The organism is Pseudomonas sp. TTU2014-080ASC, from assembly GCF_001446935.1.
In the GTDB taxonomy this organism is placed as follows: domain Bacteria; phylum Pseudomonadota; class Gammaproteobacteria; order Pseudomonadales; family Pseudomonadaceae; genus Aquipseudomonas.
On sequence record NZ_LKKK01000001.1, the window covers coordinates 519,044 to 631,961 of the forward strand.

The following is a 112,918-nucleotide window of genomic DNA, read 5'->3' on the forward strand; positions in this document are numbered from 1 at the left end:
ATGTGAAACGTCCTTCACATCAATCACTGAGTCTAATTCTTCTGGCGTCTGTACTGAGACACCAAGATTTCTAACATACCCCTCAGCTTTCAATTCTAATACCCGCCGCCATACTGCACCATCCGCCATATTTATATGCGAGGCACGATGTAGTAATAAGGTATCTATCTGGCCCATAGATAGTTTCGTTAAAGATTGAAAAAAACTTGCATCAACAAAGGCTTTAACTACAGAATCATTTGCATCCGAGGGCAAATCAGTTAATGGCGATAGCTTTGTAACAACCCGCACTCTCCCCTGCCAACCTCGGCCTAATGAGTTACCAATAACTTCCTCACTGACTCCATAAGCCCGTGCAGTATCTATAAATTCTATGCCATTCCGTATAGCTTTATGAATTAATGATTCTGCTACTAAATACGACGGCTGGCCTATATTATTAGCAGCACCATAATTCATTCCAAGCTGAGCTGTCCCAAGAACAATTTTGCTTGCTGGTCTTTTAACAATAATCTCTTTATTTATAGCAGCAAGCCTTGACACCAACTCCCGCCAGCTAACTGAAACAGGGTCAAGAACGCCATCAAAAACCTGTAAAACCAATTGATAATCATCCAAATTATCAATTGTGCAACGGAGCCCCCCCCTATCTAAGTCTTTGTATTTCTCAAACCTTGCTCCACCATACACTCTACGTATATAGGGCGTTACATGTTCTCGATCTGAAACAGTGGTACTTTCTCTATCTGCTTCCCGAAGTAATCCTAGGTAAGTTAACTCTGCACTTACTCCATAAGGAAGACCTGAATCTTCACCATTACAAACTAAATACTTGGCGCCAACCTTAACGAACTCATCTTCAAGCTCATCCAGAAGAGTGCCGTCAGGAAATACATTGTCCCCAGTAAGCCGAACCACTACGGTGCTGTCATCATAATGTTCAAGTGCTTTAATAAAACGTTTCAGCGTATCTAGTAACTCACCTCTAAAAACATTGACCCCATTTTCGGCCAACAACCTCGCCAGAGAATCATCACTTGGGCTATTTGAGGTAGCAACAATAACTTCACGACCTGTATTCGCTGCACGCTTCGCCGCTAAAACCGCGATAGGCAAGCCTTTAATAGGCAACATTACCTTTGCAGGTAGCCGAGATGAATTGGTCCGAGCCTGTAAAACTACCACCCCTCTCAAAGCAGTATCCCCTTCAGGCTCGAAATAACTTTGTCTTGCTGGCTCTCGGTAAGGGTTTGAAACATCGGCAGACTGATTGCTTCGCTGTAGTAGCACTCAGCCTCAGGGAAGTCTCCTGCCTTGAAGCCCATTTGCTGGTAATAAGGCTGGGTATGCACCGGAATATAGTGCAGATTGACGCCGATTCCTTGTTCGCGCAGCGATTCAAATACTTCGCGATGACTGCACTTGATCTGATCCAGACGCAAACGAATAACGTACAGGTGCAATCCCGAATATGAGTCTGGATGCTGCCAGGGTATTGTAACTGGCAGGCCTTCGAGAAGCTGGTCATACCGACGTGCCAACTCATGCCGGCGGGCGACAAACTGATCAAGCCTTTCCATCTGAGTTACACCCAGCGCAGCTTGCAGCTCTGTCATACGGTAATTAAAGCCCAGGTCAATCTGCTGGTAATACCAAGGCCCGTCAGCCTCATGTGTCATCAATCTAGGGTCACGGGTAATACCATGACTACGCAGCAAGGCCATACGTGCAGCTAACGCATCATCATTGGTCAGCGCCATACCACCTTCTGCGGTAGTAATGATTTTCACTGGGTGAAAGCTGAATATGGTGATGTCGCTGTAACGACCATTCCCAATAAACTCACTCTGATATTTGCCGCCGATTGCATGGGAGGCGTCTTCAATAACCTTGAAGCCAAAACGCTGTGCCAAAGCTGAGATAGCCTGCATATCGCACGGCTGACCACACAAGTGAACAGCAACAAGCACTTTAGGCAGTCGACCTTGTTGCTCCGCCTGAAGCAACTTGCGCTCCAACGCCTGCGGGCAAAGGTTGTAAGTGCGTGGATCAATATCAACGAAGTCTACTTTGGAGCCGCAATACAACCCGCAGTTGGCCGAGGCTACGAAAGTAACAGGTGTTGTCCACAACCAGTCGCCAGCACCCAAGCCAAGCGCAAGACAGGCAATATGCAATGCTGAAGTAGCGCTATTCACGGCCAGTGCGTGCTTTGCTCCTACATGCTCGGCAACGCGCTGTTCAAAGCGTGGAACCATAGGACCTTGAGTCAGAAAATCTGATTGCAATACATTTACAACTGCATCGATATCAGTCTGTGTAATGTCCTGGCGACCGTATGGAATCATGAATTAGATGCTCCCGATCTTTTCACGGTTAGCATCAATCCACGCTTGTAGATCAGCGTCGCTCATCCACTCAGTGTTGTTATCACTAGCGTATACGAAACCTTCAGGAACTTTTTTACCGTCTTTAATGCGCTCAGGAGAGTTAGCCCAGTCGTTGATCACTGGCAAAATTTTGAAATGCTCAGGGTACTCATAGGTGTAATAGGCATCCTCAGCACTGATCATCTGCTCATGCAATTTCTCACCAGGGCGAATACCAACGATTTCTTGCTTGGCATTTGGGGCAACGACCCTTGCAAGATCCGTAACTTTCATCGAAGGGATCTTTTTCACGTAAATCTCACCTCCCTCCATGTCCTCAAAGGCGTGCCATACCAGTTCAACACCTTCTTCCAGTGAGATCATGAAACGAGTCATGCGCTCATCGGTGATGGGCAATGTGCCTTGATCTTTAATTGACATGAAGAAAGGAATCACTGAGCCACGCGAGCCCATTACGTTGCCATAACGCACAACCGCAAAACGTGTGTCATGGCCACCAGCGTAGGAGTTACCAGCGACAAAGAGCTTGTCTGAAGCCAGTTTGGTTGCACCGTAAAGGTTGATTGGGCTGCTGGCCTTGTCTGTCGACAGAGCCACTACTCGCTTGACTCCCTTGTCGATGCAAGCGTCGATGAGGTTCATCGCACCATTGATGTTGGTCTTGACGCACTCAAACGGGTTGTATTCAGCAGTTGGTACAATTTTTGTTGCAGCCGCATGCACCACGTAATCAACGCCATCCAGTGCGCGATAAAGACGATCTTTATCTCGCACGTCACCGATGAAAAAGCGCACACGGTTGTCGCCCTGGAACTTCTTAGCCATGTCCCACTGCTTCATCTCATCACGGGAATAGATGATTACTTTTTTCGGGTTGTACTTCGCCAACACCATTGGCACAAAGGTGTTACCAAACGATCCTGTGCCACCTGTGATGAGAATTGTCGCGTTGTCAAACATGTGTACTTACCTTGGTTGAATCCTGGATGAGTTAGGGTTTAGTCAAACGAAACGGTTCGGGTGTGAGGATGAAACAAGCCGCGAGCTTCCACACCAGAATAGTAAAGAAAGCGACGCAGAGCCCCATTGGCACCGCTTGGGATGCCCACATCTGCGAGAAAAGCCACGTTGAAAGCGTGAATACTACCAGACTCAGCAGGTGGCTATGGATGATAGGTCTGTCTTGCTGCTGTGCGTAAAGTGCGTAATGGGGGACCATGCCTATCGCGTACAGGAACATGGCTAGCAACCCCCATGAGAACAGTTCTCTATGCTCCATATAAAGCGGCTTATTCAGCCAATCCAACAACGGCTCTAGCAGCGCCAGCGCACCAATCGAGAATCCGATAGAGAGAATAACCGTCTGTAACAAAAGCTTTTTCAAGTTCCGTTTGTAGCCGCAATGATCAGCTTGATTATATGAGGTAATCAATGCCGGGTAGATAAAAGCAAATACCCCCGCATCGAGAAACGCCACCATCGCACTCGCCAACCCCATGTACAGGACGTAAGCCCCTAGCACATCAAGCCCTGCAAGGCTCTCCAGCCAGTAGCGATCCAAAGTGAAGAGGCCTCGAATTGCCAGAGTGGCGACTAGTAGCGGCAGAGCAACACACACGCCCATCTTGATCCAAGACCAGTCTACCTGCCGGCCCCAACTACCAATACGCATGGACGATATTTTTACTGCAGCGTAAATAAAGCCAGCAACACCACCTAACGCCCAAGCTGATAACACCGTTGTTAAATTTCGTTGCACTGGGTCCAAGTACATAACTGCTATGGCGATAATTACCCATGCCCCTGAACGCAGAAAAAGAACAAAACTTGCTGCCAGCTGCTCCGATGCAGCAATAAGCAAACGCATCAGTTCTTGGTTGAGGTGCTCAAGAATAAGTATGAAGAGAAACCAACTCGCCAAGTACCAGGGCAAAAGCCCTAACACGAATAAAAAAAGTAGAGGCGGAAGAAACAGCACGTACAGGATAAGCGTCAGAGCTCCCTGATTTTTCAGCAGCGCGCCCCAATCATTTCTGGAGCGTTTAAGCATCTCTCGTGTTGTATAGGTATAAAAATCCAGTCCAAGGAGATAAAGCGCATACCCAATAGTAGCAGCCAGCAAGCCATATAGACCCAGTTCAGCAGGCGCCAAAAAGCGAGCCAAAAAAAAGATCAGTAAAAACTTGCTGCCCAAGGTCATTGCACGTAAACCAATATTGATCAAACGTGACAAGGAGCTGCTATTCATATAGTTAAAACCTAAAACAAAACCCTACAGGTAAACTACCGCCCGTAGGGTTTTTACAATCAGTGGCCTATAAACGCTATGGTCAGTTTTTCGGACTGTAGCGACGGAACAGAACACGCACCAGAGCGACAAAAACACCTAACATGCCACCAAGTACTATACCTATTGCGAGAGTCAGTAACTTTTTTGGACTCACAGGTTTAAGTGGCTGCTCCGCAGGCTGATCAACGCGAACAAGCACGAGTTTATCTAGATTCAAATTCATTGCCTTAAGGTGTGCTTCTTCCGCCCTCAGCTTTGCCAACTTGCTAAGAAACAGATCATCATCCTTACGATTCTTAAGAATTTCTATCTTTCTATTTTTGTCAAGGAGTTTCATCTCCCGCGCAATTTCTGCAATTCTAGGCTCGCTAAAATCATCAGCTGAACGGCCCTTCAAAGCATCCAGTTCAGCCTGCAAAACACTAGCCCCCATGAAGTAAAGAGGCATACCTCCAGACTTGTTCTCACCAGAACTATCCATCATGGCAACAGGATTAGGCTTCAAAATACCAGCCGACTTAGCGATTCGAACAGATTCCTCCAATTGGAGAATCCGGCTCTCACGCTTAACTTTCAAATTCTCTCGCAGAGAAGTTAATTCATCCTCCAGCTCAGCTCTTTTCAGCTGCTCCTCTTCTTCCAATTCGGCAATCTGAACAGCCTTGTCAGTTTTATAGCTGACACGCGCAGCATCAATCTTGCGCTGAACAGCTTCAAGACGGTTGGCGATAATAGCTTTGACATCTGCTTCTGTTCGCTTTCGCTCAGCCTCAATTGCATACTGAACCAAACCATTAGTGATGGCCACGCCATCTAACCCTTCCGCATACTCTACCTGAATACCGATATAATCAGACAGATGTGTGGGTCTTTTAGGATCTGGTTTGAGTATTTGAATTTGCTCCCGGCTAAAAAGCCGAAACGCCTGTTCTAAAGTACCAGAGCCCAATTCAAGCGATTGAAAAAGCTCATTATTCTGCTTAAAGAACCCCATACGAGTGTCGTATGACTCTAATGAAGCCCCCACTCTTTTAAGTGCATCCTCTGGCGTCAGAGGATAAATTTCGGAGGCATTCAGAGCATCCAGATCCATAGTAGAAGCAGGTCTCAAATAACTCTGAACTTCATAAACTGGCGTCACCAGAACCATATAAGAAATCGCTATCAAGATTACAAGTGACGCAATAGCAGAAATTAAGTATTTTTCACCCCAAAGATTACGAACAAGCTCTACGATGTCTATTTCACTTGGAGCGCTTGCATCTGACTTTTGATCTGCGTTCACGTAACTTCTCACTGTAAACTTTGCCAAACAATTATTTAAACTTAGGACCAGCAGGTATCTGCTATTTATACAAAAACAATCTAAATCCTTGTCCCAAGCAGTCTAATAAAGAGAAACCGTTATTTATCTCAAGGTTAACGCTCAAAAATCCCCCAAGAATCAAGTATTATCTAGAACAGTACAATTGATATCTCAGAGTTAAACCTGTCGAAGCACTCCTCAATCAAAGTCAAAAAGTACAAACACCTAAAGTCGTCGTGAATTCGTTCAAGTCGATTTCACAATGAGAAAAACCTCGCAATCATAGCAAAAAAAATATCAAAGTCTGAAAGCAGTGCATATCAACCGATACTCAATAATGATTTTCATTCATGCAAATCACGTCATCACCTAACAACACACTGCTTCAAACCAACCGAGCTCAACGCAAAGATTGCTATTGCGTCGCTAAACCAGCTCCCACCTTCAAAACCTCACAAGATCCCGGAACATCGTCAACCAGCTCAGCCCAGAAGCGTTAGACGCCGAAATTGGGCGGTACTCCGCTGCCAGCCACCCTTGATAACCCGTGCCAGACAAAACATCGAACACTCCCTTGAAGTCTATTTTCCCAGTTCCGGGCATCCCTCTCCCCGGGCAATCCGCAAACTGCACATGCCCGATCCGACCGGCTAACGCCCGTAATGCGGTGCTCACATCCAGCCCCTGACGGGCCATGTGGTAGATATCGAACTGTGCGGCAAGATTGGGATGATCGACAGCTTGCATTAGTTCACTTAGATGCTCAGGTGTGTTGATCAAAAAACCTGGGACATCCAACGGGTTGATTGCTTCACTCACCACACCTATACCCAACACCGCGAATGCCTCTGCGGTCTTGTGCAAATTATTGACCAGGCATTCCATGGCCTGCTCCCTTGTTACCCCCGGAGCCAGACGCCCAGCCAATACATTGACCCGAGAAGGTCGCACCATAGCCGCGTAAGTCAGAGCCTCTTCCAGTGCAGCATCAAACTCTTTCTGGCGCTCAGGGACAGCTGCCAGCCCCGGTCCGCCCTGCATGAAATCGCCTGCGGGCAGATTAATCAGGCATAACGGCATACCAGCCATGTCGAGTAACTCTTTCAAACGCAGCGCTGGCAGCTCATAAGGAAACTGGATTTCTACGCCATCGAAACCGGCAGCAGCGGCTGCCACGACCCGATCCGTTAGTGGCAACTCGGTAAATAACATTGAAAGGTTTGCAGCAATCTTCATGCCTGTGACGCCCGATAGAGTTGCACCAGAGTAGAGGGATCAGCCTCCAGCTTGCCTTGACTGCCATGTTGCCGCATAAGTTGCGCGGCCAGTCCGGTCAGTGGCGTAGCACTGGCACTGTTTTGGGAGACTTTTACGGCGGTATCCAAATCTTTCAGAAGGGTTCTGACATGCCACTTAACCGGCTCAAATTGGCTCTGTGCCATTTGCGGTGCCAAAATCTGTAGCGGCTTGGAGTCGGCAAAGCCTCCGGCGAGCGCCGGGGCGATCAGACTGGCGTCCACTCCGTTTTTCTCCGCAAGCGCCACCACTTCGGCAATAACCAGCGCGTTACAGGCCACGATCATCTGGTTGCAGACTTTGGTGACTTGCCCTGCTCCAACTTCACCCATCCGAGTCAATCGCTGGCCCAAATGCGCCAGAACAGGGCGGATATAGTCGATATCGGCCTCAAGCCCTCCGGCCATAATCGCCAGAGTGCCCGCCTCCGCACCTTGGGTGCCACCCGAAACTGGGGCATCAACCCAGCGCATACCGGTACGTGCTTCAAGCTCAGCCGCCATTTCCCGCGTTGCAGCCGGCTCAAGGCTGGAGAGATCAACCAGCACTTGCCCTGGCTTGGCCGTTTCTACAATGCCACCAGTACCAAACACCACCTGCCTGACGACCTCAGTATTGGCCAGGCACAGCATGACGATATCTGCTTCCACGCACAGATCGGCCGGTTTGGACACCACTCTGGCCCCTGCCTGCTGGAGGGGTTGGCACTTGTCCGCAGTACGGTTCCACACACTTAGCGGATAGCCTGCAGCGAGTAGCCGACTGCTCATCGGCAACCCCATCAACCCAATACCTGCAAACGCCAGAGCAGGATGTGCTTTATACATCTGGCAACCTCAAATATATCATTTTGCCATCTTACCTTAAGAATTCGCCTAGTTAGCTCAACAGAACAGGGCATAAGTCATTATAATTTCGCGGTTTCGCCGCTATTGAACCGGAGACTCATGATGAAATCTTCCCTGGGCACTGCCATCGCAGGCGTTGCACTGAGCCTGTGCGCCGCGTTTGCGCACGCCACTGAAACCCTTCGCGTATCCGCTATTCCTGATGAAGCCCCAACTGAGCTTTTACGCAAATTTGAACCACTGGGGAGCTATCTTGAGCAGCAGCTGGGCATGAAAGTTCAGTTCGTTCCAGTATCGGATTATGCGGCTGTTGTCGAAGCACTCGCGGCCGATCGCCTGGATATGGCCTGGCTAGGCGGCTTTACCTTCGTGCAGACCCACATAAAAACAGGGACTGCGATTCCTCTGGTTCAGCGTGCTGAAGATGAGCAGTTCACCAGCAAATTCATCACGGCTGATCCCGACGTTAAATCAGTGCAGGACCTAAAAGGCAAAACCTTCGCCTTTGGTTCAATCTCCTCCACCTCCGGCAGCCTGATGCCACGCTATTTCATGCTTAAAGACGGCATTAAACCCGAAGAGTTCTTCAGCCGTATTGCCTATTCAGGAGCCCACGATGCCACCGTTGCCTGGGTCCAAGCAGGTAAAGCAGCGGGTGGGGTGTTAAATGCTTCGGTTTGGGAAAAACTGCTGGCGGCGGGCAAGGTCGACACCAGTAAAGTCAAAGTCATCGCCACCACACCGCCGTACTACGATTATAACTGGACCGTGCGCGGCACCCTCGATGAAGGCCTGCGCGAGAAAATCAAAGCTGCCTTCCTGGCTCTCGACCCGACCAATCCTGAGCACAAAAAGATTCTCGACCTGCAAGCCGCCAGCCGCTTTATCCCGACGCAAGTCGAGAACTATGCAGGCATTGAGGACGCTGCACGCGCTGCTGGCTTATTGCAGTGAGCGCTCAGTTACAGGGCGTGGGTCTCACCCACACCAACGGCCATATCGCCTTACAGACCATAAACCTGCAAGTAGCTCAAGGTGAGCGAGTCGCCATCATTGGGCCTTCCGGTGCTGGCAAAACCACCTTGCTACATGTGCTGGCCAGCAGCCTCCAGCCCAGCCAAGGTCAAGTCAGTGTACTTGGACAGCAGCCCTGGGCAGTTAATGCGCGCAAGCGTCAGGCTCTGCGCGCACGTATTGGCCTTATCCATCAGGCACCGCCCCTGCCTCCACGCCAGCGCGTAGTTACGGCTGTACTGGCGGGCAAGCTAGGGCAATGGCCGCTGCTTAAAAGCCTGATCAACCTGCTCTACCCTGTTGACCTTCATGGTGCACGTGAAGCACTAACGCGCCTCGACTTGGCTGACAAACTGTTTGATCGCTGCGATCAACTTTCAGGAGGCCAGTTGCAGCGCGTCGGGATTGCACGGGTTCTGTACCAACGCCCCGAGCTGATCCTGGCCGACGAACCGGTTTCCGCCATGGACCCCACACTCGCTGCGCACACCCTAAGCGTGCTCAATCAAGAGGCCAGCCGCCATGGCGCGACCTTGTTGGCGAGTCTGCACGCGGTTGATCTGGCCCTTGATCATTTTCCCCGGGTGATTGGAGTGCGTGCAGGCCAGTTACTGTTTGATTTGCCCGCCGAGGCCGTAACCCGCGAGCAACTCCAAGCGCTGTACGCAAATGAGCAGCTTAGCCGGGCCACAGATGAGCCCGCACTGACGGCTCCCGCGCCGCAGATTACCAGATGCTGAAACCTGCCCTGCGCGACCCGGCCGCACTGCCGCGCTTGTTGATTGCGATTGTCGCAATCCTGTTGTTGTGGCCAGGCATCCAACTCAGCGAGCTGAGCTTCAGCGGGTTAGCCAATTCCGAAAACGCAGCCAGTATTAGCAGTTTTCTTGCCGACTTCTGGCCTCCTGCCCACGACGCAGCGTTCTTGCAGCTGCTGTGCAGAGCCACACTTGAAACCCTAGCGATCGCAACGGCCGGCATGACTCTGGCCCTGCTGATCGCGCTGCCTGTTTCCCTGCTGGCTAGCCGGGCGCTGTCCTTATCGGCTGTGCATAGACATGGCCGACCAAGCTGGTTAGGGCAACTGCTGCGCTGGCCCGCGCGCGGCTTGCTGATCGTCCTGCGCAGCATCCCGGAAATTGTCTGGGCCCTGCTATTTGTGCGTGCTGTTGGATTGGGCCCTACGGCGGGCGTGCTGGCAATTGCAATTACCTACAGCGGCATGCTCGGCAAGGTCTATGCCGAAATCTATGAATCAGTTGACCAACGCCCTGCGCATAGCCTCTTAGGCGCTGGCAGCTCGCGCCTGACGGCTTGGCTGTACGGCGTTGTGCCGAATGCGGCTGCGGAAATGCTCTCCTATACGGTGTATCGCTGGGAGTGTGCGATCCGCGCCTCAGTGGTGATGGGGTTTGTCGGTGCAGGTGGCCTGGGCCAGCAGATCGACCTGTCTATGCGAATGTTTGCCGGAGCAGAAGTCTCAAGCATGCTGTTGACCTTTCTGCTTCTGGTGTTGCTGGCTGACCTGCTCAGCCGGGTCTTACGGAGGCGCTTCCTATGACGCGTCGACTGGGCAACTACTGTCTCGTGCTGCTACTGCTGGCCTGCGTTGTTGGCTCATTCGCCTATCTGCAAATCGACCTAGCTGCTCTATTCAGCCACGATAGCCTGAGCCAGATGGGGCGCTACGCCGCCAATTTTCTGCAGCCGGACTTCTCTCAGAGCCATTTAAACTCCATCTTAAAAGGCAGCTTGGAAACCTTGGCCATGTCTGCCATGGGCACTCTGCTCGCTGCCTTGCTGGGCCTGACTCTGGCCTTACCGGCTGCAGGCAATCTGGGCTGGCTGCCCCTGCAAACCGCACGGCTCGTGCTCAACGCACTTCGTGCCATCCCCGAACTGGTATGGGCAGCGCTGGTTGTGCTGGCGGCCGGACTTGGGCCCAATGCAGGCACCCTGGCCTTGGCTCTGCACACCACCGGAGTGTTAGGCAGACTGTTTGCCGAAGCCTTGGAAAACACACCCAAAGCTCCGTCTAATGCCATCCGCCTTAACGGTGGCGGCCATATCTGTGCGTTCTTCTATGGCACGCTGCCTAATCTCTGGCCGCAGTTACTGGCTTACACGCTCTATCGCTGGGAAAACAACATCCGCATGGCCAGCGTACTCGGATTCGTGGGTGCAGGCGGATTGGGTCAGATGCTGTATGTCAGCCTCAGCCTGTTCCAAGAGGCCAAAGCCGCCACCGTTATTCTGGCCATGTTGATTTTGGTGCTTGGAGTGGATGCATTCAGCAACTGGGCACGCCAACGCTGGGTCAGTCGCTAGCTATCAGAAACCGTCCTTACGCAGCGTATCCAGGTTCACCGACTCCCCCGACCTAACCCCAAGCGCACTGCGAATGTCTTCATAGACCAGATCGTACTCATGGTGTCCGTGCTTAATCAGACTGGTGGCAACTGGCAGTCCGTGGCGATGGGCGACACGACTGACAACGCTGGCGAAGTTGAATGCCGAATCCCGGTGCAGCTCGAACGTCTCGCTAAAAACCTGACCTGCAATCTGTCCTTCAAGGCGCATATGCAGCATGGCACCTTCAGCCGGATCCTGACGCACCTCATAAAACAGATCGACGCTATAGGCCGGTACGTCAGCCGTTGTGAATGGATGCGAATGATGCCAATGGCCCGGTTTAAACATCCCTGTATCTCCGCTGAGTCGTGAGTAACTATGTTTAGAGCAGCTTTCCAGTTGCCGGGCTTATCAATGCACAGTGGGGCATTCGGCCCGCTCCTGCACCAGCACCCACGGCGCAACCACTACAGCCCAGAGTTGCGGATCCCGCTCAAGCAAATCCTCAGCCTGCGCGACATCAACCTTGCGCAGCTGCCCGCCATTAAGCCACTCAGCCACTTTAGCCAGATTGTTTTCTGCAACGGCCTGCGCCACCTCAATCAGGTCCTGGGCGCCATCGACTTGCAATAACACACCACGGGCGAAAAACGGCTGCAGCTCCTGCCAAGAGATCGGGGCAGTTTCACCGAGAAGTTTGGCGTAGAGGGTATCGGGCTGATCTGTCATGGCATGCCTTGAATTAATAAGTGACGAAAACAATTTGCCTATGATAACGCCGCTGTAGCACCTAAGAAATTTCCAACCAATTCAATCGGTTCCCCACGCCGTTTATCTGTACGTTTGTTTCGTTAAAGCGACAACACCACATTACGAGACCTTGGTAGCTTTTCAAGCAATGAAACAGCACTCTAAACTGTTCCGGTACAGATGCTTGGAAGGTACCCGGAACATCTGGAGGCCATTACCCGGCCTCAGGTACCACAACAATCAAAACAATTATGGGTGGAGCAATTATGAGCAAGGCTACAAAGCAGATTTCAAAACTGTTCGCCGCAATGGTCATGGCGGGCGTTGCCAGCTACTCAGTAGCAGCAGACAACATCAAAATCGGCCTCGCCGGCCCTGTAACCGGCCCTGTCGCTCAGTACGGTGAGATGCAATTCGTCGGCGCTAAAATGGCCATCGAACAAATCAACAAAGCTGGCGGCGTAAACGGCGCTCAACTGGAAGCCGTTGTCTATGACGATGCCTGCGACCCTAAACAAGCCGTTGCCGTAGCCAACAAAATCGTTAACGACGATGTGAAGTTTGTGGTTGGCCACCTGTGCTCCAGCTCCACCCAACCCGCCTCCGACATTTATGAAGACGAAGGCATTTTGATGATTACCGCGGCCTCGACCAGCCCGGAAATCACCGCTCGCGGCTATGAGCTGATCTTCCGTACCATCGGCCTGGACAGCCTGCAAGGCCCAACCGCAGGTAACTTCATCGCCGACAAGATCAAGCCTCAGGCAGTCGCCGTTCTCCATGACAAACAGCAATACGGTGAAGGCATCGCCACCGCCGTTAAGCAGACTCTGGAAAGCAAAGGCACCAAAGTTGTGCTGTTTGAAGGCATCAACGCCGGCGATAAAGACTTCTCCGCCATGATCGCCAAACTGAAACAAGCCGGTACCGACTTTGTGTACTACGGCGGCTACCACCCGGAACTGGGCCTGCTGCTGCGTCAGGCGTCCGAGAAAGGCCTGAAAGTTAAATTCATGGGCCCGGAAGGTGTGGGTAACAGCGAAATTTCCGCCATTGCAGGCCCTGCTTCCGAAGGCATGCTGGTAACCCTGCCGAAATCGTTCGACCAGGACCCGCGTAACAAAGCCCTGGTTGACGCGTTCAAGGCCAAGAAAGAAGACCCAAGCGGTCCGTTCGTATTCCCAGCCTACTCAGCGGTGCAAGTGATTGCCGAAGGCATTGCCAAAGCCGGTGACACCGACACTGCAAAAGTGGCCGCAGCCCTGCGCGCTAACACCTTCGACACCCCGACAGGCGTTCTGGCCTTTGACGAAAAAGGCGACCTGAAGGACTTCAACTTTGTTGTGTACGAGTGGCACCAAGACGGCACCAAGACCGAAGCCCAGTAACACACCCGCCTGAACCCAAAGCCCACTGCATTCCAGTGGGCTTTGCACATAAAGAGAATTTGGCTGCTCGCTGCGCCATAAGCGCCCGTGCGTGACAGCCATGGAGTTAGGCTATGCCTGATCTGTATCACTACCTGCAGCAGTTGATTAACGGTCTGACTGTTGGCAGCACCTATGCACTGATCGCCATTGGCTACACCATGGTCTACGGCATCATCGGCATGATCAACTTCGCCCACGGCGAGGTTTATATGATTGGTTCATACGTGGCGCTGATCGCCATCGTTGGCCTTACCATGATGGGCTTGGACAGCCTGCCGATCTTGATGGTCGCAGCCTTCGCCGGGAGCATCATCATCTGTAGTGCTTACGGTTACAGCATCGAACGGGTGGCCTACCGGCCCTTACGCGGTGGTAACCGCCTGATCCCGCTGATTTCCGCGATCGGTATGTCGATCTTCCTGCAGAACGAAATCCTGCTTTCCCAAGGCTCCAAAGACAAAGCCATCCCCAACCTGTTGCCTGGCAACTTTGTTTTGGGGGAAAGCACCATGCATGGCGTCACCATCTCTTACATGCAGGTGCTGATCTTTATCGTCACCTTTGCGGTGATGGTTGGCCTGACCCTGTTTATTTCCCGTTCACGCCTCGGCCGCGCCTGTCGCGCCTGCGCCGAAGACCTTAAAATGGCCAACCTCTTGGGCATCAACACCAATAACATCATTGCCCTGACCTTCGTTATCGGCGCTGCGCTGGCAGGTGTGGCTGCGGTGCTGCTGAGCATGCGCTACGGCGTGATTAACCCGCATCTGGGCTTCCTCGCCGGCATCAAAGCTTTTACCGCCGCGGTATTGGGCGGCATCGGCAGCATCCCCGGCGCAGTGCTGGGCGGTTTGCTGCTGGGCCTGGCTGAGGCCTTTGGCGCGGATATCTTTGGTGACCAATACAAGGACGTGGTGGCATTCAGTCTGCTGGTTCTTGTCCTGCTGTTCCGTCCGACAGGCATTCTGGGTCGTCCGGAGGTTGAAAAAGTATGAGCACTGCCATTAGCAAAAACCTCAAGACTGCATTTTTCAGCGCCCTACTGGTACTGGCCGTTGCCTACCCGGTACTGGGCCTGAAGTTGGTAATTGTCGGCATCAAACTGGAAGTTCACGGCGCTGAGCCGATCGTGTTGTGGACCATCGCAGGCTGCGCCATTGCCATGTTCTTCTGGCAACTGCTTCGCGGGCAGATAAACGATGGCAAAAGCCTTCTGCCTAAACTGCCGGGTATTCCTGCCAAGGCCAGCAACTTTCTGACCCTGCCTTCCACCCAACGCTGGGTGATCCTTGGTCTGATCGTGGTGGCGCTGGTTTGGCCGTTCTTCGGCAGCCGTGGTGCGGTGGATATCGCCACGCTGATCCTGATCTACGTGATGCTCGGCCTGGGGCTGAATATCGTGGTAGGCCTAGCCGGCCTGCTGGATCTGGGTTATGTGGGCTTCTATGCCGTAGGTGCCTACACCTACGCCCTGCTGGCGCACTATTACGGTCTGGGTTTCTGGATCTGCTTGCCAATTGCCGGCCTGATGGCCGCCTTCTTCGGCTTTATCCTCGGCTTCCCGGTTCTGCGCCTGCGCGGTGACTATCTGGCCATCGTGACGCTGGGCTTCGGTGAGATCATCCGTATCCTGCTGCGTAACATGACGGAGATTACCGGCGGCCCCAACGGCATCAGCGGCATTGATAAGCCGACGTTCTTTGGCCTGAGCTTCGACCGCCGCGCCGCAGAAGGCATGCAAACCTTCCACGAGTACTTCGGCATCGCCTACAACTCCATCAACAAGGTGATCTTCCTGTACCTGATTGCCCTGCTGTTGGTGCTGCTGACCCTGTTCGTGATCAACCGCCTGCTGCGCATGCCGATTGGCCGCGCCTGGGAAGCCCTGCGTGAGGACGAAATCGCCTGCCGCGCACTGGGCATGAACCCAACCGTGATCAAACTCTCGGCCTTCACCCTCGGTGCCGCATTCGCCGGTTTTGCCGGCAGCTTCTTCGCTGCGCGTCAGGGGCTGGTCTCGCCTGAGTCGTTCACCTTTATTGAGTCGGCGATCATTCTCGCCATTGTTGTGCTCGGTGGCATGGGCTCACAGCTGGGCATCATCCTCGCAGCGATCGTGATGATCCTGCTGCCAGAAATGATGCGCGAGTTCAGTGAGTACCGCATGTTGATGTTCGGTGCCCTGATGGTACTGATGATGATCTGGCGTCCGCAGGGCCTGCTGCCTATGCAACGTCCCCACCTGGAGCTGAAACAATGAGCCGCCCGATTCTTGAAGTAAGCGGCCTGTCCATGCGCTTCGGCGGCCTGCTGGCCGTCAACGGTGTGGAGCTGTCCGTTAAAGAGAAACAAGTCGTGTCGATGATCGGCCCTAACGGTGCCGGTAAGACCACTGTGTTCAACTGCCTGACCGGCTTCTACCAAGCCACTTCCGGCAGTATCAAACTGGACGGTGAACGTGTGGACGGCCTACCCGGCCACAAGATTGCCCGCAAAGGCGTGGTGCGCACTTTCCAGAACGTGCGCCTGTTCAAGGATATGACAGCGGTAGAGAACCTGCTGGTGGCCCAACACCGTCACCTCAACACCAACTTCCTCTCCGGCCTGTTCAAAACCCCGGCATTTCGCAAAAGCGAGCGCGAGGCCATGGAATATGCGGCGTACTGGCTGGAGCAGGTTAACCTGACCGAGTTTGCCAACCGCACCGCTGGAACCCTGGCCTACGGTCAACAGCGCCGCCTGGAAATCGCCCGCTGCATGATGACGCGCCCGCGCATCCTGATGCTGGACGAACCGGCCGCTGGCCTAAACCCACGGGAAACCGATGACCTCAAGGCACTGATCGGCGTGCTGCGTGATCAGCACAACGTCACCGTGCTGCTGATCGAGCACGACATGAAGCTGGTCATGAGCATTTCTGACCACATCTACGTGATCAACCAGGGGACGCCGCTGGCAGACGGCACGCCGCAGCAAATCCGGGAAAACCCCGATGTGATCAAAGCCTACCTGGGGGAAGCCTGATGCTCTATTTCGAGAATGTTTCCACCTTCTACGGCAAGATTCAGGCACTGCATAGCGTCAACGTGGAAGTCCGTCAGGGCGAGATCGTCACCCTGATCGGTGCCAACGGTGCCGGTAAATCCACCCTGCTGATGACTCTATGCGGCAGCCCTCAGGCCAGCAGCGGCAGCATCCGCTATTTAGGCGAAGAGCTGGTGGGCATGGAGACGCCACAGATCATGCGTAAAAGCATCGCAGTCGTGCCGGAAGGTCGCCGCGTGTTTGCCCGCCTGACTGTAGAAGAAAACCTGGCCATGGGTGGCTTCTTCGGCAGCAAAGCCGAGAACGAGGAACAGCTTGACAAAGTCCTGCACTTGTTCCCACGCCTGAAGGAACGCTTCAGCCAGCGTGCTGGCACCATGTCCGGTGGTGAACAGCAGATGCTCGCCATCGGCCGTGCGCTGATGAGCAAGCCAACCCTGCTGCTGTTGGATGAGCCCTCTTTGGGCCTGGCTCCGATCATCATTCAGCAGATTTTCGACATCATCGAACAGCTGCGTAAGGACGGCGTGACGGTGTTCCTAGTCGAGCAGAATGCCAACCAGGCACTCAAGCTGGCCGACCGTGGTTATGTGCTGGAGAACGGTCATATCGTCATGCAGGGCAGCGGGCATGAACTGCTCAATGACCCGCGTGTACGGGACGCCTACTTGGGCGGCTAAGGCCTGACTGAGAGGCTTCACCCCTGAAAACCGCTCCTCGGAGCGGTTTTTCTTTGCCCGCACGGCAACCGGTTCAGACGCAGACCTGATGTACCGGTACAATGCATGCCCGTTACTGTCAGATGATTCCCGCCATGTCCGAACCCGTCCGCCTGTCTAAACGCCTGATCGAGCTGACCGGCTGCTCCCGCCGCGAAGCCGAACTGTATATCGAAGGGGGCTGGGTGACGGTCGATGACGTGGTCGTCGAACAACCGCATTTTAAGGTCACCAACCAGACAGTTCGCCTGCTCGATGGAGCCAGTGCCAGCGAGCCGGACCCCGTCACTCTGCTGTTGAATGTCCCTCGTGGGCACTCGCCGGAGCCGGTCAGCGAACAACTGACACTTGCGGATCAATGGCCGCAAGACAGCTCTGGCGTTCGCCCGCTGTTTGGCCATCTGAAGCGCCTGACCGTCTGCGCGCCGCTGCAAATCGGTGCAGATGGCCTGCACATCCTCACACAAGACTGGCGCACCCGACGCAAACTTCAGGAAGACCTGCACAAGCTGGAGCAGGAATATATCGTCGAAGTGCTCGGCACACTCAGCAACACGCAGCTCAAGCGTCTCAATCACGGGCTGGTTTTCAATGGAACTGCCCTGCCACCATGCAAGGTCAGTTGGCAGAACGAAACCCACTTGCGCTTTGCCCTTAAATCACCGCAACCAGGTCAACTGGTGTTCATGTGCAACAGCGTCGACCTCAAAGTTCTGGGCATGAAGCGAATACGCGTTGGCGGCGTTTCATTAGGCAAGGTACAGCCTGGCCAATGGCGCTACCTGGCAGCCAAAGAACGCTTCTGATCCCTTTAAATTCGCGACAACAGGTTTCCCATGCTCAATAACGATATTCTGCGCAGCCTGCGCTACACCCTCGACCTCAGCGAAGAACAACTGGCTGAAGTCATCGCACTCAGCGGCCGTCAGATTGACGAGCAGACACTGGCTGCCTACCTGAAGAAAGATGACGAAGACGGCTTTCAGCCTTGCGACGATGAACTGTTGGCGCAGTTTCTCGATGGCCTGATTTATTTCAAACGTGGCAAGGACGAGTCCCGCCCGACGCCACCGCTGGAACTTCCACTGACCAACAACATTGTGCTGAAAAAGCTGCGGGTGGCTTTCGAACTGAAAGAAGAAGATCTGCACACACTGATGGACAGCGTCGGCTTTAACGTATCCAAACCCGAGATGAGCGCGCTGTTCCGCAAGGCCGGGCACAGCAATTACCGCCCCTGTGGCGATCAGTTCATGCGCAACTTCCTCAAGGCTCTGACTCAGCGCGAACGCGGCTGATCCATCAAAGCCTGCGACTCAGGTACTATGGCGGCGTTTCACTTTTGATCTGGCCGCCATGTCCTACAGCGTCTCCCCCATCGGTTTTGTCCGTTCCTGCTTCAAGGAAAAATTCGCCATCCCGCGCCAACCGCAACTGGCCCCGGCCGCTCGTGGCGTGTTGGAGCTGATCGCACCGTTCGATAACGGCGATGCCGTGCAGGGACTGGAACAGGTCAGCCACGTCTGGCTGCTGTTTCTTTTTCACCAGACCCTTGAAGACAAACCCCGCCTGAAAGTGCGCCCGCCGCGTCTGGGTGGCAATCAGTCCGTCGGCGTGTTCAGTACCCGCGCCACGCATCGGCCCAATGGCATCGGGCAGTCGGTGGTTAAGCTTGAGAAAGTCGAGGCTGGCAAGCTTTGGCTCTCTGGAATTGACCTGCTCGACGGCACGCCTGTGTTGGACGTCAAACCCTACTTGCCCTATGCCGACATCGTCCCACACGCCAGCAATGCGCTGGCCGACGCAGCCCCTGAGGCCATCCAAGTTGAATGGCAGCCTGCAGCTTTGGAACAGGCCCATCAGCATGCCTTACGTCTACAGGAACCTCTGGTTGAGCTAATTCAACAGTGCTTGGCGCAAGATCCCCGCCCGGCTTATCAGCAGCCAGCCCCCGAGCGCCGTTATGGCGTGCAGTTCTGGGACGTGGACGTGCACTGGCATTACCCACAGCCGGGACTGATCTGTGTACTTGAGGTCGTTACCACTTCGCCCTGATCAGCACGCAGAAAACAAAAAACCGCCTGAAGGCGGTTTTTTTCGGGGTTCGAAAATTACTTCTCGACGAAGGCACGCTCGATCAGATAATCGCCCGGCTCACGCATACGCGGCGAAACCTTCAGACCGAAGCTGTCCAGAACTTCACTGGTTTCATCCAGCATGCTCGGGCTGCCGCAGATCATGGCGCGGTCGTCTTGAGGGTTGATCGGTGGCAGACCGATGTCGGTGAACAGCTTGCCGCTGCGCATCAGGTCAGTCAGACGACCTTGGTTCTCGAACGGCTCGCGAGTCACGGTCGGGTAGTAGATCAACTTCTCTTTCAACGCTTCACCGAAAAACTCGTTCTGCGGCAGTGCCTGGGTGATGAACTCACGGTAGGCCACTTCGTTCACATAACGAACACCGTGAACCAGAATGACCTTTTCGAAACGCTCATAGGTTTCCGGATCTTGGATCACGCTCATAAACGGTGCCAGACCAGTACCGGTGCTGAGCAGGTACAGGTGCTTGCCGGGCTTGAGATCGTCCAGCACCAGCGTGCCGGTAGGCTTTTTGCTGATGATGATCTCGTCACCTTCTTTCAGGTGCTGCAGCTGCGAGGTCAACGGGCCATCAGGCACTTTGATGCTGAAGAACTCCAGATGCTCTTCCCAGTTTGGGCTGGCGATGGAGTAAGCACGCATAAGCGGACGGCCGTTAGGCTGCTGCAGGCCGATCATCACGAACTGGCCATTCTCAAAGCGCAGGCCCGGATCACGAGTGCACTTAAAGCTGAACAGCGTGTCGTTCCAGTGATGAACACTGAGGACACGTTCGTGGTTCATGTTGCTCATGCTGATTCCTCAGAAAACGTGGGGCAATTTTAAGTTGCGGCGGATTTTATGCGAGCGCAACATATCTGTTAAGTGGATTATAAAGATATAGGTTATCGGTTATATCGATATGCGATTTACACTCAGACAGCTTCAAATATTTGTGGCCGTGGCTCAGCACGAGAGCGTCTCTCGTGCAGCCGATGCGCTCTCCCTGTCCCAGTCAGCCACCAGCACCTCACTGAGTGAACTGGAGCGCCAATCCGACTGCCAGCTATTTGACCGCGCCGGTAAGCGTTTAAGTCTCAATGCACTGGGATTGCAGCTCCTGCCTCAAGCGGTGGCGCTACTTGAGCAAGCCAGCGAGATTGAGCGCCTATTGATCGGTCAAAGCGGGTTTGGCTCGCTTAAAGTCGGCGCTACGCTGACCGTCGGCAATTATCTGGCGACCCTGCTGATTGGCAACTTCATGCAACGCCATCCTGAGTGCAAGGTAAAGCTTCAGGTCCACAACACCGCACATGTCGTTCAACAGATCGCCCATTACGATCTGGACCTGGGCATGATTGAAGGTGAATGCCAGCATCCGGATATTGAAGTCACGCCTTGGGTTGAAGATGAACTGGTGGTCTTTTGTGCACCACAGCATCCGCTGGCCGAACGCGGCGTGGCAACGCTTGATGAGCTGAGTCAGGAGGCCTGGATTCTCCGTGAGCAAGGTTCGGGTACGCGCCTGACCTTTGATCAGGCTATGCGACATCACCCCGGCAGCCTGAATATCCGCCTTGAGTTAGAACACACTGAAGCGATTAAACGCGCCGTGGAATCAGGCCTTGGGATTGGTTGCATCTCCCGCTTGGCCCTGCGCGACGCCTTTCGCCGGGGCAGCTTGGTGCCGGTAGAAACACCTGAGCTGGATTTGCGCCGGCAGTTCTACTTCATCTGGCACAAAAGGAAGTACCAGACGGCGGCCATGCGGGAATTTATTGAGATGTGTCGGGCACTGACCGCAAACGTAACCCGTAGCGATCAGATTCAATTACCCGCTATCCGCTGAGCGATAAACCTCAGCCCAGAAGAATCGTGGCCCAGACCAGCGCGATCAGGGACAGGGCTACAAACTGGGCGGCACTGCCCATGTCCTTGGCATTTTTAGACAGTGGATGGCGCTCAAGGGAGATGCGGTCAATGGCCGCCTCAACCGCCGAATTGAGCAGCTCGACAATCAGCCCCAACAGACAGACGGCAACCATAACCGCCCTTTCGCCTCGGCTTACATCCAGAAAAAAGGCCAGAGGCACCAGCACAACATTGAGCAGTACCAGTTGGCGAAAGGCCGCCTCTCCGACAAATGCCGCGCGCAAACCGGCCAGCGAATAGCCGCCCGCGTTGATGATTCGTTTAAATCCTTTCTGACCCTTGAACGGTGACATAAAGCATCCCAGCTGAAAAAGACGGCAGCTTACGGGATGCCCTAAGGAAAATCACTCAGTCCTTCGTAACAGACTCCAACTGTTGGAGCAGAAGTGCAGCCTGGGTCCGGGTTCTGACCCCAAGCTTGCGGAAGATGGCTGTGACGTGGGCTTTTACCGTGGCTTCCGAGACACTTAGCTCATAGGCAATCTGCTTATTCAGCAAGCCATCACAGACCATGGTCAGCACCCGGAACTGCTGCGGTGTCAGGCTGGCCAGACCGGCGCTGGCAGCCTTAGCCTCTGCACTCAGGGCAATTGCTTCCTCACTCTGCGCAGGCCACCAGACATCACCATCAAGAACTTGACGCACAGCCTCCTGGATCACCTCCAGTGAGCTGGATTTAGGAATAAATCCACTGGCACCAAATTCGCGAGCCCGGGCAACCACCGAGGAGTCTTCCTGAGCTGAAATCATCACAACAGGGATATGCGGGTACTGCCCACGCAGCAGCACCAACCCGGAGAAGCCGTACGCGCCCGGCATGTTCAGGTCTAGCAGAACGAGATCCCAATCGGTTCTAGCGGCGAGGCAGGTTTCCAGTTCGGCAATGCTGGCGGCCTCAACCAACCGCACATCGGGTCCCAGCCCCAGCGTCAGGGCTTGTTGGAGGGCACTGCGAAACAGCGGGTGGTCGTCGGCAATAAGTATTTCAAACGCGGCCATGGTTCATCCCGTTCTTGTTATGTAGATACCAGTTCAGCTCGGCAGACAGGCACGTAATTGTGCAGTGTCACCTCCCATATAAACGGCATCACTGCCAGATTTGCGAAAAATCTGTGGTGTGCAGCATGCCGAGCGCTGACGGGGTGGTCAAGCACGATGGTTTACGGCAAAGTTCCCGCTTTTCCGCCGAGAGTCAGAAATGCGAACTCACGCTCTACGCGCCGACCTGTTGATGTTGCTCACCGCAATGATCTGGGGGTCAGCTTTTATTGCTCAACGTCTGGGCATGGATTCAATCGGGCCGTTTCTCTATACCGGCCTGCGCTTCGGCTTGGCCGCAATCGTGCTGGTGCCCGTGCTTCATTTCCTGCAAAAGCGTAGTGCAACGCCTGCCGCCCCACTGAACCGACCACTGCTCACGGGTGGTATTTTGATGGGCCTGGCGCTATCACTGGGGATCAACTTGCAGCAAGTTGGCCTGCTGTTTACCAGCGTGACCAATTCAGGCTTCATCACCGGCCTGTACGTCATCGTAGTGCCGATTCTCGGTCTGTTTATCGGCCACCGGGCCGGGATGGGGATCTGGCTGGGGGCCTCACTTGCGGTAGTCGGCATGTTCCTGCTGAGTGTAGGCGAAGGTTTCCAGGTAGCCTCTGGTGACTGGCTGCAACTGGCCGGAGCCTTTGTTTGGGGTGTTCACGTGCTGCTCGTGGGTGCTTTTGCCAGCCGGCATGACCCGCTGCGCCTGGCACTGATCCAGTTTGTTACTTGTGCGGTGATCAGCCTGATCCTGGCTGTGGCTCTGGAAGAGATCAAACTGGACGCCATCATCGCTGCAGGTCCGGCAATTTTGTATGGCGGCATCTTTGGTGTTGCAGTGGGCTTTACTTTGCAGGTGGTCGCCCAGAAGGATGCGATTGCATCCCACGCGGCGATTATTCTCTCTCTTGAAGCAGTATTTGCGGCCATCGCCGGTGCCATCTTCCTCAGCGAATCGCTGGCACTGCGCGGCTACTTCGGCTGCGCCCTGATGTTTGTCGGCATGCTGCTCGCTCAGCTGTGGCCGAGAAAGACCGCCTAAACCTCAGAGAAACGTCTGCAATCGTTCGTGCAGTGGATCATTCAGATCTACTGCACGGGGCGCTTTCGACGCCAGGTAATGCTGGCTAAACACGTCCAGATAGGCATTCAGAGCCTCAGCTGCACGCCCATCTCCCGCCAGTTCCAGACACATCGCCGCCACCTCTGCAGTGCAGAAGTGATCATCGCGCTTGGAGCGACGCAGGCGATAACGGGATATCTGCTCAGGCTGAAGACTCAGCACCGGGAAGCGGTCTAGGTAGGGACTCTTACGGAACATTTTGCGCGCCTCGCTCCAAGTCGCGTCCAGCAGTACAAATAAAGGGCGCTTCCCTTCCGTTGTACACACCTCGCTGACCACCCTTTCAGGCGCAGCGTACTCGCCGGGAAAAACTAGGTATGGCTGCCACTGCGGATCATCCAGCAGTGCCAGCAAGCGCTGATCCACCTCAACCCGCGACCAGCCGAACGCGCTGGTATCGCGCACCACGTCTGCGATCAACCAGCCGGTATTACTGGGTTTGAGCGCCTCAACATCGTGCATCAATAATGAGACGCCGCTGCACGCCTCCACCTGCGGACGCCACGCACACAGGCAATGACTAACAGCCAGACGACACTCTGGGCAGCGCACGGCCTTACAGCCTCGGGCCAGAAACGGTTTTTCACTACGAGCAATGCGCTCAGCGCGCAAACGGGCAACAGCGTGATGCATTAAGCAGCCACCTGCGTAAGAAGATAAACGGGCATATCAACTCCGGACTTAGCAAGCGCGGCAGTCTAGCAAAGCCGGGCAATGCATATTCAACCGGGTATCATGTGCGGCATCCGCGACTCAGACCCTGCGTGGGACAACCAAGCCTGCTCAGTGGCCTGCTACAAGTAGGCTACTATGCACTGAACCTCTTTCAGTGCCTGCCGGTCCTAAAGAGCGCGACTAGAATCTGGAGACCCCAATGCTGCGTTTATTCTGCCTGACTGTTGCCCTGACCTTGCCGCTGGCTGCCCATGCCGTCTCCCTTAATGACTACGAACTGAGTAAGACCTTGGATAAGGTGGCACGTGAAAGTAGCGTCGGGACGCCCCGGGCCATCAATGAAGACATTCTCGATCAGGGTTACACCGTTGAGGGTAATGAACTGATCAACCACTTGAGCGTGCGCAGCGAGCACGCTGCCAAAATGCGCGGCAACCCGGATACCGTGCGCGCTCAGCTGGCCAACAGCGTTTGCCAGAACCCCGGCTTCCGTAACCTTCTGGGACGTGGTGCAGGATTGCGCTACGAGTTCAGCGAATACCGCACCAATCGCCCTGTCACCACTGAGCGCTTCAGTAAAACCGACTGCGGCCTGTAATTTCAGGCCGCTTCAGCGCCTGCCCAGCCTGCGCTCAGCGCAGGCACCGAGGCTCCCCCCTCCCCTCCACCGCAGCCTGCTCAGCATTGCTGAGGAAGTCTGCCAGTGGCCTACCCAACAGCTCCGCCGCAGCCTGCAGCACATGTGCCCAAGTGGCTTTATTGGCGAACAGCATGCCGGCTTCGTCCAATGTCCCACCGCGGTTCAAATAGCCCATCACCCGGCTCTGCTGCCCCAGCAATGGCCACAGATGCCCCCGCGCCACTTCCGGCCGCATATGGCTCAACAGCACACGCCGTTCGTAGTGTTCAGGGAATAACTGGGCCACCAGTTCAGGGCTGGCCATGGCCTCTTGCTCCCAACTGTCACGTGCACTGCGGAAACGTCCGGGCTCTTGTAGATACACCAAACGCCAAGCGCAACCCGCGGCACTCAGGCGCTCAGCAGCACGCTGCATTTCAGTTAACTGATAGCTGCCGGTCGCGATCAGCAATACGGGCGTATCCCCAGCTTGCTCAGCCATCACCAGAGCGCCCTGCTCCGCCAGTTGCTGCGCCTGCTCGGAAGTGAAGATGCAAGGCCGTTCACGCTTGGCAATCACCATGCAGGCGAGCTGGCCACGGGCTTGATAGATGCCCGGCAGCAATGCCAGCACGGCGTTGTGATCCGCTGGAAAAAGCACCCGAACCATGTCGCTCATCTCACCCAACAGTGCCTCACAAAAGGTGGTGTCTTGATGGGACTGCTGGTTCTTACCGTTCTCCCAGGTATGCGAGGTCGCTACTAGCGGCCACCCCAACCATCCTGCAGGGCGGCCGACCTCCTTCTGCTGGCGGGCAAAAATAATGCGCTGACGGACTGCGCCTAACATCTTCACGCAGAAGGCTTCATAGCTTGCCACGAGATTCAAACCGCCCTGATTGGCCAAGCAGGCCGATACCACGGCTTCTTCATTCAACGCAGTAATCACCGCGCCATGAACGTCTTCCAGCTCACCCTCGGGGAAATTAACCCGGTGTTTAAGTGCCTTGAGAACGCCCCCTAGGCGGTTACTGGCCAACTCGTCCGGGTTACCCACCCGAGGCCGCAAATTGGGGTTCAGCTGAACCAGATCCACAAAGAAACGGTCCAGAGCCGACATCGGTGAGCAAGCTTGAGCCTGATAGTTCAAAGTCGGTAGTTGCAAGCCCTGGGGATGACGATGCGCCAACGGGTTATCGCGCTCCAGCGGCCTGTCACCCCGATTGCTAAAGCGCTCGCACACCTGTTGCAACACCTCAGGATCAACCCAAAGCTGAGCAGCATGTTGATTAAACAGTTCACGCGCGGCCTGATCCACATGCGGATTCCCCGGCAACGGCAGGTTATGCGCTGCATTGCTCCCAGCCCCGTAAAAGCCAAACCCTTTACTGGTTTGTGCTATGCCGTATGGGACTGGAAGTGGGTATCGCAGCAAGCCGTCGTTCAAGTCCCTAACGCGATGTGCCAAGCGTTGCTCCATATCCCATAGGGTGCAAACAAACGCAGCCGGGTCACGACCGTCAAACATCAATGGATCAAATCCACATTGGCGCAGGTGTTCACGGAACCCCTCCAAACCGGCTTCAGTGCCCAATTCGGTACGCTGCTCAATGCGCCGCCCGTTAGCGATCATCACAGGCAACGCAACGCCACAGTCTTCGTTGCGCCACCACCGCGGAATCCAATCACTACCACGCTGTTCCTCCGCCGCGCCGTCTGAAAGGAAAGCCACTAGTTTTTCCCCAGGCAACGGCAAGTGTGCATATTGCAATTCGGCGAAGCCCAGATAGCCGCCTTCTGCGATTCCGCCGGCAGTGTGTGGGTTGACATGACTTCCAAGTGGAACACTGACTTGGCCATCCCCGGCTTGCTGATAACTGTAAAAATCAGCAGCGAGAAGGCTCATTCCCTGTTCGCTGAGCGGGTAACGTTGCGCCTGCTCCGAGTGCTGATTTTGAGTCAGCAGATTGAGCGCCTCAATGGCGGCCACACAGTGCCCCTGACCCATTAGCCAGCCGCGGGTCTCGCCCGTCAGTTGGTTCAGGGCCAAATACCCGGCGTAAGCAGGCACCATATTCAGCGCACCTCCTGTGTGCCCCTCAGGCACTGGTTTGAAATCGCTGGCACGCAACGCTTCACCGTTTAAACGTACGCGCTGAGCGTAAGTCATGTGCACCACGAGCCACATGCCAGCTGCGGCCAGACGGTCTAACGCCACTAAGCACCGATAGACCTCAGCCACACTCGGCTGCAACCCCGCCTGCACCAACTGATGCGCCACACGATACACAGCCGCTGCTGTGTGATCGGTGTGCTGAATGGCACCATAACCGGCGCGCCACTCTGCGAAAGCAGGTTCGTCGACCGCATGTTGTGCCAACTCTTCAGCGCTAGGGAGAAGCTGTGTCATACAATCACTCCACAAAGTTTGTACGTACGTCTAAAGTTCGCACCAGCATACACTTGATGACGTCAATCAAATTGACCTAATCCACCATTCAGTCTCGAAAAAGTGACTATTCAGCAAAGGATGTGTAATGGCTTTACTCAAGTTTCTGGGTGCAATCCAACAAGTTACCGGCTCCTGCTACCTTCTAGAAAGCCATGAAGGAGCCCGGATTCTGTTGGACTGCGGCTTACGGCAGGGGCGCAGAGAGGAACAGGAAGGCAATCGCAGCCCATTCTCGTTCAACCCTCATGAACTTGATGCTGTGGTTATTTCACACGCCCATATCGATCACAGCGGCTTGCTGCCCAAGCTGACAGCTGCCGGTTATCGCGGTCCGATCTATGCCACGCCTGCCAGCTGCGAACTGATGGAGTTGATGTTGCAAGACTCAGCTCACCTACAGGAAAAGGACACCGAGTGGGAGAACAAATGGCGTGCCCGCCGCGCCAGACCCGCGCTCAAACCGCTGTACACGGTGGAAGATGCCGAGAAAACCCTCAAACAATGCCAGGCTCTGCCTTATGGCCAGGCGCTTGAAGTAGCTCGGGGCATCACCGTGACACTGCATGACGCGGGCCACATTCTTGGCTCAGCCATTGTTGAAGTGGTCGTACAGGAAAAGATTCAGAGCCGACGCTTGGTGTTCTCCGGTGATCTGGGCTGCACCACCTCGCCACTGATGAAGCCGCCCAGCACACTGAAACAGGCAGATGTGGTGCTGATGGAGTCCACTTACGGTGACCGTGACCACCGCAATAACGCAGACACCCTCGAAGAGCTCGCCGAGATTCTGCAGCAGGCACACCGCGACGGCGGCAATGTACTGATTCCAGCGTTTGCCGTAGGCCGCACACAAGACCTGATTTACTACCTGGGCCGCTTCTACCGCGAAGGTCGCCTGCCACAGCAGGCGGTCTTCCTCGACAGCCCTATGGCTATACGCGCCAATGCCATCTACTCCCGCCATATCAGTGAGCTGGACACCACCAGCGACCCCGTTTTTGGTGGCTACAAACAGCTTCAGGACTGGCTCCCTATCTTGCGCTGCACCCTGGACACAGACGACTCAATGGCGGTCAACCGTATTAGCAGCGGTGCCATCATCATTGCAGGCAGCGGCATGTGTACTGGAGGTCGTATTCTCCACCACTTCAAACACAACCTGTGGCGCGAAAACACTCACATCATCATCCCCGGTTTCCAGGCCAGCGGCACCTTGGGCCGTGCACTGGTTGAAGGTGCTGAATCGGTCAAACTGTTCCATCAGCGCATTGCGGTAAGAGCCAAGATTCACACCTTGGGCGGATTCTCCGCACACGCTGGACAGTCACAGCTGATCGACTGGGTCAGCCACTTTGAGAACAAACCTGAGCTCTATCTGGTACACGGTGAGTTAGAGAAGAGCCGCGCCCTGCAACTGGCCATACGCGATCAACTGGACTGGGATGCAATCATCCCCGAGCCCGGCGAGCAAATTGCTCTGTAACCCATCAAGCAGTGTGCCCCTGGTCGGCATTACCTGCGCCAGGGCACTTGAGGAGAGCACTTATGCCTTATGAGGCCGACGCCTATTCAGCACAACCCGTGTCGATTGCCAGCACTGAGTTACGCGACTTGATTGATCAGCTGTCCCGCCTGGCCACGCCACACGACAGCGCCAATCTTGAGCTCTATCGGACCATGCTAAGCAGCGTCACGCGCATGGCTCAAGCCGACCGTAATCGCTGGGACGCCAAAATCATGATGCAGACCCTGCATGAGATGGAGCACGCCTTCAGCACGCTTGATCAGTTCAAGGGGCGGCGCAAAGTCACCGTATTCGGCTCAGCCCGCACTCCGGCAGACCACCCTCTCTATGCTCAGGCTCGCGAGTTAGGTGAGGCACTGGCAGCCCTAGACCTGATGGTCATAACCGGAGCCGGCGGCGGCATTATGGCGGCTGCCCACGAAGGCGCAGGACTTGATCACAGTATCGGCCTGAACATTACCCTGCCCTATGAGCAGACCGCCAACGCTACCGTAATTGGCAGCGAGCACTTGCTGTCGTTCCATTTTTTCTTTCTGCGCAAACTGTTCTTCGTCAAAGAGGCCGATGCGCTGGTCCTGCTTCCAGGCGGGTTTGGCACGCTGGATGAGGCGCTGGAAGTCCTGACTCTGATCCAGACCGGCAAAAGCCCAATCGTACCGGTCGTTCTGCTGGACCAACCGGGTGGTCAGTTCTGGCCCGCCACTCTGAGTTACCTTACTGAGCAGCTTCAGGACAACGGCTACATCCTGCCTAGCGATCTAAAGCTGATGCGACTGGCACACAGCGTTGCAGAGGTAGTAGAGGAAATAACCCGGTTCTACAGCAACTACCACTCCAGTCGCTGGCTTGAGGACTTATTTGTCATTCGCATGCATCGCCCGCTCACAGAGCAGTGCCTGCATCAAATCAGCCATGCATTTGCTGATCTCTGCACCGACGGCAGTTTTCAACTGCAGGGCCCCTGTGACTCTGAGCAGGACGAACCCGAATGCATTGAGCTCACCCGACTGGCGTTTAACTTCAACGGCCGCAACTATGGTCGCCTGCGAGAGTTGATTGATGTGATTAACCAGCCCGCTCATTGGCTGAATGACTAACGAAAAACCCCGCAACAGTGGCTGTTGCGGGGTTAACTGATATTCGTACCTGACAGACTTTATGCGCCCTGCCGGTACAACATCGCCTCAGGACGTCAAACTTAGCGGCTATTCATCCAACCGTCCTTGGAGCAAGCGGTTGATCATGTCCATAGGAAACCCCCGATAGACCAAAAAGCGCCCCTGTTTGGCCCGCTCACGGGGATCATTTGGCACTCGGGCAGAGAACTTCCGCCGCCAGACCTCTTCAAGCTGTTGGCGCCAATCGATTCCTGACTCATCCAGCGCCTGCTGGATATCAGCCCGATTTAAACCTCGCTGAGTCAGTTCCTCACGGATTCTCGCTGGCCCGTAGCCGGAGCGCGCTTTCTGAGCGACATAAGCCTCGAGATAGCGCGATTCTGACAGCAGCCCTTCTTCGGCCAAGCGATCAAGGGCTGCTTCGATCAACTCCTCAGGTGCTCCGCGCCCCCGCAGCTTGCGGGTCAGCTCAACACGGCCGTGCTCGCGTCGCGCCAACAAGTCCATTGCAGCCCGCCGTACTGCGACGGGCGTATCCAGAACGACGGAGACCATCTAAATCAGAAGTCGGCGTCAGCCGGTTCATCAGCAGTGGCATCAGCCTTGTTGGAAGCTGGAGTCGACAGCAGCTGCTCACGAATCTTGCCTTCAACCTCAGCAGCGATCTGCGGGTTGTCCTCGAGGTATTTGGCCGCATTCGCCTTACCCTGACCGATCTTGTTGCCTTGGTAGCTGTACCAGGCACCGGACTTTTCCAGCAGACCGAGCTGTACGCCGAGGTCGATAATTTCACCGTTACGGTAGATGCCCTTGCCGTACAGAATTTGGAACTCTGCCTGACGGAAAGGCGGTGCAACCTTGTTCTTAACGATCTTGACGCGGGTTTCGCTGCCGACAACCTCGTCGCCTTCCTTCACCGCGCCGGTACGGCGGATATCCAGACGAACAGAGGAGTAAAACTTCAGTGCGTTGCCGCCAGTGGTGGTTTCCGGACTACCGAACATCACACCGATCTTCATACGGATCTGGTTGATGAAAATCACCAGGCAGTTGGCGTTCTTGATGTTGCCGGTGATCTTACGCAGCGCCTGCGACATCAGACGTGCCTGCAGACCAACGTGCATATCACCCATTTCGCCTTCAATTTCAGCCTTCGGCACCAGTGCAGCAACGGAGTCGACAATGATCACGTCAACCGCGTTGGAGCGCACCAGCATGTCGGTGATTTCCAGCGCCTGCTCACCGGTATCCGGCTGCGAAACCAGCAGATCATCAACGTTCACACCCAGCTTGCCTGCGTAGTCCGGATCAAGAGCGTGCTCAGCATCGACGAAGGCGCAGGTAGCCCCCTGCTTTTGCGCTTCAGCAATTACAGACAGTGTCAGCGTGGTTTTACCGGAAGATTCCGGGCCGTAAATTTCTACGATACGGCCCTTAGGCAGGCCACCAATGCCCAGAGCAATGTCCAAGCCCAGAGAACCGGTGGAGATGGCAGGAATCGCCTGACGCTCATGATCACCCATGCGCATGACCGCGCCTTTACCGAATTGCTTTTCGATCTGGCCCAGGGCAGCCGCCAAGGCGCGCTTCTTATTCTCGTCCATTTAAGTCCTCTCGTATCAAGAAGGGCCTGCTAGCGGCCACCAACAACTGTATAAGTAGACAGTATTATTCCACAGGGCAAGCAACTCGCCTACCCCGCGATCGGATTTTATTCAGCAAGCAAGCTCAGAAGCCCCGCCAGAGCGGCCTTTACCGTCTGTCGCCGTATCTGATAACGGTCTCCATCGAACTGAAAACGCTGACTAATCAAGCGCTCACCATCGCCCCAAGCAATCCATACCGTTCCCACCGGCTTCTCCGCAGAACCTCCGCCAGGCCCAGCCACACCGCTGACTGACACAGCAAAGCGCGCACCACTATTAGCCTGAGCACCACGCACCATCGCTTCGACGACTTCTCGGCTGACCGCGCCTACTTCAGCGAAGTGTCTCTCCGGCACCTGCAACTGCCGGGTCTTCTGCGCATTTGAATACGTCACATAACCGGCCTCAAACCAGGCCGAACTGCCAGCAATGCGGGTAATCGCCTCAGCGATACCGCCCCCCGTACAGGACTCAGCTGTGGCCACCTGCGCACCAGCCGCAGACAATCTGCGGCCCAGTTCAGCCGCCAGTCCAGTCAATTCATCTTCATTGGTTTTCATCTGCACTCCGGGCTTAAGCCTGTGGGGGTGGATACCGTACACTAGGCGCTTTTGCGATACAGCCGGACAGCTAAACGATGAGCCAAAGCGACCTCAGTTCTCACACGCCGATGATGCCGTAATAGTTTCCTGAAATAACGCAAAAGCCCATAGATATTGGGGTTCAAGCTCAAAACCAGGACTCTCCCTTATTGTCTGAGAGGCATAAGGTGGCATGTAATGGCATCACGTTTGCCCCAATTCTGCCCCAGCGTTTGCTCACTTAGCAGCCACAGTCCAGAGCTGATCTAGCCGGGTTGTGTAACACGCACTCAAAAGCTCACGTCGCATAGCCCAATCCGCTGAAACTGGAACACCACCAGGGCGCAGGGTGCCTTTGCCCCAGCGAGCGTTGATGGTATCCATCACCTGCATGACCTTCTCGGCAGCTGCAGGCTGGGTGGTAGCAAACAGATCGTCTGTATATTCACCGCGCTGACACAGGTCGATCAGCAGCACCTCAGTCTTAGCGTAGGCGTGCCCTTCCCTGAAAACCTGTTCAACGCCCTCAACTACCGCCTTGGTGATGACCCGAGTGTCGTCCGTTGGGTAAGGCAGCTCACATATCATGCCCCGCGCATACTTCGCCTCGTCCGGGTTAAACATGCCGGTTCGGATACTGACGCGCACCTTCTTGCACAGTGAGCCCTGCTTGCGCAGTTTCTCGCACGCCCGCGCTGCGTAGCTGGCCACCGCCTCCTTTATAGGAGGCAACTCACGGATCCGTTTGCCGAACATCCTAGAACAGCAAATTTCCTGTTTATTGGGTACAACGTGCTCCAGCTCCAGACACGAAATGCCCCGCAGTTCACGGGCCGTTTTCTCCACCACCACACTGAACTGCTTACGCAGCGTCCATGCATCGGCCTGAGCCAATTCCCATGCAGTTTTGATGTTCATAGCCTCAAGGTGAGCCGTCATCCGCCTGCCGATGCCCCACACCTCGCTGACCTCAACCGCCTTCAGCAGCTTGTCTCGGCGCTCCGGGGCCAGAATTTCCACCACCCCGCCAGTCTGCCGCTGCCAGCGCTTAGCCGCGTGATTAGCCAGCTTGGCTAGGGTTTTCGACGAGCCGATACCCACCCCGGTCGGAATTCCCGTAGAGCGCAGCACCTGGGCGCGGATCTCCCGGCATAGCCGTTCAATAGCCCCGACTGGCAGGCCGGACAGTTCTACAAACGCCTCATCAATCGAATACACCTCAAGCGCCGGAACCATCGACTCAATGACCGTCATAACCCGCTGACTCATATCACCATACAACGCGTAGTTACTGGAGAACGCCATGATCCCGTGCTTACGCAGCTTGTTCTTGATCTGAAAATACGGCTCGCCCATCTTCACGAACGGTTTGGCATCCGCCGAACGGGCAATCACACAGCCGTCATTGTTCGACAGCACCACAATAGGCACCCGAGCCAGATCGGGCCGGAAAACTCGCTCGCAGCTCGCATAAAAAGAATTGCAGTCGATCAGCGCAAAGACTTGGTCAGCCATGGTCGTGGCTTCTCACACTGAAGCGCACCACACCCCAGATCGACAGCTCATCGTTTTCCAGAATGTAGCGTGGCGGGTACTTAGGATTCTCAGAACGCAACACCGTCATCTGCCCTTCAATGCAAAAGCGCTTAACCAGTGGCTCACTGTTCAGCGCTGCAATGACGATATCCCCGCTTCGCGGCTCTTTTGAGCGATCCACCAATAACAGATCACCGTCGAAAATCCCCGCCTGCACCATGCTGTCTCCGGCCACCCGCACTATGTACGTATGCGGAGCCCGCAGGTTGAACAGCTCATCCAGTGAAATATCCCGCTCCAGGTGATCCTGTGCAGGGCTCGGGAAACCAGCAGGCACCCGGAAAGAAAAGAACGGATAACTCCCCCCTCCATGGGAGATTCGTCCAAGGTAGTCGAATGACATAGCTGACACCAATCACTGTATATAAACACAGTATAATAGTGCTAATCCGGGAAATTGAAGTTCACCACGACTATCGGCCTGGCTAGAACGCAAAAAGGCCCGGTGCCGCAGGGAACTCCCACGGCACCGGGCCTTATTTTTTGCGTTATGCGCAGTCGAATAAGCCGCCCAAAGCGGCAGGCTCCCAGTTCATAATGATCAGCTCACCCGTCACACCTGCCTGACCCCCACGCTGATTCGTGCAGCTGTAGCGGATATCGGTTCGCTCGATGTGGTGCCCCTCGAACGCAGCGCGGATCTCGGGATGATCGTTAATGCTGACCATCACCTTGCCCTTGCACCGCCGCATGAAGTCTGCCATGGCCAGGTACTGGTCATAAGGGAAGTCCACGCCATAGCCTGCGGTTTGCCAATACGGCGGATCCATATAGAAGAACGTATGCGGACGGTCGTAGCGCTCAGCACACTTGAGCCAGTCTAGGTTCTCTACATAGACCCCCGCCAGCCGTTGCCACGCAGCTGACAAGTTTTCCTCAATTCGCAGTAGATTCACCGCTGGACCAGTGGTCGCGGTACCGAATGTCTGGCCGCTGACCTTACCGCCGAAGGCATGCTGCTGCAGGTAGAAGAACCGAGCAGCACGCTGGATATCGGTAAGGGTTTCAGGACGAGTGATCTTTTGCCATTCGAAGATTTGACGGCTCGACAGCGCCCACTTGAACTGCCGCACAAACTCCTCAAGGTGGTTCTGAACGACCCGATACAAGCAGACTAGATCACCGTTGAGATCATTGATGACTTCAACAGGAGCGGCCTGAGGGCGCATAAAAAATAACGCGGCCCCTCCTGCAAACACCTCAACATAGCACTCATGCGCAGGGAACAACGGGAGCAGACGATCAGCTAGGCGGCGCTTACCGCCGAGCCATGGAACGATTGGCATAGTCATTTGCAAGACCTTTACTGTATAAATAAACAGGTGTTAGGCTTCCCCGGCTTCGTGCACGAGGTAAGAGCCTTGGCTTGGCTTGCAGGAATGGCTGCAGGTTGAGCGACCGGTTTGCGTGCTGTAACACCCTTACCGGTCGCTCTTTTGATTAGAAAATTGGGCTAGTACCCTTCACCTCTGATTTGCTTCACATAGTCTTGAAGGTAAATCAGCTTTTTCTGATCACTTATCACTCCCCTCCTGATATTCCAAACAGCGCGTCCAGCTCTTTCACTGAGTTCGAATGAGGCTCCATCGCCCACGCTGCAGGTGCTGCCGGAGGCGGACACGATGGCAGCTGATCGGGCAACTTTGACATCGATTCGCAACCTGCGACGTTCATTATCAGCATCAGAATACAGGCGCTGTAACCTGTCGTTTTCTTCAATCGCATTGGTCAATTCCTTGTGGCTGCGTGTATCCAGAAGGGCCAGTTCTTGTTCAAGCTGCAGTCTTTTTTCCTGCTGATAGAGAAGTTGCTTTTCACTGGCGGTCGCCATTTCTTGAAGCTTTTGGCTATAAGCCTGCTCAATACCTGATAGCTCAGCTGACAATCGCCAGCCGTTTGTAACCCAGCCAAGGATCCCCCCTAACAACAGACTGGTAACAACCAATAGCCAGGTAGTTTTCATGCCAGTGCCCTCCGCACTCCTTCCCCGATCACTTCGGCGCTATACGGCTGCTGGCCGTTCTCATGCTTGATGATCGACACAACCAGCGGAGACAGGTGCTTCTTGCTTAGATCGATCGGCGCGTCTGGGTCAATGCCTAGCGCCTTAGCGACCTGAGACACGTAAGCGCCAGTATCGTTCTCTTTCGGTGGAGCCCAGCGGTTTACGATCTGCCGGACCGTCTTGAGCCCATGCTTACGCTGGTAATTAAGCAGCAGCTTGCCCAGAGCCCGGATGCCATTCTGTGGCGAGTCGAAACGGCAAAAACGTGGCTCGATTGTTGGCACATGAGCCAACTGGCCGCGCCAGTCATTAACCGGGTTGTAGTCGATGTTGCCAGGGTTGTTGTTGCGTATTCCGCGTGGAATCTTTGTCGTCATGTTTTCTCCGGGCAATAAAAAACCGCCCATAGGGCGGCCTGGTTGAATTGAGCTGAGAAGCGGGTTTCAATCCCTAGAATTTTTGAGGGAGCTTATGAGCAAGAAACTGATACGACTGGGATTAGCCAGTCGCGTGGCTCGGCAGTTTGCTGTAGCACAAATACTTGACTTTGAAGCGGCTGCCGAAGCATTCAACGAAGAAGCCATGACAGCTGAAGAGCGGCGGGCGGCGTTCTCAGAGCTGCGGCTGATTGCCGAACGCATAGCTGCGGGTGCTGATGATTTTCCAGTTTAAAGCCGCAGCAGGACGGCCAGGCTATCAGGACGGTAGAGCTAGCGGGCCGTCAGGCGGGTCGATGATCGGCACAGGGAACCGCACAGCTTCAGATGCCTCCCCCCAATACGGCAGCAACAGCGTGACGCTGTCATCAGTTGCGGCAACGATGAAGTCCGGCAGCAACAGCTCATTTTCGACAAGCTCAACAAGGCCAAGCAACGAATGTGTGATTCCGTTGACCGTGATTGTGTCGCCAGAAACAGAGGCGTCAAGAGTCGCGAGCATTGAAATCGGGGATAGATAGATTTTCATTAGTACCAGAACCCTTCTGCTCGCCAGGTAAAGTAGAGATTACCTATGCTCGGAGGAACAGTTGGCAGCCCCGGCGTTCTACCGTAAAAAGCAATGTTAAAACCTGTAGCTGACTTTGATGTGTAAATTCCGTAATCAAAAAAATATGCGTTGGGAGAAGTTCCAAAGTAACTATTCTCTACTTGAATTAAGTAGGACTGATTAGCCATTGCAATAGGAAGAGAACAACCAATTGGCCCATAAACTGCTGCTGACACAGTTCGATTAATAATTTCTGAATTACCACACTCACACTTACCGCTGGCATACCTGATATACCAACCACTGGCGTTGCTTACTCGCTCAGTCGCCCGATCAGCAATCCACTTCACACCGTCATACGTCATTTCCGTTTCAACATCTGTGCGGATGTACCCAGGCGGAAAAACAGCACCGGTAATTGTCACGACTGACTTAACACCTAGCCCATCCACATTTACTGTTGTCGCGCCGGTATTAGTGACGGTCGCACGAAAGCGAATACGGTCGCCGGTTCTGTATGCGGCACGTGGTATGTCTGATGCCAGAACTATTGCATTAGCTGCGCCATCATAAGCAGCCCAGTCAGGAATTTTAGGAAGTTTTCTGTATATATCCTCAATACTGTCGTCGACAGCATCTAACTTTATCGTAGTCTCAGAAAAATTAGCGTTGCATTTCTCAAATGCAGTTTTCGCAGGATCACCCCGATAAGTTCCATTATCGGTAGTTGTATCAATAATTTGCATAACCATAAATACACCCGATAGCCATATTAATAGCCACCCCAAATCAACTAGAATCAGTTATGGATATTGAGAAATAGGGAACTTACAAATTGGAAGACAGAAATATGTGCTGCCGACCTCTTGAGGCCCGCCGAGTGCCGATATAGAAATACTGCATTGCGATACAAGCGCCAGAGTTCTCTGACCACCAGAAAGCATCCTCATCGAAGTAAACTGAAGGTCGTCTATTCTCATATGCGCATTACCTCTATTGAATGGTGATGTGTCTATATAATCATCATCTTCAATAGTTATTCCTGATGGATAAAGATTTAGAAACATCCCTCCATTACCATTCCTATACCAAGCTTTTGTGAACTTAGTGTACTTCACAACCCTGTCGCTGCTTTTATATACAGGAACTCCGCTTGCATTGTAGACAGCGATACCGTATCCGGTTGGCGCTGTCGGTGTTGAATACCTGCAAGCCACGTAGTCAAAAACATGCCTTGGCAAAGTATTACCACCGATGGCCCCTGATCTAACTCTGAATCCAGTCCAGTTTCCCGCCGAGCCAATCATGTCCAGGTAAATCACGCAGCTATCATGCCTGCCGGAGTTAAACCTGAGGAAAAGCCTTGGCGGAGCTGTTTGCTGAATCGGGGTTGCAAACATTGCAACCCCGACTGCCTCACGATCTACAACGCTAGTATTTTGGACAACAATTTGCCCGCGCTGTGAATATACAAGTACTGGATACTGATCAGAGATCGTAACTGATGAATTGTCATTTAAAGCTTGAAAGCCAAACATTTAACCTCCAAACACCCTGTACACTTCCATCAATGAGGCATAAGTTTCTGTGTGATAATCAACCCAGCGCTGGTTAGATGCGTCGTAATATCGTGCAAGCGCTCTCCGCACTACACCGACCACTTCGCCTCCCATGCTTTTGTAGACAGGGACATATCCATTATTGTCCCTATATCCCGGCTGACCATTCTGGTCGTAAACCAGCGGCGTAAAGACAACAACGCAATTCGAGTCAGAGAACCCCGGAACCGTTACGTTATAGACAGATGTATTGTTCCCAGGTGCAGGGATAGTAGTTTCAAATATTTTTGTGTAAGTAAAGTCCTGCATACCGAGGGTCTTTACGCCATTTTCATCAAAAACCTCTATACCGAAACTCATGCTAGCAAGTTCCCTACTTTTACTCGTACAGTTCCGGCGTTGTCATACACTTTAAGCCCATTGTTATTAAGCAGTATTCTCCCCTGCCCAGGTACCGAGCCATTAATTTCAAAGTTTCCATTCTTCTGTAGACGCCAACCACTTACGCCAGCAACGTAGTTAGTTGACTGGATGGTGTCAGATATCTTTGCAAAGTTGATTGATGCATCACCGATGACGGCGTTACTGATAATCGTCTGCCCACCCTGAACAACAAACGGAGAGACTAGGCCGCTACCCGTGTCGTTCAGAATCGCAAAACGATTTGCACGAACGAGGAACTGCGATTGCAGGACGCCACCGACGTTCTCAATACCAAGTCCGATACCGGCAAACTCATATTGCCCTCCAGAACCAATCTGGAGCTTGACGGACCACATTGCTGACAGGCCATTCTCAAGGCTTGCCTGCGCCTGCGACACCTGCTGTACGGATGCTGAGGCGCTATCAACGGACGCAGTCAGCGTCTGAACTGATGATGCAAGCGCTGCATCACCTTCAGCTCTCGCAAGATCGACGCGGGCAATCTCTGCAGCGTTGTTTCCCACCTGCGCTTCTAGCAAATCAGAACGCTTTGCTTGAGCAAGATCACTATCAGCCGAGATTGACTGAATAGTGATTGAGCCTGCGTGAACAACGAGATCACCCGCCCCCCAGTCCGTATCGCCCGCACCATCAGGCATAACAGTTGCCGAAAGCTTCTGAGTCGAAGTAACAAGGGCTGAAACCTCGTTTTCTGTCTCAGTAACGCGGGTTGTTAGACTGCTAACAGCGGATGAACTGGCCTTTCCGTCAATCTCGGTTTGCAGCGCCGACAGCTCGTTAGCCTGGGCGACCAGCTCGCCCGTAACGTCATCAAGCATTGTTTCAGCAGACGACATACGCGCAGCAAGTGCGGCAACCGCTTCGCCCAGCGACGCATAGTCACCGATCTTTTCCCAGTAGGTAGTGTTACTGGTAGACGTGTTAGCAGGAACATCCATAACGGCCCGATAAAGCGCCCCGCCATCCTTGACGATTGATCCCTCAAGATAGGTATCAGTTGCGCTCCACTCAACAGCACCGACCACTTCAGCAAGCTGCGCCTCCATAACCTGCACTTGCTCAGACAGATCATCAATCTGCCCAATCTGATCAATAAGATCCTGACCAAGCTGGGATTCCGTGATCTTTCCGACCAGGTAATCAAGAATGACATCAGCGTCATCGCTGGACTGCCCCATGATCCAACCGAACCAGGGCCCGACATTCCCCGTGCGGTCAATGAGACGAGCGCGGAAGAAGAAGCGCACACCCGCGGCAAGGCCGGTCATTGTGTGCGTCGTGGTTGGATAAGCAAACAACCCAAGCGACATAGCAGCTTGCTCATCTTGAGCCGGTCCATATTGGATCTCAGTAAAGGCTGTATCTGCAGCACCCTCAGCAGGAAAGCCCCACTTCAATCCAATGCCGAACACAAGCGGTGAAGCAGCCAGGAATGCAGGCGCTGGCGGCGGAGTTGTCTTACCTTGTAGCTCAGTGAGCAATGATGTTCGCCAACTCGATGTAATCTCAAAAGCACTGATCGAACGAACACGCGCCAGATACTGACCGGCGTAGATTCCTCGCACATCAACACTTGGAGCCCCGGTACGCGGCAAACGTACCCAGTTCCCGTCGTTACGCTTCCACTCGACCTCATAAGCCACCGCTCCCGAAACAGCAGACCAAAAGATCGTCATGGTCGAAACCGCGATACCTTGGTCAACGCTGTTAAACGTCGAAAGCCCAACATGCTCCGGTGGCTCGACGGCCCCCGTTGGGATCACACTGATCGGTCGGGTCTCAAGCTTTGCTCCTGTATCAACTGCGGCAAACTTAGTCGGCTCGTACTGCAAAGCCGTGATCTCGAAAATACCCGGCTCTGGCTGAGTGGTTTTCATCACCCGATAAAGAGGGATGGCCAACTCGTCAGCGTCCAAAGCCCATACCAGCTCCGGGGCTGGCGGCTCACTGTATGACGTGCTCACCACTATGGTCCGGGCATTCACACTGACAACCGTGCGGCCTTCGCACTTGCCACTGGGCAGGTTCAAGATCAAACGATCACCGGCTTTGGCCATGGTGTCCCGGTCAAGTGTGATGGTTCGCCCAGCTACGGCGCTGACACGCCCGCCCACCTCTCGCCCTGCCAGCAGAGAGTCAGCTACCGGCACCACATAGCCCGGTAACGGAATACGTCCGTCAAGCCCAACACGGAAGGTCACAACCCGGTCCTGACTGTTGGTCAAAACAGCCCACTTACCGTGGCGCTGAGCCTGGCTTTCACGGGTACAGCCCACCGGCCCTATCTCTACAGGATTGTCTCCGTAGCGCAGTTGCAGGCGCTTATCCGTGGCGACTGCCACATCTGTCTCATAGTTGTTGAGCGGGTTGTCATAGCTCACCAGAGCGCGGCTGTAACGGTTACGCTCGCTACTGGATGAATAGGTGAACCTTCCATCAATCACGTTTGCGCGGGTGAAGGCAAAGTCGAAGTCTGTGGCTCGCGGAATGTCCGCTTGAACCTTCAGTTGCCCTTGCGCCCAGTAAGTCATCCCCCGGTAAATCGCCGACAGATCGTGTAGCAGCTTCCATGCTTCAGCACGGCTTTGCAGGTTGAGATTGCAGGTAAAACGCGGCTCCTGCCCGCCCTTGCCATCCGGTACCAGTTGGTCGCAATACTGAGCAATCCGGTACATCTCCCAACGATCAACCATCCAGGGTTTGATACGTCGCCCCACACCAAAGCGGTCATTGGTCACCACATCAAACGTGTGCCATACCGGGTTATCCGTCCATGCTGACTTAAATGTTCCATCCCAGATGCCTGAATAAAAGCGACTTGCTGGGTCGTAGTTGCTGGGTACTGATACCCGCCGGGCGCGACATTCAACAGTCACGGCCGGAATATTCGGGAGTTGCTCCGCGCTGAACTCGACGTATAGCAGTGCCGTGTTCGGATATCGCAACTTGGCATCCACCACTTCTGTGAAGCCCGCGATGACCATGTTGTCAGCAATGCGGTTCGTGTTCTGATTTGGCGTGATGCGCACCACCCGCAAAGTCCAGCCGCTTGATGCCTTGGGCAGGTCAATACGACGGGAGCGCTCATAGCGCGTTGTCGTCTTACCATCAACGGCTTCACGCAGAGCCTCGACAAAGGCACCACCGTCGGTAGAGACCTCAACCCGGTACTCAATCCGGTAGCCAACCACATCGCCGCTGCTCTCTTGCTTCTGCAATGCAGGCCAGGCAAAGCGAATGCGCACCGCTGACAGCTGCGTGTTACTCAGTGTGCGCACCCAAGGCACATCATTGCGCAACTCGACGTTGAGCGTGGTTTCGTTCTCAACAGCCGGAATGCCAGGAATGTAATCCTGCTCAACAGAGCCTGGCCGCCACTCCCATGTGACACCGGGGAAGTTGATCCCACCATTGCTATTGGCAATTGGCGTGTTGTCCAGATAGATATCCTGCCCGGTCGGAATCTCATCAAATTCCCCCTCACCCACAGCAATCAGGATCTTGGCGGTTGCGGTACTGCGCAAATTGTCGGGCGTTTCCTTGGGCTGCTTTGGTTTGCTGCTGCCACCTTTCCGCCCCCGTAAGCGGGCTGCAATTGCTGCGCTCATACTTTTCTCCGGACGAAAAAAAACCGCCTCAGGCGGTTTCGGTTTGGCTTGTTGGTTAAGCTCTGTCTTCGGCGTAAATGGATGCACTGATAATGGCCCCACCCCAGCGGCGCTTGCCGTAACAGATCGGCACCGGGTTACCCGCTGCCGTTGTATTCTTGGCACCACCAAAGGCGTAGCTGGGCATATTCTCCGGGGCAGCTGACTGTTTTAGTCCGGCAGGCTGGGGACTGAGCATCTGGATGACACCACCAGCAGCCAACGCCACACCACCCTGCACAAGCCATGGCTGGCTGAAATAAGAGCCAGCCACGATCATCACTACCCCAATAATTGTTTGCAGAATCCCGCCCCGCTTACGGCCACGCATCACTGGGGCGATACGGATATCTTCGGTACCACCAAAGCCAAGCTCATCCTGACCAATGTTCCGCTTGCCACGGAACACAGCGAACTCCATGCCTCGCAAGTGAGCGTTTGCAAGAAAGCGCTCAAAGCCTGGAATCTGCACACAAAGAGCCTTAATCGCTTCAGCAGGCGAGCTAACAGAGAACCTGAACGAGTGGCCAAATTGCCGTAGCTGCCCGTAAAGACGAACCGTTGTCATTGGTTGATATTCGGTCGCAGTCACTGCTTTTCTCCAGGCATAAAAAAACCGCCTCAAAGGCGGTTCTTGGTTACTCGTTTTAGAGGCATCTATTTAAAGAGTTCCTTAGCTCGCCACGCCCCAGCTGCGCCCAGGCGGCGCGCTGATAAAGCATCACCTTGCTGCCGCTGCCGTCACTCTTTATATCCAGCACATCATCTGTTTGGCCGTTCGCCTCGGTTCCAACGACTATTCGATAACCGTCGATGGTTTCGCTCAGATTGGCGCTAGAGCGATAGTCCTGCCATGCAGGGAATACGCACAGTGCATATTCTTTTGGGGATTTCTTGGTGGTGGCCGTGATTTCCGGTGCGCCTCTGAGCAAATCAGATGCAGTAGTACAGCCTGCGATGGCCGCCAAGACCAGCCCCCCCATGAGTAATTTCATGCCGTTCTCCAGTTAAGATATGGGAAGACTTTACCTCAACGAAACGACATAACAATTCTGCGCTGGGGCGGCTTGTTATGCTAGCGCTTCGAAATATCAAGACTGAACTTAGATTCAGCAATGCATTTGACAGGGTAGTCGGCGAACACTCGCATCCAAAAAGCCTCTGCCCCTTCTCTGACCTCTATAATTAATTCTTCCCTACCATTTTCTTTAAGCAACGCAATAAGCTGGTTCATCGCTTCGAAAGCAATACCCTTACGGCGATACCGCGAGAAGACAAAGATCGGAAAAATTTCGCTAGAAGCGGAACGGAATGTTACGAACCCAGCAATTTCACTTCCGAACTGGATAACAAACACTATTGCACCAACAAACTCTGAGCCTGCAGTAATAGAGCCAAAGCTATAGTCTTGTTCATCTAGAACCATTTCTTTGAGGTTAGCTATATCTAGATTCGTAGCTCGACGGATTTCTATGCAGACGCTCATGTTTGGCCCCCCACGCCAAAGGTAAGACATTAGCACGGGCATTTCACATCAATACAATCCTTTCGTAACTTGGCCAAATATCCAGCATGGATGGAATGCCAGTAACTATCAATTAGACTGCGATAGTAGTCTCCGCCATTTACTAAAATGGCCGAACGACCTTTATGTCATCGCTCTTGTTCTACACGAATGAAAACGAAGCGATTGTAGCTACTGACACGCTTTTACATTACCCCGAGGGCGGAGCCCCAGGCTTTACCAGCAAGGCCGTCACTCTCCCGCATCTTCGCATGATCATCGCAGCAACAGGATCGGCGCTCTTGTTTAACCGCTGGATCGGCCTTGTGAATAACGAGGGCACTGCCTTCGATGTAGATACGATCGACGCTCATGCTCCCGAGGCTTTGAAGGCCCTCTGGCGCGAATTGAATAACCATTCCCCCGCCCTCAACAACCAAACAGCAACGATCTATCACTTCGGGTTTTCCAACGATTCTGGAGTAATCCATGGGTACGCTTACCGCTCTGTGTCCAGCTTTAAATCCGAGCAACTCAGTTGTGGCCTTGGTGTAAAACCTGACCTGCAGGATCATTCAGGAATTGACTGGCCATCATTTCCTTCATCAGCTCCAGACATAATGCGGGCTCAAGCTCGCCAGGAAGACGCGAAGAAGTTTGACCGGGTATATATTGGTGGATCGGTTCAGGTCACTCATCTAACTCGCACGGGATTCACTATCTACTCCCTTGGAGAGTTGGATTAAGGTTTTATATACCTGAGAATCAACCGTTTCCGTTCCCCCCATGGCCCGCCGTACACAAGAACCTCTGACGGCCGCCCATAAAGGTGATGCAACAAAAACGGCCCCTGCCCGTACACACCAGACTCTTCACCGGGCAGGGTCGGATCTGATCCAAGATAGATACCCGCATGGTTCGGGTGCGCCGTGCGCCCCACGGCCATCACGATCATGTCCCCCCGTTGCGGCTGGCTCACCGGTACAAACCCAGCATCAGCAAAATGTTGCTCATAAAGGCTTGGCCCTTCTGAGTTCTCCCACCAGCCATCAGCACGCTCGTACTTGGGGAACTCAATGCCCCACTCGCGTCGGTACCAGTCTGCGCACACCTGCCAACAGTCCTGTACGCCGTGTACAAAAGTCCGTCCCAATAGCGGCACCTGCTCAACCGGATCAAGCCTGCGCAGGTCGCCCTCGGGCCAACTGAGGATGTACCAGGGCAATTGCCCGGCGTTGCACATGGCTTCGTCGGCGGCACTGGGACGGCTTGTGGCGTCCGGATGGCTGTGTACCACGGCGATGACTTCTCCCATGTCCTCAGCCGCCGCATAGTCTTCTGGAGAGATCCTGAATTCTTCGCTCGGGTCTACCGCTGTATTGGCACACGGCAGATATCGCTGTGCCCGCCCGACCTTGACGATTAGCCCGCAGCACTCACGCGGGTATTCAGCCGCTGCATGCTCACGCACGGCGGCCAGAATGTGTTTAAGCATGATCAGCTCCTGCTGATAATCGATACGGCAGGAAAGCCGCCAAAGGGCAATTGGTTGCCCTCGCCGAAACGCGGGATGCAGCCGGTACCCAGGCAGCCGTCACACTCGTCTTTGGCCGGGTTATCTGTGGGTTGGCCGTCTATATCGACATATGGCCCGGTATACCCACAGTCAGGACCACGATAGCCACCGGTCATAGCCCAGTGGCACAGCGTCGTCATTTGCCGCCCCACCTTTTGATCCCCTACATCAGCAGGCGAAGCCAAGTCCCACACGACGGTCTCACCGTCCTCATGGGTTTTCTGGTCGACGTACCAGACATCAACTATTTCCTGATTGGGATCAGCTGTAGGGTTGCCGGTTGGGAAGTTGGCTACATCAAGGTACTGAGCCAGCGTGGTACGGATGGTCAGCCGGAACTGCAGCAGATCCTCAAAAGCTAGGCACAGTGCAGTAATTCGGCCATTGACGTTGCCCACCGAGAAGCTCGGGCGAACGGCTTGGCCATCGCTGTTGGCTTCAATACCGGTGACCTGTACCGGCCACGCGGCATACTCCTGCCCCCGCCACCAGATCGGCTTGGCGGGCAACTGGTTCGCATGAGCACCCGCAGCAATGATCTCCTCCGGGGTATGCGGAATCGCATGCCCGTGGAAGCGTAAAACATCTGCACCAAAATCAGAGCCATCCAACTCCAACAGCACGACCTCCGCGCCCGGCTCCAGTGTTTGCAAGTCACGAATCAGAGTCATGGTTTAAACGCCTGCGTGAAATTGAGCGACAGCACCTGTAGCCCGTTGGGCTTAGCCTGAAGCCGATAAGTTGGACACCGATACATGCCCAGCACACCCTCCGGGGTACTCCAGAGAAACGATCGGAAACCTCCATGTCGGCGCACAAACGCCAGAATGGGAGCGATCTCATCCTTACTGCCACCAAACGTTAGCGCCCACGGACGGCTCTCGTTATTGAGGCCATCCCCAACCACCTGCTGATACCCATCCCCAAACTGAGCAGACCGCACTTTGAAAGCGCCGTCTAACTGCGCCTCGTCATCGGCTGCCCAGGTGAATGTTTCGATGGCCATCAACTTCTCCCGTTGGCATGCCGCCAACTGGTGCCACCAGGCCGCCATGAGTCGGCAATAGCCCTTTCAGCCATGCCTTTCATTTGGCCTTGCAGATTGGTTGCCAGCGCCTGCTGATCCAGCTCCATTCCTTCACCGTTACGGTCTTCCGTGAAAATGCTCACAGGTGCCTCGATGTAAATCGCGGTACCCGAACCACCGCCGCCGCCCACAGCACGCACCCCCAACGAACCATCCGCGCCACGCGCAAGCGGCAGGATTGCCTCAGGCCCAGCTTCGCCCATGATTCCCCGCTTACCGCCAGCCATGCCGAAAGCTGTAGGCTGGGAAACAATGGAGTTTGTGAACGCGCCGCCACGGGCAAAGAACTGCACCCCGTTGCTCCAGCCACCACCATTAGCCTGCGCGGCCGACCAATTCGCAAAGGCAGAACCGTTGTAATCAGCAGCACTTGCGCCTGCGCTTGCCCCACCACCAAACCAGCCACCGACCATAGACATACCAGCGCCCATCACACCACTCAGCAATGAGCTGGCGGCCTGTTGGCTGGCGATACGAGCCATGTCTGAAATGATGCTGCTGGCAAAGTCCTTGAATGAGGCCTTGCCGGTTGTAACGAAGTCCACAAGCGCATCACGGGCGGAGTTAAAGCCCCCGGTCAGCACTTCCTCAGTGGCACCGGCTACATCCGCAGCATCAGCTTGAATGTTCTGCCAAGCCCGCCGTGCTCCATTCCGAAAGTCGCCCTGAGCAGCAAGTCGGGCACTGTAACCATCAACCTCCATTTGCAACTCACGCGCTTGGAAGTCCGCCAGATCAGCCAGGCGTTGCTCATAAGCAACAGGGCTGAGCCTGCGTGAAGCATCTTCCTGTTGCTGCTCAAGCTCCCGGCGCAGATCCGCGTACTTCTTGCGAACGGAGTCCATGCGCTGCATTTGCTCGCGCTCATCGTCGCCGAGCCCGATGCCTGCCACATCACTGCTGATAGCGTCCTGCCGGGCCTGCAATACCAGCTCCATAGCTGAGTTATATGCCTCCGCGCTGTTGCGCCGAGCCTCAGCCAGCTTCTGCTCATCCCTGATCTGCTGTTGAAGGCTGCCGTCTGCATAGGCCTCATTCAGGTTTCGGATGCCGAGCTCCATTTGCTCGGCACTGAGCCTACCCAGCTTGTGAGCCTCACGTAGCCCGGCAACGCCCTCAGTCAAATCAGCCAGGCGCTTACGCTCCGGCAGCGCTCGGTCGATGATGGCGTCCAACGCCTTCACCTCATCCTGCAGAGACTTGGTGCGCTCTTTACCAGCTTGGGTTGCTGTCTGATTGGCCTTCTTCTGTGACTCCACAGCACTGGCTGCGGAGAGAATGGCCACCCGATCAGTCTCGGTAAGGTCCGTATGCTCGCTGATATAGCGATTGGCAATCCTGATTGCATTGCCGTTGTCCTGCAGTCCAGCCAGCTGCTTGTGCAGGGTATCCAGATAGCTCTGCCCCGCATTGCTCATGCCCGCCTTGGCGGCATTATTTGCCTGTGTGGAGCTGGTGTTCTCGTCGAGCGCCCCAGTCAGCACACGCAGCGTTTCGGCGATCATCGCCGAGCGCTGGTCGGCATCACTGACCGCCCCCGCCTGTCTGATCCAGCCGTCCACGGTGGCCGCAGGTAGACGCATCTGCTCGCCAACCGCTCGCAGAATAGGCGCCAGATCCTCGCCTGACTCTCGCGCCGCATTTAACTGTGCGACCAGGCTCTGGTAGGCCTGCAGCTGCTGGTTGTACTGACCCGAGCTGTCCCGCACGGGAGCTGTGACAACGCTGCTGCGGATAGCCTGTGCAAGCTGCCCGTAGGCCTCTTTAACAGCGTCAGTGGCGCCTATCTGCTCCTGCTGCCACTTAACCAGCGATGCCTCGCGCTGGTCACGGTTGAGCTTCTGGAACTCCTCCCGCAGCTGCTGCACCGGCTTATGCAGATCATCAAGGCTGATCCCTGCTTCATCTGCGTAGTCCCGCAGCAGCAGAAAGCTGGCAGCAGCGGTACCGGCCAGCATGGCCAACCCCACTGGCCCGCCAAGCACGCTCAGCACCCCGGCAGATGCCGCCCGCAATCCTGACTGTGCGGCTGTAACCGCTGCTGTAGCCACCGCCTCCCGCTGACGCGCCTGCGCCAGTTGGATGGACATTTGCGTCTGAACCGCCGTGCCCCTCGCCGCCGCTGCCTCACGGGTGGCGAGAATGGTGGCCGTCTGGGCTTTACGCTGATCGGCAATTGCCGCCTGTAAGACCGCATCGGCCTGCGCAATACGCGCAGCACGATCAGCCACAGCAACCTTAATGCTACGCAGCGTGGCAACAGTGGCCAGCACAGTCTTGGCCGTATAAAGCGTGATGGCACCGACAGCTACGCCAGCAACCAGACCGGCTACGATATCGACGTTATCCGCCACCACACCCAAGGCATCGGCCAGGCTCGCGAGTACCCCGGTCTGCTCCTCGGTTTTACCGACGAACACACCGATGGCGTTCTGAATGTTGACCAAGGCATCCTGCACGCTGACGGACATATCAGCAGCCGCTTTGCGGTTTGCCTCAACCGTCTGCAGCAGGCCGGTGTTGATGTCATCAATGGATAGTTTGCCCTGCACACCGAGCTTGCGGATTGCCTCAGCACTTTTGCCGGTAGCCGCTGCAATGGCATCCACGATGGTAGGCATTGCCGTTTGGATCGAAACCCAGCTGTCAGCCTCCACCTTGTTGGTATTGAGTGACTTACTGTAGGCATCCAGTGCCGCCGCGCCTTTATCAGCCGTGGCAGCGTTGGTCACCAACAGAAAGCTGAAAGAGTCGGTGATATCCAGGGTTTGCTGAGTCTCAAACCCCAGATCTCGCATCACACTGGCAGTACGGATATAAAGCTCTTGAGCCTCAGCCAGCGGACGATAGGTTTCCTGCGCAGTACGCAGCAGGTGCTGCTGCACATCGCCATACTCAGCGCTGCCGTCCGTAGCCGCCCGCATCCGGTCAGCCATTTGTCCGTACGCGTCAGCCTGACGAATAACCCCACCGATCAGCCCCGCACCGGCGACAGCCGCAAAGGCACCGCGAATCAGCGTGCCAGCCTGCTGCGCCGCACGACCAGTGCGATCAAACGCGGAATCAACCGTCGCAAGGTTACGGTCGATGGAAGCCGTAGTGCGGTTGACCAACTGATCAGCGCTGGCCATCTCACGGCGCAACTGTGCTGTGGTGGCCTCAAGCTGAATCAGCAGCCCCTGCACTTCCTGATCAGCCATGCTTTCCTCCGGGCAAAAAAAACCACCGTTCAGGTGGCTGTATTGGGTTACTTCCCCCGCCCTCTCAAGGCGGCTTTAAGTTTGTCTGCAACGCTTCCGGGCTTATGGGAGCCTTGCGGCTTCTTGGCCTCCCCCGGACTCATCCAATCCAGACGGGCATCAAGCGCCAATAGAATTTGAGGAATAGGCGTGCGCCAGGCTACATCAGGCGGCCAGCCAAGCCAGCCGGTCGCTACGCCGTACAAATAATCGACGTAGCTGCCGTTTTTCACTGCGCTGTGTTGACCGCCTCGGGCTTTCCCCGGTCGGCAACGCTCGGCGGTACCGGATTAAGCAGCGCCACAATAAATGGCGTCAGCTCCGTACTGACCTTGCTGACACCGGTCTTGAAAATCGCGGCAGCAACATCGGTGTGTTCATCCGGTCTCAGCCCGGCACCGGCCACAACAATGTCTGCACACGCACCAATGCTCAGCAGGCGCAGCGACTCAAGCGCCCCACGCAAACCGCCGAAGCGGGTTTCGATTCGCAGAGCAGCCTCAAGTGTTGGTTGCAAGGTGTATACGCGGGCACCGATCACCACGGTGACCGTACCGTGGAGCACATCACTCATTGATCACACCTTTGGCCTCAGGCCCGGCAGCAATTTCAAGAATGTCAGTGTTGATCCCCAGGGTGATATTGCGGCGCACGACGTTATCAGCGCTGCCAGATGCCACCGTGTTGTTCATCACCTTCACCGCAAAGTAGAAGGTAGTCGGCACTACGGGCGGAACGGCGGCTGGATCTCCATCATTGAGCGTAACGCGGATGTTGTAGTTGCCTTTGCTGCGGTCAGCGTGGGCCTGTTTCACCTTCTGCTGCCCGGCATCGCCGTTGTCCAAACCAACAGTCAGCGTCATGTCCCCCGCATCGGCGGTGCCCTTGTACTTACGCACTCGGCCATCTGCCAGTGACGTGAAGTTCACGCTTGAGAACGTGTCGCCAAACTCGCCCAAGTCCTCGATCTCGCCCACATCGGTGTAGTTGTCGGCTTCATACTCGGCCTGAGACACCGCAGGCGTTTTGGTGCCGATTGCCAAACGGCAACCGGCGGCTGTATTGAGGTTGTCTTCTGCCATGGTTTCCTCCACTGGCTTGATGGTTGGTTGGGCTAAGCCGTCGTGATAACGCGCACAGTGGCGGAGCCCATATAGGTACGGCCATCGGGCTCACGGTTAACATCGGATGCAATCACCCGCACCGAAACCGCCCGCCCGTGCTCAAGCGGCAAACGCCGCTCATCAAGAGCGCTCTCAATCTCCCCGAGCAGGCGTTTAACCTCGGCCTGGCCTTGGTAGTCGCTCCACACGCTGAGATAGATCAGTCGCTGCTTACGCCGCCGCCCGGAGATCGGGCTGGTATTGGTATTCACTTCCCGATCAATCGTGACGTAGGGATACGGTGTATCCATCGGCACGGCGTCATAGACCGGGACAGACAGCTCAGCGGACAGCCGCTGATAAAGCGCCTTCTGCAACGCGACGCCTGGATCAGTCATAGCTAGCCCCCTTGGCAGCCCGTGCCAGCGTGCTGCGCACGGCTTCACTGATAATCAGCCGGATATCGTCGCGAGTCAGTTGAATGCTCGGGCGCAGCCATGGGTGTGCAGGCATCGCCGGGATTGTTGGCGAATAACCAAAGAAGGCCTCCCCGTCAGACTTGTTGGTCTTTTCCGACTGGCCTTGCTTTAGCTTTGCCGTGTAGCCCTTGGTCCCGTACTCAACAAACCGCAGATAGAAGAAACGGCGGTTGTCTGCCTTACCGACAATGCCAATCCGGGCATCCAGTCCGTTTTTACTGATACGCACCTGCAAAGCCGCAGCCGCAGCGCCCGTATCCTTGGGGATCAGTTGTTGCTGAGCGGCCAGCACCAAGTCAGCAGCTTTCGCCATCGCTGGTGGCAAATCGCTCTGTTCAATATTCGCCAGACGACGCAATACGCCGCGCAACTTGAAGTCACCGCGGACTCTCGAACGTCTGGCCATATCACTGGCCCTTGGGCTTTGGGGTAACGCTTGAGCACAGCAGCCGAAGCATGCTGTGTGCGTTGTCTGGCAACGCTGCCTCAATCAAATAGGTGGCTGTGACCCCCTTACGGGCATAAACAAGACGCCGCCCGGCCTGCAAATCATTAGCCGGGCGCGCACGGATTTCTGCACTGACAACTGCCTGAATCTGGTAAGCGACCGTCGCCACGCGACCGGTCGGGGTTGTGATCTCTACCCAGACCTTGCGCAGCTCCACCCACTGCTCGCTGTAACCACCTGCGCCGTCAGGCACACGCTGCTGCGCGTGCAAGGCAACACGGTGTCGAAGGGGACCGGCTCTCATCAAAAACGCTTCCTGTACCAGAGCAACCGTTCAACCCCCAGCGGTACAGCCGTAGCGATGGTGCCCAGCGCCACTGCCTCACGGTTTGCGTACCAGTGCCCGACCAGCAGATACACGGCCTGCCAGATGTCAGGCGTTAGCTGCATTTCTGTAGGGCTTGCCGTCTCGCTGTCCACCAGCTTGCAGTCACAGTGCTGCTCAACGTGAAACAGCGCTGCTGCCACGTAATCCTTGATCAGCTCGTCTTCCTCGTCTGTCTCAACCCGCGCCTGCAGCTTTATCTTTTCGAGCAAACCAGGCCGGGCATCCCAGTCGATGACCATTACTTGGTCTCTTTGCCGGAGGCAGGTTTGGTTTCCTTCGGCTTGATCACCTCAGTCACCTCCTCGGCCAAACCCTTGCCGATCAGAATATGGGCATATTCGTCATCGACACCTTCAAACACCTGCCCCGCTTTTACCTTTGCCGACTCGGTACCGAGCTTTGCAGCGTCACCGACAAAACCCCACGTCGCTTTGATATTCATACGTTCTCCAAATGCAAAAAGGCCGGCTCAATGGCCGGCCTTAACAGTTACGGGTGGACTCAAGCAGAGGGGAAATGACCTTTCACCAGCGCCTCACGGCGACGAACACCCAAGCCCAGGCGCTCCTCAACCAGCAAAGCCCGCTCGTTCTTGATGAACTGATCATTGATCAGGCCCATCTTGAACAGGAACGACATACGGTCGAACAGCACCGTAGAACGTGCAAAGTTCGCCACAAGGAACTCACCACCGGTATCGCCCTCGCCTTCATCCATGCTGTCCGAGGTGATCACTGGACGCCCCCACAGAATCGGCGTCACCAGCCCCTGCAGGTTGGCAAACAGATAGCGGTTCTCCCCGTCCTTCTGCAGTTCGATGTTCATCCAGTCCAGCTCAGTCATGGTCACGCCATCGGCCGACAGCTTGGACTGCTTGCGCACCTGATAGATGGCACGACGCACGATATCAATGGCCGTATCACCGGCCTTGTTCAGCTTGGTGTCATAGGTGGTGGCTTGAGTCATCAGACCCGACAGGTTTTCCCCGGTGCCATCGCCTTTCAGGATCTGCGCCTCTTCCTCCAGTTTGAGGTCATAGCGCAGCAGCTCCTGAATGTAGCCCTGCATTTGCGGCACATCGTCCAGAGCCTCATCCGTGACCGGCATCCACACCGCGATCTTTTTGATTCGGTCGGTGACTGTTTCAAACGTCACGTTACTGCTGGGCTTCAGTGCTCCTTCAGCTACCGTGCTCGCGCCTTGGCTGTGCAGCAGCTCGCGGAAGTAGCTGTAGCTCTGCCCACTAACCGGGATAGTGGTGAGCAGGTCACGAATACGCAGCTCCTGACGGATGCCCGGCTGAATCGTCGGATCGTAGTTAGGAACCACAATCCCGGCGCTGTTCACCTTGGTTTCCTTCATGCTCGCAAGATCGGATTTCAGCACCTCGATCTCGGCACGGTTAGCTGCTTTTTGCTGCAGGTTCTTGTAACTGTCATTGGACTTGACCAGGTCAATAAACGACTTGGCCTCACCCGGAGCGCCGCGCAGCTTCACACCCTTCTGCTCCAGATCCTGCACCTGATCAATGACCTTCTGCAGCTCATCCTTCTGAGTCTGGATTTCCTTTTTCAGCTCAGTGGCAACCGTGTTGCCCTTCTCTACCTCAGCAATGGCCGAGTCATACTTGGCCTGTAAGCCCTGGAAGCCTTGCTTCAGTTGCAGCTCCAGAGAATCTTTAAGTTCCTTCACTTCGCTCATAGCGTTGCTCCAAATGTTTGCGCGAATAACGTGGAAATGTGTTTCAGCTCTTCCACGATCTCCGTGGCCTCACTGCCGCCGTCACGGCGCAGCGCGGGATAGCCGAGCGAAGCGACAGCCGCCGCTTCCTTACGCGAAAAGCCCATGCGCTCACGCAGGGCGTTTTCAAAAAGCCGGATGTCCGACTTCACACTGAGCACCTCAGCCTCAGTGTTCATGCCGAAGGGAACGAACGACGCCTCCCAGAGTTCGGCAGACTTGATGACACGCACATTGCGACCAGCTCGTTGCTGATAGTCCGCCTCCAGCGTGTTGAACCCGATGGACATGCTGTCCAGCGCTCCATCCTTCAGCAGTTCGTAGGCGTCACGGGCATAGCTGACAGCGAGATTGACCCGCCCCTTCAAGTACAAACCGTGGTCGTCCTGCCTAAACTCAGATGTACCCACAAGCCGCTCAAGGTCGTGGTACAGGGCAAGCTTCAAGCGCCCGTTGCGAGCTGTTTTAACCTTGGTGAAGGCCCCCTTGAGGATCACGTCATCGCCCAGATCGACGTTATCGAACACAGCGGCATAACCCTCGAAGTTGCCCGCCTCATCTGCGGCTTTCACCTCAAACGGGCAATCAAGTTTGCTGAACATTGGTTTTCATCTCCCAGCGGGTTACTTCGTTGTATTTCTCATCGTCGAGGGGCGGTTCGTTCTCTTTGATCCGAACCTGATTGATCGACAGCCAGCCCGAACCACCAGAGCCACCGAGGGCAGCGGTGTAGTAGGCAGCACGCCCGGCGCTGTCCGCCCGCAGCAAGCCCTCCACCACAAACTCAACAAATCGCGGAGAGTTGCCGAACAGCTTGTCGTTGAGCTCGTCTTCAACCACGTCGATGTAAGGCTTAAGCCCGAAGGTGACGTACCCGGTCAGCTGCTGCTCAAGGTTTGAACCCATGATCGAAGTCTTACCGGCACGGTTTGCCAGCCACAGCGGCACCCCGTAGATGCCCGCCAAGGCCTCCTCCTGAAACTGCTGGGATTCAATAAACTGCGCGTCCCTCTGGCTGATACCAGCCGGGACAATCGTCGGCCCGCCTTGCAGCACAGCCATCTTGCCGATGTCGTCGGTATCGCCCCGGCGTACATCCGGGAAGCGTGACAGCACCTGTGTATGCTGCTTCTCGGTCAGAAAGTCCTTGTAAACGACGTAACCACCAGTGAAGCCGCCCTTGCGCATAAACCGGGCCGACCACTGCTGACCAGCCTTGGCCAGCCCCATGGTTTCCGCTTGGTACTCGATAGGCGACAGCCCGACGATGCCGTCTAGGCTGAACAGCTTGAAATGCAGCATGTTCTCCGGGGAAACCGGAAACGCCTCAGCGCCACTCGGCTGCACCCAGTACAACAGGTCATCGTCGGTATCGATGATGACCGTATCCAACGGCAACGGGACCAGGCCAATAGGCTCGCCGTTGCGGTTGCGCTCAATCAGCGCAAATGCATTGCCCCGCAGCGCCATGTTCACGACCACGAACTTCAGAAAGTTCAGCCGCGTCATAAACGGGTTAGGCTTGCGCAGCAGCTTCTGCGCCCGGTCAGTTCGCGGCACCATCTTGCGAAAAGCCGTACCGTCCGAGTCCTCGTAAAGTTTCAACGGCAAGCCTGCCAGCGACTCAGAAAGGATCTTCACGCACGACCAGACCATGCTGATCGACAGAGCCGTCTTAGTCGTCACCCGCACCCCGGCCTTGGTGCTCTTACCGCCCACCTCCATGTCCATCTCGACATAGTTGCCGGTGTCCGTATCGGTGTATCCGAAGAACCGCCACGTGCGCGGGTTATACCAACGAGATGCCATGCTCAGCCTATGAGTCCAAAGAAACCGTTTTCGAGGTAGCTATCCATACCGCCCCGCGCCTCCGGATTGAGGCACAACAGCGACACAGCGTTAAAGGTGGCCATCAGCGGGTCGATCTTCGCCGTGCCGGATGCTTGCTTCGTGATCAGAAAGGCGTTTGCCGATGGCACGCCCTTGGCGTTGCCGCAGGCCCACGCCATAAGCGGCTGGCCGCAATGCATCAGCACGCCTTCGGCCAGCTTTCGCTCAGTGGTTTTGATTGCCCCGGTCAGCTTCCAGCCTTGGGAGATACCAATGGTCTGTTCTTCGGTAATGCCCGCATCCAGCAGAGCATCCAGCACCGCCCCGATCCCGGCAGGGTCCAGCCCTACCCGGTCAAGCAGCCCAGCCTCATTGACCAGCGCGACATAAGCCGCCAGCTCGGTGACGTCATCACCGATCCTTTCCACCAGCGTAAGGTCACCGCTGGCGGCCAGGTCATGAAGCCTTGGTGCCTCAGACTTGCGCCGCTCCAATACAGACGGGTGCGCCCATGCGTGCGCCCAGTGAAACCAGCGGCGCCCGCCACGCTCCCGCCCGATAATGGCGAGGCCCAGCAGGTCATCCAATCCGCCGCCATCAACACCGGCGACGACTACTTCACTGCGTTCGATCACCTCATCAAGCGACAGCCCTGCCATGGCCTGAGGCTCCCAAAAGGAAGCCCCAACCCAGCTGTCTGACATCAGCGCCAGGCCAATTTCGATATTCAGGAACTTGGCCAGAAAGCCGCGTACCTCAGCCTCACCGTCCAGCTCGGCCTGCATAAACAGGCGCTCAAGCGTTGGCCGGTCCACCGAGTAACCCATGTTCGGGTTAACCAGATGGAAGTTCTCCGGCTTGCGGGCTTCGCCGCTGTCCACCATCTCCCTGGGGAACTCATAAACAACTGGCAGAAACCGGTTGTCCTCAATCCGCCCGTCACGCACACCACGGGCATACGTCAGCTTCGACTTGAACACACCTGCAGGCGGCTCGTTCGACTGCGTTGTCAGCCAGATGATGAAACCTTCAGGACGCGACAGCAGACCACCCGTAGCCTCTCGGATCATGTCCGGCGCTTTGGGGTTCTTACCGAACAGCCAGGCTTCGTCGATCAGCACACCGACAGCCTTCTTACCACCGACCACATCACTGTCAGCGGCCACGACCTTCAGCGTGGCCCCCGTCTCACGGTGCGTAATCAGCCGCAGGTGCGGCTGTACATGCAGCAGGTCTGAGAGCTCTTCGTCATGCTTCACCATCGCTGCCGCAGGTTTGAAGCTGTTGTCTGCAATCTCTTTGGTAGGCGCCAGAATGATGAACTCAGCTTCCAGTCGCCAATTGCGGATCAGCGCCGTCAGCATGATTGCAGCGGCAATCGTCGATTTAGAGTTCTTCTTAGGAATACACAGAAAGTACTCAGTGATCAGCCGCTGGCCCGTCTCACTGTTGTAACTGCCAAAGATCGCCCCGGCGAACGCCAGCACCCAAGGCGCACACGCCGACTCAATGGTCGGGCAGCCCGGCGCATCAACGATCTTTAAAGCCCGGAAGACCTCAAGCCCTTCCTCAGCCTCAGAGGGGAACAACGGCTCAGGAATAATCGACTCCCCGGCAGACAAGCGTTTCCACCAGTCCGGGCACGATGTAGTCCAGAGCATGACTTAACCTTTAACGACACTGAGCGGCGGCTTGCCTGCTGAGAATTTGCCTTTACTCGCTGCCTTCGCAGCCTCGGCCTTGAGTTCCTTCTTACCGACTTCGCCCTTTTTGCCATGCACATACGGCACAACCGTCTGAGCCGCATTCCGGCGATCAAACACCTTGGCCCGTGGCTCATTCATCAGAGCAATCAGCCACTCAAGGGGATCTTCAGTAACCGGCAGGCAATCCAGAAACTCACCGTCACCATCAATGCCGCCATCGTCATCACCAAGCGTTAACTGAGGCGTCTTGGCATTAACATTTCGCCGACTCATTAACATCTCAAGTTCGGCGATAACTTCGGGATTTTTGGCCAATCGCGAACCGGCCACTGCAGCACTTGAAGCCGCGTAACCAGCGGCTTCGGCTGCCTCTCGGTTAGACGCACCCTGAGCCTTAGCGTCAACAAACCGTCGCTGCTTGTCGGTTAACGCCATTAACAAAAAACCTTAAGGGGGGTGAAAAATGTCTACGTGGGATCGGGTGCGGTCTAGCAAAAGGGCCAACTCCATAAATTGATCCCCCCTACCCCTAACGGCCTCGCTGGCCTGCTGCAGCTTCTTCGCGCTGCTTCTCTGAGTCATGGCAGGGCTTACACAGTGCCTGCCAGTTGGCTTGATTCCAGAACAAATCCGGGTTGCCTTGGTGAGCAACAATGTGGTCCACCACACTGGCTGCCGTGGTCATCCCCTTACGGGCACAGTAAACACACAAAGGGTTATCCAGCAGATAGCGCTCCCGCGCCTGCTGCCAACGGTAGCCATAACCACGCTGGGTCGATGTTTTGCCGCTACGCCAAGACGGTTCGGCAGCCACTGTCAGCCGGTTGCTTTGCAACACCAAGCGGGGCCGCAAAGTCTTTAGCCTGGCCACGCCACACTCCATCAAGAGAAATCCAGGCCACCTGATTGCCGATGCATCAAGACACGTCAGCCTTAACGGCGCACGCCTCATGCACCTCAGGAGTGACTAACTGATCTGGAATATCAACCAGCTCCTGCTCTTCACTTAACGTAGTGAGTAAAGCAATCAGCAACTGGTTCGTTCTGCGCTGTTCTTTGAGCAGTAGCTCAAGCACTGGAGGGGCATGCTCATCCATTGTCGTATCCGCATACGTTTGTGATGCAGACAACCTAGTTCAAGCTAAGCCAATAGGCTGTAGGAAACTTCTGGCACGGACTAGTCCGACGTCTACAACTGATAGGCCCTAGCATCGAATACATCATAATTTGGGGCACTTGATTAATGGCCATTTGCCCCAATCTGCAATAGCTCAACTACATAACAGGAGTGTGAATGATGAGTGAAGTGATACAGGCGCTTGCAGGCTTTACAAGCTCAAACTATCCAAACGCAAGCGCAGAACGAAAAAGAAGCATTGCTGTTGCAGCAGCATTGGAACTAATTGCTGCCCGTGTTGCATCATCGCCGGTAAATGGCACACAACTGGACGAAGAACTAAACCGACTCTCCAAGTATGCTGATCAGATCCAAGAAGCATTGGTAGTTAAGTAAGCAAAACGTGCCGCACTAACCTGCGGCACATTCACAACCCACTCTTCTTTCTCGCCTCCAGAACCGCATCAACAATCTCGGTAATGGGCCGGTCTTTCTTTGCCTCACTCCAGGCAAACAATGCCCGAACGATCAGCCATGCGGGCAATCCGCACACAAAGATCACACCGCCGATAGCGATCATCCCAGCATCATCTTGTGCCCAGTGCGATATCTCAAACCAGCGCACCACAAACGCACCGCCACCAAGGCTGCCGACCAGAGTACTGATAAGTGCGACTGTAAACTCACGCGGACTTTTAGGTAGTGTCATAACCATAACAACTACGGCAGCTAGGATCGCCATCACGCCGAATGCGCCAAGCTTGTATAGCGCAATACCGCCAGCGGCTGTAAGCGGGCCTGGCTCTGACATAATTTAAACGCCAAAATATTTCGTGATCACCCCTAGCGTTGCCAGGTGGTGTATTTGAATCCAGCACAATGCACGCACCAACCCGCCCTTAGGCGAGGATGTTGATGCCGTTCTGGATGTTCGGGAGAGAAAAACCGAGCATTAGGTTTACGTCTAAGGCTTTACGCTTTTGATTGTAATGTTGCGGATATCAGCCACGATTTCCTTGCATTGGAGGATATGGACCAAGGCTTCCTTTGGTGTCATTTCTACGTCGAGGTGATAGTCAGCCTTAACTCGTAGCAATTTACAGCGCCTTATGAGCCTAGCGATTACCGCCAAACGCTTGCCTTGTGATTCATATCTGGAGATCAAGGCCTCGTGAGTGCCGCCTCTCACTTTTTGTTCTGGCAGCCCCATTTCCGTCGCAACGCGCAGAGCCTCGTGGTAGAGCGCGTAGTAGCTCCTACCAATAGATGCACGAATAACTGCCTCACTCGCCCCAAGCTCCAGAAGCTGCTCGGACAGTTCCATGATTTCATCGTTACACACTGGCATGGTATGGCCCATATGAAACATCGAACTCACTTGGTTCAAATGGCTTTATACCAATAGAAAGCATCGAGTCGAGTTCTCCGCTATGGTTATCGACGAGAGCTTCTACCACCTTGTGGTCCAAGGCAACTAGCTCCTGGGCACTACCATCTACAATGAACTGGAAAAAAATCCCTTCATCTCCATCCGCAAAAATATCGTATGCCATAAATGGGTGACTGGTGGCCTTCCTAATAATATTGGAGGCTGTCTGCAATCGTGCTGTTACTTCCCAATCATCGACGCCTAAATCTGTAATGATTTTTACAGAGGCTTCAATGAAATGGTCTTCAAGCCTGCCCTTAATTGACGTGCGCTTTAAGCACTCCCCCGCCTGGCTAATCATGCCAACCGAAGTACAGCAGCCAACGAGAGTCCGGAACAGTTGGTCATCACCCTGGCCAAGATCGATTGCTTCCAGTGCCTCCCGACTCCGAAGCAAATCTCCACTCATCCATAACAAATGCCCTTTCGACAGGTGCATTGCATTTTCTGGCAATACTCCTTGAGTCCTGTCGAAGTGACGCATCGCGTCGTCCATCTTTCCCTGATAGGTATATAGATATGAAAGCTCGTGGTTAAACATCGCTCGAGTAATGCTGTCTATATCCTCGTTTTTCAGAAGTGCACTAATGCGATTCTGAAGCCGCTTTATAGCGACCTCGTCAACATGATGTGTCTGCGTCATGTTTTGCCAAAGCAGTGATCTTTGGTCAGCAATCTCATTTGCGATTGACTTTGGACGCGGCTGCATAGCTTTTCCCAAGCATTGATTAACTTGAATAAGGTAATGCTTGTTTGTGTCTCGGTCGACACTGGTCATCCGACCAGCTCAAGACTACTCCCTAAAATAGGACTATCTACTGCTCAGTCTAGCCTGTAATCATCTTCAACAAGGTGAATATGGCCATAGCCTGCTGAGTGATCGACAATAAAAAACCCCAGCACCTGCCGGGGTTTTAAAATCATGTGTCATACGCTGTTGTGCTGGACACGGTGCCATAAAACCAACTCTTTATCCGCGTGGAAAGAACTATTTTCACGCGGCCTCTCTTAGCCCTTCCAGCGCGCAATCAATCCACGCCACACCGGCCTTTATGATCTCCCGCGCCTTGGCCTCACCCATTCCGTTATCACGTGCGATACGCAACGCAGGCCACTTGGCCCCGAAGTACAGCCAGATGAAATCCCCCATCTGCTGATCCCGTGCACTCAGCCGAGCCACCGCGCCGTCAATAAACAGTGCCGTGTCATCCAGAATCGAATACTGCTTAGGCCCGCCCTGATAGTTCGTGTTATCGCGGATCAGCGCATGCAGCGGCGACACATAACGCGGCACGCCTGAACCATCCATGCGCCACCAGCCCCACTGCTCCAACAACCACTCCGTATCACCCAACGGCTTGTTCAAAAATTCGCGTTTCTTCATACCTGAGCCCCTCTATTCGCCAATCGTTATGCGCACCAGGGCGCTCTGTTTGTCCGCGCTTGGATGAAACTTCATCCTCTCCCCGTGAAAACACAGGATTAGCCAGCAGCCCGCACCGCGCCTGCATTAGCGGGAACTTGTGAAAGTGCAGGAGCAGCGCTATTCAGCCCATGCGCCAGAGAAAACCCGCACTCATCCAACCGTGCATGCCAGCGCTCAAGCGCCTCCCGGCAACGGTCCATCACATCGCGGGTCAGATAGGTTTCGGCAGTCTTGCCAAGGGTGTGGTTGATCAGCCGTTCACCGATGAAGTAATCCACCCCAAGGTCAGCCAGGCAGTCACGCATCAACTTGCGCAGATCATGGCTCGACCACCTGCCACCGGAGATAGCGCGGAACATCGCACTGGCCGAGGTGGCCGACAGGTGAGCCCCACCCCGCACCGGGAACACCCAGCCCACACTGCATCGAGCATCCGGCAAGGCCTGCCGGTACCGCGCCAACAGCGCAATAACCTGCGGCGTCAGCGGCAACGTATGCTGGCGACGGGATTTGTTATTCAACTCAGGTAGCACCCACAGGCGCTCAATCAGAGACACATGCCGCCACTCACTCTGCAGCGTCTCACTCAGACGCGTACCGTGAGCCAGCATCATCAACGGCAGCAGACCAGCCACCGGGTCACGGTCGAAGGCAGCGGACAAGTGCTGAACCAGCTCTGGCAGATCAACGCGGGAAAGCCGCGCCGGTTTACTCTTGATCCGCCCGCGATCAAAACTCTTGTAACTGATCGAAGCCATTGGGTTGGCCTTGATCCGCCCAGTCTGCTCAGCCAACAAAAACGCCTGCCGCAGAGCCTGAAAAGCCTTCTGCAAAGTGCCCGCCTTCTTGCCGTCCTGCACCATCGGCCACACCAGCTTTTCATCCAGCACGCGTCGGTCCAGCTTGGTCACCAGCACCTTGCCCACGGCAGGCACGATGTTCTTTCTCACCATCGAACGCGTACTGCGCTTGTAACTCTCAGACGTAGCCCGGTTCTGCTCAACCCGAGCCAGCCACCACACCACCACATCCCCAACGGTACGCAGCGCCCCTGCTGCCTTACGCCCACTCACTCAACCCCATCCTTGGCCACACAGGCCTCCAAATCAGCCACGATCAACGCGCAGGCTTCACCGGCATCCGGCGTGTAGGCAAAAGCCTCAGCACCACCGGGTCGGGTAATCATCAACACCGGCTCAGGGAGAAAGACCCTAGCCACCGTGTAACCGGAATCCGTCACCCAGCACTGCGGCACCACCACACCATCCCGATTCAGCTTTGGCTTCCACTTCGGAGTGGCCAGCCCCAATGGCTCAACGGCCACTGCGAATACCACCGATACAAGCGCGAATCTCAGCCAGAGCCCTAGCCGCCACCACCGCAGAGCCACGGCCCATTGGCGCAGGCAACTCGGCCACCGGAGCCGGAGGCAACTCTTCCCCCTGCCCGATACGCCTGCACTGCTCCAGGTACTTGCGCTTGAACAGCTCCATGCTCACCTTGCGCTCAAGGCGTTGCAGGTTGAGATAACCCGCCGCGACAGCCGCGTGATACACCGCAGGGTGCGGCCAGCGGGCAATCCCCGCCTGTGCAGGATGGGTATTGCGCATGGCAATCCGGTAAGCCTTCTCCAGCCCCGGCAAACCGAACGCTTCCGGCGAAAAGCACCAATCCACAAACATGCCCGGAGCCGGTACCCAAGCACTCGGATGGCGAGCTGCGAAGCGCAGCCCTGCCTGAATCTGCTCCAGCGAACGAATACCCGCCCGCATAAATTCCGCCAGCCACTCACGCTTGGCCGCGTGCAACTCAAGCTCAGACGGCCACGCCTGCCGCCATGCAGGAAAGTGCGCCTTCAGGCGCTCAAAAAGATCATCAACGACAGCCTTCGTCTGCGGATCAACCGCCACCACCTTGGCAACCGCTGGCACTGACTGCGCCCCGCTCTTAGCCACCTGCTGAGCAATGCTGTTCACATGCAGAGGCCCGTTCACAACGTCACCCCCTGTGCAGCCCAGTCATCCCCCACAGCCGCTCCGGCAGCGGCCTTGCGGGAGGTTTGCCCCTTCAGCCACTTCACCAACCGGTGGCACCAACCACCCTGGCTGTCAGCAACCGACTTGGTCACCCAAAACGCCCGGAACTCTGCCAGCACGTCCCCTGTCAGCTGCTCCGGGCTAACCCCCAGCGCTTTGAACTGCGCCCGCAGGCTCACGTCATCCGGCTGCCACTCCAGGTGCATCTCAAACCGCTGCCGCGCTTCTACGGAAGCACCGGTAGGTGCTGTAGTAGTAATAGTAGATGAAGAAGAAGATGTAGAGCCGTCACCTTGCCGCTGGCTGGGTGCAGTATCCAAGCCTTCACCAATGCCCCCCTTTGGTGAAGGGTTTGCCCCCTCACTAAAGCGCGTACCTATGCCCCGCACATTGCGCACATATTCATCCCTCACCATACGCGGGCTAAACCACACAGGCCCGGCCTGCTCGGCCACCAACACAACCGGGTCACCGCTTTTACGGCCACTGCGCGGCGTGAAAACCAGCGCCTCACAAGTGCCCTTTTCCGTGCCATAAAGCACCCCGCACTCCACCAGCTCATTGAGCAACTTCAGCGGGCAACCAAGTGCCTGTGCAATCTGCCGCAAAGGCCAACGCAGCAGGCCATAATCATCGCTGTCGTGCAGTAAACCCAGCAGCTCGATCCACACCCCACGCGCAGCCCAACTGCAACGCCTGAGCTTTGCGTTGTTGCGCCAATCGGCGGGGTAAAACTGAAAGGATGGGCGTTTCATAAGGCACCTCCAAGGCTGTGACCAAGCCTGCAAAGGATGGGTTGGGAAAAACATAAGCCGAAGTTGAACGACGCAGTCATATGGCTACTTCTCCTCATCGCGGGCGGAATCATCACTAAGCTGCTTGGCCTGGCTTAAACATCCAGACCTGACGGCCTCTGCTGCCTTTTCAAGAAAGGCCAAGCGCTGTTCATCTGTGACCGTCCTGTCGAAGCTCACATGCGTGACCGGAAAGGTCGTCGCGCCCTCCTGGCCTGTAGTAGCCCCCACAATCACACCGACTAAAAAGCAGAAACCAGCAACACCAAATGCCCCTGCGCCTATCAATATCGCGTCAACAATCACTAGCCACCTCCATTAAGGTGTTCTGTCCATCTGCTCTACAGCTGTATGAATTACCAGCCTCGCTGTAGGGCTGTTTTCACTTTCATCCGGCTACTAGCATGTAATTCATGGCTGGATGGCTTCAGTTGCCCTGGATAAGGCTGGACAGAGATCCGAAGCCTTGAATTGCCCTCTCGTAATTTTTTCAGCGAGAAGAGCAGTTACGGCGCTCATTCCATGCCGCCCTGTGACCCATCCAGAAACGGTCCCCTGCTTAACGCCAAGTGCAACCGCCGTTTTCTCTTGGTCTTCAAAATGGAGGACTAGCCGCACATATATATTCATCAAATCACCAGAAAATAGGATTTCCTATAAAGATACATATAGGAATACCTGTTTGCAAGAATATAGGCTCACCTATATAAAAGTGGACTATGAGCTACGCAAAACGACTTAAGGCTGCTCGCAAGCATGCCAAACTTACACAGGGCGAACTGGCCAAGAAGGTCGGAATCACCCAGACCTCTATTTCTGACTTAGAAACAGAGAAGTCTGCCTCGTCCTCTTTCAATGCATCTATAGCTATGCATTGCGGTGTTAGCGCCATCTGGCTTGAAACAGGGATCGGTGAAATGACCAACCTTCATTCACCACCAGCACAACAAGCCGTGAACGGCAACGTAGAGGGAGAGCCTGTACCGATCAAGGAGGGAATAGTGCCTGTGGTAGGGATGGCCCAGCTCGGTTCTAATGGCTATTTTGAAGCTTTGGACTTTCCGGTTGGCCACGGAGATGGCTATGTGCAGATTTATAGCAACGACCCAAACGCTTACGCACTCAAAGTCGTTGGTGACAGCATGGAACCTCGCATACGAAGCGGGGAATACGTACTAATAGAGCCAAATAAGGGCTATGTGGCTGGTGATGAGGTACTAGTTAAGACCCTAGACGGCCAGTCAATGATTAAAGTTTTCATGTACTGCCGCGATGGGGAAGTGAGACTGCTGAGCGTCAATGAGGCTCATGCCCCTATCACTATGCTTTTGAGTCAAATCGATAGAATTCATGTTGTCGGAGCTATCGTTAAGGCTAGCAGGTACGTGTCGATCTAAACTCACCAGCAAAACAATAACGGCGATAAGGCTTCATGCATGAATCCGCCAGCACCCTAGGAAAAGCTGCAGAAATATGATTCACATTTTAAGCGGTGATGCATTTTCAGGGGTGCTGAGCGCACCAAAGGTTAGCGGAATAAGTCCATTGTTCCGCGCAAAAATCAGAGTAGATGGCGAAAGCGTGCGCTGTTACGTTAAGCCTTTACCCGACCAAATCGATTGCCCTAGAACACTCAGGCGGGTCGACAATCGAGAGATCATCAATGAGTCACTTGGTTACGTTTTAGCCCAAGCCTGCGGGTTTAAGGTGGCGACCGTGGCTGGAATCATCCTTTTGACCCCCGCTCAGATTCCGCAGCCTACGCTTGAAGCTCTAAGAGATTTAGGTCAGGGCCAACTGCAAGAAAACTATTTATGCTGGTTCAGTCAAGATATGAACCATCCGAACCTCGTGCAAAAGCACATGAGCGGTATCAGGCTAGATTTTCTGCAGCAACGCCGTCTCAAACGCTTGGTCCATCAACTTATCAACGCACCTGATATTCCGAAAGTTATCGCCTTTGATGACTGGCTATTCAACTCTGACCGCCATCCAGGTAATTTGCTTGCCAGCAGTCCTGAGCTTACGCTGATCGACCACGGTCGCATCCTCATCTACCCTAACTGGCAACCTGGGTATTTGGGTTCAACAGGATCAAGCTACACACCAGCTAATCGCTTACGGAACTTCATTGATGCCCATGAACCCAAATGGACAGACAGCCTGCCCAGGAAAAGCGAGATGCTCATGGCATACAATTCGTTCGCAGTTAGCTTCAGGGAACGGGGAGAGGCTGCTGCTAGAGCTGTACTTGTAGAGTTTTTCGACACTCTGGATACTGACGCTATCATCCTGCTGCTGCAGTCGCGGCACACACCATCGGCATACGCTAAATCAATCGGCATGGTCATATGAGTAATCTAGCTAGTTTACGAAAACGACTCAGCGCGCCCGATCAGACCGGGGTAAACGGGAACTGGCGAACTATTAGCGCGTGCCTTGATGAGGATACAGGGGAATACCTTAATGTAGGCGTATTGTTCAAGTACTCCGACAAGGTTGAAGTCCGGATGCTTGACAGCTTTGAGCGCATCAAATGCTTGTATGGACAGCGTATAGATCACGATAGTCTCCATCACCTGATGCTGGATATTGAGGAAACTATACGCCGACACCACTCCGACCTTCCCGATGAGCTGAGTGACACCATACGCTTGGGTGAACCTCTATACGCCTCTGGTGTTAACCCTGAAAGTGTTGTGGATGAGTTCTTCCTCGACGTTGTCACTCTTGGCGTGCCGATAGACAAGCATCGCAACAATAATTTTCGCTATAAATCCAACCACAAAGTGCGTGAAACTTTGTTTGAGATCATGCGCGAGAAAATGGCACTTGAAGCTGATCACATAATCTGTAACGAGCCCTATCGGCTGAAGCTGAACAACAGAGCGACTATCGATGTTGATGTACCTCTCTTGAACGAGCATGCGGCAGGTGCAATTGTCTCCGCTTGGTACAAGAGCCCGATTGTGGTCGAAAATAATTTACTGCAAGCAGCTTCGGATCTACTGCTTGTAGCTAGTAACTCTGACCGCGAACGATCCTCAATGTCAGTATTGATGCCACAAGAAAGCAGTGGCATGAGTCGTACCGAATTCACCAAACACCAAGACATAACGCGTCGACTACTCGACCGCTACCAGCGCTCAGGCATCGATATCATTGAGGCACCCTCGAGCGACGTACTAGCTAATCTAACCATCGATTGGTGGAAAAAAGTTGCCTAGTCCCCCCACACAAAGCCCGCCTAGCGCGGGCTTTTTTTTGCCTAGATTAAGCTCGTCATTTAGACCACCCCAGCCCTCTTGAAGCTACTTAATCCGTAGATTTAGTCAGCTGCATATTAGCTCTCCCAACGCCGATACGGTGGCTTAGATAACAAAATATAGGAATGCCTATTGACCAAATAAACAGGTGTACCTATATTTAGATCGGCACACACGCTCATCGCTCTTTAAAAAAACATGCAACACCAAACAGACCGCATTGCCTCTACCAGCTACCGGCGAGCAGACAGTCCAGCGCGACTGCCCACGTCTGGAAAAACCAGAACGGCTGCCCGAAGGCTAAACGCCTTAACCGTGCGAACGACCCGGCAAGCAATGCGCCCCGCCCCCTTTCGGCGGTAATGGAAAGCACCGTTTTCCTCGATGCCATTGGCAACAGTGGCATCCGGGAAGACACCACCCCAGAGCGAGAACATGAGTGAAGTAATCGAAAGCCACGGCTTCAGGATCGCCCTGCGTGGCCTGACAAGAAAGGAAGCCGAACTGCTGGCAGGTACAGCAGCCGATAAAACCTACAAAGAACTGGCCCGAGAACAGCGCGTAGCGCCAGACACAATCAAAAAACGCGCAGACCGTGTGCGCTTCAAAATGGGCATGCAACACACAATGCGCGGTGTAATTGTAGAGGCCTTCCGCCGCGGCATCATCACCCCACTTGCCCTGGTCATGATGCTAAACACCGGCCACACAACCGAAGCCCAACCCATCCGCCGCCCGGAGCGCCCGCGAACACTGCAACAAGTCCGCATCACCCGCCCCGAGTTCTTGCTTACAGCCTGACGCACATGCTGCCAGCTACCCAACCACAACAACTAAATCGCACCGGCAGGCATCAGGGCTGGCCTCACGGCCAGGGTTTGGTCACCTGCGCCTGATGCCTGACCCATGCGATTTAAACCAGATGAAAACCACATGAACATCATGCAATCCTTTCAGCTACTGGTTTGACAGTAAATGAATCATCAGAGCAACTCAGTGCTTTCTGCTTTTGCCCAAGCCGTATGCACCGCCATTGACTGTGAAAACGCTACGTTTCTTCGCTTTTTTCTTTTTAGGACCGAACAGCATTCGCAACCGATGAGCTCTCGCTGCGCCACTAAGATCACACACCCGAGCACCAACTGGCCCTGTACATATATGCAAGTGTTTCCTAAGTGCTTTAGCAGTGAACAGTTGCTTACAGTATCTGCAAACTTTGTCTACAGGGTTACCCTTTGCATCCACTTCAACCATCAGGCACCGCCATCGTTAAACATCTCAAGACAGACTAAAGAATAGCGACATTTGAACCGCAATTTTTTCTGAGCCTTAGCTTACAAGCGACTAGATCAACCCACATCCAGAGGGAACTGTATGAACATCCTAAAATTCTTGAGTCCGGCAAGTCAGTTTAGCTTGTATTTATCTAAAACTGATGAAGCTCCCCATAGTCTCTACAACCCTCGCGCCACCCACTCCATGCCTCCGGCAGAGTCATGATCCGCATCCTCGACACCGACACCGACACCGACACCGACACCGACACCGACACCGACAAAGTCCTAGGATTCCGGCAAACGGTCAAAGATGTCCGGAGGCTTCAGCAAGTATTGGAGGGTGAATTACGCCCAACCAGAAATACATTCACCTTACAGATGGATCATGAGGTTACTACTAAGGAAATACTTCTGCTGTTGCCCGGTACCAACCGTGATTTCTGATGTAATCATGGGCGTGCTTAAGCGACGGATTATTTAAAAGAGCGTCTTTGATCTTATTCAGATCTCCCTCATCCTCGCGGGGTAGAGTGATGCTAAGGACGTGGTCAGGATCTCTTGGTCTCTCGTCCTTAGCATCACTAAGTATAACTATAAGTTTGAAAAATACTGTCACCCCAGGATCATTGATCTGTCCGATCTGAACCCAGACATCATGAACCCAACCCAAATCTCTTCGAGTAAGTTCATCCAAAAGCTTTTCCATAGAACCTCCTTAACCTATTTCAGCATTGACACCCCAATCTACACAGATACGGGCCATAGCACGACCTGTTTGTATGTGCAGATACTTCTGGAAAACCATGAAAGCAATTGACCTTTTTGCCGGTACTGGCGGTTTCAGTACTGGCGCAACACGTGCGGGCGTAGAAGTTGTATGGGCCGCAAACCATTGGCCCGATGCCGTGCACTGGCACCAACTTAACCACCCCGGAGCGCAACACCTTTGCCAAGACCTTCATCAGGCTGACTGGTCTATGGTTCCCGCTCATGACTTGATGCTGGCCAGCCCGTGCTGCCAAGGCCACAGCCGAGCCAGAGGCAAGACTCACGGCAACCCTCAGCACGACGCCAGCCGGTCAACCGCCTGGGCGGTTGTATCGGCAGCCGAGTACCACCGGCCAGAATTTATCCTTGTGGAAAATGTGCCTGAGTTTCTTGGTTGGCAGCTTTACCATCCATGGGAAGCGGCTATGAATGCACTGGGTTACTCAGTAGCGCCGCACATAATCGACGCAGCCGACCACGGAGCCCCACAAAATCGGGTGCGTATGTTTCTTGTACTGGCTAAGTCCAAAGCCCCGTTGATGCTGCGGCTGCAAACGCAGCCACACATCCCTGCCAGCACCTTTATCGACCTCAGCAACAGCAATAAGTGGTCACCCATTGAGAAGCCTGGCCGCTCAGCAGCAACGCTGCGCAGGATTGCGAGTGGGCGACGTCAGTTTGGAGACAGATTCATCATGCCCTACTACGGCAGCGGATCGGGGCTTACCGGCCGTAGCCTGAACCGCCCAATTGGCACGATCACCACCCGAGATCGCTGGGCCATCGTAGACGGTGACCGTATGCGCATGCTTAACCGCTTTGAATGCCGTGCGGCAATGAGCTTCCCCGACACTTACAAAATCCCTGACAACCACAGGCTGGCTGTTCACATGCTCGGCAACGCCGTTTGCCCTGAGCCAGTACGCAACATCATCAACGCTCTGCAACAAGCCGCCTGAAGCACCAGGCACTCAGCGAGCAGCAAATCAATTACCTCATTTGAGATTCGCCCGATGCAAATCAGGTGAACGGACTTCATATGCCCGCTGAAACCACTCAGGCGGCATCCCTTAACCATCACTGACAACGAAAGGAAGCCTTATGAGCACTCCACGATGGGTATTGATCCCCAAAGCCGCCGAACTCTTCGGCTACACCGTAAATGCTATCGAGCACAAAGTTAAAAACGGCATGTGGACGCAAGGCCGCATGTGGCGAAAAGCAAAGGACGGGCGAATCTTCATCAACCTTGAAGAAGTAGATCGCTGGGTAGAAAGCACGCCACAAGAGGCTGCATAGCGGCCTGGCAGGACGCCACAGGCCAACGGAGAACACAACGTAAATGAGCAGCACAACACAAGCAAAAGCGAGCCTGGAGGCCGAGCTGGCAAAACACCCCGGCATCGAGATTCACGGCAACAGCATCCGGGTCGTATTTATGTGGCGCAGACGCCGCTACCGCGAAACCCTCGGGCTCCCCCTGACCAAAGCCAATATCAAGCACGCTGCCCTGCTACGGGCAGCCGTATTGCATGACATCAAGATCGGCACCTTTGATTACGGTCGGCACTTTCCTAACTCGCGTAATGCCACAAATTTCAGCAATACAAAGGATGAACGCCTGCATGCGTTGCTGGAGCGCTACAAGCCGCTTAAGGCTGTCGATATCACCACAGAGACGCAGAGTCGCTATTTTGCAGCGTTGGATATCTGCGTAGACCTGTTGGGCGGCAATAGACTGGGCAGCATCTTACTGCCAGAGGATATTCAGAAGCTGCGGGTTGAGCTAATCGCAGGGCGCGCCACCTCAACGACAAATCATTATCTGGCAACACTAGCGGGCTTCCTGAATTGGTGTGAGAGCAACGGCTACTGCCGCAAAGGCCTGGCTGAAGCTTGCACACGCTTCACGATGACAGACAGAGACCCAGACCCACTCACCAAGAGTGAGTTTGAGGCGCTGCTGGATAAGGGGTGCCTGCACCCTATGGACCACGCTGCTATTACGCTGGCGGTGTACACAGGCCTCAGGCCGGGGGAGTTGTGCGCACTGGCACGGGAGGATGTGGATATGGCCAACGGGCTGATCCATGTGAACCGGTCAATCACCAGCTCGGGTACGTTCAAACTGCCGAAAACGGGGAAAAAGCGCACGGTTATGCTCTTCCCCCCAGCCCTTGAAGCCTGCCGGGTGCTGCTGGGCATTAAGCACGGCATAGCCCCTCAAAAGCTGGCGATTGAGCTAAACCGCCATGAGTCAGTACAGGAAACCGTCACGCCACTGCTGACACCACTGGTACAAGCCCGCAGAAAGCAGATCAATACATGGTTCGTACCCACCGCTTGGAATACCAAGTGGCACAACATTCAGCGCCGGGCAAAGATCCGCCCACGCCGACCGTATCAAACAAGACACACCTACGCCTGCTGGTGTTTAGTAGCCCGTGGTAACCTTGCGTTCATAGCCAAGCAGATGGGCCACAAAGACTTCACGATGCTAGTACAGGTGTACGCCAAGTGGATGGACGACGAGTCTCCGAACGAACTTTCTAGCATCTGGGCTGGTATGTCTCGCTGAGCTTTGTGGGGTAGACATTTACATCTGCCCCACAAACCTAGAAGTTACCATCATCCAAATTCTTCAGCTGACGAAGTGAAAGCATCATTGTAAGTGGCGACAGGTCCGGGCAACGCTGAAAACCAGCCTCTTTCGCATAAAAGTCAGCTAAGCGGTCGTTAAGCGGGTGCACAAGGATTGCTGAAATGGCAATATCTTCTGACGCAACAATACACCTGCGAATTGCATCTTGAAGCAGATCAACTGAGTACCCGTATCCTTGTGCGGCTACAGTAACCCCCATTCGCCCCAGAATAGTCACAGGGTGGACAGTAGGCGAGTTACGCTGATAGCTTTTAGGTATTACATTCTCTCGCACGACCGATCCTGCCGAAAGCGTGTAATACCCTGCCACAATATTAGTACCCTTAAAGCAAGAGACATAGACAACAGAATGCTTGTTCTCTTGGGCCTTCCTTGCCTTCTTGTGCAGGAAATCATTGATTGTGGCCTCGCCGCAATCGAACTCACTTACATCATGAAATTTATTTAATTTTTCAGGTTTACTCAGCTCCACCGGGCTGGTCTGGACATCAATTTCTGTAGGCACTTGTTACTCCTTATTGGATTATCATCAAGCGCCCTCTCGAAACGGCCAAATGCATCATCGTTGAGCAAGAAAAGCTGTCGATCCATGATTACATCCTCGGCCCGCTTGCATGCAGCCTCCAGAATAAAACTGGTCCGATCAGTCCCCAACAACTCCACAGCCGCATCAATCAGGCTTCTTTTTTTGGTATCTACCCGCATGTTTATTGGCACGGGTTTCTCCCTTTCAACCACTGGGCTCGAAAGGCAGTTCATTACTTGGGTCATTACCCACTCCTCCTAGTGTTACAAATTACAACTCTGAAACTTTTCAAACCTCCTTAACTGTGTTCACACCCCTCGGGCGTTTCGGTTTTCTTTACACATTAATAGTTCCTCTCTGTGTTTTTGAGCCTATAGACTCGACGCTTACACTGGGCATTTAGCCCACGTAGTGCATGATAACATCATGTGTAGCTAATGTATAGCCAGATACACAAATGACTTACAAAATTCACGAACGGCCCCACGGCTAGAAAATTGGTAGCCGTGATACTCTTAAGAAGCAGCAGGAATCAAAGCAGATCATTTAGCACCAAGTTCTTAGCGCCAATAGAACAGGGCAACCAATAGAGCCTCTCTCTTGCCCCAAATATGCCCCACGCTTTTAATACAAGACTCGTAAGTTACTGATGAATAAAGCAATTCAAGATTTATCTAGTCATACGCCGATGATGCAGCAATATTGGAAGCTGAAGAATCAGCACCCAGATCAGCTGATGTTTTACCGCATGGGCGACTTTTACGAGATTTTCTATGAGGACGCGAAAAAAGCCGCCAAGTTGCTGGATATCACCTTAACTGCTCGCGGCCAATCAGCCGGTCAGTCCATTCCTATGTGCGGCATTCCGTTCCATGCCGCCGAAGGTTATCTGGCCAAGCTGGTTAAATTGGGCGAATCCGTCGTGATCTGCGAACAGATCGGCGATCCGGCCACCAGTAAAGGGCCGGTCGAGCGCCAAGTTGTGCGCATCATTACCCCCGGCACCGTCAGTGACGAGGCCCTTTTGGATGAGCGCCGCGACAACCTCCTTGCCGCAGTACTCGGAGATGAACGCCTATTCGGCCTGGCGGTGCTTGATATCACCAGCGGTCGCTTCAGCGTGATGGAAATCAAAGGCTGGGAAAGTCTGCTGGCCGAACTCGAACGCCTCAACCCGGTTGAGCTGTTGATCCCGGATGATTGGCCACAAGGTCTGCCTGCCGAAAAGCGCCGAGGCTCACGCCGCCGCGCACCATGGGACTTTGAGCGGGATACCGCGCATAAAAGCCTGTGCCAACAGTTCGGCACGCAGGATCTCAAAGGCTTTGGCTGCGAGAACCTAACGCTGGCCATCGGGGCCGCTGGTTGCCTGCTGAGCTACGCCAAAGAGACGCAACGCACCGCCTTGCCACACTTGCGCAGCCTACGCCACGAGCGCCTGGACGACACGGTCATCCTCGACGGTGCCAGCCGCCGCAACTTGGAGCTGGATGTCAACTTGGCCGGTGGCCGCGACAACACCCTGCAATCCGTTGTCGACCGCTGCCAGACTGCTATGGGCAGCCGCCTGCTCAGCCGCTGGTTAAACCGCCCACTGCGAGATCGTACCGTCCTTGAAGCTCGCCAAGAGTCGATTGCCTGCCTGCTCGAACGCTATCGTTTCGAGACGCTGCAACCTCAACTGAAGGAAATCGGCGATCTGGAGCGAATTCTAGCCCGTATCGGCCTGCGTAATGCTCGCCCACGGGACTTGGCCCGCCTGCGCGATGCTCTGGCAGCGCTGCCTGAACTACAAATGGCGATGGTCAACCTGGAAGCGCCGCACCTCAGCGAACTGGCCAGCACCATCAGTACCTACCCGGAATTGGCCGATCTGCTCGCCCGCGCCATCATCGAAAACCCGCCCGCTGTGATCCGCGATGGCGGCGTACTCAAAACTGGCTATGACGCGGAGCTTGATGAGCTGCAAGCCCTCAGCGAGAACGCTGGTCAGTATCTGATGGATCTGGAAGCGCGGGAGAAAGCCCGCACCGGCCTGGCCAACCTCAAAGTCGGCTACAACCGTGTTCACGGCTACTTTATTGAGCTGCCAAGCAAACAGGCCGAGTCAGCTCCGGCCGACTATATCCGTCGCCAAACCCTCAAAGGCGCAGAGCGTTTCATCACGCCAGAGCTGAAAGAATTTGAAGACAAGGCGTTGTCGGCCAAAACCCGCGCTCTGGCAAGGGAAAAAATGCTCTACGACGAACTTCTGGAGCAGTTAATTACCCATCTGGGGCCACTTCAGGACAGCGCGGCTGCTCTGGCCGAACTCGATGTACTCAGTAACCTGAGTGAGCGCGCCCTGAACCTTGATCTGAACCGCCCGCGCTTTGTTGACGAACCGTGCATGCGAATTGATCAGGGACGCCACCCGGTGGTGGAGCAAGTGCTGACTACACCGTTCGTGGCCAACGATCTGAATCTGGATGACAACACTCGTATGTTGATCATTACCGGCCCGAACATGGGCGGTAAATCCACTTACATGCGCCAGACAGCGCTGATCGTACTGCTCGCCCACATAGGCAGTTTCGTCCCCGCGAAAAGCTGCGAACTGTCGCTGGTCGACCGCATTTTCACGCGTATTGGCTCCAGTGATGATCTGGCCGGTGGCCGCTCAACCTTTATGGTGGAAATGAGCGAAACCGCCAATATCCTGCATAACGCTACGGAACACAGCTTGGTGCTGATGGATGAAGTGGGCCGAGGCACCAGCACCTTTGACGGCCTCTCGCTGGCCTGGGCCGCTGCTGAACAGCTAGCCAAGCTGCGCGCCTATACCTTGTTTGCCACGCATTACTTCGAGCTGACCGTTCTGCCGGAGAGCCAGCCGGTTGTGGCCAACGTGCACCTCAATGCCACCGAGCACAACGAACGTATTGTGTTCCTCCACCATGTTCTGCCCGGCCCCGCCAGTCAGAGCTATGGTCTGGCTGTTGCACAACTGGCGGGTGTACCGAATGAAGTTATTCAGCGTGCTAAAGAACATCTGGCACGCTTGGAAACCACCAGCCTGCCCCACGACGTACCACGCATCCAAGACCAGCAAAACACAGCGCCGATGCAGAGCGATCTCTTCGCCAGCCTCCCCCACCCTCTGGTGGAAGAATTGCAAAAGATCAATCCAGACGACATTACGCCGCGAAAAGCACTGGAACTTTTATATGCTTGGAAAACTCGGTTCTAAACATCTTGCTCACAAGCTGATAGAATCGCGCGCATTTTTACGATAGCCCGACTTATAGCCTGAGCCGTGGCCCATACCTAGCCCAAAACCCGCTCAGATGGGATGGGCTAGTGCCCGAGGAGAGAATCAGACATGACCTTCGTCGTTACCGACAACTGCGTCAAATGCAAATACACCGACTGCGTTGAAGTGTGCCCGGTGGATTGCTTTTACGAAGGCCCGAACTTCCTGGTGATTCACCCGGATGAGTGCATTGACTGCGCCCTGTGCGAGCCAGAGTGTCCGGCCCAGGCCATCTTCTCTGAAGACGAAGTGCCTGAAGATCAGCAGGAATATATTGAGCTGAATGCTGAGTTGGCCGAAGTATGGCCAAACATCACCGAGAAAAAAGATTCTCTGCCTGATGCAGAAGAGTGGGATGGTGTGAAGGACAAACTGCAGTATCTCGAGCGTTAATTCGCAGCCAACAACAAAAAACCCGCCTTGTGCGGGTTTTTTCATTTTTTGCAGGCAAAAAAAAAGGGGCGGTTTAACCCGCCCACTCTTTTGTCCCTATTCCCTTTTTCCTTTCATCATCCTGATGAACTGTTTCCTTACAGCGTCCCTAACCACCATCCTGGCAGTTGTGCTTCTCCCTAAGCACGGTTTAGATACTATCGTTTTACAGATTCATATCAACTGAGCTTGAGGCAGAAAAAATCAGCTCAGCAGCGCGAAAAGAATTAAAAACACCAATTAAATCAATGGGTTGTTAAATCAAACACAAATCACCTAAGCTTTCTTTAGACCTACTCCTACACAAATGTAAGCCATGGCTTACAAGAAGAGACAACAAAAAGCCCGACTCATGCCGGGCTTGGTTTTCGAAAACCTGTCACTGAAACAGGGACTCACTCGACAGGCCATTCTTTTCGAGGATCTCACGGAGCCTTTTAAGTGCCTCCACTTGTATCTGCCTCACACGCTCACGTGTCAAGCCTATCTCCTGCCCTACTTCTTCCAACGTCGCACTTTCATGCCCACGCAGGCCAAATCGGCGAATTACTACCTCACGCTGTTTTTCGGTCAGTTCAGATAGCCACTGATCGATGCTTTGGGACAGATCATCATCCTGCAACAGCTCGCAAGGGTCGGTGGGGCGCTCGTCCGTCAGCGTATCAAGCAGCGTCTTGTCAGAGTCCTGCCCCAGAGAAACATCAACGGAGGAGACCCGCTCATTCAGGCCCAACATGCGCTTCACTTCACTGACTGGCTTCTCCAGCAGATTGGCGATTTCCTCAGCAGAAGGCTCATGGTCAAGCTTCTGAGTCAGCTCACGCGCTGCACGCAGATAGATATTTAGTTCTTTTACAACATGAATCGGTAATCGAATGGTCCGGGTCTGATTCATGATCGCCCGTTCGATTGTCTGGCGAATCCACCACGTCGCGTAGGTAGAAAAACGAAAACCTCGTTCTGGGTCGAACTTCTCGACGGCACGAATCAATCCTAGATTGCCCTCTTCAATGAGGTCCAACAGTGACAAACCACGATTGACATAACGACGGGCAATTTTGACTACAAGTCGCAAATTGCTTTCGATCATTCGCTTACGACCAGCCGGATCACCCTTTTGCGCAAGACGTGCGAAATGCACTTCTTCCTCTGGGGTTAGCAGCGGAGAGAAGCCAATTTCGTTGAGATACAGTTGCGTTGCATCAAGTGCACGGGTGTAGTCAATAAACTTGTGCTGTTTATTGAGCCCAAGGGCTGATGAGTTTTCTTGGCGGAAGGACTTGTCAGTGACGTCATCGTCTAGAACGACTGTAGGCTCCATGAGGAGCACTTCATCCTCGACGTCAAACTCCGGCGCTTCTTTATGATTGAGAGCCATTATTCTTATCCCTTGCTGAGTTCGACAGCAGGCCCCGAATCAACCAACTCCTATGTATCAGCGGGGCCTATCCATTTGCACGCAATTGGGACAGTAAAGGCTCAGATCATCGTCGAGGCAGGTATTGCAGTGGGTCTACAGGCTTGCCTTGGCGGCGAACCTCAAAATGAAGTTTGACACGGTCAGTCCCCGTGGAGCCCATTTCCGCAATCTTCTGTCCAGCTTTAACCTTTTGCCCCTCCTGCACCAACAACCTACGGTTGTGTCCATATGCACTGACGTAGGTATCGCTGTGTTTGATGATCACTAACTCACCGTAACCACGTAGTCCACTTCCCGCATATACGACGGATCCATCAGACGCAGCTAAAACAGGCTGGCCCAATTCTCCGCTTATATCAATCCCTTTATTCAAACTGCCGTTTGAAGAAAATCGACCAATAACCTGACCATTTGTGGGCCAAATCCACCCAGATGGTGATTTTTCAGTAGCAGGCAACGAGCTGACCGCAGCACTGGTTTGTGCAGCTGGACGTGACTGTGTTGTAGCAGGCCTAGTTAAAACTACCGTACTAGAGCGGCTCGCACTACCACTGCTCGATGGACTAGTCCGTGTAGCCTGAGCCGCACTTGCAACAGAGGAAGTCGCCGGCTGGCCATCAAAACGAATAACCTGACCGACGCGGATAACGTATGGCGGAGAAATTTTGTTACGAGCAGCAAGGGCTTTCCAGTCCCAGCCATAACGAAAGGCGATGGAATACAAGGTATCGCCACGCTGTACACGGTACTGGCCACTGGTCACAGGTTGGCGACGCTGAGCAGCGTTAGTACTGCTGGTACGATCCTCAACATAAACCTGACTAGACGATGAACTGGTGCAGCCACTGATAAGAGAACTCAGAACAAAGCCACTCAGCAGGCAGCGAACAGCGCTGGAGCGTATCGACCGTTGTATCGCTGTGATACCCACCCATTTCTCCCCATTCTTATTGGATTCAATAACAGCAGCCTGCGAGTCTGCCATCATGCCCCTAGAGCTTAGTGCAATAGCCATACCCTGCCGGTTCATTCGTTACGAGCGAGTCCTGGCTGCGAACGCTTTCCTAGCCACTCCATGCCCAGAACCATAACAACCCCGGATAGAGCCAACGCGATCGCGAATATAAGCTGTGGATCCTGCCCAACCAGATCATTGAATGTATGCGGCCAGAGGTTTTCCTGCAGCAGCGGATAAGACTCACCATGACTGTTTGTCTGCCATGTGAGGGTCTGCTTCCACGGCCAGACCTTACCCAGCGAACCCAGCATCAAGCCTGCGAGGAAGGCCAGCGTTACGTCACGAACGTGAAGCAGCAACCAGCCCAACAGGCGCGAAAATGTCATCAGTCCCAGCGCACACCCCGCGCAAAAGACTGTAAGCACGACAAGATCAAAGTTCTTCACTGCCCCCAGAACCACTGGATAAAGCCCCAAAAGCACCAGAATAAAACTGCCGGAAATACCTGGCAGAATCATCGCGCTGATCGCAACAGCCCCAGCCAGGAAAAGAATCAGTGGTGTTGCTTCAAGCTGCAGGGGCGCTGCCAAGGTAATCCAGATAGCCAATGCCAGGCCGGCAGCAAATGTCACCACTCGGCCCACATTCCACAAGACCACTTCACGCCCGACCAGATAGACAGATACCAACACTAGCCCGAAGAAGAAGGACCACAGTGGTACCGGATGCTCCAGCATCAAATAACTAATCAAGCGTGCCAAAGTAAAAACACTGGTCAAGATGCCCAGCAGGACGATCAGCAGAAACGTGGCATTGCAGACTGTCCAGGCTTCCTTGATACGCCCGCGCAGAAACAGAGCAATGGCCTGTGGCGCCGCAGAGAACGAAGCCAGCAACTTGTCGTAGATGCCGGTAATCAGCGCAACCGTGCCCCCGGAAAAACCCGGCACCACGTCTACAGCTCCCATGGCTAAACCTTTTAAATACAGCAGTACAGATTCTTTCACAGGATCATCCAAATCGAATTATCAGGTCAGAGTCCCGTTAAGCAACGGTACAAAGCGCACAGCATCCAGTACCTGCCGGGTAAATCCATCTTCTTCTCTGACGATAAGCAGCAGTTCCTGCACATCTCCGGCACCAACCGGAATAACCAGTCGCCCTCCTGGAGCCAACTGGTCAAGCAGGGCCTGCGGTACATTAGAAGCCGCAGCTGTAACGATAATGCCGTTGTACGGCCCTAAAGCGTTCCAGCCTTCCCAGCCGTCGCCCCAGCGGAACACCACATTACGCAGGTTTAGCTGAGCCAGACGCTCTTTGGCTTTATCTTGCAGGGTTTGAATGCGCTCTACGGTGAATACGCGCTCGACCAGTTGCGCCAAGATCGCGGTCTGGTATCCCGAGCCAGTACCGATCTCCAGCACCTTGTCCAATGGACCGGCGGCCAGCAGCAGCTCGCTCATGCGGGCCACCATATAAGGCTGGGAGATAGTTTGGTTACAGCCGATCGGCAGCGCGGTGTCCTCATAGGCACGGTGAGCCAGAGCTTCATCCACAAACAGATGGCGCGGCGTGCGGCGGATTGTTTCCAGCACGTGGGCGTTGCTCAGACCTTCTTCATACAGGCGCTGGATCAAACGTTCACGGGTCCGCTGGGAGGTCATACCAATCCCGTGATGATTCAATTCTTCACGCTCACGGCGAATCACAGTAAGTCCTCCACCCATGTTTGCATGGGACCGAAGCCTTCCTGGAACGTACGATCCAGCTGTAAAGGGGTAATCGAAACATATCCTTGCATGACTGCGTGAAAATCCGTTCCTTGTCCGCCATCTTCTGCGTCTCCGGCAACCGAGATCCAGTAGCCTTCCTTGCCACGTGGATTAACGACCTTAACCGGAGCTGCGGCACGCGCACGGTGCCCGAGGCGAGTCAGTTTGATGCCGCGAATATGATCCAGCGGCAGATTGGGGATATTGACATTAAGCACAGTTCGCGGCGGTAGTTCCAAGCGCCCCTGCGCTTCGATCAGCTTGCGAGCGACATAGGCCGCTGTAGGCAGATTGTCCGGCTGCCGGGAAAGTAATGAAAACGCAAAGGCCGGGCGCTGCAGAAAGCGCCCTTCCAACGCAGCCCCCACCGTCCCCGAATAGAGCACATCGTCGCCAAGGTTTGCGCCCAGGTTGATGCCAGACACAACAATATCTGCCACATCGGGCAGCAGGCCGTTTAGCCCCAGATGCACACAGTCAGTGGGGGTGCCATTGAGGCTGATGAATCCATTGGACAAGGTGGTTGGATGCAGCGGGCGGTCCAGCGTCAACGCGCTGCTCACGCCGCTTTTGTCCTGATCAGGAGCAATGACGGTACAACTCGCATAATCGGCCAATGCCTCGTACAGCGCAGCCAGGCCAGGTGCGGCCACCCCATCATCATTAGAAATCAGAATACGCATGTATTTTCCGTCTGCCCTGCAGGCAAAAGATCAACCAGCTCGCGCACTACGACAGTGGCGAAGCATCCAGCCGGCAGGACGAATTCCAGTTGCAGAATGTCAGACCCGGGATAATGCCACGACAGGCCGCTAATGGGGAGGCGCAGGATGCGACGTTCGTGGTTCATGCCAGCATCAGCCAGCCACGCCACCAGTGTCGGCTCTTGCTGCGCCAGCGCCTGCTCGAGATGTTGCTCAACCCCGCCCGCAGTGGACTGACCCGCCCCCCATAAAGGTCCTGTGGGATGCAGATCAAGCTTTTCCAGGCGTGGATCTGAACACTGCGCCTCCTCTGCCAGAAAAAAACTGCGGCTGTCTGTAAACGCCAACAGATCTCCCGGCAGGGCCTGATTCCAAGTCTGCGCCAACACTCGCTCGGCCAATACCTTGTTAAACAGGTAGCTGCGAACAGCTGAAAGCAGCCTGGAGCGGATGTTGCGCTTCTCAGGTAACTTTCGTTCATCCGCAAAATGACGGGCATGAGCGATGTTTCCACCCTCATAACCGAATCGTTGCAAGCCGTAATAATTCGGCACGCCGTTAGTAGCAATCAGTTGCAGGCGCTGTTCAAGCGCAGCGCGATCAACTTCAAGCTGGGTCAGACGCAGGGTAAAGCCATTGGCCGAATGCGCGCCACGTTGTAATTTACGGGTATGACGCTGTTGCTTGAGAATGCGCAGACTGGCGTTTTCAGCCGTACTCAGATCAGGATCAGCCTTACCCGGCAGATGCAGGCTGAACCACTGGCGGGTCAGAGCCTGGCGGTCCTTCAGGCCCGCGTAACTGATCAAACGCAACGGAACACTGGCAGCTTTGGCAATACGCTTGGCCGCTTCTTCAGTGTTCAGCTCGCGCTTTTCCACCCACAACCACAGATGTTCGCCCTCGCCCGCCAACGGAATATCCAAGACCTCATCGACCTGGAAATCTTCAGCGACCGCCTTAAGCACCGCTGTACCGCATGCGCCGCCGTAGGCGCGAGGACCCAGCAGTTCGAGTTCATTCATTGCTTCACCAGCAGCGCCACAGCATGAACGGCAATGCCTTCTTCACGTCCTGTGAATCCCAGTTTTTCTGTGGTGGTGGCCTTTACGTTGACCTGATCCAGCTCGACCTGCAGGTCCTCGGCAATCAGGTTGCGCATGGTTTCAATGTGCGCTGCCATCTTCGGGGCCTGGGCGACGATCGTGGCGTCCACATTCCCCACTTGCCAGCCGCGGGCGTGAAGCAGAGACACCACATGGCGCAGCAAAACACGGCTGTCAGCACCTTTGTAGGCTGCATCCGTATCCGGGAAATGCTTGCCGATATCCCCCAGCGCAGCAGCGCCCAGCAGTGCGTCCGCCAGAGCGTGCAGCAACACATCTCCATCCGAGTGAGCCAGCAACCCGAATTTATGAGGAATCTGTACGCCACCCAGGGTAATAAAGCTGCCCTCGGTGAAGCGATGAACGTCGTAACCGTGACCAATACGCATAAAAAACTACGCCCTGAAAAAGTCAGGGCGCAATTCTACATCCTCACAATGACTTACTGGCGAACGCGTATGCTTTACTTGTCGGTTTTAGCCTTTCAATGCACTGGCATGATGTCGTAAGTGGTCATCAATAAAGCTGGCGATGAAGTAATAGCTGTGGTCATAGCCCGGCTGCATACGCAACGTCAGCGGATGGCCAGCTGCCTGCGCGGCGGCTTTGAGTGCTTCCGGCTTGAGCTGACCTTCGAGAAAGTCATCACGATCGCCCTGATCCACCAAAATCGGCAATCTCTCACTGGCATCTGCAATCAGCGCACAGGTATCCCACTCGCGCCAGCGCGAGCGGTCTTCCCCAAGATAGTTGCTGAAAGCCTTTTCGCCCCACGGACAATTAACCGGGTTGGTGATTGGAGCAAAGGCCGAAACCGACAGGTAACGCCCCGGATTACGCAGCGCACAGATCAGCGCGCCATGACCGCCCATAGAATGACCACTGATACCACGCTTATCCGATACCGGAAAGTTCGCCTCAATCAGAGCAGGCAGTTCCTGTACCACATAGTCATACATACGGTAATGACGGGCCCAAGGCTCCTGGGTTGCATTGACATAAAAGCCCGCCCCCAGCCCAAAATCCCAAGCCTTATCCGGATCATCCGGTACGTCTTCACCACGCGGACTGGTATCGGGCGCAACGATAATCAGCCCCAGCTCAGCGGCGAGTTTATGCGCGCCAGCCTTCTGCATGAAGTTTTCGTCCGTGCAGGTCAAGCCGCTCAGCCAGTACAGCACCGGCAATTTTTCACCCTGCTCGGCCTGGGGCGGCAGGTACACCGCAAACACCATGTCGCAGCCGAGGACAGATGAACGGTGGCGGTAACGCTTATGCCAACCGCCCGCACTCTTCTGGCAAGAGATATTTTCCAGCGTCATAAGATCCCCTCAGGACCAGTGCGGGCAACCATTTATAGCTGCCCGCAAGATGGATCAGTAGTGGATTACGGTACGGATGCTCTTGCCTTCGTGCATCAGGTCGAATGCCTTGTTGATGTCATCCAGGCCCATAGTGTGAGTGATAAAGGTATCCAGTGGGATTTCGCCCTTCTGAGCCTTTTCCACATAGCTCGGCAGCTCAGTACGGCCTTTCACACCACCAAAAGCAGAGCCACGCCATACACGCCCCGTGACCAACTGGAACGGACGGGTACTGATTTCAGCACCTGCTTCAGCGACACCAATGATCACCGACTCGCCCCAGCCTTTGTGCGCACATTCCAACGCAGCACGCATCAGCTGCACGTTGCCAACGCACTCAAAGCTGTAATCCACACCGCCATCAGTCATCTCAACGATGACCTCCTGGATCGGCTTGGCGAAATCCTTCGGATTGACGAAGTCAGTAGCGCCCAGCTCACGGGCCACATCAAATTTGGCCGGATTAATATCGATAGCGATGATGCGCGAGGCTTTAGCCATCTTGGCGCCGATGATTGCGGCCAAACCAATACCGCCCAGACCAAACACCGCTACGGTTGCACCCTCTTCAACTTTGGCAGTGTTCAACACCGCACCGATACCGGTGGTGACACCGCAGCCCAGCAGGCAGACCTTCTCAAGCGGCGCTTCTTTCGGAATTACAGCCAGGGAGACTTCCGGCAGAACGGTGTACTCCGAGAAGGTCGAACAGCCCATGTAGTGATAGATCGGCTCGCCGTTGTAGCTGAAACGGCTGGTGCCGTCCGGCATAAGCCCCTTGCCCTGGGTGGCACGCACAGAGCTGCACAGATTGGTCTTGCCGGATTTGCAGAATTTGCACTCGCGGCACTCCGCGGTGTACAGCGGAATCACGTGATCGCCCACTTTTACCGAGGTCACCCCCTCACCCACGGCCTCGACGATACCGCCACCTTCGTGACCCAGAATGGAAGGGAATACACCCTCAGAATCCGCACCGGAAAGTGTGTAAGCGTCGGTGTGGCAAACACCAGTGGCGACAATTCGCACCAACACTTCACCCGCTTTAGGCGGCGCAACATCCACTTCGACAATTTTCAGCGGTTCGTTGGGGGCAAAGGCTACAGCGGCACGGGACTTAATCATGACAGCTCTCTTGTTGAGGTTAGAACAATAGCCATGCAGTGTAGATCAATGCATGCGATAAATAATCGAACAAAAAACAAAACATTCTTGCTATATAGGGATAATCACCCCCAACAACGAGCCTCACATGAACCGCTGGGAAGGAATTGACGAATTTGTCGCCGTTGCCGAATGCGGCCAATTCACGGCAGCAGCTGAGCGACTAGGCCTCTCCTCTTCGCAAGTCAGCCGACAGATCGCCCGTCTTGAAGAGCGCCTGCAAACCCGACTGTTTTACCGTAGCACCCGACGTGTCGCCCTAACGGAAGCAGGCAGCACTTTTCTCCAACACTGCCAGCGACTTCAAGATGCGCGGGAAGAAGCGCTGCGCGCGATGGGAGATTTAGGCAGCGAACCCAAAGGGCTGCTGCGCATGACATGCGCCGTGGCCTACGGAGAGCGTTTTATCGCCCCACTGGTGACCGACTTCATGCTGCAATACCCGCAGCTACGGGTTGAGATCGAACTGAGTAACCGCACCCTCGACTTGCTGCATGAGGGGCTTGATTTGGCTATCCGCCTGGGACGCCTGCAAGATTCACGACTGGTTGCCAGCCGGCTTGCTCCCCGGCAGATGTACCTTTGTGCAGCCCCAGCGTACCTCGAACATTATGGCCGCCCCCACAGCCTCTCAGAACTAGCCCGGCACAACTGCCTGATAGGCAGTACCGACCTGTGGAATTTCCAGAACGGCGGACGTGACGCCAGCATCCGGGTCAAAGGCAACTGGCGCTGCAACAGTGGTCAGGCAGTACTGGAGGCCACCCTACGCGGAATGGGGCTGTGCCAACTACCGGATTACTACGTATTGGAACACCTGCGCAGCGGCGCACTGGTGTCATTACTGGAAAATCAGCAACCACCGGATACTGCTGTCTGGGCGCTGTATCCGCAGCAGCGCCACCTGTCGCCAAAAGTGCGGCAACTGGTGGACCATCTAAAGAAAGGCTTATCTGAACGCAGCGAATACCGCACTTGATCAGGTGCGGTGCAGCCAGAGACGACTCAAACTGAGCAGGTCTTCAGGTCGAGTGACCTTAATGTTATCCGAGCGCCCCTCAACCAGACGTGGTGACTTGCCGCTCCACTCGATTGCAGACGCCTCATCAGTAACCACCACACCCGCAATCAGTGCATCGGCCATAGCGCGCTGCAACTCACCGACACGGAACATTTGCGGAGTTAACGCCTGCCAGATTGTTGAGCGATCTACCGTACTCTGCACACGACCATCCGCACCGGCCCGTTTCAAGGTATCTAGCGCTGGGACCGCCAACAAACCACCGACCGGATCATCTGCCAACTCACTTAGCAGCAGATCCAGATCGGCCCGGGACAAATTTGGCCGCGCTGCATCATGCACCAGCACCCAGTCATGGTCCCTGGCGCCCAGCTCAGTCAGTTTGAGTAAACCATTCAGCACAGAATCAGCACGTTCTGCACCGCCGTCCGCGCGCACAATTCGCGCATCACCGGCACAGGGCAACGCATGCCAGTAAGGGTCATGCTCAGCCAGGCTGACGACAATGCCGCGCAACTGTGGATGATCCAGAAAGCAATTCAGAGTGTGTTCGATGATGGTCTTGTCGACCAACTGCAAATACTGCTTGGGCCTGTCGGCTCGCATCCGGCTACCGATCCCGGCGGCGGGAATCAGTGCCCAGAAAAAGGGGGGATGATCTGAGTGCGTCATTCGGCCAACTGATAAAGGGTTTCGCCTTCCTTAAGCATACCCAGCTCATGGCGGGCGCGCTCCTCAACGGTCTCCATACCGCTTTTGAGTTCCATCACTTCAGCCTCAAGAATCCGGTTACGCTCCTGGAGCTGCTCGTTTTCGCCCTGCTGATCAACAATCTGCTGTTTAAGCTCGCGTACCTGCGCAAGGCTGCCATCCCCCACCCACAGGCGATACTGCAAGCCGGCCAGCAAAGCCAGTAGCACGACAAACACCCAGAATGATTGATTACGCATAGATGCAACAGATTCCAGACGAGCGAGGGGCGACAAATGTCGCCCCTCTTTTACCATGCCTTGGCTCGCGACAAAACGAGCAATGCGACCCAAAGCGATAGTCAGTACAAATTACTGCTTAGAACTTAGCCGCGGAACTCGGCACGCCCCTTGTAGGGAGCCTTGCCAGCCAGTTGCTCTTCAATGCGCAGCAGTTGGTTGTACTTGGAAACGCGGTCAGAACGGCACAGCGAGCCAGTCTTGATCTGGCCAGCGGCAGTACCAACAGCCAAGTCAGCAATGGTGCTGTCTTCAGTCTCGCCGCTGCGGTGGGAGATCACAGCAGTGAAACCAGCCGCCTTAGCCATCTGGATGGCTTCCAGGGTTTCAGTCAGCGAACCGATCTGGTTGAACTTGATCAGGATCGAGTTACCGATCTTCTCTTCAATGCCGCGCTTGAGGATCTTGGTGTTGGTTACGAACAGGTCGTCACCGACCAGCTGAACCTTCTCACCGATCTTGTCAGTCAGCACTTTCCAGCCTGCCCAATCTGACTCATCCATACCGTCTTCGATGGAGATGATCGGGTAACGCTGAGTCAGGCCAGCCAGATAATCGGCAAAACCTTCGGCGTTGAATACTTTGCCTTCGCCAGCCAGATCGTACTGGCCATCTTTGAAGAACTCGCTGGAAGCGCAATCCAGAGCCAGAGTGACATCATCACCCAGCTTGTAACCAGCATTGGCAACGGCTTCAGCGATTGCAGCCAGCGCATCTTCGTTGGAGGCCAAGTTCGGTGCAAAACCACCTTCATCACCTACCGCAGTGTTCAGACCACGGGCCTTCAGTACAGCTTTGAGGTGGTGGAAAATTTCGGCGCCCATGCGCAGTGCATCGGCAAAGTTCTTGGCACCAACCGGCTGAACCATGAACTCCTGGATATCAACATTGTTATCAGCATGCTCGCCACCGTTGATGATGTTCATCATCGGAACCGGCATGGAGTAAACGCCCGGGGTGCCGTTCAAGTCTGCAATGTGTGCGTACAGCGGTACACCTTTGGCCTGAGCTGCAGCTTTAGCAGCCGCCAAGGACACTGCCAGAATGGCATTAGCGCCCAGATTTGCTTTGTTTTCAGTGCCGTCCAGCTCGATCATCGCGCGGTCCAAAGCCTGCTGATTAGTGGCATCTTTGCCCAGCAGCAGGTCGCGGATCGGACCATTTACGTTGGCCACAGCTTTAAGAACGCCTTTACCCAGGTAACGGCTCTTGTCGCCATCACGCAGTTCCAGCGCTTCACGGGAACCGGTAGACGCACCAGACGGCGCGCAAGCGCTACCGATGATGCCGCCCTCGAGGATTACGTCGGCTTCCACAGTCGGATTACCACGGGAATCCAGAACCTCGCGGCCTTTGATGTCGACGATTTTTGCCATTGCGTGTAGCACTCCAAAATATTGAGGAAGGGTAATAGCCGTAGCTTCACTGCCAACTGCCTGCTCTCTGGCACAAAAGCTGATAGCAGCGAAGGTACATTATCGAAACAGCCTGATCAGGCTGTTTCGATGGGTGCAAAACTCTTGATCAAATCATCCAGCTGCTTGAGCTGAGTCAGGAACGGCTCAAGCTTGTCCAGGCGCAAGGCACACGGGCCATCACACTTGGCATTATCAGGATCAGGGTGGGCCTCAAGGAACAAGCCTGCCAACCCCTGGCTCATACCAGCCTTGGCCAGATCAGTGACCTGTGCACGACGTCCACCCGCTGAATCGGAACGCCCCCCAGGCATTTGCAGCGCATGGGTGACATCGAAAAAGACCGGGTAATTGGTCTGCTTCATGATGCCAAAGCCCAGCATGTCTACAACCAGGTTGTTGTATCCGAATGACGAGCCTCGTTCGCACAGAATCAGCTGGTCATTCCCGGCTTCTTCGCACTTGGTCAGGATATGTTTCATTTCCTGGGGTGCCAGAAACTGGGCTTTCTTGATGTTGATGACCGCACCGGTCTTGGCCATGGCCACTACCAGATCAGTCTGCCGGGACAGAAAAGCCGGCAGCTGAATGATGTCGCATACATCTGCAACCGGCTGAGCCTGGTGCGGCTCATGCACATCAGTGATCACCGGGACGGCAAACGTCTTTTTGATTTCCTCAAAAACTTTCATCCCCTCTTCCAGGCCTGGGCCACGGAAGGAGTTGATTGAGGAACGGTTAGCCTTGTCAAAGCTAGCTTTGAAGACGTACGGAATACCCAGTTTCTCAGTCACCCGCACGTACTCTTCGCACGCGCGCATGGCCAGATCACGGGACTCGATGACATTGATCCCGCCAAACAGAACAAACGGTTTGTCGTTGGCAATTTCAATGTTGCCGACCTTGATGATCTTCTGCGCCATAAATCAGGCCTTCTTCGCTTGCTGCGCCAGTGCTGCGTTGACAAAGCCACTGAACAGCGGATGGCCATCCCGTGGCGTCGAGGTGAACTCGGGGTGGAACTGGCAGGCCACGAACCACGGATGATCCGGCGCCTCAACCACTTCAACCAACGCTCCGTCACTGGAGCGACCGGTGACTTTAAGGCCAGCAGCTGTCAGCTGCGGCAACAGGTTATTGTTGACCTCATAGCGGTGACGATGACGTTCAACAATCACGTCCTTGCCGTAGCAGGCATGGACCTGAGACCCCGATTCAAGCTGGCATTCCTGGCCGCCCAAACGCATGGTACCGCCCAGATCAGAGGCATCTGTACGCTGCTCGGTTGCGCCGCTGGCGTCCTGCCACTCAGTGATCAGACCAACGACCGGGTGTTGGCTGGCTGCATCAAACTCAGTGGAGTTGGCATCCTTCCATCCCAGTACGTTACGGGCGTACTCGATAACCGCCACCTGCATACCCAGGCAAATACCCAAATAAGGGATCTTATTCTCGCGGGCGTATTGAACGGTCTTGATCTTGCCTTCTACACCGCGCAGACCAAAGCCGCCCGGAACCAGAATGGCGTCAACGCCTTCAAGGATGTCGGTGCCTTTGTTCTCGATGTCTTCGGAATCGATATAACGCAGGTTGACCTTGGTGCGATTCTGAATACCCGCGTGGCTCATCGCCTCAATTAGGGACTTGTAGGCATCCAGCAGCTCCATGTACTTACCGACCATGGCGATGGTGACTTCTTTTTCCGGATTGAGCTTGGCGTCAACGACACGGTCCCATTCGGACAGATCAGCACTGCCACACTCCAGCGCAAAGCGCTCAACAACGAAATCATCCAGCCCCTGAGCATGCAGCACGCCCGGAATCTTGTAGATGGTGTCGACATCTTCCAGCGAAATCACCGCACGCTCTTCAACGTTAGTGAAGAGCGCGATCTTGCGGCGCGAGGCCACATCGATCGGGTGATCGGAACGGCAGATCAGCACATCAGGCTGAAGGCCGATAGAACGCAGCTCCTTCACGGAGTGCTGAGTCGGCTTGGTTTTGGTTTCGCCAGCGGTGGCGATATACGGAACCAGGGTCAGGTGCATCAGCATGGCGCGCTTGGCACCCACTTCAACACGCAATTGGCGAATCGCCTCAAGGAACGGTTGCGACTCGATGTCCCCCACAGTGCCGCCAATTTCAACCATGGCAACATCGGCACCAGCGGCGCCTTTGATGATGCGACGCTTGATCTCGTCGGTGATGTGCGGAATAACCTGGATGGTTGCTCCCAGATAATCACCACGGCGCTCACGGCGCAGTACGTCTTCGTACACGCGGCCAGTGGTGAAGTTGTTGTTCTGGGTCATGGTGGTGCGGATAAACCGCTCATAGTGGCCCAGGTCAAGGTCGGTCTCAGCGCCATCGTGGGTGACGAACACCTCACCGTGCTGGAACGGGCTCATAGTGCCCGGGTCGACGTTGATGTATGGGTCCAGTTTGAGCATGGTGACCTTCAGGCCCCGCGCCTCCAGGATAGCCGCCAAAGATGCCGAGGCAATGCCTTTCCCCAATGAAGAAACAACACCACCTGTGACGAAGATGTAGCGCGTCATGAAAAACCCTAGAAGTCTGCGTTTAGGCGGTCAGTACCGCCGAAGAAAGCGAAGGAAAACTGAAGCCACCCACTGCATTACGCAATGAGCTAGCCCTGCCGAATCCAGAGGAGTCGACAAAAGCTGTAGTAAGACGGGAGCGTAGTCTACCCGAAAGGGCTTATCAGCTCAAACCTTGATCACTCGTCGGAGGAATCCAGTTAATTAAGCCGCGATCTCCAACAATCGAGCGCAATTGCGGGACATTAGCAATCGCCACAACCGCACCATCGCGACGCAGCAGCGGCAATCGGTCACGGACAAATACAGGAATACACAACTCATTTAGCAACCGCTTGAGGTCGCGACGCCCACGCCCGCTCACCTCAGCCACCTCTCCCGGACGCCTGTAACCTACGGTGTAATGCCCAACGCTCGGCAACACACCGACTTCGACCCGCCCATTACCCGGCAGGCATAGAGCTTGCCCACTACGCACAGGCCACTCGTGCTCCGCCACAGGCTGGAGCCAACAGCCACTAAGCCACCACACACGCCCTCCCGTACGCCTGAGCTCACCCGAATGCAGACGCCAGACCGGCACCGCATCAGCATCAGCATCACGTAGCGCCACCCACCCTGCCCAGTGCACACTGTCTGGCATACGTGTGAATGGCCGCAACCAGAAGCGCAGCGCGTTACGCTGCCGGGCCTCACTAAGACCACGCAAAACTTCAAGATTGAGAGACGGCAGCCCCAGCCAGCCAATACCAGACGAGTCTGCAGCATCCAATAGATCAATCGCCGCCAGTTCATCTAATAATTCACCGGCCTCTGCCTGGTGCGCAGCTGAGCGCGCCATCGCCATGGAAACCTGTGGCCAACGTTTCGCTAATTGAGGCATCACCTGCTGGCGTAAATAGTTACGGGAGAAATGCTCATCGGAATTAGACGGGTCTTCTACCCAGTGCAACCCATGCTCATCAGCATATTCCTGCAGTTCAGCACGAGAAAACCCCAGAAGCGGCCTCACCAAGTGCCCAGCACCCAGCGGGCGTATGACTGGCATAGCTGCCAACCCCTGCACTCCCGCGCCTCGCACCAGACGAAACAACAACGTTTCAGCCTGGTCATCACGATGCTGGGCCACGAACATCACTTCATCAGCCCCAAGGCGCTCTGTAAATGCCTGATAGCGAGCTTCGCGGGCACGTTGCTCTAGACTTCCCGTATCTTCGACCTGCACGTACACGATCTCAAGCGGGACATGAAGACCAGCACACAGCGCACGGCAATGTTCTGGCCAAGCATCGGCCGCAGCTTGCAGACCATGATGGATGTGAATAGCGGAAATAGGTGGGAGAGACTCGCGCTGCGCAAGCTGTACCAGTGCATGCAGAAGCACTGTGGAATCCAGCCCACCGGATAATGCCACCCGCCAGGCCGGAGCTGCGCGCCAGGGAGCCAGTTGCTCCAGCAACCTGGCACGCAGGGTCATTTAGGCGATGCCGTAACTCATCAGGCGCTCATAACGACGCTGCAGCAGCGCTTCGGTATCAAGTGCCTTGAGAGTTTTCAATTGCTCAAGCAGTGCCTGGCGGATGGATTCAGCTGCAGCTGCAGGATTGCTGTGAGCACCACCGAGCGGCTCATTAATCACCTGATCAACGATTCCAAGACCTTTCAGGCGCTCAGCCGTAATACCCATAGCCTCTGCAGCGTCAGGCGCTTTCTCAGCGGTTTTCCACAAAATGGAGGCACAACCCTCCGGCGAAATCACCGAATAAGTGGAGTACTGCAGCATGTTCAGCTGATCACAGACACCAATGGCCAACGCACCACCGGAACCACCCTCACCAATAACGGTGGCAATGATAGGAGTTTTCAGGCGAGCCATCACGCGTAAGTTCCAGGCAATCGCCTCACTCTGGTTACGCTCTTCCGCATCAATGCCAGGGTATGCACCCGGCGTATCAATGAAGGTAATGATCGGCATTTTGAAACGCTCAGCCATTTCCATCAGGCGGCAGGCCTTACGATAGCCCTCAGGACGCGGCATACCGAAGTTGCGGCGCACTTTTTCGCGGATATCACGACCTTTCTGGTGTCCGATCACCATCACCGGCTCACCATCCAAACGAGCAACACCACCTACGATGGCAGCATCATCAGAAAAGTGGCGATCACCGTGCAACTCATCGAACTCAGTGAAAACATGCTGAAGATAGTCGAGCGTATACGGGCGGCGCGGGTGGCGCGCCAACTGGGCAATCTGCCAGCTGCTGAGATTGCCGAAAATGCTAGCCGTCAGCGACTGGCTTTTGTCCTGCAGGCGGGCGATTTCATCGCTGATATTCAACGAGTTGTCGTTACCAACCAGGCGAAGCTCTTCGATCTTGGCTTGCAGGTCGGCGATCGGCTGTTCGAAATCGAGATAATTCGGGTTCATATTCATCCGTCTTGCGTCGACGGCCGAGTGGCCGGGGAGCTGTATCCGTAATCGCGCTCTACCTTATAGCAGCAAGCGCACTCTGGTCGACACCCGGTTCGGCACGAAATCTTTCAATGCCGCACACCTCGGATGTCAGTTCCGCGCGGTGAGCTCTTCGCCCACCTAAATTTTAGCGGTAGTGCAAAAAGACGTTGTCACGACCAAACTGGTCACGCAATGCCTGAATCAGACTATCTGCAGGTTCGATTTTCCACTGCTCTCCGAACTGCAACAGGGCCTTGGCGTCCTCACGGGTGTAATCAACACTGATCGGGCAAGCCCCTTTGTGCCGCTTACATAGGTCCTGTAACCAACGCAGACGCTCGCCCTGAAGATCCGCCGTGGTGACCTTCAAACGCAAGCTATCCGCCAGCCCTGTGCGTGCTTCTTCAAGACTCATGACACGCTTGGCGCGCAGGCGCATACCGCCGGAGAAATCATCATTGCTAACCTCCCCTTCGACCACCACCAGCGCGTCTGTCTGCAATAACGCCTGAGCACTGTTAAACGCTTCAGCAAACAACGATGCCTCAATACGCCCGGAACGGTCATCCAGGGTAATAAAGCCCATTTTGTCGCCTTTCTTGTTCTTCATAACCCGCAGGTTGATGACCAACCCTGCAACCGTCTGAGTATCACGGGCCGGCTTCAAATCAATAATGCGCTGGCGGGCAAAACGCCGGACTTCACCTTCATATTCATCAATAGGGTGACCGGTCAGGTACAGACCCAGCGTGTCCTTCTCACCCTTGAGACGCTCCTTGAGTGTCCACTCACGGGCATTGCGGTGGTTCGCATAAACGTCTGCATCAGCGTCGGCGAACACCCCACCGAACAGGTCCATATGGCCGCTATCATGGCTACGCGCTGTCTGCTCTGCGGCCTGAATAGCTTCCTCCATCGCTGCCAGCAGGACTGCCCGGTTACGGTCAATGTTAGCCTGATAGGCCTTGGGCTCTTCATGGAAATGCGGACCTAACCGATCCAGCGCGCCTGCACGGATCAACGCCTCCAGCGTACGCTTGTTAATACGCTTGAGATCAACCCGATCACAGAAATCAAACAACGTTTTGAATGGACCACCCTCGTGTCGGCATTCGGTAATGGCTTCAACCGGCCCTTCACCCACGCCCTTGATCGCGCCCAGACCATAAACAATCTGCCCATCATCATCCACGGTAAAGCGGAACTCGGAGTTGTTTACATCCGGGGCAACGATACGCAGCTTCATGCTGCGACACTCTTCAATCAGGGTCACGATCTTGTCGGTGTTCTGCATATCCGCAGTCAGCACCGCAGCCATAAACGGCGCCGGGAAGTGTGTCTTCAGCCAAGCGGTCTGATACGAAACAAGTCCATAAGCGGCAGAGTGCGACTTGTTAAAGCCGTAACCCGCAAATTTTTCCACGAGGTCAAAGATGTTGCCCGCCAAGTCGGCATCAATATTGTTTTTGGCGCAACCTTCAATAAAGCCGCCGCGCTGCTTGGCCATTTCCTCGGGTTTTTTCTTACCCATAGCCCGGCGCAGCATGTCCGCACCACCCAGGGTGTAGCCAGCCATGACCTGCGCAATCTGCATCACCTGTTCCTGATACAGAATGATGCCGTAAGTAGGCTTGAGTACGGGCTCAAGGCCTGCGTACTGATAATCCGGATGCGGATAGGAAAGCTCTGCGCGACCATGCTTACGGTTGATGAAGTCGTCCACCATGCCCGATTGCAGAGGACCGGGACGAAACAGGGCTACCAGAGCGATCATGTCTTCCAAGCAGTCAGGCTTGAGCTTTTTGATCAGTTCCTTCATCCCACGGGATTCCAGCTGGAAAACCGCCGTAGTTTCGGCCTTCTGCAACATCGCGTAGGTGGCTTTGTCATCCAGAGGGATGAAGTCAATATTCACCGGCTCCAGGCCCTTTTTAGCCTGCTCACGGTTAATGATCTCCATTGCCCACTTGATGATGGTCAGCGTACGCAAGCCGAGGAAGTCGAACTTCACCAGCCCCGCAGCCTCCACGTCGTCTTTATCGAACTGTGTAACGAGACCGCCGCCTTCCTCATCACAGGCGATAGGCGCAAAGTCGGTTAGCTTGGTTGGAGCGATTACTACACCACCGGCATGCTTACCGGTACCTCGGGTAATGCCTTCCAATTTCAAGGCCATGTCCCAGATTTCAGCGGCCTCTTCATCATTCTTGAGGAAGTCCCGCAGCGGCTCTTCCATCTCGAAGGCCTTTTCCAGGGTCATGCCGACTTCGAATGGGATCATCTTCGACAGGCGATCCGCCAGACCGTAAGACTTGCCCTGCACCCGAGCCACGTCACGCACCACCGCCTTGGCCGCCATACTGCCGAAGGTGATGATCTGGCTAACGGCGTTACGCCCGTAGGCCTCAGCCACGTAATCAATCACCCGGTCACGGCCTTCCATGCAGAAGTCGACGTCAAAGTCGGGCATGGAAATACGTTCAGGGTTGAGGAAACGTTCGAACAGCAGGTCGTAGGCCAGTGGATCAAGGTCAGTAATCTTGAGCACATAGGCCACCAGAGAACCCGCACCCGAACCACGACCCGGTCCAACCGGCACGCCGTTATTCTTGGCCCACTTGATGAAGTCCATAACGATCAGGAAGTAGCCAGGGAATCCCATCTGGATGATGATATCCAGCTCAAAATTCAGCCGGTCGATGTATACCTGACGCTTGGCATCATAATCGGGTGTGTCTTTGGGCAGCAGAATGGCCAGACGCTCTTCAAGGCCTTCAAAAGAGGCATGGCGCAAATAATCATCAATCCCCATGCCATTTGGCGTCGGGAAGTCCGGCAGGAAGTATTTGCCCAGCTGAACCTCAATATTACAGCGCTTGGCAATTTCAACCGTGTTTTCCAGCGCCTCCGGTAAGTCACTGAAGAGCTCAGCCATTTCAGCCGGCGACTTCAGGTACTGCTGATCGGAATAGTTACGCGGCCGACGCGGGTCATCCAGCGTGCGCCCTTCACCAATGCAAACCCGCGTCTCGTGGGCCTCAAAGTCATCCTGCTTGATGAATCGCACATCGTTGGTTGCAACCAACGGTGCACCACAACGATCGGCAAGCGCCACCGCCAGATGCAGATACTCTTCATCGTTAACCCGATTAGTGCGTTGCAGCTCGAGGTAAAAACGATCCGTGAATACCGACATCCACTCTTCAAGTAAGGCTTGCGCAGTGGCGTCCTCACCGCTTAGCAGGGCCTGCCCGATCTCACCCTCTTTAGCGCCGGACAGTGCAATCAGCCCTTCGGCCGCCTCTTTGACCCAGTCGCGCTGAATAATGACCAGATCATTGCTCTGCCCTTCGGTCCATCCCCGGGAAACCAGCTCAGTCAGATTACGGTAACCCTTGGCATTCATGGCCAATAGGGTCATACGGCTCAGCGGACCGTCCTCCTCGGCACTGGCCAGCCAGATATCTGCACCGCAAATCGGCTTGATGCCACCGCCCATGGCCGTTTTATAGAACTTCACCAATGAGCACATATTGCTCATATCAGTGACAGCTACCGCAGGCATGCCCGCCGCTGCTACCGACTTGACCAGAGGTTTAACCCGTACCAATCCATCTACAAGGGAAAACTCGGTATGTAGACGCAGGTGGACGAATGAAGGAGTCATGGCAGCCCTAAACAAAGCAGGAGAAACGACAAAAGAGGGATTGTACAGTCAAGCGGCAGGTGCGCCACAAGTGTATGTTCAGACCGACCCACTCGTGGAAAGTTGGCGTGGATCAGTCCTGCAGCAGCGCTTTGACCGGCCCAAACGAGCGCCTGTGAATCGGCGTTGGCCCCAAGCGACGCAACGCTTCAAGGTGCACCGGGGTTGGGTAGCCCTTATGCCCAGCAATGCCGTAGCCCGGATACTGCTGATCCAGCACAAGCATCTCGCGATCACGACTGACCTTGGCCAGAATCGAAGCAGCAGCAATAGCCGGAACCTGGCTATCGCCCTTGACCACAGCAGCGCTTGGCACATTGAGCTTCGGGCAGCGATTGCCGTCGATCAACGCTAACTCCGGGGTTACCCGTAGGCCCTCAACTGCACGCTGCATCGCCAACATTGTGGCGTGGAGGATATTCAGACGGTCAATCTCTTCAACTTCAGCCCTGGCGATAGACCATGCCAAAGCCTTTTCCTGAATTTCATCAAACAGCTTTTCACGGCGAGCTTCTGAAAGTTTCTTGGAGTCATTCAAACCCAGAATTGGCCGCTGCGGGTCCAAGATCACCGCAGCCGTGACCACAGCACCACACAGCGGACCACGCCCAACCTCATCAACACCGGCAACCAGTTCCTGTACCAGCGAAAAATCCATTCCAAGCTGCATCAGGCATGGCCTACTAACGTCAATACAGCATCTGCTGCCTGCTCGGACGCACTGCGACGCAAAGAGCGATGGATCACATCAAAGCCCTCTGTCTGAATCTGCCCGCCATCAATCAAGGGAGACAGCGCTTCCGCCAGCGCCTCAGGCGTGGCCGCATCTTGAATCATTTCTGGCACCAGCAAACGCTGAGCAAGCAAGTTAGGCAAAGAGATATAAGCGCTCGTTACCAGCCGTTTGAGAATGCGATAAGTCATAGGTGCAACCTTGTAGGCCACCACCATCGGGCGCTTATACAACAAAGCCTCAAGGGTCGCGGTACCAGAAGCGATCAAAACCGCGTCACAAGCAGCCAGCGCCTCATGAGAGCGACCATCGAGCAATGTTAGGGACAAATCACGACTCGCCAACATATGTTCAAGCTGCTCACGCCGCTCAGTACTTGCGCAAGGTAGAACAAACTCAATGCCTGGACGCATCGCCCGAAGAGACTCTGCTGCATCCAGAAACAACTCTCCCAGACGGGCGACTTCTCCGCCACGACTGCCGGGAAGCAAAGCCACGACCGGCTGATCGTGGGGCAGGCTAAGCGCATGGCGCGCTTCGGCTCGATCAGCTTCAAGCGGGATTGTGTCCGCCAGCGGGTGACCTACAAAGCGCACCGGCACCTGGTGCTCTTCGTAAAATCGCGCCTCAAACGGGAACAACGTCAGCATGAGATCGCACGCATCGCGAATCTTCAGTACACGCTTTTGCCGCCATGCCCATACCGAAGGGCTGACATAGTGCACCGTTTTGATTCCAGCTTGACGCAGCTTGAGCTCAACATTCAGATTGAAATCCGGGGCATCGATACCGATAAAAACATCCGGCTTCTCGGCAATCAGCGTCTTGATCAGACGTTTACGCCGCGACAGCAGCTCGGGCAAGCGCCCCAGCACCTCCACCAAGCCCATAACGGCCAGACGTTCCATTGGAAAATAGGAGTTCAGCCCCTGAGCGCTCATCAGCGGCCCGCCGATACCGATAAAACGAACATTCGGATGACGCGCCTTAAGTGCCTGCATCAGGCCTGAACCAAGAATATCGCCGGAGGCCTCACCCGCAACCAGTGCAACCGTCAGTAACTCAGCCATAACTTAGCGGGTAATGCCGCGCTTTGAGGCCAAAATCGAGTCGCGGAAGACTGCAACCTCTGGGAATACCCCAGCCGACTCATTCAGCTCTGCCATCGCCTGTTCAACAGTCAGCCCCTGACGGTAAACAATTTTGTAAGCCCGGCGCAGTGCGGTAATGGCCTCAGCAGAGAAGCCACGACGACGCATGCCTTCAAAGTTCATGCTGCGGGCCTCAGCAGGATTACCGAAGACCGTCACATAAGCAGGTACGTCTTTACCAATAGCTGTCCCCATGCCGGAGAAACTGTGCGCACCGATATGACAGAACTGATGCACCAGCGTGTAGCCGGACAGGATTGCCCAGTCATCAACCCATACGTGCCCAGCCAGTGCCGTGTTGTTCACGAGAATGCAGTGGTTCCCAATAACACTGTCATGGCCAATATGTGCATAAGCCATGATCAGGTTATGGTCCCCAATCGTCGTCTCACTACGATCCTGAACCGTACCACGGTGAATGGTGACCCCTTCACGAATCACATTGTGATCACCGATCACCAGACGCGTTGGCTCACCTTGATACTTCAGATCAGGCGTGTCCTCACCAATCGTTGAAAATTGGTAAATACGATTGTGCTTACCAATCTTCGTCGGACCTTTAATGACCACGTGAGACGCGACGACTGTTCCCTCAGCAATTTCCACATCGGCTCCAATGATTGTCCAAGGGCCAACAACAACGTCGTCAGCAAGCCTGGCAGTGGGATCGATAATGGCGCGAGGGTCAATCAAACTCATAGTTTGCGTTCCGCACAGATGATTTCGGCCGAGCAGACTTCCTTACCATCTACGCTCGCCGTGCATTCAAACTTCCAGATACTGCGCTTATTGCTTAAATATTTAGCCTCAAGCATAAGCTGGTCACCCGGCACAACTGGCTGGCGGAAACGCAGCTTGTCTGAACCGACAAAGTAGTACAGCGTACCGTCAGTCGGCTTTGCATCCATCATTTTAAAACCAAGAATACCCGCTGCTTGCGCCATGGCTTCGATGATCAGAACGCCCGGCATGATCGGGTGCTCAGGGAAGTGACCGTTAAAAAACGGCTCATTGATACTGACATTCTTGTAGGCACGAATCCACTTGCCTTCAATATCCAGCTCTGCCACGCGATCCACGAGAAGAAATGGATAACGGTGAGGCAAGTATTCGCGAATCTGATTAATGTCCATCATGTGCTGAGAAGCCTGTCAGAGAAAATAAAGAAACCGGTATTAAATTACCGGCTCAGGCATCAGATGAAATGTCGCCCGCTGAGGTCACGGCCTCAAGCTGCTTTTCCAACTGTTGAAGACGACGTGCCATATCGTCCAACTGGCGAATTCGGGCCGCACTCTTGCGCCACTCGCCAGCGGGCTGCATAGCAGTCCCTGAAGAGTAGGAGCCAGGCTCCGTAATATTACGCGTCACCATGGTCATGCCGGTAACGAAGACGTTGTCGCACACCTCAATATGGCCGACCATTCCGACGCCACCCGCAATCATGCAGTTCTTACCGATTTTGGTACTGCCGGAAATCCCACAACAGCCTGCCATCGCGGTGTTGTCACCGATCTGAACGTTGTGCGCGATCATAATCTGGTTATCCAGCTTGACGCCGTTTCCGATCAAGGTGTCAGACAGTGCGCCACGGTCAACCGTTGTATTAGCACCGATCTCAACATCATCACCAATACTGACTCCACCGATCTGGGCGATCTTCTGCCAGACACCCTTCTCGTTCGCGAAGCCAAAACCTTCCCCACCAATTACTGCTCCCGACTGGATCACCACGCGTTTACCGATCCGCACGTCGTGGTACAACGTGACGCGGGGAGCCAGCCAGCCCCCCTCTCCAATCACCGAACGCGCACCGACAAAGGATTGAGCACCAACGGTCACATTAGCGGCAATTTGTGCGCCAGCTTCAATCACCGCATAAGCGCCAATTGAGGCAGAAGGGTCTACCTGAGCCCCGTCGGCAATGAGTGCCGTGGGGTGCACCCCGGGTAAAGCTCGGGGTTTGCGATCAAACAGATGAGAAAGTTCTGCATAAGCCAGATAGGGATTGCTGACAACCAGTGCGTTGCCGTCATAACCCTGAGCATCAGCCTCGGTGAGCAGAACGGCGCCTGCCTGAGTAGATGCAAGAAACTTTCGATACTGGGAATTGGCCAGGAAAGTCAGATGTTCCGGTCCGGCATCCTGCAAAGTTGCCAGACCCGATACAATTTTATCAGCAGGGCCACTGAGAGTAGCCCCGAGACGCTCAGCGAGTTCGCCGAGAGTGAACACTGTAGAAGTCATAATCAACGCAGTTTGTTCATAGCCTCAATAACCTGGCGGGTAATGTCGAACTGCGGTTTCACGTCCACCACAGCACCACGCTCAAGAACCAGATCGTAGTTACCACGCTTAATGACGTCCTCAACAGCCTTATCCAGGTTCGGCTTCAGCTTCTTGAGCATTTCACGATCAGCAACGGCTTTGGACTCGTTCAGCTCCTTGGACTGGAACTGGAAATCACGGGCTTTCTGCTTGAATTCAAGCTCAAGACGCTCGCGTTCTGCGGTTTGCATCTTCTCGCCATCTTTCACCAAGCGGTCCTGAATACGCTTGGCGTCGCTTTCCAGCGTTTTCAAGCGGTTCAGCTGAGGACCAAATTTCTTCTCGGCATCCACGGCGTAACGCTTGGCTGCATCGGACTCAAGCAGAGCCATTTGATAATTCAAAACCGCGATTTTCATTTCTGCAAAAGCGGGGGTTGCAAACATCACAACACTTAAAACAACCAGCTGAGTCAACTTACGCACGCTGCAACTCCTGAAAAACTGTTGGTATTCGATTTGACTAGGTTAGAACGTCTGGCCAAGGGAGAACTGGAAGACCTGAGTATCAGCGTCATCAGGTTTGACGATTGGCATCGCCAAGCTGAAGCTCAATGGACCCAACGCGGTGATCCAAGTCAGTCCCACACCGACAGAACTGGCCAACTCACCCGCATCAATGTCACTGCAATTCGCCTGATTACTACCACAGTTACTGCTGAAGACGTTACCCACGTCCCAAAACAGTGCTGTGCGCAGCGAACGCTGGTCTTTGACAAATGGCATTGGGAACAGCAGTTCCACACCACCCTGCACGAGGATATTACCACCGAATGGCAAATCATCCTGATCAGGATCGGTACACACACCAGTCTGCGGGTTGCACTTGCCTATATTGTCCTTATGATCCGCTGGCAGATTTGGGTAGGCACGGCTAGGCGTGCTGCGTGGTCCCAAACTATTATCGCGGAAACCCCGTACTGAGTTGAAACCACCTGCGTAGTAGTTCTCATAGAACGGCAGGCCATCGGTTGAACCGTAACCGTCACCGTAACCTAGCTCTGTGTGGAAACGCAGAGTGTAGGTATCAGTGAGGGGTTTGAAGATCTGGCCACGGTAGTCAATCTTGTAAAAAGACAGATCACTGCCTGGAATAGTGGTTTCGAGCACAAGGCTCTGCGAATGACCACGGTTAGCCAGCATGCCACGGTTTAGCGTCGACTCGGACCAACCAATCGAAGCCTTGAAGTTCAGGTAGTCATCACCTTCTTTATTGATGAAGTCGAAGATTTCATCAACCGTGTAGCGACCGGTATTGATCGAGTCATTCTGAACGGACAAACCGTACGTCAGTCGAGAAGTATCGCTGATCGGGTAACCGATATTGACGCCCGCACCATAGCTGTCTACAGCATAACTGGAGACATCAGTATCCAGCTCATCGTAATCAATTTCCCGGAAGAAGGCGTTGTAACCCAGACTCACACCATCTGGCGTCCAGTACGGATCAACAAAGCCGAAGTTGTAGTTACTCTGGTACTCGCTTCGGGTCAGACCGAGGCTCACGCGATTCCCGGTACCGAGGAAGTTATTCTGAGTAATCGAACCTCCCAGAATCAAACCGGCGTTCTGAGCAAAACCAACACTGGCGGTGATCGAGCCGGACGGTTGTTCCTCAACGGTGTAGTTCACGTCAACCTGATCATCAGTGCCGGGCACTTGTGGGGTTTCGACGTTGACTTCCTTGAAATAGCCGAGTCGCTCAAGTCGAGTCTTTGACTGGTCAATAAGATAAGTAGAGGCCCAGCCACCTTCCATCTGACGCATTTCGCGACGCAACACTTCATCCTCAGACTTAGTGTTGCCACGGAAATTAATGCGATTCACATAGGCGCGCTTACCAGGATCAACCACGAAGGTGATTGAGACGGTGCCATCATCGTGCGCCTCAGGTACACCGTTCACGTTTGCAAAGGTATAGCCTTCATTCCCCAGGCGACGGGTGATCAGCTCGGAGGTCGTGGTCATGACCTTGCGCGAGAAAACCTGCCCTTCCTTAACCAGCAGCAGATTACGAATTTCATCCTCAGCGACTTTAAGTTCACCGCTAAGCTTCACGTCGCGAACGGTAAATTTTTCACCCTCGTCAACATTGACCGTTACATAAACGTGCTTTTTGTCTGGAGTGATCGATACCTGAGTCGAGCTGATATCCATATTGATATAGCCGCGATCCAAGTAGTAGGAACGCAGACGCTCAAGGTCACCGGAAAGTTTTTCCCGCGCGTATTTGTCGTCGTTACGGAAGAAAGACAGCCAGTTGGTGGTTTTCAGTTCAAACAGAGCAAGCAAGTCCTCGTCAGAGAACACACTATTGCCCACTACGTTGATGTGCTGAATCGCCGCTACTGAACCTTCATTAATGTTGATCTTCAGCGCCACGCGGTTGCGCGGCTGCGGGATCACTTCTGCTTCAATTTCTGCAGAATAGCGTCCTTGGGCAACATATTGGCGTTGCAACTCGTTACGAACGCCTTCGAGTGTTGCTCGCTGGAAGATCTCGCCCTCAGCCAAGCCTGACTGGTTCAGACCTTTGAGCAGGTCTTCACTGCTGATCGCCTTGTTACCTTCGATCTCAATACTGGAGATTGATGGACGCTCAACCACACTAACAACCAGCACATTGCCGTCGCGTCCAAGCTGGATATCCTGGAAGAAACCGGTCTTGAACAACTGACGCGAAGCTTCTACCAGCGAGCGGTCATCAGCATTTTCACCGACACTCAGCGGTAAGGCCCCGAACACACTGCCGGCGGAAACACGCTGCAAACCGGTTACCCGGATGTCAGAAATGGTGAAGGACTCGGCGTGAACTTCGGTGATCATCAGTGCGGCAATAACCGCAGGTAGCAGCAGACGTTTCATGAAGTCCTTTCTTATTCAAACTGACAATAAAAAACTGTCGCCTGAGGCGACAGATTTGAAATTCAGAGGCGCTTACAACCGGCTCAAGTCGTTAATAAGAGCTAACAACATCACCCCTATTACCAGACTGATGCCAATTTGCATCCCCCAGCCCTGAACCCGTTCTGACAACGGGCGACCACGCACCCATTCAACCAGATAAAAGAGCAGGTGCCCGCCATCCAGCACGGGGATCGGCAATAAATTCAATACCCCCAGGCTAATGCTTAAATAGGCGAGAAACTTAAGAAAGTGACTCAAGCCCGATTCAGCTGAAGCGCCCGCCACTTTAGCAATGGTTATCGGCCCGCTCAAGTTTTTTACCGAGAGCTCACCAAACAGCATTTTTTTGATTGAATTAAGCGTAAGAACCGACACAGACCAAGTGTTTCTAAGTCCTTCAGCCACGGCCTCAACGGGCCCGAAGCTGATCTCACGGAGCATCTCTGGCGGCCATGGTGCACCGGCAACACCAGCCCCCAGATACCCCAGCTTCTGATCCCCCACTTCACGTACAGCCAAGTTCACAGTCATGCTCTGACTAGAACCGCCTCGCTCAATCTGCAGCGTAACAGGCTTTCCAGGTAAGCCCTGCAACAAGGTCACTACATCCTGCCAGTCAGCCAACGGCTGGCCATTAAGCGCGAGCAAGCGATCTCCGACCTTCAGACCCGCTGCAACAGCAGGACCTTTAGGGTCCAACTCAGCAAGCACCGGCTCTATCGCAGGTCGCCACGGACGTATACCCAAGGAGCCGATTGGATCAGGCTCATCGACACCACGCTGCCAGTCGACCAGCTCAATCTGCTTGGTTTTAATCAGTGTAGAGTTTGGCTCAGCAACGGAAATACTCAGCTGACCACTCTCCCCCAGCCGATTGATCAGTCTAAAGCCGATGGCAGACCAGCCGCTGGTTTCAACGCCATCAACCGCAACAATTTCCTCACCACTGACCAGCCCAGCAACATCAGCCAAACTGCCTGGAGCAACCGCACCTATCACAGCGCGCTCCTGCTGCACGCCAATCATTGCAATGGCCCAGAAGAACACCACGGCGAGAATAAAGTTAGCCAGAGGGCCAGCCGCTACGATTGCAATGCGCTGACGAACACTTTTACGGTTGAATGCCTGTTCAGCCAGATGCTCAGGTACGTGCTCTTCTCGCTCATCTAGCATTTTCACGTAGCCGCCCAATGGGATGGCAGCCAAAACAAACTCAGTCCCCTGACGGTCATACCAACGGTACAAGGGTGTACCGAAGCCGACAGAGAAGCGCAGCACCTTCACACCACAGCGACGCGCTACCCAGAAATGTCCGAACTCGTGAATGGTAACCAATACACCCAACGCAATCAGGGTGCCGACGATCATGTAAAGCGCACTCATGGAACAACTCCGTGCCAGCAATCAACGCCGACTTAGCCAATGCCCAGCCAGCTCACGCGCCCGGCGATCAGCAGAAAAAACAGCATCCAGACTGTCAGCAGCACGAACAGGCTCAGCCTGCAGAACGCTTTCGATCATAGCCGGGATTTGTGTAAAGCGAATATGACCTTCGATAAATGCACCCACAGCCACTTCGTTAGCAGCATTGAGCATCGCCGGAGCCGTTCCACCCGCCTGAGCAGCTTCACGAGCCAGTCGCAGACAAGGAAAACGCACCTCATCAGGCGCCTGAAAATCAAGCCGGGCGATCGTGAACAGATCCAATGGAGCCACGCCCGATTCAATTCTTTCTGGCCAGGCCAATGCGTTTGCAATCGGTGTACGCATGTCAGGGTTGCCCAACTGCGCCAACACTGAACCGTCTACATAATCAACTAAAGAGTGGATAACACTCTGCGGGTGGACGACAACCTCAACTTGTGCCGGAGCTACATCAAACAACCAGCAAGCCTCGATCAACTCGAGCCCCTTGTTCATCATGCTGGCCGAATCGATAGAAATTTTCCGGCCCATTGACCAGTTAGGGTGCGCACACGCTTGCGCCAAACTAACGTTTTCCAGTTCATCCACTGGCAACTGACGGAATGGCCCACCCGACGCAGTCAACAAGATACGACGCACACCTACAGCAGCCATGCCGCGGGCATAGTCCACAGGCAAGCATTGAAAAATAGCATTGTGCTCGCTGTCGATAGGCAACAAGACTGATCCGCTTTTCTTGACCGCCTGCATAAACAGAGCGCCCGACATTACCAGCGCTTCTTTGTTGGCCAGCAGAATTTTTTTGCCGGCCTCAACAGCCGCCAACGTGGGCGGCAAACCTGCGGCACCGACAATTGCCGCCATCACAGCATGAACATCAGCATGTGAGGCTACAGCGCACAATCCTGCCTCGCCATGCAGCACTTCAGTAGTCAACCCTTGCTCACGCAACCGACGTTCAAGCGCCTGAGCCGAAGCAGCATCAGGCAATACTGCGTAACTCGGCTTATGCTTGCAGCACAGCGCATAGAGCTCTTCCGTGCGACTGAAACCAGTAAGCGCAAACGCACGGTAGCGCTCTGGATGGCGGGCAATCACATCCAACGTACTCAGACCAATGGAGCCGGTGGCGCCCAACACAGTTATCTGCTGAACACTGCTCACACTGAACCCCAGCCCGACAGCCAAAGAACCGCGGCAAAAACAGGGATTGCGGCAGTGAGGCTATCAATACGATCTAGAATGCCGCCATGCCCCGGCAGCAGATTACTGCTGTCTTTCAGACCAGCCTGGCGCTTAAACATACTTTCGGTTAAATCACCGACCACCGAAGCAAATACGATCAGAACAGTAGCTGCCATTGCCAGCACCGCAATACCTAGAGACCAGTCACGGTAATAAGAAACGCCTGCACAAATAACCAGCGTCGCCACCAATCCGCCGTAGACACCTTCCCAGCTTTTGCCTGGACTGACCTGAGGAGCCAACTTACGCTTACCAAAACGTCTTCCGGAAAAATATGCCCCGATATCAGCCCCCCAGACCAAAACCATAACAGCCAGAATCAGGGAGTTGGACTCGGGCCACTGTTTAAATAGCACCAAGCCCTGCCAAGCAGGGATCAGAATCAACAGACCTATCACCATGCGCGCAGTGCCTGCAGACCAAAGCCGGCTGCTAGCGGGATACTTCAGCACTAGCATCGTAGCGACACCCCACCAACACACCCCCAGCAGCAATACCCAAGCAGCCAGCTGTGGCAGTTGATATAGGATGCTTAGTAAGGCAGCCACCACAGCGGCATACCCCACCCGCTTCACCTGACCTGCATAACCAGCAAGACGCGCCCACTCCCATGCTCCCACCGTGACCACTGCGCCAATAAACAGCGCGAACCAGCCATGGTTCAGCAAAAAGAATCCACACAAAGCAACCGGCAGCATAAATAGCGCCGTGATGATCCTTTGTTTAAGCATTAAGTGCGCGCCTCAGCAGCCACCTGCTCGCTCGTCTTGCCAAAGCGGCGCTGGCGGCTTGCATAGTCAGCCAAGGCGTTGCGCATGGCGTCGTGTTTGAAGTCCGGCCAGTACAGGTCGGAGAAGTAGAGTTCGGTATAGGCCAACTGCCACAGCAGGAAATTACTGATGCGGTGCTCACCACCGGTGCGAATACACAGATCAGGCAACGGCAGATCCCCTGTTACCAGGCAGTTCTGCAGTAATCCAGGGGTAATATCTTCAGGTCGCAGATGACCGCCCTGCACCTCACGGGCAAGACGCTGAGCGGCCTGGGCAATATCCCACTGACCACCATAATTAGCGGCTACCTGCAGGACAAAGCGCCGATCACCCGCCGTCTGGGCTTCAGCTTCGCGCATAGCGGCTTGCAGTTCCGGGTGGAATCGGGAGCGATCGCCAATAATGCGCAGACTGATGTCATTGGCATCCAGCTTTTTCGCCTCGCGGCGCAAGGCGCCAAGAAAAAGCTCCATCAGCGCACTGACTTCTTCAGCAGGGCGCTGCCAGTTTTCACTGGAGAAAGCGAACAGGGTTAGTACTTCAACTCCAGCCTCTGCGCACACTTCAATCACAGCACGAACGGCATCGACACCAGCTTTATGGCCGGCTACGCCGGGCAGAAGACGCTTCTTCGCCCAGCGATTGTTGCCATCCATAATAATCGCCACATGCCGCGGTACCGCGACCTGGGCGTTTTTATTGGTTTTATTCATGGCAAATAAATGACCGTTAAACGGCCATCAAATCCGCTTCTTTCTGCTTAACAGCAGCATCAATCTCACCCACAAACTTATCGGTGATCTTTTGGATATCGTCAGCGGCACGGCGCTCTTCGTCTTCGCTGATTTCCTTCTCCTTGACCAGATCTTTGACCTGACTCAGCGCATCACGACGAATGTTACGCACAGCAACACGGGCATCTTCAGCCGCGTCGCGCGCTTGCTTGGTGAAACCACGTCGGGTTTCTTCGGTCAGCGCAGGCATGGTCACCAGCAGCAACTCGCCCAGGTTAGTCGGGTTGAACCCCAGACCGGAGCTCTGGATAGCCTTATCCACAGCCGCCAACATGTTGCGCTCAAAAGCCACCACTTGCAGGGTGCGCGAATCCTTAACGGTTACACTGGCAACCTGGTTGATCGGGGTGTCAGCACCGTAGTATGGAACCATCACGCCCGCCAGGATGCTTGGGTGAGCCTGGCCAGTACGGATGCGGCTGAACGCATGAGCCAGCGACTCCAGACTCTTCTGCATGCGCACCTGGGCGTCTTTTTTAATCTCATTGATCATTGGTTTCTTCCTCGATGAGAGTGCCTTCAGCGCCGCCAACCACAACATTCAGCAGTGCGCCGGGCTTGTTCATATTGAATACGCGCAATGGCATCGCGTGATCGCGGCAAAGGCAGATTGCAGTCAGATCCATAACTCCCAGCTTGCGATCGAGCACTTCGTCATAAGTCAGACGGTCGAACTTCTCAGCGTGCGGGTCTTTGAATGGGTCAGCAGTATAAACGCCATCCACTTTCGTTGCCTTCAGAACCACATCGGCATCGATTTCGATTGCGCGCAGGCAGGCAGCGGAGTCAGTGGTGAAGAACGGGTTACCGGTACCGGCAGCAAAAATAACCACTTCACCGGTCTTCAGATGACGCATGGCCTTGCGACGGTCGTAGTGATCCGTCACCCCAACCATGGAGATGGCAGACATAACAATTGCCGGAATATTCGAGCGCTCAAGGGCGTCGCGCATGGCCAGGGCGTTCATAACAGTGGCCAGCATTCCCATGTGGTCGCCGGTGACACGATCCATACCCGCCGCACTCAGCGCAGCACCACGGAACAGGTTACCACCGCCGATAACCAGACCAACCTGCACACCGATGCCGACCAGCTGGCCAACCTCAAGCGCCATACGGTCAAGAACCTTGGGATCGATGCCGAAATCTTCCGACCCCATCAGGGCCTCGCCGCTAAGTTTGAGAAGAATGCGCTTGTAGCGCGGTTGACGACCAGCTATTTGCTGAGCCATTGCAAGTCTCTCCTGCGGCGTTTGAATAATGTACGAACCAAGTTCGCTTATATGTTGCGCCTCACGGCACCGGGCAAGGGTTTATTAACCTTCACCCAAAACTTTACCCCTGTTTTGACAAAGAGGCCGCGCGCGTGAGCGGGCAGCCTCTTCGGGGCAATAGCCTAAGCTATCTTACTGCTTGCTGGCAGCCGCTACTTGTGCAGCAACTTCTTCAGCGAAGTTATCAACCGGCTTCTCGATGCCCTCGCCTACTTTGAAGTAGGTGAAGGAAACGATTTCAGCGCCGCCCTGCTTAGCCAGAGTGCCAACAGTCACATCTGGGTTCTTAACGAAAGGCTGCTCAACCAGGCTGGCTTCGGCCAGGAACTTGGTGATACGACCAGCGATCATCTTCTCAACGATTTCAGCTGGCTTGCCCTTCATCTTGTCTTCGTTGAGGCTCAGGAAGACGCCTTTTTCGCGCTCGATTGCTTCAGCGGAAACTTCGGAAGGCAGCAGGAACTCAGGGTTGCTGGCAGCTACGTGCATGGCGATGTCTTTGGCCAGATCAGCGTTACCGCCTTTCAGGACAACCACTACACCAATTTTGTTGCCGTGCAGGTAGGACCCCAGAACGTCACCCTCAATGCGGGCCAGACGACGGATGTTGACGTTTTCACCAGTCTTAGCAACCAGAGCCAGACGAGCTTCTTCCTGAGCTGCAATCAGCGCATCAACTTCGGTGATGCCGTCAGCAAACGCTTTGTCGATGCTGGCAGACACGAAGTTTTTGAAATCGTCTTGCAGAGCCAGGAAGTCAGTCTGAGAGTTGACTTCGATGATAACGGCAGTCTTACCGTCTTCCTTGATGCCGATAGCGCCTTCAGCAGCAACATTGCCTGCCTTTTTGGCGGCCTTGATCGCGCCGGAAGCACGCATATCGTCAATGGCTTTCTCGATGTCGCCGCCAGCCTTGGTCAGGGCCTTTTTGCAATCCATCATGCCTTCGCCGGTACGCTCACGCAGTTCTTTAACCAACGCTGCAGTAATTTCTGCCATTTCAAAATCCTCTGGATAGGTTGTTTAACCATTCCACCCGTATGACGGGCGCTCAATTCCATACCACTGCTGACAATGTCAGATAAAAATTGCAACTACACGTCAGCAGTGTTTTCAAGGTGGCAAAAAGGGGGCCAAGCCCCCTTTTTGCGCACCAGGCAACGCTATAAAGCGCTCTGCTTAGCCTTCAGCGGCTTCAGCAGCCGGTGCCTGCTCAACGAACTCTTCAGCAGCAACACCTGCATTACCACGGCCACGGATAACAGCGTCAGCCATTGCACCCATGTACAGCTGGATAGCACGGATGGCGTCATCGTTACCTGGGATAACGTAGTCAACACCTTCTGGGCTGCTGTTGGTATCGACAACGCCGATTACCGGAATGCCCAGCTTGTTGGCTTCAGTGATCGCAATGCGCTCGTGATCAACGTCGATCACGAACAGAGCATCAGGCAGGCCGCCCATATCTTTGATACCGCCCAGGCTGCGATCCAGTTTTTCCAGATCACGGCTGCGCATCAGAGCTTCTTTCTTGGTCAGCTTAGCGAATGTGCCGTCCTGAGACTGAGTCTCCAGATCACGCAGACGCTTGATGGAAGCACGGATGGTTTTGTAGTTGGTCAGCATGCCGCCCAACCAGCGGTGATCAACGTACGGGGAACCGCAACGTGCAGCTTCTTCAGCAACGATCTTGCCAGCGGAACGCTTGGTGCCAACGAACAGGATCTTGTTCTTGCCAGCAGCCAGCTTCTCAACGAAAGCCAGAGCTTCGTTGAACATCGGCAGAGTTTGCTCAAGGTTGATGATGTGGATCTTGTTGCGCGCACCGAAAATGTATTTGCCCATTTTCGGGTTCCAGTAACGGGTCTGGTGGCCGAAGTGCACACCGGCCTTCAGCATATCGCGCATAGTGACTTGGGACATGATAGTTCCTTAAATAAGTCGGGTTAGGCCTCCACGCATCCCGATTTCCAACCCGACAATTACTCATCAGGGCACCCAGGAAACCGTGTCGATACGTGTGTGGGTTAATGCTTGCGGGCACTGAGCCCGTCAAAGCGGCGCGTTTTATACCATAAAAGTCAGGCACTAGCTACCCGACTGCACTGTAAAAAACCTTCCCGCTTGTCTGCCGCTTATGGCTCAGCCATGAAGCTGCTAAGATAGCAACCTTTATGACTGTACCCGAGAGCTAATATGACCGTCACAATCAAAACCCCAGACGAAATTGAGAAAATGCGCGTAGCCGGTCGCCTGGCCGCCGAAGTTCTGGAAATGATTGGCGAACACGTCAAGCCCGGCGTGACCACTGAAGAGCTTGATCGCATCTGCCACGACCATATCGTCAATGTGCAGAAAGCCATCCCCGCCCCTCTCAACTACAAAGGTTTCCCGAAGTCGATCTGCACCTCGATTAACCACGTAGTGTGCCACGGCATTCCTAATGACAAGCCGCTAAAGGATGGCGATATCGTCAATATCGACATCACCGTTATTAAAGACGGCTACCACGGCGACACCAGCAAAATGTTCATGGTGGGCAATGCGCCTGAGTGGGCTCAGCGCCTCAGCCAGATCACTCAGGAATGTCTGTATAAAGGTATCCAGCTGGTTAAACCTGGCGCACGCCTGGGTGACATTGGTGAAGTAATTCAGAAGCATGCTGAGAAGAACGGCTTTTCCGTTGTTCGCGAATACTGCGGCCACGGCATCGGCGCAGTATTCCACGAAGAGCCGCAGGTTCTGCACTACGGCCGCTCTGGCACTGGCCTTGAATTGAAAGAAGGCATGACTTTCACCATCGAGCCCATGCTCAACCAGGGCCGCCCGGAAACCCGCTTGCTCGGCGACGGCTGGACCGCCATCACCAAAGACCGCAAGCTTTCGGCCCAGTGGGAACACACCATTTTGGTAACCGCTGACGGCTATGAAATCTTTACGCTGCGCAGTGACGACACCATTTCACGCACTTCAGCCTGACCCTCTGGGGCTGTACCGGCTCATCGCAAAACCAGCTGTTGTGAGACATGCCCTGGTCTGACGCATATAAAGGTGAAGCTTCAGGCTT

At 54.6% G+C, this 112,918-nt stretch carries 124 protein-coding genes (1 of these 124 only partly in view); 31 read left to right on the top strand and 93 right to left on the bottom strand.

What is annotated here, in order from left to right:
- The 7 genes from AO726_RS02365 to AO726_RS02395 form a co-directional block, all read right to left on the bottom strand.
- Positions 1–1,290, bottom strand: partial view of an aldo/keto reductase gene (locus AO726_RS02365; RefSeq protein ID WP_082629030.1) — the 5' portion only. The gene continues 432 nt to the left of window position 1, outside the view; only the first 1,290 of its 1,722 coding nucleotides appear in the window; it begins with the start codon at positions 1,288–1,290; its stop codon lies off the left edge, out of view.
- Positions 1,191–2,348: a UDP-4-amino-4,6-dideoxy-N-acetyl-beta-L-altrosamine transaminase gene (gene pseC, locus AO726_RS02370; RefSeq protein ID WP_058066440.1), complete on the bottom strand. Its 1,158-nt coding sequence runs from the start codon at positions 2,346–2,348 to the stop codon at positions 1,191–1,193. Before pseC ends, AO726_RS02365 begins: the two co-directional genes overlap by 100 nt.
- Positions 2,349–2,351: 3 nt before the next feature.
- Complete coding sequence (gene pseB / locus AO726_RS02375; RefSeq protein WP_058066441.1) at positions 2,352–3,350, bottom strand: UDP-N-acetylglucosamine 4,6-dehydratase (inverting); 999 nt, start codon at positions 3,348–3,350, stop codon at positions 2,352–2,354.
- Between the two features lie 31 nt (positions 3,351–3,381).
- The gene (locus AO726_RS02380; RefSeq protein ID WP_058066442.1) at positions 3,382–4,638 is read right to left on the bottom strand and encodes a lipopolysaccharide biosynthesis protein; all 1,257 of its coding nucleotides are present in this window, start codon (positions 4,636–4,638) and stop codon (positions 3,382–3,384) included.
- Positions 4,639–4,720: 82 nt separating this feature from the next.
- Complete coding sequence (locus tag AO726_RS02385) at positions 4,721–5,965, bottom strand: Wzz/FepE/Etk N-terminal domain-containing protein (protein ID WP_152987216.1); 1,245 nt, start codon at positions 5,963–5,965, stop codon at positions 4,721–4,723.
- A 465-nt stretch (positions 5,966–6,430) separates the two neighbouring features.
- Positions 6,431–7,222, bottom strand: coding sequence for a hydroxypyruvate isomerase family protein (locus tag AO726_RS02390; protein ID WP_058066443.1), 792 nt, complete (start codon positions 7,220–7,222; stop codon positions 6,431–6,433).
- Complete coding sequence (locus AO726_RS02395; RefSeq protein ID WP_058066444.1) at positions 7,219–8,109, bottom strand: NAD(P)-dependent oxidoreductase; 891 nt, start codon at positions 8,107–8,109, stop codon at positions 7,219–7,221. The genes AO726_RS02390 and AO726_RS02395 overlap by 4 nt, the downstream gene beginning before the upstream one ends.
- 120 nt (positions 8,110–8,229) lie before the next feature.
- Between AO726_RS02395 and AO726_RS02400 the strand changes: the two genes are divergently transcribed.
- The 4 genes from AO726_RS02400 to phnE are packed head-to-tail and all read left to right on the top strand — an operon-like array spanning position 8,230 to position 11,472.
- Positions 8,230–9,084 carry a putative selenate ABC transporter substrate-binding protein gene (locus tag AO726_RS02400; protein WP_058066445.1) on the top strand — a complete coding sequence of 285 codons (855 nt, stop codon included), beginning with the start codon at positions 8,230–8,232 and terminating at the stop codon, positions 9,082–9,084.
- Positions 9,081–9,884, top strand: a complete 804-nt coding sequence (locus tag AO726_RS02405; RefSeq protein WP_058066446.1) for a phosphonate ABC transporter ATP-binding protein — start codon at positions 9,081–9,083, stop codon at positions 9,882–9,884. Before AO726_RS02400 ends, AO726_RS02405 begins: the two co-directional genes overlap by 4 nt.
- Positions 9,878–10,705, top strand: a complete 828-nt coding sequence (locus tag AO726_RS02410) for a PhnE/PtxC family ABC transporter permease (RefSeq protein ID WP_058066447.1) — start codon at positions 9,878–9,880, stop codon at positions 10,703–10,705. The genes AO726_RS02405 and AO726_RS02410 overlap by 7 nt, the downstream gene beginning before the upstream one ends.
- A complete protein-coding gene (gene phnE / locus AO726_RS02415) occupies positions 10,702–11,472 on the top strand; it encodes a phosphonate ABC transporter, permease protein PhnE (RefSeq protein WP_058066448.1) in 771 nt (256 codons plus the stop codon). The genes AO726_RS02410 and phnE overlap by 4 nt, the downstream gene beginning before the upstream one ends.
- Before the next feature lie 3 nt (positions 11,473–11,475).
- On the opposite strand, the gene AO726_RS02420 is transcribed toward phnE, so the two are convergent.
- Positions 11,476–11,844 carry a DUF5064 family protein gene (locus tag AO726_RS02420; protein WP_058066449.1) on the bottom strand — a complete coding sequence of 123 codons (369 nt, stop codon included), beginning with the start codon at positions 11,842–11,844 and terminating at the stop codon, positions 11,476–11,478.
- Positions 11,845–11,907: 63 nt separating this feature from the next.
- Positions 11,908–12,225: a DUF2288 domain-containing protein gene (locus tag AO726_RS02425; protein WP_058066450.1), complete on the bottom strand. Its 318-nt coding sequence runs from the start codon at positions 12,223–12,225 to the stop codon at positions 11,908–11,910.
- Between the two features lie 287 nt (positions 12,226–12,512).
- Between AO726_RS02425 and AO726_RS02430 the strand changes: the two genes are divergently transcribed.
- The 8 genes from AO726_RS02430 to tsaA all read left to right on the top strand — a co-directional run bounded on the left by AO726_RS02430 (position 12,513) and on the right by tsaA (position 19,495).
- A complete protein-coding gene (locus AO726_RS02430; protein ID WP_058066451.1) occupies positions 12,513–13,634 on the top strand; it encodes a branched-chain amino acid ABC transporter substrate-binding protein in 1,122 nt (373 codons plus the stop codon).
- A 113-nt stretch (positions 13,635–13,747) separates the two neighbouring features.
- Positions 13,748–14,671, top strand: a complete 924-nt coding sequence (gene livH / locus AO726_RS02435) for a high-affinity branched-chain amino acid ABC transporter permease LivH (RefSeq protein WP_058066452.1) — start codon at positions 13,748–13,750, stop codon at positions 14,669–14,671.
- 8 nt (positions 14,672–14,679) lie between these two features.
- A complete protein-coding gene (locus AO726_RS02440) occupies positions 14,680–15,936 on the top strand; it encodes a high-affinity branched-chain amino acid ABC transporter permease LivM (protein ID WP_058067073.1) in 1,257 nt (418 codons plus the stop codon).
- The gene (gene livG, locus AO726_RS02445; RefSeq protein ID WP_058066453.1) at positions 15,933–16,700 is read left to right on the top strand and encodes a high-affinity branched-chain amino acid ABC transporter ATP-binding protein LivG; all 768 of its coding nucleotides are present in this window, start codon (positions 15,933–15,935) and stop codon (positions 16,698–16,700) included. Before AO726_RS02440 ends, livG begins: the two co-directional genes overlap by 4 nt.
- The gene (locus AO726_RS02450) at positions 16,700–17,401 is read left to right on the top strand and encodes an ABC transporter ATP-binding protein (protein WP_058066454.1); all 702 of its coding nucleotides are present in this window, start codon (positions 16,700–16,702) and stop codon (positions 17,399–17,401) included. Before livG ends, AO726_RS02450 begins: the two co-directional genes overlap by 1 nt.
- Before the next feature lie 134 nt (positions 17,402–17,535).
- Complete coding sequence (locus tag AO726_RS02455; protein WP_058066455.1) at positions 17,536–18,246, top strand: rRNA pseudouridine synthase; 711 nt, start codon at positions 17,536–17,538, stop codon at positions 18,244–18,246.
- A 30-nt stretch (positions 18,247–18,276) separates the two neighbouring features.
- Entirely contained in the window at positions 18,277–18,738 is a 462-nt protein-coding gene (locus AO726_RS02460) for a DUF1456 family protein (RefSeq protein ID WP_058066456.1), read from the top strand.
- Positions 18,739–18,796: 58 nt separating this feature from the next.
- The gene (tsaA, locus tag AO726_RS02465) at positions 18,797–19,495 is read left to right on the top strand and encodes a tRNA (N6-threonylcarbamoyladenosine(37)-N6)-methyltransferase TrmO (RefSeq protein ID WP_058066457.1); all 699 of its coding nucleotides are present in this window, start codon (positions 18,797–18,799) and stop codon (positions 19,493–19,495) included.
- Between the two features lie 56 nt (positions 19,496–19,551).
- Here tsaA and fpr read toward each other — a convergent pair whose 3' ends face one another.
- On the bottom strand, positions 19,552–20,331 hold the full coding sequence (fpr, locus tag AO726_RS02470) for a ferredoxin-NADP reductase (protein WP_058066458.1): 780 nt from the start codon (positions 20,329–20,331) through the stop codon (positions 19,552–19,554).
- A gap of 109 nt (positions 20,332–20,440) precedes the next feature.
- Between fpr and AO726_RS02475 the strand changes: the two genes are divergently transcribed.
- Positions 20,441–21,367, top strand: coding sequence for a LysR family transcriptional regulator (locus tag AO726_RS02475; protein ID WP_058066459.1), 927 nt, complete (start codon positions 20,441–20,443; stop codon positions 21,365–21,367).
- A 10-nt stretch (positions 21,368–21,377) separates the two neighbouring features.
- Here AO726_RS02475 and AO726_RS02480 read toward each other — a convergent pair whose 3' ends face one another.
- Positions 21,378–21,743, bottom strand: a complete 366-nt coding sequence (locus tag AO726_RS02480) for a diacylglycerol kinase (RefSeq protein WP_058066460.1) — start codon at positions 21,741–21,743, stop codon at positions 21,378–21,380.
- Positions 21,744–21,798: 55 nt separating this feature from the next.
- Positions 21,799–22,449 (bottom strand): response regulator transcription factor ErdR, encoded by a 651-nt coding sequence (erdR, locus tag AO726_RS02485; protein WP_058066461.1) that lies wholly within the window; start codon positions 22,447–22,449, stop codon positions 21,799–21,801.
- A gap of 199 nt (positions 22,450–22,648) precedes the next feature.
- On the opposite strand from erdR, the gene AO726_RS02490 reads away from it, so the two are divergent.
- Complete coding sequence (locus AO726_RS02490; RefSeq protein WP_058066462.1) at positions 22,649–23,530, top strand: DMT family transporter; 882 nt, start codon at positions 22,649–22,651, stop codon at positions 23,528–23,530.
- 3 nt (positions 23,531–23,533) lie between these two features.
- On the opposite strand, the gene AO726_RS02495 is transcribed toward AO726_RS02490, so the two are convergent.
- Positions 23,534–24,244 carry a tRNA-uridine aminocarboxypropyltransferase gene (locus AO726_RS02495; protein ID WP_058066463.1) on the bottom strand — a complete coding sequence of 237 codons (711 nt, stop codon included), beginning with the start codon at positions 24,242–24,244 and terminating at the stop codon, positions 23,534–23,536.
- Positions 24,245–24,485: 241 nt separating this feature from the next.
- Between AO726_RS02495 and AO726_RS02500 the strand changes: the two genes are divergently transcribed.
- Positions 24,486–24,884, top strand: coding sequence for a quorum-sensing-regulated virulence factor family protein (locus AO726_RS02500; RefSeq protein ID WP_058066464.1), 399 nt, complete (start codon positions 24,486–24,488; stop codon positions 24,882–24,884).
- 34 nt (positions 24,885–24,918) lie between these two features.
- Here the strand turns inward: AO726_RS02500 and AO726_RS02505 are convergent, their stop codons facing one another.
- The gene (locus AO726_RS02505; RefSeq protein ID WP_058066465.1) at positions 24,919–27,315 is read right to left on the bottom strand and encodes a xylulose 5-phosphate 3-epimerase; all 2,397 of its coding nucleotides are present in this window, start codon (positions 27,313–27,315) and stop codon (positions 24,919–24,921) included.
- A gap of 127 nt (positions 27,316–27,442) precedes the next feature.
- Here AO726_RS02505 and AO726_RS02510 point away from each other — a divergent pair, with 127 nt between their 5' ends.
- A complete protein-coding gene (locus tag AO726_RS02510; RefSeq protein WP_058066466.1) occupies positions 27,443–28,840 on the top strand; it encodes an MBL fold metallo-hydrolase RNA specificity domain-containing protein in 1,398 nt (465 codons plus the stop codon).
- Between the two features lie 62 nt (positions 28,841–28,902).
- Positions 28,903–29,979, top strand: coding sequence for an LOG family protein (locus AO726_RS02515; protein WP_058066467.1), 1,077 nt, complete (start codon positions 28,903–28,905; stop codon positions 29,977–29,979).
- Between the two features lie 108 nt (positions 29,980–30,087).
- On the opposite strand, the gene recX is transcribed toward AO726_RS02515, so the two are convergent.
- The 8 genes from recX to AO726_RS02555 all read right to left on the bottom strand — a co-directional run bounded on the left by recX (position 30,088) and on the right by AO726_RS02555 (position 36,205).
- Positions 30,088–30,555 carry a recombination regulator RecX gene (gene recX, locus AO726_RS02520; protein ID WP_058066468.1) on the bottom strand — a complete coding sequence of 156 codons (468 nt, stop codon included), beginning with the start codon at positions 30,553–30,555 and terminating at the stop codon, positions 30,088–30,090.
- A gap of 5 nt (positions 30,556–30,560) precedes the next feature.
- Positions 30,561–31,604 carry a recombinase RecA gene (gene recA, locus AO726_RS02525; RefSeq protein WP_058066469.1) on the bottom strand — a complete coding sequence of 348 codons (1,044 nt, stop codon included), beginning with the start codon at positions 31,602–31,604 and terminating at the stop codon, positions 30,561–30,563.
- A gap of 107 nt (positions 31,605–31,711) precedes the next feature.
- Positions 31,712–32,206: a CinA family protein gene (locus tag AO726_RS02530; RefSeq protein WP_058066470.1), complete on the bottom strand. Its 495-nt coding sequence runs from the start codon at positions 32,204–32,206 to the stop codon at positions 31,712–31,714.
- Between the two features lie 258 nt (positions 32,207–32,464).
- Positions 32,465–33,742, bottom strand: a complete 1,278-nt coding sequence (gene umuC, locus AO726_RS02535) for a translesion error-prone DNA polymerase V subunit UmuC (RefSeq protein ID WP_058066471.1) — start codon at positions 33,740–33,742, stop codon at positions 32,465–32,467.
- Positions 33,735–34,166: a LexA family protein gene (locus tag AO726_RS02540; RefSeq protein ID WP_058066472.1), complete on the bottom strand. Its 432-nt coding sequence runs from the start codon at positions 34,164–34,166 to the stop codon at positions 33,735–33,737. The genes umuC and AO726_RS02540 overlap by 8 nt, the downstream gene beginning before the upstream one ends.
- A 145-nt stretch (positions 34,167–34,311) precedes the next feature.
- Positions 34,312–35,115: a DNA adenine methylase gene (locus AO726_RS02545; protein ID WP_058066473.1), complete on the bottom strand. Its 804-nt coding sequence runs from the start codon at positions 35,113–35,115 to the stop codon at positions 34,312–34,314.
- Positions 35,116–35,276: 161 nt separating this feature from the next.
- Positions 35,277–35,786, bottom strand: a complete 510-nt coding sequence (locus AO726_RS02550; protein WP_058066474.1) for a lysis system i-spanin subunit Rz — start codon at positions 35,784–35,786, stop codon at positions 35,277–35,279.
- Positions 35,783–36,205, bottom strand: coding sequence for a hypothetical protein (locus AO726_RS02555; RefSeq protein ID WP_058066475.1), 423 nt, complete (start codon positions 36,203–36,205; stop codon positions 35,783–35,785). The genes AO726_RS02550 and AO726_RS02555 overlap by 4 nt, the downstream gene beginning before the upstream one ends.
- 94 nt (positions 36,206–36,299) lie before the next feature.
- Between AO726_RS02555 and AO726_RS02560 the strand changes: the two genes are divergently transcribed.
- Positions 36,300–36,500, top strand: a complete 201-nt coding sequence (locus tag AO726_RS02560) for a hypothetical protein (RefSeq protein ID WP_058066476.1) — start codon at positions 36,300–36,302, stop codon at positions 36,498–36,500.
- A gap of 24 nt (positions 36,501–36,524) precedes the next feature.
- Here the strand turns inward: AO726_RS02560 and AO726_RS02565 are convergent, their stop codons facing one another.
- The 8 genes from AO726_RS02565 to AO726_RS02590 all read right to left on the bottom strand — a co-directional run bounded on the left by AO726_RS02565 (position 36,525) and on the right by AO726_RS02590 (position 43,951).
- Positions 36,525–36,794 (bottom strand): hypothetical protein, encoded by a 270-nt coding sequence (locus tag AO726_RS02565; protein ID WP_082629032.1) that lies wholly within the window; start codon positions 36,792–36,794, stop codon positions 36,525–36,527.
- Positions 36,794–37,567, bottom strand: a complete 774-nt coding sequence (locus AO726_RS20855) for a hypothetical protein (protein WP_082629033.1) — start codon at positions 37,565–37,567, stop codon at positions 36,794–36,796. Before AO726_RS20855 ends, AO726_RS02565 begins: the two co-directional genes overlap by 1 nt.
- Positions 37,568–37,618: 51 nt before the next feature.
- Positions 37,619–38,353 carry a hypothetical protein gene (locus AO726_RS21090; protein WP_152987217.1) on the bottom strand — a complete coding sequence of 245 codons (735 nt, stop codon included), beginning with the start codon at positions 38,351–38,353 and terminating at the stop codon, positions 37,619–37,621.
- Entirely contained in the window at positions 38,354–38,734 is a 381-nt protein-coding gene (locus AO726_RS02570) for a hypothetical protein (protein WP_058066478.1), read from the bottom strand.
- On the bottom strand, positions 38,731–42,426 hold the full coding sequence (locus AO726_RS02575) for a phage tail protein (protein WP_058066479.1): 3,696 nt from the start codon (positions 42,424–42,426) through the stop codon (positions 38,731–38,733). Before AO726_RS02575 ends, AO726_RS02570 begins: the two co-directional genes overlap by 4 nt.
- 55 nt (positions 42,427–42,481) lie before the next feature.
- On the bottom strand, positions 42,482–43,033 hold the full coding sequence (locus AO726_RS02580; RefSeq protein ID WP_058066480.1) for a tail assembly protein: 552 nt from the start codon (positions 43,031–43,033) through the stop codon (positions 42,482–42,484).
- Between the two features lie 79 nt (positions 43,034–43,112).
- A complete protein-coding gene (locus AO726_RS02585; protein WP_058066481.1) occupies positions 43,113–43,460 on the bottom strand; it encodes a hypothetical protein in 348 nt (115 codons plus the stop codon).
- 80 nt (positions 43,461–43,540) lie between these two features.
- Positions 43,541–43,951 carry a GNAT family N-acetyltransferase gene (locus tag AO726_RS02590; protein WP_160320956.1) on the bottom strand — a complete coding sequence of 137 codons (411 nt, stop codon included), beginning with the start codon at positions 43,949–43,951 and terminating at the stop codon, positions 43,541–43,543.
- Between the two features lie 164 nt (positions 43,952–44,115).
- On the opposite strand from AO726_RS02590, the gene AO726_RS21095 reads away from it, so the two are divergent.
- Positions 44,116–44,715, top strand: a complete 600-nt coding sequence (locus AO726_RS21095; protein ID WP_152987218.1) for a hypothetical protein — start codon at positions 44,116–44,118, stop codon at positions 44,713–44,715.
- Here the strand turns inward: AO726_RS21095 and AO726_RS02600 are convergent.
- The 19 genes from AO726_RS02600 to AO726_RS02685 all read right to left on the bottom strand — a co-directional run bounded on the left by AO726_RS02600 (position 44,712) and on the right by AO726_RS02685 (position 58,662).
- Positions 44,712–45,464, bottom strand: a complete 753-nt coding sequence (locus tag AO726_RS02600; protein ID WP_058066484.1) for a C40 family peptidase — start codon at positions 45,462–45,464, stop codon at positions 44,712–44,714. The two genes, AO726_RS21095 and AO726_RS02600, sit on opposite strands and share 4 nt — an antisense overlap.
- Positions 45,465–45,466: 2 nt before the next feature.
- The gene (locus AO726_RS02605; RefSeq protein WP_058066485.1) at positions 45,467–46,216 is read right to left on the bottom strand and encodes a phage minor tail protein L; all 750 of its coding nucleotides are present in this window, start codon (positions 46,214–46,216) and stop codon (positions 45,467–45,469) included.
- Positions 46,213–46,551 (bottom strand): phage tail protein, encoded by a 339-nt coding sequence (locus AO726_RS02610; RefSeq protein WP_058066486.1) that lies wholly within the window; start codon positions 46,549–46,551, stop codon positions 46,213–46,215. Before AO726_RS02610 ends, AO726_RS02605 begins: the two co-directional genes overlap by 4 nt.
- On the bottom strand, positions 46,551–49,832 hold the full coding sequence (locus AO726_RS02615) for a phage tail tape measure protein (protein WP_058066487.1): 3,282 nt from the start codon (positions 49,830–49,832) through the stop codon (positions 46,551–46,553). The genes AO726_RS02610 and AO726_RS02615 overlap by 1 nt, the downstream gene beginning before the upstream one ends.
- Positions 49,833–49,879: 47 nt before the next feature.
- On the bottom strand, positions 49,880–50,104 hold the full coding sequence (locus tag AO726_RS21385) for a hypothetical protein (RefSeq protein WP_082629034.1): 225 nt from the start codon (positions 50,102–50,104) through the stop codon (positions 49,880–49,882).
- Positions 50,101–50,445, bottom strand: a complete 345-nt coding sequence (locus AO726_RS02620; RefSeq protein ID WP_058066488.1) for a hypothetical protein — start codon at positions 50,443–50,445, stop codon at positions 50,101–50,103. Before AO726_RS02620 ends, AO726_RS21385 begins: the two co-directional genes overlap by 4 nt.
- The gene (locus tag AO726_RS02625; RefSeq protein WP_058066489.1) at positions 50,438–50,953 is read right to left on the bottom strand and encodes a hypothetical protein; all 516 of its coding nucleotides are present in this window, start codon (positions 50,951–50,953) and stop codon (positions 50,438–50,440) included. The genes AO726_RS02620 and AO726_RS02625 overlap by 8 nt, the downstream gene beginning before the upstream one ends.
- A 32-nt stretch (positions 50,954–50,985) precedes the next feature.
- Entirely contained in the window at positions 50,986–51,372 is a 387-nt protein-coding gene (locus AO726_RS02630; RefSeq protein WP_058066490.1) for a DUF3168 domain-containing protein, read from the bottom strand.
- The gene (locus AO726_RS02635) at positions 51,365–51,859 is read right to left on the bottom strand and encodes an HK97-gp10 family putative phage morphogenesis protein (protein WP_058066491.1); all 495 of its coding nucleotides are present in this window, start codon (positions 51,857–51,859) and stop codon (positions 51,365–51,367) included. The genes AO726_RS02630 and AO726_RS02635 overlap by 8 nt, the downstream gene beginning before the upstream one ends.
- Position 51,860: 1 nt before the next feature.
- Complete coding sequence (locus tag AO726_RS02640; RefSeq protein ID WP_058066492.1) at positions 51,861–52,205, bottom strand: head-tail adaptor protein; 345 nt, start codon at positions 52,203–52,205, stop codon at positions 51,861–51,863.
- Positions 52,205–52,528 carry a head-tail connector protein gene (locus AO726_RS02645; protein WP_058066493.1) on the bottom strand — a complete coding sequence of 108 codons (324 nt, stop codon included), beginning with the start codon at positions 52,526–52,528 and terminating at the stop codon, positions 52,205–52,207. Before AO726_RS02645 ends, AO726_RS02640 begins: the two co-directional genes overlap by 1 nt.
- Entirely contained in the window at positions 52,528–52,731 is a 204-nt protein-coding gene (locus AO726_RS02650; RefSeq protein WP_058066494.1) for a hypothetical protein, read from the bottom strand. Before AO726_RS02650 ends, AO726_RS02645 begins: the two co-directional genes overlap by 1 nt.
- Positions 52,732–52,790: 59 nt before the next feature.
- Positions 52,791–53,990, bottom strand: a complete 1,200-nt coding sequence (locus AO726_RS02655; RefSeq protein WP_058066495.1) for a phage major capsid protein — start codon at positions 53,988–53,990, stop codon at positions 52,791–52,793.
- Entirely contained in the window at positions 53,987–54,631 is a 645-nt protein-coding gene (locus tag AO726_RS02660; RefSeq protein WP_058066496.1) for an HK97 family phage prohead protease, read from the bottom strand. The genes AO726_RS02655 and AO726_RS02660 overlap by 4 nt, the downstream gene beginning before the upstream one ends.
- On the bottom strand, positions 54,615–55,838 hold the full coding sequence (locus AO726_RS02665) for a phage portal protein (protein WP_058066497.1): 1,224 nt from the start codon (positions 55,836–55,838) through the stop codon (positions 54,615–54,617). The genes AO726_RS02660 and AO726_RS02665 overlap by 17 nt, the downstream gene beginning before the upstream one ends.
- 2 nt (positions 55,839–55,840) lie before the next feature.
- Positions 55,841–57,520 (bottom strand): terminase large subunit, encoded by a 1,680-nt coding sequence (locus AO726_RS02670; protein WP_058066498.1) that lies wholly within the window; start codon positions 57,518–57,520, stop codon positions 55,841–55,843.
- A 3-nt stretch (positions 57,521–57,523) separates the two neighbouring features.
- Positions 57,524–58,000, bottom strand: coding sequence for a terminase small subunit (locus AO726_RS02675; RefSeq protein ID WP_058066499.1), 477 nt, complete (start codon positions 57,998–58,000; stop codon positions 57,524–57,526).
- Positions 58,001–58,094: 94 nt separating this feature from the next.
- Positions 58,095–58,436, bottom strand: coding sequence for an HNH endonuclease (locus tag AO726_RS02680; RefSeq protein WP_058067074.1), 342 nt, complete (start codon positions 58,434–58,436; stop codon positions 58,095–58,097).
- A gap of 46 nt (positions 58,437–58,482) precedes the next feature.
- On the bottom strand, positions 58,483–58,662 hold the full coding sequence (locus tag AO726_RS02685; RefSeq protein ID WP_058066500.1) for a hypothetical protein: 180 nt from the start codon (positions 58,660–58,662) through the stop codon (positions 58,483–58,485).
- Positions 58,663–58,862: 200 nt separating this feature from the next.
- On the opposite strand from AO726_RS02685, the gene AO726_RS02690 reads away from it, so the two are divergent.
- Positions 58,863–59,078 (top strand): hypothetical protein, encoded by a 216-nt coding sequence (locus AO726_RS02690; RefSeq protein WP_058066501.1) that lies wholly within the window; start codon positions 58,863–58,865, stop codon positions 59,076–59,078.
- A 31-nt stretch (positions 59,079–59,109) separates the two neighbouring features.
- On the opposite strand, the gene AO726_RS02695 is transcribed toward AO726_RS02690, so the two are convergent.
- The 9 genes from AO726_RS02695 to AO726_RS02735 all read right to left on the bottom strand — a co-directional run bounded on the left by AO726_RS02695 (position 59,110) and on the right by AO726_RS02735 (position 64,673).
- Positions 59,110–59,493 carry a hypothetical protein gene (locus AO726_RS02695; RefSeq protein WP_058066502.1) on the bottom strand — a complete coding sequence of 128 codons (384 nt, stop codon included), beginning with the start codon at positions 59,491–59,493 and terminating at the stop codon, positions 59,110–59,112.
- Positions 59,494–59,646: 153 nt separating this feature from the next.
- Complete coding sequence (locus AO726_RS02700; RefSeq protein ID WP_152987219.1) at positions 59,647–60,006, bottom strand: hypothetical protein; 360 nt, start codon at positions 60,004–60,006, stop codon at positions 59,647–59,649.
- A 10-nt stretch (positions 60,007–60,016) separates the two neighbouring features.
- Positions 60,017–60,889, bottom strand: coding sequence for a tetratricopeptide repeat protein (locus tag AO726_RS02705; RefSeq protein ID WP_058066504.1), 873 nt, complete (start codon positions 60,887–60,889; stop codon positions 60,017–60,019).
- A 216-nt stretch (positions 60,890–61,105) separates the two neighbouring features.
- A complete protein-coding gene (locus AO726_RS02710) occupies positions 61,106–61,495 on the bottom strand; it encodes an antiterminator Q family protein (RefSeq protein WP_058066505.1) in 390 nt (129 codons plus the stop codon).
- A gap of 98 nt (positions 61,496–61,593) precedes the next feature.
- Entirely contained in the window at positions 61,594–62,610 is a 1,017-nt protein-coding gene (locus AO726_RS02715; protein ID WP_058066506.1) for a tyrosine-type recombinase/integrase, read from the bottom strand.
- Positions 62,607–62,861 (bottom strand): hypothetical protein, encoded by a 255-nt coding sequence (locus tag AO726_RS02720; protein ID WP_152987220.1) that lies wholly within the window; start codon positions 62,859–62,861, stop codon positions 62,607–62,609. Before AO726_RS02720 ends, AO726_RS02715 begins: the two co-directional genes overlap by 4 nt.
- On the bottom strand, positions 62,851–63,531 hold the full coding sequence (locus tag AO726_RS02725) for a replication protein P (RefSeq protein WP_058066507.1): 681 nt from the start codon (positions 63,529–63,531) through the stop codon (positions 62,851–62,853). Before AO726_RS02725 ends, AO726_RS02720 begins: the two co-directional genes overlap by 11 nt.
- The gene (locus AO726_RS02730; protein ID WP_058066508.1) at positions 63,528–64,328 is read right to left on the bottom strand and encodes a DnaT-like ssDNA-binding domain-containing protein; all 801 of its coding nucleotides are present in this window, start codon (positions 64,326–64,328) and stop codon (positions 63,528–63,530) included. The genes AO726_RS02725 and AO726_RS02730 overlap by 4 nt, the downstream gene beginning before the upstream one ends.
- 84 nt (positions 64,329–64,412) lie before the next feature.
- Complete coding sequence (locus AO726_RS02735; protein WP_058066509.1) at positions 64,413–64,673, bottom strand: hypothetical protein; 261 nt, start codon at positions 64,671–64,673, stop codon at positions 64,413–64,415.
- A 413-nt stretch (positions 64,674–65,086) separates the two neighbouring features.
- On the opposite strand from AO726_RS02735, the gene AO726_RS02740 reads away from it, so the two are divergent.
- From AO726_RS02740 to AO726_RS02755, 4 genes are all read left to right on the top strand, one after another.
- Entirely contained in the window at positions 65,087–65,764 is a 678-nt protein-coding gene (locus AO726_RS02740) for a LexA family transcriptional regulator (protein WP_058066510.1), read from the top strand.
- Positions 65,765–65,840: 76 nt separating this feature from the next.
- Complete coding sequence (locus AO726_RS02745) at positions 65,841–66,722, top strand: hypothetical protein (protein ID WP_058066511.1); 882 nt, start codon at positions 65,841–65,843, stop codon at positions 66,720–66,722.
- On the top strand, positions 66,719–67,594 hold the full coding sequence (locus AO726_RS02750; protein ID WP_058066512.1) for a hypothetical protein: 876 nt from the start codon (positions 66,719–66,721) through the stop codon (positions 67,592–67,594). Before AO726_RS02745 ends, AO726_RS02750 begins: the two co-directional genes overlap by 4 nt.
- Before the next feature lie 474 nt (positions 67,595–68,068).
- The gene (locus AO726_RS02755) at positions 68,069–68,434 is read left to right on the top strand and encodes a LuxR C-terminal-related transcriptional regulator (RefSeq protein WP_058066513.1); all 366 of its coding nucleotides are present in this window, start codon (positions 68,069–68,071) and stop codon (positions 68,432–68,434) included.
- A gap of 873 nt (positions 68,435–69,307) precedes the next feature.
- Here the strand turns inward: AO726_RS02755 and AO726_RS02760 are convergent.
- Positions 69,308–69,616 carry a hypothetical protein gene (locus AO726_RS02760; protein ID WP_058066514.1) on the bottom strand — a complete coding sequence of 103 codons (309 nt, stop codon included), beginning with the start codon at positions 69,614–69,616 and terminating at the stop codon, positions 69,308–69,310.
- Positions 69,617–69,713: 97 nt separating this feature from the next.
- Between AO726_RS02760 and AO726_RS02765 the strand changes: the two genes are divergently transcribed.
- The 3 genes from AO726_RS02765 to AO726_RS02775 all read left to right on the top strand — a co-directional run bounded on the left by AO726_RS02765 (position 69,714) and on the right by AO726_RS02775 (position 72,256).
- Positions 69,714–70,637, top strand: coding sequence for a DNA cytosine methyltransferase (locus tag AO726_RS02765; RefSeq protein ID WP_058066515.1), 924 nt, complete (start codon positions 69,714–69,716; stop codon positions 70,635–70,637).
- Positions 70,638–70,779: 142 nt separating this feature from the next.
- Positions 70,780–70,977: a hypothetical protein gene (locus AO726_RS02770; RefSeq protein ID WP_058066516.1), complete on the top strand. Its 198-nt coding sequence runs from the start codon at positions 70,780–70,782 to the stop codon at positions 70,975–70,977.
- Positions 70,978–71,020: 43 nt separating this feature from the next.
- A complete protein-coding gene (locus AO726_RS02775) occupies positions 71,021–72,256 on the top strand; it encodes a site-specific integrase (protein ID WP_058066517.1) in 1,236 nt (411 codons plus the stop codon).
- Between the two features lie 37 nt (positions 72,257–72,293).
- Here AO726_RS02775 and AO726_RS02780 read toward each other — a convergent pair whose 3' ends face one another.
- Together AO726_RS02780 and AO726_RS02785 are read right to left on the bottom strand one after the other, a co-directional pair.
- On the bottom strand, positions 72,294–72,845 hold the full coding sequence (locus AO726_RS02780) for a hypothetical protein (RefSeq protein WP_241492038.1): 552 nt from the start codon (positions 72,843–72,845) through the stop codon (positions 72,294–72,296).
- Positions 72,803–73,111: a type II toxin-antitoxin system TacA family antitoxin gene (locus AO726_RS02785; protein WP_058066519.1), complete on the bottom strand. Its 309-nt coding sequence runs from the start codon at positions 73,109–73,111 to the stop codon at positions 72,803–72,805. Before AO726_RS02785 ends, AO726_RS02780 begins: the two co-directional genes overlap by 43 nt.
- Before the next feature lie 416 nt (positions 73,112–73,527).
- Here AO726_RS02785 and mutS point away from each other — a divergent pair, with 416 nt between their 5' ends.
- Positions 73,528–76,095 (top strand): DNA mismatch repair protein MutS, encoded by a 2,568-nt coding sequence (mutS, locus tag AO726_RS02790; RefSeq protein ID WP_162491573.1) that lies wholly within the window; start codon positions 73,528–73,530, stop codon positions 76,093–76,095.
- A 132-nt stretch (positions 76,096–76,227) separates the two neighbouring features.
- Positions 76,228–76,551, top strand: a complete 324-nt coding sequence (gene fdxA / locus AO726_RS02795) for a ferredoxin FdxA (protein WP_058066521.1) — start codon at positions 76,228–76,230, stop codon at positions 76,549–76,551.
- A 418-nt stretch (positions 76,552–76,969) separates the two neighbouring features.
- Here fdxA and rpoS read toward each other — a convergent pair whose 3' ends face one another.
- The 9 genes from rpoS to AO726_RS02835 form a co-directional block, all read right to left on the bottom strand.
- The gene (rpoS, locus tag AO726_RS02800) at positions 76,970–77,968 is read right to left on the bottom strand and encodes an RNA polymerase sigma factor RpoS (RefSeq protein WP_058066522.1); all 999 of its coding nucleotides are present in this window, start codon (positions 77,966–77,968) and stop codon (positions 76,970–76,972) included.
- 106 nt (positions 77,969–78,074) lie between these two features.
- Positions 78,075–78,941: a peptidoglycan DD-metalloendopeptidase family protein gene (locus AO726_RS20870; RefSeq protein ID WP_082629056.1), complete on the bottom strand. Its 867-nt coding sequence runs from the start codon at positions 78,939–78,941 to the stop codon at positions 78,075–78,077.
- Positions 78,942–79,036: 95 nt separating this feature from the next.
- The gene (locus tag AO726_RS02805; protein ID WP_058066523.1) at positions 79,037–79,975 is read right to left on the bottom strand and encodes a DUF368 domain-containing protein; all 939 of its coding nucleotides are present in this window, start codon (positions 79,973–79,975) and stop codon (positions 79,037–79,039) included.
- A 21-nt stretch (positions 79,976–79,996) separates the two neighbouring features.
- Positions 79,997–80,632 (bottom strand): protein-L-isoaspartate(D-aspartate) O-methyltransferase, encoded by a 636-nt coding sequence (locus AO726_RS02810; protein ID WP_162491574.1) that lies wholly within the window; start codon positions 80,630–80,632, stop codon positions 79,997–79,999.
- 41 nt (positions 80,633–80,673) lie between these two features.
- Positions 80,674–81,423 carry a 5'/3'-nucleotidase SurE gene (gene surE / locus AO726_RS02815; protein ID WP_058066524.1) on the bottom strand — a complete coding sequence of 250 codons (750 nt, stop codon included), beginning with the start codon at positions 81,421–81,423 and terminating at the stop codon, positions 80,674–80,676.
- Positions 81,411–82,469 (bottom strand): tRNA pseudouridine(13) synthase TruD, encoded by a 1,059-nt coding sequence (truD, locus tag AO726_RS02820; protein WP_058066525.1) that lies wholly within the window; start codon positions 82,467–82,469, stop codon positions 81,411–81,413. The genes surE and truD overlap by 13 nt, the downstream gene beginning before the upstream one ends.
- Complete coding sequence (gene ispF, locus AO726_RS02825) at positions 82,466–82,939, bottom strand: 2-C-methyl-D-erythritol 2,4-cyclodiphosphate synthase (RefSeq protein WP_058066526.1); 474 nt, start codon at positions 82,937–82,939, stop codon at positions 82,466–82,468. Before ispF ends, truD begins: the two co-directional genes overlap by 4 nt.
- Positions 82,940–83,026: 87 nt before the next feature.
- Complete coding sequence (fghA, locus tag AO726_RS02830; RefSeq protein WP_058066527.1) at positions 83,027–83,872, bottom strand: S-formylglutathione hydrolase; 846 nt, start codon at positions 83,870–83,872, stop codon at positions 83,027–83,029.
- A gap of 54 nt (positions 83,873–83,926) precedes the next feature.
- Positions 83,927–85,039, bottom strand: coding sequence for an S-(hydroxymethyl)glutathione dehydrogenase/class III alcohol dehydrogenase (locus AO726_RS02835; protein ID WP_058066528.1), 1,113 nt, complete (start codon positions 85,037–85,039; stop codon positions 83,927–83,929).
- A 127-nt stretch (positions 85,040–85,166) separates the two neighbouring features.
- Between AO726_RS02835 and AO726_RS02840 the strand changes: the two genes are divergently transcribed.
- Complete coding sequence (locus AO726_RS02840; protein ID WP_058066529.1) at positions 85,167–86,057, top strand: LysR substrate-binding domain-containing protein; 891 nt, start codon at positions 85,167–85,169, stop codon at positions 86,055–86,057.
- Here AO726_RS02840 and ispD read toward each other — a convergent pair whose 3' ends face one another.
- From ispD to rpsB, 23 genes are all read right to left on the bottom strand, one after another.
- Positions 86,058–86,771, bottom strand: a complete 714-nt coding sequence (gene ispD / locus AO726_RS02845) for a 2-C-methyl-D-erythritol 4-phosphate cytidylyltransferase (protein ID WP_058066530.1) — start codon at positions 86,769–86,771, stop codon at positions 86,058–86,060.
- Positions 86,768–87,049, bottom strand: a complete 282-nt coding sequence (gene ftsB, locus AO726_RS02850; protein WP_058066531.1) for a cell division protein FtsB — start codon at positions 87,047–87,049, stop codon at positions 86,768–86,770. Before ftsB ends, ispD begins: the two co-directional genes overlap by 4 nt.
- Before the next feature lie 125 nt (positions 87,050–87,174).
- A complete protein-coding gene (gene eno, locus AO726_RS02855) occupies positions 87,175–88,464 on the bottom strand; it encodes a phosphopyruvate hydratase (protein ID WP_058066532.1) in 1,290 nt (429 codons plus the stop codon).
- A gap of 116 nt (positions 88,465–88,580) precedes the next feature.
- Complete coding sequence (gene kdsA, locus AO726_RS02860; RefSeq protein WP_058066533.1) at positions 88,581–89,426, bottom strand: 3-deoxy-8-phosphooctulonate synthase; 846 nt, start codon at positions 89,424–89,426, stop codon at positions 88,581–88,583.
- A gap of 3 nt (positions 89,427–89,429) precedes the next feature.
- Positions 89,430–91,061: a CTP synthase gene (locus AO726_RS02865; RefSeq protein WP_058066534.1), complete on the bottom strand. Its 1,632-nt coding sequence runs from the start codon at positions 91,059–91,061 to the stop codon at positions 89,430–89,432.
- Positions 91,062–91,224: 163 nt separating this feature from the next.
- Complete coding sequence (tilS, locus tag AO726_RS02870) at positions 91,225–92,538, bottom strand: tRNA lysidine(34) synthetase TilS (RefSeq protein WP_058066535.1); 1,314 nt, start codon at positions 92,536–92,538, stop codon at positions 91,225–91,227.
- The gene (gene accA, locus AO726_RS02875; protein WP_058066536.1) at positions 92,539–93,489 is read right to left on the bottom strand and encodes an acetyl-CoA carboxylase carboxyl transferase subunit alpha; all 951 of its coding nucleotides are present in this window, start codon (positions 93,487–93,489) and stop codon (positions 92,539–92,541) included. It lies immediately after the preceding gene.
- A gap of 172 nt (positions 93,490–93,661) precedes the next feature.
- Positions 93,662–97,183 (bottom strand): DNA polymerase III subunit alpha, encoded by a 3,522-nt coding sequence (gene dnaE / locus AO726_RS02880; RefSeq protein WP_058066537.1) that lies wholly within the window; start codon positions 97,181–97,183, stop codon positions 93,662–93,664.
- Positions 97,184–97,295: 112 nt separating this feature from the next.
- Positions 97,296–97,892 carry a ribonuclease HII gene (gene rnhB, locus AO726_RS02885; RefSeq protein ID WP_058066538.1) on the bottom strand — a complete coding sequence of 199 codons (597 nt, stop codon included), beginning with the start codon at positions 97,890–97,892 and terminating at the stop codon, positions 97,296–97,298.
- A complete protein-coding gene (gene lpxB / locus AO726_RS02890; protein ID WP_058066539.1) occupies positions 97,892–99,025 on the bottom strand; it encodes a lipid-A-disaccharide synthase in 1,134 nt (377 codons plus the stop codon). Before lpxB ends, rnhB begins: the two co-directional genes overlap by 1 nt.
- Positions 99,026–99,028: 3 nt before the next feature.
- Positions 99,029–99,805 (bottom strand): acyl-ACP--UDP-N-acetylglucosamine O-acyltransferase, encoded by a 777-nt coding sequence (gene lpxA, locus AO726_RS02895; protein WP_058066540.1) that lies wholly within the window; start codon positions 99,803–99,805, stop codon positions 99,029–99,031.
- Complete coding sequence (gene fabZ / locus AO726_RS02900) at positions 99,802–100,242, bottom strand: 3-hydroxyacyl-ACP dehydratase FabZ (RefSeq protein WP_058066541.1); 441 nt, start codon at positions 100,240–100,242, stop codon at positions 99,802–99,804. The genes lpxA and fabZ overlap by 4 nt, the downstream gene beginning before the upstream one ends.
- A gap of 52 nt (positions 100,243–100,294) precedes the next feature.
- Positions 100,295–101,353 (bottom strand): UDP-3-O-(3-hydroxymyristoyl)glucosamine N-acyltransferase, encoded by a 1,059-nt coding sequence (lpxD, locus tag AO726_RS02905; protein ID WP_058066542.1) that lies wholly within the window; start codon positions 101,351–101,353, stop codon positions 100,295–100,297.
- Positions 101,354–101,355: 2 nt separating this feature from the next.
- The gene (locus AO726_RS02910) at positions 101,356–101,859 is read right to left on the bottom strand and encodes an OmpH family outer membrane protein (RefSeq protein WP_058066543.1); all 504 of its coding nucleotides are present in this window, start codon (positions 101,857–101,859) and stop codon (positions 101,356–101,358) included.
- A 42-nt stretch (positions 101,860–101,901) separates the two neighbouring features.
- Positions 101,902–104,298 carry an outer membrane protein assembly factor BamA gene (bamA, locus tag AO726_RS02915; RefSeq protein WP_058066544.1) on the bottom strand — a complete coding sequence of 799 codons (2,397 nt, stop codon included), beginning with the start codon at positions 104,296–104,298 and terminating at the stop codon, positions 101,902–101,904.
- 72 nt (positions 104,299–104,370) lie between these two features.
- Entirely contained in the window at positions 104,371–105,723 is a 1,353-nt protein-coding gene (gene rseP / locus AO726_RS02920) for a sigma E protease regulator RseP (protein WP_058066545.1), read from the bottom strand.
- A gap of 21 nt (positions 105,724–105,744) precedes the next feature.
- Positions 105,745–106,929 (bottom strand): 1-deoxy-D-xylulose-5-phosphate reductoisomerase, encoded by a 1,185-nt coding sequence (gene ispC, locus AO726_RS02925; RefSeq protein ID WP_058066546.1) that lies wholly within the window; start codon positions 106,927–106,929, stop codon positions 105,745–105,747.
- A complete protein-coding gene (locus tag AO726_RS02930; protein WP_058066547.1) occupies positions 106,926–107,741 on the bottom strand; it encodes a phosphatidate cytidylyltransferase in 816 nt (271 codons plus the stop codon). Before AO726_RS02930 ends, ispC begins: the two co-directional genes overlap by 4 nt.
- Entirely contained in the window at positions 107,741–108,496 is a 756-nt protein-coding gene (gene uppS, locus AO726_RS02935) for a polyprenyl diphosphate synthase (RefSeq protein ID WP_058066548.1), read from the bottom strand. Before uppS ends, AO726_RS02930 begins: the two co-directional genes overlap by 1 nt.
- A 16-nt stretch (positions 108,497–108,512) precedes the next feature.
- Entirely contained in the window at positions 108,513–109,070 is a 558-nt protein-coding gene (frr, locus tag AO726_RS02940) for a ribosome recycling factor (RefSeq protein WP_058066549.1), read from the bottom strand.
- Positions 109,060–109,809: a UMP kinase gene (gene pyrH, locus AO726_RS02945; RefSeq protein WP_058066550.1), complete on the bottom strand. Its 750-nt coding sequence runs from the start codon at positions 109,807–109,809 to the stop codon at positions 109,060–109,062. Before pyrH ends, frr begins: the two co-directional genes overlap by 11 nt.
- Before the next feature lie 174 nt (positions 109,810–109,983).
- Complete coding sequence (gene tsf / locus AO726_RS02950; RefSeq protein ID WP_058066551.1) at positions 109,984–110,850, bottom strand: translation elongation factor Ts; 867 nt, start codon at positions 110,848–110,850, stop codon at positions 109,984–109,986.
- A 180-nt stretch (positions 110,851–111,030) separates the two neighbouring features.
- The gene (gene rpsB / locus AO726_RS02955) at positions 111,031–111,774 is read right to left on the bottom strand and encodes a 30S ribosomal protein S2 (protein WP_058066552.1); all 744 of its coding nucleotides are present in this window, start codon (positions 111,772–111,774) and stop codon (positions 111,031–111,033) included.
- A 273-nt stretch (positions 111,775–112,047) separates the two neighbouring features.
- Here rpsB and map point away from each other — a divergent pair, with 273 nt between their 5' ends.
- Positions 112,048–112,830 (top strand): type I methionyl aminopeptidase, encoded by a 783-nt coding sequence (gene map, locus AO726_RS02960; RefSeq protein ID WP_058066553.1) that lies wholly within the window; start codon positions 112,048–112,050, stop codon positions 112,828–112,830.
- Positions 112,831–112,918: the final 88 nt, after the last annotated feature.

Coding starts and splice junctions, on each gene's coding strand:
- pseC (WP_058066440.1), bottom strand. CDS start 2,348: ATGATTCCATACGGTCGCCAGGACATTACACAGACTGATATCGATGCA.
- pseB (WP_058066441.1), bottom strand. CDS start 3,350: ATGTTTGACAACGCGACAATTCTCATCACAGGTGGCACAGGATCGTTT.
- AO726_RS02380 (WP_058066442.1), bottom strand. CDS start 4,638: ATGAATAGCAGCTCCTTGTCACGTTTGATCAATATTGGTTTACGTGCA.
- AO726_RS02390 (WP_058066443.1), bottom strand. CDS start 7,222: ATGAAGATTGCTGCAAACCTTTCAATGTTATTTACCGAGTTGCCACTA.
- AO726_RS02395 (WP_058066444.1), bottom strand. CDS start 8,109: ATGTATAAAGCACATCCTGCTCTGGCGTTTGCAGGTATTGGGTTGATG.
- AO726_RS02400 (WP_058066445.1), top strand. CDS start 8,230: ATGATGAAATCTTCCCTGGGCACTGCCATCGCAGGCGTTGCACTGAGC.
- AO726_RS02410 (WP_058066447.1), top strand. CDS start 9,878: ATGCTGAAACCTGCCCTGCGCGACCCGGCCGCACTGCCGCGCTTGTTG.
- phnE (WP_058066448.1), top strand. CDS start 10,702: ATGACGCGTCGACTGGGCAACTACTGTCTCGTGCTGCTACTGCTGGCC.
- AO726_RS02420 (WP_058066449.1), bottom strand. CDS start 11,844: ATGTTTAAACCGGGCCATTGGCATCATTCGCATCCATTCACAACGGCT.
- AO726_RS02425 (WP_058066450.1), bottom strand. CDS start 12,225: ATGACAGATCAGCCCGATACCCTCTACGCCAAACTTCTCGGTGAAACT.
- AO726_RS02430 (WP_058066451.1), top strand. CDS start 12,513: ATGAGCAAGGCTACAAAGCAGATTTCAAAACTGTTCGCCGCAATGGTC.
- livH (WP_058066452.1), top strand. CDS start 13,748: ATGCCTGATCTGTATCACTACCTGCAGCAGTTGATTAACGGTCTGACT.
- livG (WP_058066453.1), top strand. CDS start 15,933: ATGAGCCGCCCGATTCTTGAAGTAAGCGGCCTGTCCATGCGCTTCGGC.
- AO726_RS02450 (WP_058066454.1), top strand. CDS start 16,700: ATGCTCTATTTCGAGAATGTTTCCACCTTCTACGGCAAGATTCAGGCA.
- AO726_RS02455 (WP_058066455.1), top strand. CDS start 17,536: ATGTCCGAACCCGTCCGCCTGTCTAAACGCCTGATCGAGCTGACCGGC.
- AO726_RS02460 (WP_058066456.1), top strand. CDS start 18,277: ATGCTCAATAACGATATTCTGCGCAGCCTGCGCTACACCCTCGACCTC.
- tsaA (WP_058066457.1), top strand. CDS start 18,797: ATGTCCTACAGCGTCTCCCCCATCGGTTTTGTCCGTTCCTGCTTCAAG.
- fpr (WP_058066458.1), bottom strand. CDS start 20,331: ATGAGCAACATGAACCACGAACGTGTCCTCAGTGTTCATCACTGGAAC.
- AO726_RS02475 (WP_058066459.1), top strand. CDS start 20,441: ATGCGATTTACACTCAGACAGCTTCAAATATTTGTGGCCGTGGCTCAG.
- AO726_RS02480 (WP_058066460.1), bottom strand. CDS start 21,743: ATGTCACCGTTCAAGGGTCAGAAAGGATTTAAACGAATCATCAACGCG.
- erdR (WP_058066461.1), bottom strand. CDS start 22,449: ATGGCCGCGTTTGAAATACTTATTGCCGACGACCACCCGCTGTTTCGC.
- AO726_RS02490 (WP_058066462.1), top strand. CDS start 22,649: ATGCGAACTCACGCTCTACGCGCCGACCTGTTGATGTTGCTCACCGCA.
- AO726_RS02495 (WP_058066463.1), bottom strand. CDS start 24,244: ATGCATCACGCTGTTGCCCGTTTGCGCGCTGAGCGCATTGCTCGTAGT.
- AO726_RS02500 (WP_058066464.1), top strand. CDS start 24,486: ATGCTGCGTTTATTCTGCCTGACTGTTGCCCTGACCTTGCCGCTGGCT.
- AO726_RS02505 (WP_058066465.1), bottom strand. CDS start 27,315: ATGACACAGCTTCTCCCTAGCGCTGAAGAGTTGGCACAACATGCGGTC.
- AO726_RS02510 (WP_058066466.1), top strand. CDS start 27,443: ATGGCTTTACTCAAGTTTCTGGGTGCAATCCAACAAGTTACCGGCTCC.
- AO726_RS02515 (WP_058066467.1), top strand. CDS start 28,903: ATGCCTTATGAGGCCGACGCCTATTCAGCACAACCCGTGTCGATTGCC.
- recX (WP_058066468.1), bottom strand. CDS start 30,555: ATGGTCTCCGTCGTTCTGGATACGCCCGTCGCAGTACGGCGGGCTGCA.
- recA (WP_058066469.1), bottom strand. CDS start 31,604: ATGGACGAGAATAAGAAGCGCGCCTTGGCGGCTGCCCTGGGCCAGATC.
- AO726_RS02530 (WP_058066470.1), bottom strand. CDS start 32,206: ATGAAAACCAATGAAGATGAATTGACTGGACTGGCGGCTGAACTGGGC.
- umuC (WP_058066471.1), bottom strand. CDS start 33,742: ATGGCTGACCAAGTCTTTGCGCTGATCGACTGCAATTCTTTTTATGCG.
- AO726_RS02540 (WP_058066472.1), bottom strand. CDS start 34,166: ATGTCATTCGACTACCTTGGACGAATCTCCCATGGAGGGGGGAGTTAT.
- AO726_RS02545 (WP_058066473.1), bottom strand. CDS start 35,115: ATGACTATGCCAATCGTTCCATGGCTCGGCGGTAAGCGCCGCCTAGCT.
- AO726_RS02550 (WP_058066474.1), bottom strand. CDS start 35,786: ATGAAAACTACCTGGCTATTGGTTGTTACCAGTCTGTTGTTAGGGGGG.
- AO726_RS02555 (WP_058066475.1), bottom strand. CDS start 36,205: ATGACGACAAAGATTCCACGCGGAATACGCAACAACAACCCTGGCAAC.
- AO726_RS02560 (WP_058066476.1), top strand. CDS start 36,300: ATGAGCAAGAAACTGATACGACTGGGATTAGCCAGTCGCGTGGCTCGG.
- AO726_RS02565 (WP_082629032.1), bottom strand. CDS start 36,794: ATGAAAATCTATCTATCCCCGATTTCAATGCTCGCGACTCTTGACGCC.
- AO726_RS20855 (WP_082629033.1), bottom strand. CDS start 37,567: ATGGTTATGCAAATTATTGATACAACTACCGATAATGGAACTTATCGG.
- AO726_RS21090 (WP_152987217.1), bottom strand. CDS start 38,353: ATGTTTGGCTTTCAAGCTTTAAATGACAATTCATCAGTTACGATCTCT.
- AO726_RS02570 (WP_058066478.1), bottom strand. CDS start 38,734: ATGAGTTTCGGTATAGAGGTTTTTGATGAAAATGGCGTAAAGACCCTC.
- AO726_RS02575 (WP_058066479.1), bottom strand. CDS start 42,426: ATGAGCGCAGCAATTGCAGCCCGCTTACGGGGGCGGAAAGGTGGCAGC.
- AO726_RS02580 (WP_058066480.1), bottom strand. CDS start 43,033: ATGACAACGGTTCGTCTTTACGGGCAGCTACGGCAATTTGGCCACTCG.
- AO726_RS02585 (WP_058066481.1), bottom strand. CDS start 43,460: ATGAAATTACTCATGGGGGGGCTGGTCTTGGCGGCCATCGCAGGCTGT.
- AO726_RS02590 (WP_160320956.1), bottom strand. CDS start 43,951: ATGAGCGTCTGCATAGAAATCCGTCGAGCTACGAATCTAGATATAGCT.
- AO726_RS21095 (WP_152987218.1), top strand. CDS start 44,116: ATGTCATCGCTCTTGTTCTACACGAATGAAAACGAAGCGATTGTAGCT.
- AO726_RS02600 (WP_058066484.1), bottom strand. CDS start 45,464: ATGCTTAAACACATTCTGGCCGCCGTGCGTGAGCATGCAGCGGCTGAA.
- AO726_RS02605 (WP_058066485.1), bottom strand. CDS start 46,216: ATGACTCTGATTCGTGACTTGCAAACACTGGAGCCGGGCGCGGAGGTC.
- AO726_RS02610 (WP_058066486.1), bottom strand. CDS start 46,551: ATGGCCATCGAAACATTCACCTGGGCAGCCGATGACGAGGCGCAGTTA.
- AO726_RS02615 (WP_058066487.1), bottom strand. CDS start 49,832: ATGGCTGATCAGGAAGTGCAGGGGCTGCTGATTCAGCTTGAGGCCACC.
- AO726_RS02620 (WP_058066488.1), bottom strand. CDS start 50,445: ATGAGTGATGTGCTCCACGGTACGGTCACCGTGGTGATCGGTGCCCGC.
- AO726_RS02625 (WP_058066489.1), bottom strand. CDS start 50,953: ATGGCAGAAGACAACCTCAATACAGCCGCCGGTTGCCGTTTGGCAATC.
- AO726_RS02630 (WP_058066490.1), bottom strand. CDS start 51,372: ATGACTGATCCAGGCGTCGCGTTGCAGAAGGCGCTTTATCAGCGGCTG.
- AO726_RS02635 (WP_058066491.1), bottom strand. CDS start 51,859: ATGGCCAGACGTTCGAGAGTCCGCGGTGACTTCAAGTTGCGCGGCGTA.
- AO726_RS02640 (WP_058066492.1), bottom strand. CDS start 52,205: ATGAGAGCCGGTCCCCTTCGACACCGTGTTGCCTTGCACGCGCAGCAG.
- AO726_RS02645 (WP_058066493.1), bottom strand. CDS start 52,528: ATGGTCATCGACTGGGATGCCCGGCCTGGTTTGCTCGAAAAGATAAAG.
- AO726_RS02650 (WP_058066494.1), bottom strand. CDS start 52,731: ATGAATATCAAAGCGACGTGGGGTTTTGTCGGTGACGCTGCAAAGCTC.
- AO726_RS02655 (WP_058066495.1), bottom strand. CDS start 53,990: ATGAGCGAAGTGAAGGAACTTAAAGATTCTCTGGAGCTGCAACTGAAG.
- AO726_RS02660 (WP_058066496.1), bottom strand. CDS start 54,631: ATGTTCAGCAAACTTGATTGCCCGTTTGAGGTGAAAGCCGCAGATGAG.
- AO726_RS02665 (WP_058066497.1), bottom strand. CDS start 55,838: ATGGCATCTCGTTGGTATAACCCGCGCACGTGGCGGTTCTTCGGATAC.
- AO726_RS02670 (WP_058066498.1), bottom strand. CDS start 57,520: ATGCTCTGGACTACATCGTGCCCGGACTGGTGGAAACGCTTGTCTGCC.
- AO726_RS02675 (WP_058066499.1), bottom strand. CDS start 58,000: ATGGCGTTAACCGACAAGCAGCGACGGTTTGTTGACGCTAAGGCTCAG.
- AO726_RS02685 (WP_058066500.1), bottom strand. CDS start 58,662: ATGGATGAGCATGCCCCTCCAGTGCTTGAGCTACTGCTCAAAGAACAG.
- AO726_RS02690 (WP_058066501.1), top strand. CDS start 58,863: ATGAGTGAAGTGATACAGGCGCTTGCAGGCTTTACAAGCTCAAACTAT.
- AO726_RS02695 (WP_058066502.1), bottom strand. CDS start 59,493: ATGTCAGAGCCAGGCCCGCTTACAGCCGCTGGCGGTATTGCGCTATAC.
- AO726_RS02700 (WP_152987219.1), bottom strand. CDS start 60,006: ATGGAACTGTCCGAGCAGCTTCTGGAGCTTGGGGCGAGTGAGGCAGTT.
- AO726_RS02705 (WP_058066504.1), bottom strand. CDS start 60,889: ATGACCAGTGTCGACCGAGACACAAACAAGCATTACCTTATTCAAGTT.
- AO726_RS02710 (WP_058066505.1), bottom strand. CDS start 61,495: ATGAAGAAACGCGAATTTTTGAACAAGCCGTTGGGTGATACGGAGTGG.
- AO726_RS02730 (WP_058066508.1), bottom strand. CDS start 64,328: ATGAAACGCCCATCCTTTCAGTTTTACCCCGCCGATTGGCGCAACAAC.
- AO726_RS02740 (WP_058066510.1), top strand. CDS start 65,087: ATGAGCTACGCAAAACGACTTAAGGCTGCTCGCAAGCATGCCAAACTT.
- AO726_RS02745 (WP_058066511.1), top strand. CDS start 65,841: ATGATTCACATTTTAAGCGGTGATGCATTTTCAGGGGTGCTGAGCGCA.
- AO726_RS02750 (WP_058066512.1), top strand. CDS start 66,719: ATGAGTAATCTAGCTAGTTTACGAAAACGACTCAGCGCGCCCGATCAG.
- AO726_RS02755 (WP_058066513.1), top strand. CDS start 68,069: ATGAGTGAAGTAATCGAAAGCCACGGCTTCAGGATCGCCCTGCGTGGC.
- AO726_RS02760 (WP_058066514.1), bottom strand. CDS start 69,616: ATGGAAAAGCTTTTGGATGAACTTACTCGAAGAGATTTGGGTTGGGTT.
- AO726_RS02765 (WP_058066515.1), top strand. CDS start 69,714: ATGAAAGCAATTGACCTTTTTGCCGGTACTGGCGGTTTCAGTACTGGC.
- AO726_RS02770 (WP_058066516.1), top strand. CDS start 70,780: ATGAGCACTCCACGATGGGTATTGATCCCCAAAGCCGCCGAACTCTTC.
- AO726_RS02775 (WP_058066517.1), top strand. CDS start 71,021: ATGAGCAGCACAACACAAGCAAAAGCGAGCCTGGAGGCCGAGCTGGCA.
- AO726_RS02785 (WP_058066519.1), bottom strand. CDS start 73,111: ATGACCCAAGTAATGAACTGCCTTTCGAGCCCAGTGGTTGAAAGGGAG.
- fdxA (WP_058066521.1), top strand. CDS start 76,228: ATGACCTTCGTCGTTACCGACAACTGCGTCAAATGCAAATACACCGAC.
- rpoS (WP_058066522.1), bottom strand. CDS start 77,968: ATGGCTCTCAATCATAAAGAAGCGCCGGAGTTTGACGTCGAGGATGAA.
- AO726_RS02810 (WP_162491574.1), bottom strand. CDS start 80,632: ATGACCTCCCAGCGGACCCGTGAACGTTTGATCCAGCGCCTGTATGAA.
- surE (WP_058066524.1), bottom strand. CDS start 81,423: ATGCGTATTCTGATTTCTAATGATGATGGGGTGGCCGCACCTGGCCTG.
- truD (WP_058066525.1), bottom strand. CDS start 82,469: ATGAATGAACTCGAACTGCTGGGTCCTCGCGCCTACGGCGGCGCATGC.
- ispF (WP_058066526.1), bottom strand. CDS start 82,939: ATGCGTATTGGTCACGGTTACGACGTTCATCGCTTCACCGAGGGCAGC.
- fghA (WP_058066527.1), bottom strand. CDS start 83,872: ATGACGCTGGAAAATATCTCTTGCCAGAAGAGTGCGGGCGGTTGGCAT.
- AO726_RS02835 (WP_058066528.1), bottom strand. CDS start 85,039: ATGATTAAGTCCCGTGCCGCTGTAGCCTTTGCCCCCAACGAACCGCTG.
- AO726_RS02840 (WP_058066529.1), top strand. CDS start 85,167: ATGAACCGCTGGGAAGGAATTGACGAATTTGTCGCCGTTGCCGAATGC.
- ispD (WP_058066530.1), bottom strand. CDS start 86,771: ATGACGCACTCAGATCATCCCCCCTTTTTCTGGGCACTGATTCCCGCC.
- ftsB (WP_058066531.1), bottom strand. CDS start 87,049: ATGCGTAATCAATCATTCTGGGTGTTTGTCGTGCTACTGGCTTTGCTG.
- eno (WP_058066532.1), bottom strand. CDS start 88,464: ATGGCAAAAATCGTCGACATCAAAGGCCGCGAGGTTCTGGATTCCCGT.
- kdsA (WP_058066533.1), bottom strand. CDS start 89,426: ATGGCGCAGAAGATCATCAAGGTCGGCAACATTGAAATTGCCAACGAC.
- AO726_RS02865 (WP_058066534.1), bottom strand. CDS start 91,061: ATGACGCGCTACATCTTCGTCACAGGTGGTGTTGTTTCTTCATTGGGG.
- tilS (WP_058066535.1), bottom strand. CDS start 92,538: ATGACCCTGCGTGCCAGGTTGCTGGAGCAACTGGCTCCCTGGCGCGCA.
- accA (WP_058066536.1), bottom strand. CDS start 93,489: ATGAACCCGAATTATCTCGATTTCGAACAGCCGATCGCCGACCTGCAA.
- dnaE (WP_058066537.1), bottom strand. CDS start 97,183: ATGACTCCTTCATTCGTCCACCTGCGTCTACATACCGAGTTTTCCCTT.
- rnhB (WP_058066538.1), bottom strand. CDS start 97,892: ATGCAGCTTGGAATGGATTTTTCGCTGGTACAGGAACTGGTTGCCGGT.
- lpxB (WP_058066539.1), bottom strand. CDS start 99,025: ATGGCTGAGTTACTGACGGTTGCACTGGTTGCGGGTGAGGCCTCCGGC.
- lpxA (WP_058066540.1), bottom strand. CDS start 99,805: ATGAGTTTGATTGACCCTCGCGCCATTATCGATCCCACTGCCAGGCTT.
- fabZ (WP_058066541.1), bottom strand. CDS start 100,242: ATGATGGACATTAATCAGATTCGCGAATACTTGCCTCACCGTTATCCA.
- lpxD (WP_058066542.1), bottom strand. CDS start 101,353: ATGACTTCTACAGTGTTCACTCTCGGCGAACTCGCTGAGCGTCTCGGG.
- bamA (WP_058066544.1), bottom strand. CDS start 104,298: ATGAAACGTCTGCTGCTACCTGCGGTTATTGCCGCACTGATGATCACC.
- rseP (WP_058066545.1), bottom strand. CDS start 105,723: ATGAGTGCGCTTTACATGATCGTCGGCACCCTGATTGCGTTGGGTGTA.
- AO726_RS02930 (WP_058066547.1), bottom strand. CDS start 107,741: ATGCTTAAACAAAGGATCATCACGGCGCTATTTATGCTGCCGGTTGCT.
- uppS (WP_058066548.1), bottom strand. CDS start 108,496: ATGAATAAAACCAATAAAAACGCCCAGGTCGCGGTACCGCGGCATGTG.
- frr (WP_058066549.1), bottom strand. CDS start 109,070: ATGATCAATGAGATTAAAAAAGACGCCCAGGTGCGCATGCAGAAGAGT.
- pyrH (WP_058066550.1), bottom strand. CDS start 109,809: ATGGCTCAGCAAATAGCTGGTCGTCAACCGCGCTACAAGCGCATTCTT.
- tsf (WP_058066551.1), bottom strand. CDS start 110,850: ATGGCAGAAATTACTGCAGCGTTGGTTAAAGAACTGCGTGAGCGTACC.
- rpsB (WP_058066552.1), bottom strand. CDS start 111,774: ATGTCCCAAGTCACTATGCGCGATATGCTGAAGGCCGGTGTGCACTTC.
- map (WP_058066553.1), top strand. CDS start 112,048: ATGACCGTCACAATCAAAACCCCAGACGAAATTGAGAAAATGCGCGTA.